This window comes from Streptomyces sp. NPDC006487 (genome assembly GCF_042870555.1).
In the GTDB taxonomy this organism is placed as follows: domain Bacteria; phylum Actinomycetota; class Actinomycetes; order Streptomycetales; family Streptomycetaceae; genus Streptomyces.
Genome location: NZ_JBIAHN010000001.1, coordinates 450,478 through 562,793 on the forward strand (window position 1 = coordinate 450,478; position 112,316 = coordinate 562,793).

Consider the following 112,316-nt stretch of genomic DNA (forward strand, 5'->3'; position numbering starts at 1 on the left):
CGGGGGAGATCGGCTTCACCTGCTCCGGTTCCAGCGACTACCTCGCCGGCCGGGCCTTCTCCTTCACCATGACCCTCGACGGGGTCGGCGCCTGGCCGCCCATCTCCGAATCGCACGTGGAGATGGACGGCGCCTGGGCCCTCTACGAGGCCTGGGTCAAGATCCAGACCGGCGAGGCCGACACCGCGCTCGTCTACTCGTACGGGAAGTCCTCGCCGGGGTCGGTGCGCGACGTGCTGACCCGCCAGCTCGACCCGTACTACGTCGCTCCGCTCTGGCCCGACTCGGTGGCCCTGGCCGCCCTCCAGGCCCAGGCGCTCATCGACGCGGGGGAGACCGACGAAGCCGGGCTCGCCGCGATCGGCGCCCGCAGCCGGGCCTCCGCGGGAGCCAACCCGCACGCCCAGCTCAGCGGAGCCGTCGCGCAGGGCGAGTACCAGGTCGCCCCGCTGCGCACGGGCGACTGCCCGCCCATCGGCGACGGCGTGGCCGCCGTCATCCTGGCCGCCGGGGACGTGGCCCGCAGGCTGTGCGAGCGGCCCGCCTGGATCACCGGCATCGACCACCGCATCGAGGCCCACAGCCTCGGACTGCGCGACCTCACCGACTCCCCGTCGACGCGGATCGCCGCCGAGCACGCGGGCGTGTTCGAGGCCCCGGTGGACACCGCCGAACTGCACGCGCCCTTCTCCTCCCAGGAAGTCGTGCTCCGCAAGGCCCTCGGACTCGGCGGGGACGTCGCCGTCAACCCCTCCGGCGGAGCGCTCGCCGCCAACCCGGTCATGGCCGCCGGCCTGATCCGGATCGGCGAGGCGGCCGCCCGCATCCACCGCGGCGAGTCCGACCGGGCCGTCGCGCACGCCACCTCCGGCCCCTGCCTCCAGCAGAACCTGGTCGCCGTCCTGGAAGGGGACCGAGCATGAGCACGACGGGCAAGGAGCCGGTGGCCATCGTCGGCATCGGCCAGACCAAGCACGTGGCCGCCCGCCACGACGTCTCCATCGCGGGACTCGTACGGGAAGCCGCCGCGCGGGCGCTCGCGGACGCGGAGCTGACCTGGGCGGACATCGACGCCGTCGTCATCGGCAAGGCCCCCGACTTCTTCGAGGGCGTCATGATGCCGGAGCTGTACCTGGCGGACGCCCTCGGCGCCGTCGGCAAGCCCATGCTCCGCGTGCACACGGCCGGTTCGGTGGGCGGCTCCACGGCGCTCGTCGCCTCCAACCTGGTCGCCGCCAGGGTCCACCGCACGGTGCTGACCCTCGCCTTCGAGAAGCAGTCCGAGTCCAACGCCATGTGGGGGCTCTCGCTGCCCGTCCCCTTCCAGCAGCCGCTGCTGGCGGGGGCCGGCGGGTTCTTCGCCCCGCACGTGCGCGCCTACATGCGGCGCACCGGCGCCCCCGACACGGTGGGCTCGCTCGTCGCGTACAAGGACCGCCGCAACGCGCTGAAGAACCCGTACGCGCACCTGCACGAGCACGACATCACCCTGGAGAAGGTCCAGGCGTCCCCGATGCTGTGGGACCCGATCCGGTACTCCGAGACCTGCCCCTCCTCCGACGGGGCGTGCGCGATGATCCTCACCGACCGGGCGGGCGCGGCCCGTTCGCCGAAGCCGCCGGCCTGGGTGCACGGCGGGGCGATGCGCAGCGAGCCGACCCTCTTCGCGGGGAAGGACTTCGTGTCCCCGCAGGCGGGCAAGGACTGCGCGGCCGACGTCTACCGGCAGGCGGGGATCACCGATCCGCGCCGGGAGATCGACGCCGTGGAGATGTACGTGCCGTTCTCCTGGTACGAGCCGATGTGGCTGGAGAACCTCGGCTTCGCCGACGAGGGCGAAGGCTGGAAGCTCACCGAGGCCGGAGTCACGGAGCTCGACGGGGACCTGCCCGTCAACCCGTCGGGCGGCGTGCTGTCCACCAACCCGATCGGCGCCTCGGGCATGATCCGCTTCGCGGAGGCGGCCCTCCAGGTGCGCGGTCAGGCCGGCGAGCACCAAGTCCCGGACGCCCGGCGGGCGATGGGGCACGCGTACGGCGGTGGGGCGCAGTTCTTCGCGATGTGGCTGGTGGGGGCGGAGCAGCCGGGCTCCTGAACGGAAGCCGGTTTCCGGGCCGCGTGCCGTACAGGCCAAGAGTGACGCACCGTGGCCTGTGCGGCACGGCGTGCGATGGCTAACCTGGGCCCCGGGACGAAGAACCGGGAGGAGCACGCAGGTGGCAGAGAGCATGACGTCGAAGGCGCCCGCCGGCTGGGGAAAGCCGGACCTCGACCTGACGGAGGCGGACTGGCAGTCGAGCAGCCGGGGGTCGGGCGACGTCCAGATCGCCTTCGTGGAGGGGTTCATCGCGATGCGCAACGGCGACCGCCCCGAAAGTCCCTCGCTGATCTTCGCGCCGGACGAGTGGCGCAAGTTCGTCCTGAACGCGCGGGGCGGGGAGTTCGACCTGACCTAGGCCGTCTCCCGTCGGTTCGGTACGCGGCGCACCACCGGGCGCGGAGCCGCCGCCCCCGGTGGGCCCCCGTAAACCCCTTGCCGGACTCCGAGGGTCCTCGGCATCATGGGCGCCATGACGATCACCCGCCGAAAGGGCGATGCCGCGTAGACGGCCCGGCGCCCTGCGCGCCGAACGAGGAACGTACGACAGGCGTCCGCCCGCCTGGGCGTGGGAACTCCCGCCCGTGGACCGGCTGTCACCCGCCGCGGCCGCTGCCGCGCACTGGGCGCGGCCCGGACGCGGCTACGAGATCATCGACCTGCTGAACCGCTACCGGACCTTCCTGAGCGGTCCCGGCAGCCCCCTGCTCCTGGTCCCCTCCGAGTGTCCGGCCTGCCCCGGCTGCGCACGCGACGACGTCGCCGTCGTCCGGGACGACCTGGGAGACCTGTACCGGGAGCTGCCGCCGGTCGCCCGCACCGCGCTGGGCCGCGTGCTGCGGGGCCTGGACGAGGAGTTCCGCCGCCGCACGCTCCCGCACCCGGCCCCGTCGGCCGGTGGGTGGGTGGACTGGAGCGGCCGCCCGCGCGCCTGGTGGCACCGGCGGCTCTACGAGGGCGACTGACCGGGCGACGGACCAGGCGGTTGACGAGACGGCTGACGAGACGGTTGATGAGACGGCCGGCCAGGGGTGTCGTACCGGCCATAACGTGACGGCCGGTACGGTGGGGACATGAGCGGAGAAAACGACCTGCGGAAGCTGCTGAGCGGAATGCGGCCCGAACTGAACGACGGGCTGTACGTGTTCTGCACCATCCCCGGCGACACCGACCCGGAGGCCCTGGCCGGGCTCACCCCCGTCGCCTCCGTCCTGGAACCCGAGGGGCTCACCCTCGTGCTCAGCCAGGAGGACGCGGACGAGGCCGGACTCCCGTACACGTACACCGCGGGCTGGATCACCCTGCGCGTCCACTCCTCCCTCGACGCCGTCGGCCTCACCGCCGCCTTCGCCACCGAACTGGGCGCACACGGCCTGAGCTGCAACGTCATCGCCGGCTACCACCACGACCACCTCTTCGTGGACGCCGCCCGGGCCGCCGAGGCCGTGGCCGTCCTGGAAGCGCTCGCGGAACGCTCCGCACAGGACTGAGCCGTCCGCTTATACCCCTTTCGGCGGCCCGCCAGAGAAGATCAGCTTTATTTGCCGCACCGGGCTTCCCGGGCGCGTGCGCGGGCGTACGCTGAACCCCCGAACAGGCCTGGGGGGTACCAGCCATGACGGAACGCCGGACCCGCAAACGGCGCACGATGTTCGAACGCGACGCGGAGCTCACCGCCGTCGACGAAGCCCTGGACCAGCTCACGGACCCGGGCCCCCACGCCGGCGGAGCCCTGCTGGCCTTCTCCGGACCCGCCGGCCTCGGCAAGACCGCGCTCCTCGGCGAAGTCCGCCGCCGCGCCCACACCAAGGCCTGCACCGTCCTCGCGGCCCGCGGCGGCGAACAGGAGCAGAGCCAGCCCTTCCACGTCGCCCGCCAGCTCATCCAGCCCCAACTGGCCGGCACCTCCGACGCGGAACTGCGCGAGGCCCTCGGCAGCTGGTACTCCATCGTCGGCCCCGCCCTCGGCCTCTGCGCGGCCGAGCAGGGCGCCCCGCCCGACCCCCAGGGCCTGCGCGACGGACTCGACTGGGTCCTCACCCACCTCGTCGTGCAGCGCGCCCCCGTCGCCCTCGTCCTGGACGACGCCCACTGGGCCGACCCCGAATCCCTCTCCTGGCTCGCCGCCTTCGCACCGCGCGCCGAACACCTCCCGCTCCTCCTCGTCGTCGCCTACCGCCCCGACGAACTCCCCGCGCACGCCGAGGCCTTCCGCACGCTGCCCGGCCGCGCGGGACACCGTCCGCTGAGCCTCGCGCCGCTCACCGCCGAGGCCGTCTCCGGCCTGGTCCGCGAAGCCGTCGGAGACCACGCCGACGAGGCGTTCTGCCGCGAGGCCTGGGCCGTCACCACCGGCAACCCCTTCGAAGCCGTCGAGCTCACCGCGAAGGTCCGGGACAAGGGCCTCGCCCCCGTCGAAGCCAGCGCCCCGCTGCTGCGCGACCTCGCCGCCGCCCAGCGCGGCAGCGGCCTCGTCGCCCGCCTGCACAGCCTCGGCCCCTCCACCGTCCGCTTCGCCTGGGCCTGCGCCGTCCTCGGCACCGACATCCCCCGGGAACTCGCCGCCCGCGTCGCCGGACTCGGCACCGAGGAAGCCGTCGACGCCACCGGGCGGCTGCGCGACGCCCGCATCCTGTCGGCCGCCGCCGAGGAAGCCGCCGCCGACGAAGCGGCCGGGCTGGAGTTCGTACACCCCCTCATCGCCACCTCCATATACCGTGCGATCCCCGACGCCCTGCGCGTCGCCCTGCACGGCAAGGCCGCCGCGGCCGTGGTCGACGCGGGACTCGGGCCCTCCGCCGCAGCCCGGCACCTGCTGGAGACCCATCCCGAGAACGACCCCTGGGTGGTGCGCACCCTGCGCGAGGCCGCCGGCGAGAACCTCCGGGCCGGCGCCCCAGAAGCCGCCCGCCGGCAGCTCGCACGGGCCCTGCGCGAACCCCCGGACTTCGACGAACGGGCGGCCGTCCTGTACGAACTGGGCTGCGCCTCCCTGCTCACCGAGCCCGCCAACACCGTCAACCACCTGCGCGCCGCCCTCGCGGAGCCCTTCGATGACCCGGCGCTGCGCCAGGGGATCGTCATCCGGCTGGCCCAGGTGCTCTCGCACAGCGACCGCCTGGCCGAGGCCTCTGAATGCCTCGCGCGCGAGATCCCTTACACCCAGGACGTACGCGGCCGGCTGCGCCTGCAGTCCGAGCAGTTCATGTGGGACGCCTTCAACGCCGCCGAGCCGGACTCCCCGGCGCGCTCCCGGCGGCTCGCGAAGCTCGCGGACCGGCTGAGCGGGCGGGACCTCACCGAGCGGTACGTCATCGGGCTGCGCGCCTGGGACGCCTGCCTGCGCGGGGAGCCGGTCGACGTGGTCCTCCACCATGCCGGCCGGGTCCTGGAAACCGAGTTCAGCTGGGCGTACGCGGACCGGGGCTTCGAGGTCCCGGTGCTCGTCGCGATGGTGCACATGTACGCCGACCGGCCGGAGCGGGCCGAGGAACTGTTCGAGGCCGGCACCGCCGAGTTCGAACGGCAGGGCTGGCGCGGGGCGCACCTGTCCTTCGCCTACAGCCTGCGGGCCTACATCCGCTACCGCCGGGGGCGGCTGGCCGAGGCGGAGGAGCTGGCGCGGGCCGGACTGCGCCTCGCCGAGCGCGTCGGACGGCGTACGCCCGTCCACTGGTACGCCATCGCGATCCTCGTCACCACGCTGCTGGCGCGCGGCCGGGCGGAGGAGGCCTGGGAGCTGGTCCGGGAACACGAGTACGGGGAGCCCTTCCCGGCGGCGGTCGTCTTCCCCGACTCCCAGACCGTCTACGCGGAACTGCTGCTGGCCCGCGGCCAGGCGAAGGCCGCAGCGGCGGAGCTGGAGGCGGTGGACCGGCGGCTGACCCCCAGGGGCATCCAGAACCCGTCCTGGTGCCCCTGGCGGCTCCACCTGGCCCGCGCGGTCGCCGCGGAGGACCCGGCGCGTGCGCGGGAGCTGGCCGGGGAGGCGGTACGCAGGGCCCGCGCCTTCGGGGCCGCGTCCGGCATCGGCCAGGCCCTGCGGGTGGCCGCGGAGGTGGCTTCGCCGCAGGACCGGGCGGGCCTCCTCGAGGAGGCCGTGGAGGTGCTGTCGGCTTCGCCGGCGGCCTATGAGCTGGCGCTCGCGCTGGCCGCGCTGGGGGAGGAGCGGGGAGACGCCGACGTCCTGCAGCGTGCGGTGGTGGCGGCCCGGGCCTGCGGGGCGGACGGCCTGGTGGCCACCACCACGGACGCGCTGCTCGCCCTCGGCGGGGCGCTGCCGGGCCTCGCCGTGCCGCCCGTGCCCGGCGCCGCCCCGGCCGCGGCCCACTGACCGGCCCGCCGGGGCCGTAGCGCAGGAGCAGCCCTGCGGGGCTGTCCCCTACCCGCCCTTCCACCGTTCCCCGGGCTCTGCCCGGACCCGGTCCTCACACGCCGGACGGGCCGGACATGCCGCAGCGCGGCACACTCCCGCCTCGTCGGCGCTTGAGGCGCGGTGTCCGGGGCGGAGCCCCGGGCCCCGCGGAGCGGCAAAGGGTGCCGCGGGGACTTTCGCCCCGCGCCGCGGGACGGTCGATGCCGGGGTCGGGGGCCGGGCCCCGGGTCAGGGGGTGGAGGGCCGGGAAACGCGACGGGGCACGTACCATGGCGGCATGTCCTTCCTCCGCCGCCACCGCGCCGCCACACCCGCCGGCCCGGACTTCGACGTCCTGGCCATGGACCCGGGGGACTGGCCGGGCAATCTCGGGGCCGGGCTGCTGCCCGCGCCCGACGGCAGCTGCCAGGGTGTCTTCCTCCGCTACGACCTGTTCGGCGGACGCGGCCCCGCAATGATCATCGGAAACCTCCCCGAGGGTTCCCCCGCGCGCGACCTCTCCGAGGGCCAGGTCCCCTTCGAGGTGGCCCAGCTCCTCGACGCCCTCGAGAACGACGAGGACGTCGAGGTCACCGGTGCCGAGGACTGCCCCGTCATGCAGGGCGACAACCTCCTCATCGTCCGGAAGGTCAAGCTCTCCGAGAGCCGGATCAGCTGCGTGCAGTTCGACCGCAGCGACAACGTGCTGGTCACCATCGCCAGCTGGGACCGGCCGATCACGGACGATCTCTACGCGCTGCTGAAGCCGCTCCCGGCCGAGCTCTTCCAGCAGGGCTAGCCCGCGCGGTCGGCCCGCAGCCGCGATTGCGGGCGTGTGGCCGTCACGCGTCCGCGATGTCGTTGGCGGCCACGTAGCCGAACGTCATCGCGGGACCGATCGTCGACCCGGCTCCCGCATAGCTGTGCCCCATCACGGCCGCACTCGCGTTGCCCGCCGCCCACAGGCCGCGGATCACGGATCCGTCCGCGCGCAGCGCGCGGGCCCGCGCGTCCGTGACGATGCCGCCCTTCGTGCCCAGGTCACCCGGCACGATCTTGAAGGCGTAGAACGGCGGCGCCCATATCGGGGCCAGACAGGAGTTCGGGGTCACGCCCGGATCCGTGTAGTAGTGGTCGTAGGCGGTGTCGCCCCGGTGGAAGTCGGGGTCGGTGCCGTTCCACGCCTGGAGGTTGAACCGGTTGAGGGTGGAGCGCAGGGCGGCCGCCGGCACCCCGATCTGGTTGGCCAGCGCGTCCCAGGTCCACGCCTTCTTCGCGGCGCCCGCCTGGTACCAGGAGTCCGGGAAGACGATCGTCGGCAGGATGTCCTTGAACAGGTACTTGTTGCGGTAGTTCTGATCCACGATCAGCCAGGCCGGAATGTGCGAACCGGTCGCGTCCCGGTCCTTCTCGTACATCACGTGCACCACATCGCTGTACGGGGCGGCTTCGTTGACGAAGCGTGCGCCCTTCGCGTTGACCATCAGGCCGCCGGGCAGGGTGCGTTCGGCCAGGCAGAAGTACGGTTCGTTGGGGAGCGGGATCGAGGGCCCCCACCAGGCGTCGTCCATCAACGCCAGTGCCGCACCGGCCCGTTGGCCGGCCCGGATCCCGTCGCCCGTGTTCTCCTTCGCGCCGACCGACCACTGGGTGCCGATAGGCTGCTGCTGGTACTGCGCCCGCATCTCCGCGTTGTGCTCGAAGCCGCCCGAGCCGATGACCACGCCCTTGCGGGCCCGCACCACGCCCCGTACGCCCGCCTTCTCCACCACGACGCCGGTGACCGCGCCGCCCTCCTGGACCAGGTCGACGAGCGGGCTGTTCAGCCACACCGGGACCCCGGCCTGCAGCAGCCCGGCCCGCAGGCCGGTCGCCAGGGCCTGGCCCATGGTCAGCGGCTTCTGCCCGCACAGCGCGGCCGCCGTACCGCGCGCCAGGCATTCGGTGGACACCGCCAGCCCCTTGGCGCTCACGGCGGCGAGGTTGAGCCACTTGTAGTCCTGGCTGAACACCACCATTCCGGCCGGCACGGGCATGTACGCCGGGTTCAGGTGGGCCAGTTCGGCGCCGAGGATGTTCCCGTCGATCTGGTCCGGCTCGATGGAGCGGCCGTTCGGGAGCCCGCCGGGGAGGTTGGGGTAGTAGTCGCTGTAGCCGTCCATGAAACGGAAGCGCAGCGGGCTGTTGGCCATCACGAAGTCCAGCATCCGGGGCCCGTTGGCGAGGAAGGCCGCCTGCCGGTCCGCGGAGGAGCCGTTGCCGACGACGGCCGCAAGGTACTGCGCGGCCTTCGCCGGGGTGTCCGGGACGCCCGCGCCCAGGATCACCGAGTTGTTGGGCAGCCAGATCCCGGCGCCCGACCGGGCGGCCGAACCGCCGAAGGTCGGGGCCTTCTCGACCACGAGCACGCTCAGGCCCCGCTTGGCCGCGGTGAGCGCGGCGGTCATTCCGGCAGCTCCGGAGCCGACCACGACGACGTCGTACTCGCCGAGTGCGGGCCCGTCCGCGGCGTGCGCCACGGCAGCCGGCAGCACGGTGGCGGCGAGTACCCCGGCGCCGGTCCCGGCGAGGACCGTCCGGCGGGAGGGGAGGGCGTCGCTTGGTTTCGGACTCGCTGCGGAGACGGTTCTCGCGGTCATGGGCAGGCTCCAGCGGAGAGGGGGGAGGGGATGGATCCAGCATTCTGATGCTGAGTCAGAAAAGGTGTTCGGGGGATCATGTGAAGTCAAGGCATACGCGCCAGTCGCCCATCCGGAGCGGACATGGGAAATCCCGTGGTGTACGCACCGGATGTGCGCACCACGGGATCTCGGGGGCCGGGCCGTCGGGCCCGGGTCATGTCACCGGTTGGGCGTGAAGTCCGCCGCGAGGGCGGCTCCGTCCCCGTCGTCGGCGGGGGCGTAGTTGGCGTACGGGGTGGGGCCCGCGATCGCCTGCGCGGATTCGTCCGCCGCTGCCGCTGCCATCCCGGTCCCCGCCGCCGCGAGCCCTGCCGTCAGGGCGACGGCGGCCGCGAGATTGCGTATGCGCATGGTTTTCCTCCCCTGTTCGTCCCGGCGCGCGCCGCCGGGACGAACACCAGTGTGCAACACGCCGTAGTCCCGCGGCCGGACGAGCCGCGGGACTACGGGACCAGTGGGCGGCGGGGGTCAGCGCGTGCCCACCGCCGCGCGGACCGCCCTGCGGGCCATGCCCGCGTCGTCGTGCAGGCGGCGCAGCAGCAGGCGCTGCTCCTCGCCCGAGGACAGGCAGCCCGTCGGCGGCGCCTGGGTCGGGGCGGTCGCCAGCATCGAGCGCTGCACGGCCGTCTCCGACATCCGGATCTCCCGGGTCAGCACGAGCATCAGGTTGACCAGGAACGCGTCCCGCGCGGCCGGTCCGGCTGCCTGTGCCAGGCGGCTGATCTGGGCGCGTGCGGCCGGGGCGTCGCCCAGTACCGTCCACAGGGTGGCCAGGTCGTAGCCCGGCCGGTACCAGCCCGCGTGCTCCCAGTCGAGGAGCACGGGACCCGTGGGGGACAGCAGCAGGTTCGACAGCAGCGCGTCGCCGTGGTTGAACTGCCACGGGTTGCCCGACATCTTCACGCCGTGCAGCAGCTTCTGCAGGTCGCCGAAGTCACGGTCGGTCAGCAGGCCCAGCTGGTAGTCCCGGGCGATCCGCCGGTCGTAGTCCAGCGGCCGCCCGAACAGCTCGTCCGCGGGCTGCCAGCCGTTCACCTGGCGCACCGCTCCCAGCGCCGCCCGCAGGTCGGCACGCGGCGGGGCCTCCACCGGATGCCGCTGGAGCGCGGCGACCCGGCCGGCCATCCGCTCGACGATCAGTACGCAGTTCTCCGGATCGGCGGCGATCAGCCGCGGTACCCGGACCTGCGGGCGGTGCCGGACGAACGTCCGGTACGTCGCTATTTCGTGCCGGTACCGCTCGCGCCACTCGGGCGAGTGATCCAGTAAAACCTTCGCGACGGCGGTCATCCGTCCGGTGGTTCCCACCAGCAGGACCGACCGGCCGCTGCGGCGCAGTACCTGCACCGGCGCGAACTCCGGACAGATGCGCTGCACGGAGGCGAGCGCGGTGCGCAACTGCGCCCCCTGGGGACCCGACAGGTCGATTCTCCCGCTGAGCGGCTGCGATCCGGTTCCCGGCATCCGCCGCGCTCGTACGGCGCCCTGCGCCGGGGCCGCGGGGCGGCCGGGTTCGAGGTAGGGGCCGCCGCCCGCGGGGAGCGTGCGGTGCGGCCGGACCGGGGCGGACACGGAGGACGTGGCTGCGTACATGGCGTTACGGATCCCTTCGTGCGCCGACGAGTTGCGTACGCCGCCCCGCCGGATCCCGTGCATCACCCTGGGGAGTTCCGCCGGTGACCGGGTCGGGGAGGCGCATTCCTACCTGACACCCGGGCGTGGGTGGCGGACCACATTGCGTGCCCTGGCGAACCCTGGCGAATAGTCGCTCGGCATCTGACGGGGGGCTACTGTCAACTCAGCCGAGAACCTGGGGGCTTGACGTGAGCAAAGGTCCAAACACCCGTCTGAACGACCTGTTCGGCCTGGCCGGCTGGTCGAAGGGCGAACTGGCGAGGATGGTCAACCGGCAGGCGGCCTCGATGGGTCACCACCAGCTGGCCACCGACACCTCGCGGGTGCGGCGCTGGATCGACATGGGGGAAACCCCGCGCGAACCGGTGCCCACGGTACTGGCAGCACTGTTCACCGAGCGGCTCGGTCGTGTCGTGACCATCGAGGACCTCGGGTTCGTACGACAACGGCGCACCGCCAAACGGCAACCGGACGGGGAGCAGGAGAACCCCGACGGAATGCCCTGGGCGCCCGAACGCACAGCCGCGGTCCTCACCGAATTCACGGGAATGGACCTCATGCTCAACCGTCGCGGTCTGATGAGCGCGGGTGCCGCGCTCACCGCCGGCTCAGCCATCGGCAACGCCATGCACGACTGGCTCCACACCGACCCCACCCGCACGAAGGACGTGCAGCGTCACGCCGACGCCTTCCAGGCGGACTCCGCGGGATACGACCGCTACGAGGCCGCGCCCATCGGCTCCCAGGAGATCGAGGCCCTGGAGCGTTCGGTGGACGTTTTCCGCGCCTGGGACGCCTCCAGAGGCGGCGGCCTCCAGCGCAAGGCCGTGGTCGGCCAGCTCAACGAGGTGGGCGGCATGCTCGCGTACCACCACCCCGACCACCTCCAGCGCAGACTCTGGGGGGTGGCGGCCAACCTGGCGGTCCTGGCGGGCTGGATGTCCCACGACGTGGGCCTGGAGCCCACCGCGCAGAAGTACTTCGTCATCGCCGCGCACGCGGCCCGCGAGGGCGGCGACCGTCCGCGCGCCGGGGAGGCGCTCTCCCGCGCGGCCCGTCAAATGGTCCACCTGGGCAAGCCGAACGAGGCCCTCGACCTGATGAAGCTGGCGCAGTCCGGCTCCGGCGAGCAGACCCTGCCGCGGACCCGCGCCATGCTCCACACCATCGAGGCCTGGGCGCAGGCCGCGCTCGGCAAGGGGCAGGCCATGCGCCGCACCCTGGGCGAGGCCGAGGACCTGTTCGTGTCCACCTCGGGAGACGTGCCGGCGCCGTCCTGGATGCAGCACTTCGACGAGGCCGATCTGCACGGCATGCAGGCGCTGGCCTTCCGCACCCTCGCCGACCACGACCCCTCGGCGGCGACCATCGCGCAGCAGCACGCGAAGGAGGCCCTGCGGCTGCGGGCCGACGGCCACCAGCGCTCGAAGATCTTCGACTACATCTCGATGGCCTCAGCCTGCTTCATCGCCGACGACCCGGAACAGGCCGACCGTTACGCACGCCTGGCGCTGGTCTCGATGAACGAGACCTCCTCGCACCGGACATGGGACCGGCTGCGCGAGATGTACCGGCTGACCGGTCAGTATTCCGGGTTCGCCGGCATCGAGGAGCTCCGCGAGGAGATCAAGCTGGCCCTGCCGAACAGCCCCGTGGCACGGTCGGTCTGAGGCCGGTGGCCGCCGGGGGCCGAGGACGGAAAAGGCCGCGCCTTCCGGCGCGGCCCTGAGTCCCGCGATTCGCCCGCAGACGGTGTGGTCCGCAGCCCGCAGGCCCAAGCCCGCGGTCCCGTCCGTCCCTCGCTATGAGCCGATCCGGGCCACCAGTACGCAGGCGTCGTCCTCGCGCTCGCCCTCGCCGAACTCCCCGATCACCAGGCGCACGCAGTCCTGCGCGGACCGGGCTGCGGAGAAGTGCGGTGCCAGCGCCAGCAGCCGCTCGGTCCCGTCGGCCTTGCTGAACTCGATGCTGCGCGGCGTCAGTCCGTCGGTGTGCAGGACGAGCACGTCGCCGACCTCCAGCCGCTCCTCCGCCTGGCCGTACGCGGCTCCGGAGGTCGCTCCCAGCAGGACGCCCTCGGGCGGCAGCAGGGAACGGCCCTGGCCGCGCCGGAACAGCAGCGGGGCGGGGTGGCCGGCCTGGGCCCAGGACAGCACCCGGCGCGCGGGATCGTACCGGCAGCACACGGCGGATCCCAGCGCGGGCTGGACGGAGGTCTCCAGGAGCTGGTTGAGCCAGCCCATCAGCGGGCCCGGCTCGATGCCGGCCATGGCCATCCCGCGCAGGGCGCCGAGCATCATCGCCATGCCGGAGGTCGCGGTCACTCCGTGCCCGGTGAGGTCACCCACCGTCAGCATGGAGTGTCCGCCGGGGAGTTCGAGCGCGTCGTACCAGTCCCCGCCGATGAGCGCGCTGGTCGCGGAGGGCAGATAGTGCGCCGCCACGTCCAGCGCCCTGGTGTTGTCGTGCGGGAACCGCAGGGAGCCGCGCCACGGGGGGAGCACGGCTTCCTGCAGCTCGACCGCCAGCCGGCGCTCGGTCTGCGCGATCTCCTGCCGGCGCTGCAGCGAGTCCCGGGACTCGCGCACCGCCCGCTGGCTCCGGCGCAGTTCACTCACGTCCCGCAGCACGGCCCACATGGAGGCCGTGCAACCGTCGGAGTCGAGTACCGGCTCGCCCCTCATGTGCAGCGTCCGGACGCGGCCGTCGGCCCGGACGATGCGGAACTCGCCGTCTATCGGCTTGCCGTCCACCAGACAGGCCGTCACCATCGCGGTCAGCAGCGGCTGGTCATCGGAGAACAGGGTGGAACCCAGCTCGTCGAGGGGCAGCGCGCCGGCCTCGGGGGAGCGGCCGAAGATCTGGAAGAGCTCGTCGGACCAACTGACCTCATCGGTCAGCAGGTTCCACTCGGCACTGCCGACCCTCGTCTGCTGGGCCTCGGCCCCCGTCTCGGGGGCGGCCTGCGGCAGCGCGGCCGACTCGGGCGAGGCGGGCGGCAGCCCCTCCTTGAGCTGGCCGAGGTGCGCGCGGAGGTCGTCGAGGTGGTGGACGGCGAGATCGCACAGTGCGCGCTGCCAGCGGCCCTGCGCGTCGTCGTCGTCGACGACCGTGTCGCGGCGGACGGCGTCGACTTCTCCCCGGAGCTGTCGGGTCTGCGAGATCAGCGCGTCCACCGACCCTGGCTCGGGGGGTTGCGCGGGGCGGTCCGCGTACAGGTGGGACGGCATCTGAACTCCGATACAGGCGCGGCACGGCCAAGTCTGAGGAGGGACCGGTTCTGAAGGAAGGGCCGGTTACGACTGTTGCACAGCCGGCAACGGCCCGTAAGGCGTTTGGCAACATCCGCGGAGGACTTACCTCAGGCATATGCCTGAGGCCTTCCGGCCGCTCTGGAGCGTGCGAACGAATCCAGTCAGCCCGTGCCGGCGGGGCCGGCCCGCACACCCTGTCGGCCCCTTTCGTTCCCCCGGAGTTCCCCTGCCGTTCCCGGACTGCCGGACGGCGACCGGTACCGGGTGAATCCCGTCGGCGGGCTTTCGTGGCTGCGCCGGACCGCCTCCGCTGGGGGCGCCTCGGAGCGGCGGCGGCCCGTGCCGCCCGCGGCCGGAAACCGGCCTTCCGGGCGAGGGTGATCGATCGTACGGCCGAGGTGTACGAGGCCCGCCCCCGGCCGTACCGGCGAAAGACAACGAGGGACCCGGATCAACGCGACCGGGCCGGTACCCCCCGAACGAAGGACCCCGCACCCCGGCTGGCGGTATGCCCGATATTTCGCCCGGGATGTGATCCGGACTTCCCACCACACCCCCGGATCGCTACTCTACGTGCCGGTAATGAGCCGGGGAGGCTCACTGGAGCGGGCCGCGCAGGGTGGGGACACAACGACATGACCGGGCAGAGCCACGCGCCGACCGACGGACGGACCCGGCGTTCCTTCCTCACCTATCTGGTCGCCGCGCCGACCCTCGCCCTCGTCACGCGCGCCGGCGCCGACCTCCTCGCCCCGCAGCCCGCGCACGCCGTGATCCCGACCCTGCCCGCCCCCGCCGACCTGGTCGACCTCGGCGACCTGTTCATCCTGGCCGGGGCCCCCACCTCCGCTCTGCTCGCCCTCGTCGTCGAGGCCGACGGAACGATCCGCTTCCGGCTGCCGCGCGAGGAGGTCGGGCAGGGCCTCACCACCGCCGTGGCGATGCTCGTCGCCGAGGAACTGGACGCCCCGCTGGCGGCCGTACGGGTCGAACTGGACGACGCCCGCCCCGAGCTGCTCTTCAACCAGCTCACCGGATCCTCCAACTCCATCCGCTCCCTCTACGGCCCGGTCCGCCAGTGCGCCGCCACCGCCCGGGCCCGGCTCGTCGCGGCCGCCGCCGTCCGCTGGAGCCTCCCGGCGTCGACCCTGACCACGGCGAACGGCGCCGTCCGCGCCCCCGACGGCCGCACCGCTTCCTACGGCTCCCTCGCCGCGGCCGCCGCGAACCCCGCCCTGATCGTCCTGGGCGCCACCCCCAAGCCGGCGGCGAAGCACACCCTGGTCGGCAAGCCCACCAGCCGGATCGACGCCCGCGCCATGGTCACCGGGGCCCAGCGCTACACCCTCGACCTGGACGTGCCGGGGGCCAAGCCCTGCGTGGTCCGCCGCCCGCCCACCCTCGGCGGCAGCGTCCGCTCCGTCGCCAACGCCGCCGCCGTACGGGCCATGCCCGGCGTGCTGCACGTGGTCACCGTCGCCACCGGGGTCGCCGTCGTCGCCGAGACCTTCGGGCAGGCCCTCGATGCCAAGGCCGCCCTCCAGGTCACCTGGGGTCCGGGCCCGGCCGACCAGCTCTCGGACGCGGCCGTGCGTACGAAGCTGCGCGCCGCCACCCCGCCGCTGCTCGTGCCGCCGCTGCTCACCGCGCACGTGGACGCCGAGTTCGACTTCGCCTTCGTCAGCCACGCGCCGATGGAGACCAACTCGGCCGTCGCCGACGTGCGCGAGGACCGCGCCGAGATCTGGTCCGGGCTCAAATCGCCGATCGTGGCCCGCGAGACGATCGCCGCCGACCTCGGCCTGCCCCTCGACAAGGTCACCGTCCACGTGGTGCAGGCCGGAGGCTCCTTCGGCCGGCGGCTGTTCTTCGACGCCGCCCTGGAAGCGGCCCGGATCTCCAAGGCCTGCCGCCGCCCGGTCCGGCTGATGTGGACCCGGGTCGACGACACCCGGCACGGCCGGATGCGCCCGGCCACCCACCACAAGATCCGGGCGACGCACCTGCTGGGCGAGGTGCTCAGCTTCGAACACCGGGTCGCCGCCGCGGAGACCGACTTCCGGCACGGCCTCGGCGAGATCATCACCGCGACCGCCGCCAGCCTCCCGCTCGGCATCGGCAACGCCACCCTCGCCCAGACCCTGTTCCTCACCACGATCAAGTCCCCGTACCACTTCGGGCTCACCACCCAGGCGCTCACCGAGGTCCCGACCGGAGTGCCCACCGGGTCCTGGCGCTCGGTGTACTCGGCGAACACCCGCGGGGCCGAGGAGATCGTGGTGGACGAGCTGGCCGCCGCGACCGGCCGGGACCCGTACCAGTTCCGCCGGACCTTCCTGAAGACGGCCGCCCAGCGCGCCGTCCTGGACAAGGCGGCCACCGAAGGGGGCTGGGGCCGGGCCATGCCGGCCGGCTGCGCCCAGGGCATCGCCTTCCACGAGGAGTACAAGTCCCGGACGGCCTGCCTGGTCGAGATCGACACCAGGGACCCGGAGCACATCCGCGTCACGAAGGCGGTCATCGCCGTCGACGTGGGCCTGCCCGTCAACCCGCGCGGACTGGAGGCCCAGATGATCGGCGGCCTGACCGACGCGATCTCCACCACGCTCAAGGCCGGCCTGCACCTGGACAAGGGGCTCCCGCTGGAAGGCAGTTACAGCCAGTTCCACTGGGCGCAGCAGCGCGACACCCCGAAGGACGTACGCGTCTTCGTGCTCCCGGCGACCGGAACCGAGCCGGGCGGAGCCGGTGAGCTGGGCCTGCCCGCCGCCGTGGGCGCGATCGCCAACGCCTACGCCCGGGCCACCGGCACCAAGCCGCGCAGCTTCCCCCTCGACTTCGACGTCGACTTCACCCCTTACCCGCGCTAGTCCGCCTCCAGGAGCCGAGCCGTGCCCTCGCACACCTTCACCGTCAACGGGCAGAGCGTCACCGTGGACGCGCCCGACGATCTGCCCCTGCTGTGGGTGCTCCGCGACATGCTGGGCGTGCGCGGCCCGAAGTACGGCTGCGGAGTGGACGTCTGCAAGGCCTGCACCAGTCACCTCGACGGAGTGGACGTCCGCCCGTGCGTGGTGCCGGTCTCCGCGTGCGCGGGGAAGACGGTGACCACGATCGAGGGGCTGGCCGACGGCGAGGACCTGCACCCGGTGCAGGAGGCCTGGCTCGAACAGGACGTCGCCCAGTGCGGCTTCTGCCAGCCCGGCCAGATCATGGCGGCCGTCGCCCTGCTGAAGCGGACGAGCACGCCCACGGACGAGGACATCGACGCGATCGCCAACATCTGCCGCTGCGGCACGTACTTCCGCATCCGGGAGGCGATCCGCAGCGCGGCGGCCAAGATGTAGGCGGTTGGCCCCATGAGACTTCGCCCCATGAGACTTCGCCCCATGACACAGGGTTTATATCGGACGATTCGACACGGTTTTGGCTGATCATGCCTGAATGAGGCGTATCAATGCGAAACGTGTGCTGGTCGGCGAACCGCTCGACACCGCGCGCCTGGGCGAGACCCTGCTGCCCAAGCGGCTCGCGCTCCCGATCTTCTGCAGCGACCCGCTCTCCTCCGTGGCCTACGCCACCGAGGAGATCCTGCTGATCCTCGCCCTCGGCGGGGTCGCGCTGCTCCACCTCGCCTGGTACGCGGCCGCCGCCATCGTGTTCCTGCTCGTGGTCGTCGTCGCCTCCTACCGGCAGACTTGCTACGCCTACCCGGGCGGCGGCGGCGCCTACATCGTCAGCTCCAAGAACCTCGGCCAGACCGCCGCCCTCACCGCCGCGAGCGCCCTGCTCGTGGACTACGTCATGACGGTCGCCGTCTCCGTGGTCTCCGGTGTCGCCGCGATCACCTCCGCCATCCCCTCCCTCTCCGACCACGAAGTCCCCCTGTCGGTCGGTTTCGTGGTGCTGCTGACCCTCATGAACCTGCGCGGCGTACGGGAATCGGGCCGGGTCTTTGCCGTCCCCACCTACGGCTTCGTCCTCGTCATCTACCTGATGTTCGCGGTGGCCGCCTACCGGCTCGCGACCGGCGACACGATCCGCGCCGAATCCGCCGAGCTGCCGATCACCGCCGAGGGCACCTACGCCGGCCTCGCGGTGGTGCTCCTCGCCCTGCGCGCCTTCGCCTCCGGCTGTACCGCGCTCACGGGCGTCGAAGCCATCAGCAACGGCGTCCCCGCCTTCCAGAAGCCGAAGAGCAAGAACGCGGCGACCACCCTCGCCGCGATGGGCGTGCTCGCCGTCACCATGTTCGCCGGGATCACCGTCCTCGCCATGAACTACAAGGTGCACGTGGCGGCGGACCCGACCGAGCTGGGCCTGGCCCCCGGAACCCCGATGTCCACCGCGCTCGCGCAGATCGGCCGGGCCACCTTCGGAGACTGGCACTTCCTCTTCTACCTGCTCCAGGCCGTCACGGCCGGCGTCCTGGTCCTCGCCGCCAACACCGCATTCAACGGCTTCCCGATGCTGGCCTCGATCCTGGCCAAGGACCGGTACGTACCCCGCCAGCTCTTCAACCGCGGCGACCGGCTCGTCTACTCCAACGGCGTCGTCCTGCTGGCGCTCGCCGCCATCGGCCTCATCGTCGCCTTCGACGCCCAGCTGACCCGCCTCATCCAGCTCTACATCATCGGCGTCTTCGTCTCCTTCACCCTCTCCCAGGCGGGCATGGTCCGGCACTGGCAGCAGGAGCTGGCCTCCCCCGAGACCCGCAAGGAGGAGCGGATCCACATCCACCGCCGGCTCGCCATCAACGCCGTCGGCGCCACCATGACCTTCGTGGTCCTGGTCATCGTCCTGATCACCAAGTTCACCCACGGAGCCTGGCTCGTCGTCATCGCCATGCCGCTGCTCTTCATCGGCATGAAGGGCGTACGCCGCCACTACGACACCGTGGCCCGGGAACTCGCCGTCGCCCCCGGGGTCAAACCCCGCAAGCCCGCCCGCCACCACGTCGTCGTCCTCGTCGCCTCCGTGCACGCGCCCACGCTCAAGGCCCTCGGGTTCGCCATGGGGCTGCGCCCCGACACCCTGACGGCCGTCTCGGTGGCCGCCGACGAGGAGAGCGCGAACCGGCTGCGCGCGGACTGGGCGGACCACGACCCGGGCATCCCGCTCAAGGTGCTGCACTCCCCGTACCGCGAAGTGGTCGGGCCCGTGCTGGCCTACCTACAGGAACAGGCGGCCGCCGAGGGGACGGACATGCTCTCGGTGGTCATCCCGGAGTACGTGGTCGGGCACTGGTGGGAACAGCCCCTGCACAACCAGAACGCGCTGCGGCTCAAGGCGCGCCTGCTGTTCACGCCCGGGGTCGCGGTGATCGACGTGCCGTACCTGCTGGAGTCCGCGCGGCCTGCGGAGAAGCGGGAGCGGGGAGAGCGGCAGGAGGGGGCGGGGACCCGGCCGGGCGCTGGGTGACTGCCGTATGGGCGAGCGCCAGCTCCACGACGTGTGCGGGATCGGCCAGCGAGCGGCCGGTGAGCTGCTCCAGGCGGCGCAGCCGGTTCGAGACGGTGTTGCGGTGGCAGTACAGCCGCTGGGCGGCGTACGTGGTCGAGCCCCGGCAGGTCAGCCAGGTTCCCAGGGTGGTCAGCAGCACCCTGCGGTCCTCCGCGGCCAGCGCCAGGACCGGCCCCAGCACCACCTGACGCAGCCGGGCCGCGAGCTCGGGCTCGGCCGCGACCAGCGCCGCCGGGAGCCGTTCGTCCAGCAGGGCGGTGTGCGGACCGTCGGCTCCCGGCGCCGCGCGCAGCGCCAGGACGGCCAGCCGCCGGGCCCCGGCCAGCTCGTCCGGCGTCTCCACCACCGGGCTCACCCCGGCCCGTAAGCCCAGGGGCGCGAGCAGATCGGTCACGGTGGCGAGCGGCAGCCGGCCCAGCTCCACCAGGCCGGTCTCCCCGTCCGCCCGGATCCGCCACAGCACGCGCGGGGCGCCGCCCTCCGGGGTCGCCCACGCGCCGTCCCCGGCGTCGAGGACCACCACGGCGAACCGCCCGCGCTCCGGGAGCCCGAGCCGCCGCGCCGCCTCGGCGGACCGGCCCGCCGCCCCGGCGCCGTCGAACAGGGCGTCGAGGAGGGCCCCCCGCAGCTCCCGCTCGCGGTCGCCGCGGACGGCCTCGGCCCGGCGGTAGGACCCGGCCGCCGCGTCCGCCATCCGGTCGACCACGTCCCACAGGGCGGGCGCCCCGGGCAGCAGCCGGGGCAGCGCCGCCCGGTCCCGGGCGGCGACGGCCTCCGTCAGGACCTGCCACAGCAGCCGGCCGCAGACCCGGTACACCCGCAGCAGGGAGTCGAGCGGCAGGCCCTGCCGGGCGCGCAGCTCGCCGTCGGCGCGGGCCTCGCCGAGCTCGGGCGGCAGGCCGCGGGCCTCGCGGACCAGGCCGTCGACGGCCTGCCGGAGCAGGTGGTGGACCCGCTCGCGCAGGGCGGCCCGGCCGAGCAGGGCGACGTAGACCGCGCAGGCCGGATCCTCGGCCGGTGACCGGTCCGCGAGCCGCTCCGCGGCCACCGCGATCCGGCGGTCCAGGTCCTCGCGTATCTCCCCGATGATCCGCTCCATGACGGGCAGGGTGGCACGCCGGAGGGGGCGCTGGGGAGGGCCTCGACGAGGTGGTCTCCGCTAGCGTGTCCGAAGCACTGCACGTGCAGTGCATATGCGGCGGTCATACCGGCAGCCGCGCCCACACGGTCAGGGACCCACCCATGCGCCAGAACCCCGAGCGCCGAGCCGCGCTGCTCGACGCCGCCATCGAAGTCCTCGCCCGCGAGGGCTCGCGGGGACTGACCCTGCGCGCCGTGGACACGGAGGCCGGGGTTCCGACCGGCACCTCCTCCAACTACTTCGCCAACCGCGCCCAGCTCCTCGTGCAGATCCTGCACCGCACCCGCGAGCGGCTGACCCCCGACCCGGCGGACCTGACGGGTCCGTTCGACACGAAGGTGCTGCTGCGCCGGCTCCTGGAGCGGATGCGCCGCGAACGCAGCGTCCACACCGCAATGCTGGAACTGCGCCTGGAGGCCACCCGGCGCCCCGAACTCCAGGAGGCACTGGCCGGTTTCCAGGGCGCCGAACTGGAAGGGAACATCGCCTGGCACCTGGAGGCGGGGCTGCCGGGGGACCGGCAGGGCGTGGTCCTGATCTATCTGGCCATGCTCGGGCTGATCGTGGACGACCTGACCGTGCCCGGACTGCTGGATCCCCAGTCCCCCCATGGAGTCGAGGGGCTCATCGGCACGATGGTCGAGCGCCTCCTCCCGGAGGGGCCCGCCGACTGACTATCGTGCCGGTAGGGCTGGTTCCGGCAGGACCGGCAGGACCGGCTCGGATCGCGGGATCGCGGGAGGAACCGTGGCAATGGCGGACATCACGGGGCAGGGCACGGGCGACGGCGCCCGCGCCTGCGACGGCGGCATCCAGTGGCTCGCGGACTGGAGCGCCTGGTACGTCAGCCTCACCTTCGCCCGGGGCATCGGCCCCGAGGAACTGGCCGCCCGGCTCGGCGCCCTGCCGGACCTGCACCCCGGGCCGCTCGGCGCCATCGACGCGTGGAGCATGGTCACCGAGACGGTGGACGGCGACGGGGTGGCCCGGGTCGGGAGCTGGGGCGGCTGGTCCTTCGCCGTGGAACACGGAGTGCCCGCCGGGGCGCAGCGCCTCGCGGAGGTCTCCCGCTCCGGTGTCGAGGCCGTGCACCTCGACCCGCAGCCCGATCACCCGCCCAAGCAGTTCGCGTACGCCCGGGACGGCGAGCTGGTCTGCTGCTTCGGCATCGGCGAGGAACACTGGCGCGGCGGCCACCGGCCCGATTTCCTCCTGCCGGAGCTGGTCGAGGCCAAGATCCTCACCCCCGACGGCTGCTACGCCCGCCCCGAGGACGAACCGGACGGGGAGCGCGACCGCCTCACCCTCGCCGTACTGGAACACCGCTTCGGGCTGTCCCTGCCCCGCCGCCTGGTCGAGGAGACCCCGCTCCCGGCCTTCGTGACCTGCACGCAGTAGGAACCCGGTAGGCCGGCACGCCCGAGCTGTCCCCCGCCCTCCCGGCTCCGCGGCCGCCCGGGGACGGACGGTTTTGGCCGGGGAGGGTGCGGCTTGTGACACTACGGGAGTGAACGCGACCGATTTGTTCCACCAGACGCTGCGCGAGCGGATCGCCCCGGCACTGCACGACGCGGGTTTCACCGGAACGGGGCTGGAGTACCGGCTCCGCGCCGCCGAACCCGACCACGCGCTGCTCGGCTTCCAGCGGAGCGCTTCGTCCGGGGCCGCCGAGTGCAGGTTCACCGTGAACCTGCGCGCGGTCCCGTACGGGGAACACGAGGCCCTGCGGCGGCTGCGGCCGGCCCTCGGGACCCGGCTCAGCGCCAACCGTGTCGGCCCCGTCGGCTGGCACGCCAGGATCGGGCGGCTCCTCGGCCATCCGCACGACCACTGGTGGAGCATCACCGACGAGCGCACCGCCGCCCGCGTCGCCGACGAGGTCACGGACGTGGTGCTGCGCCACGCCGTCCCCGCGCTGTGGGGCGAGGTGACCGACCGGCCCCCGCTGCCGGGTCCCGTGGTGGATCCGGTGCCCGACTGCCTGGACCCGGTGTGCCTGCGGGTGGACAGCGGTCCGTTCCCCGTCCTGAGCGGGGAGGCACCGCTGCCCGTGGACCTCGAGGGCGCCCTCGTCCTGGAGACGGGGGAACGCCGCCGGGCCTCGCCCTTCCTCACCGTCCACGACGAGCTGACCGACACGGAAGCCCGCATCGTCATCGATGCCCCCTGGCGGCTGGAGCAGCCCCTCTTCGGCTCGGTCCGGGTCGGCATCGCCGCCGACGGCGACGTCCGGGTCTCCGCCAGCCCGGGCAGCATGCTCCCCGGCCATCCGCTGGCGCTCCTCGGCGAACTGGCCCTGTGCCGGATCAACACGGCCGAGGTCGCCGGCAACGGCTCCCTGCGGCTCACCTTCGAGCAGGGCACGCCGCGCGAGGCCTGCCTCACCGTCTCCGGCGCCCCGCACGCGCTGACCGTCGGCGCACCCTGGCACATCGAGGGCTGGACACCGGCCCGCATCTGACGGCCCTCGGTGTCCGGCGGCCGTCATCCGACCGGTCCGGGGTCGGGAGGATCAGCCGCCGCCGAGCTGTCGTGAGGTGCCGGATCGTCGACTCGGTCGCCGGGTTGCGGTCCCCGGTCCGGACGATCGCGTAGATGTCCCGTACGAGACGGGCCGGTTCGGCGATGTCGGGTTCGAAGCCGGCGGTCCGGCAGACCCCCCGGTCACCGCCTGGAAGCCGGTGCCGGGCGTGGTCGAGGCCCAGGCGGTACGGGCGAACTCGCCGGGCCTGACTGCCCGCCGCCCGTGGCGACCCGCAACTCCGTGCGTGCGGCATCGACGAGGAACTTCAGTTTCCGGGGGTCCGGCATTAGTTGATCTTATGCTCAGGTTTACGCGAGTCCGCTGGTTTTGAGGCCGATGAGCGACTTTGATGGGTTTGCCAGGCCTCGTACCGGAGCAGGGGGACCATTCATGGGCACCGAACACAGCCAGAAGGACAGTGCGGACGGCGGCAGCGCCGCCACCACCGCACCCACTCTCATCGGTTCCGTGCAGCGGGCGTTGCGGCTCGTCGAGGCGATGTACGCGGAGGGCGGGGCGACCGCCAAGCGTCTGTCCCGGGTCACCGGGATCCCGCTGCCCACCGTGTACCACCTGCTGCGCACCCTCAGCCACGAGGGCTACGTCCAGCGCGAGGGCGGGTCCTTCCGGCTCTCGGACGATCTGCCGCTCGCATCTTAATGATCAAAATGTGTGGGGTTCCGGCCAAGCTGTCACGTGCCATCGTGCATGTTCCAGCGGAAAATGCCAGAACGCCCTTCCACAGTGTGGAAGTTGAGTAAGTTCCCTTCTGTCGCGCCGCAGCCCGTGCACCACGCACGGTCCGGCCGGGAGGGGAGCCCGCGTGCCCGGGATCGACGAATGCCTGCTCGAAGCCATGGCCCTGCCTGGTGCCAGGGGGGCCGCGCTGGTCGACTGGAGCAGCGGACTGGCCCTCGGCACCGCCGGGGAATCACCGGTGGGGGACCACGAGACCACCGCGGCCGAGACCGCCGAACTGGCCCGGGCGGCCGCCGAGTACGAGTCCTTCGCCCCGGGCGGCACCGGGGCGCAGGACGCCGCCGGGCCACCGGTGGAGGACCTGATCGTCACCACCCGGACCGGGTACCACGTGCTCCGCTTCGTCGAAACCAGCTTCGACAGCAGCGTGTTCCTGCACCTGTGGCTCGACCGGACCGACGGCAACCTCGCCCTCGCCCGGCACAGACTCAGGGCCCTGGCCGAGGAGCTGGTGCTGAAGTGAGCGCCGCCGCCGTAGTCGCCGTCTCCCCGCTGCTCACGCGGCTCGCCGCCGAGCGGGCGACCGGCGCCCTGTTCCGCGAGCGCGGCACGCTCTTCCTGGAGAACGGCCGCGTCGTGCACGCGGAGAGCCCGGCCACCCCCGGGCTGGACGTCCTGCTCACCACCGGCGGGGGGCTCACCCCCGAGCGCTGGACCGACGCCGTGAACCAGGCCGGCGCCCGCCGCCAGGTGGCCCGCTTCCTCGTCGACAGCGGCGGGCTCGCGGGCGGCGAGCTGGAGATATGCCACCTCGCCGCGATCTTCGACGCCGCCTTCTTCGCCCTCTCCCCGGGCAGCGGCCCCTCCCGCTTCCGGCGCGGGGCCACCCACTGGATCGGCTCCGTCCGCTCCGTTCCTGCCGCCGCCGTCGAGCGGGAGACCTGCCGCCGCCGGGAACTGCTCGACGCGGTCTGGCCCTACCCGCTGCTGGACACCTCCCCGGTGGTGCCCCGCCCCGCCGCCCCGGGCCAGACCGTCACCGCGCGCCAGCGGATCCTGCTCGACCAGGCCGACGGAGTACGGACACCGGCGGACCTCGCCTGGGTGCTGGGCCGGCCGGCCTTCCACACCCTGCTCGACGTACGACGCCTCGCGGCGGCCGGGCTGGTCGAGACCCCGCACGCGCCGGCACTCGCCGCCGCCGCGGAGACGCCACTGCCCGACTGGATGACGCAGGCGCAGTCCCCGGACGTGGCGTTGCTGCGCCGGTTACGCGACGCACTGGAGGCAAGCCTGTGAGGCTCCCGCTGCGAGCCGCCCAGCGCGGCGACCGTTCCGAGCGGCGGCAGTCCGAAAGGAGAAGGTCCGACATGAGTACGGTGCCCGCCGAAGCCGAGGCCGAGATACTCGCGGAACTCCGACGGCTTCGGGCCCGCGTCCCGCAGCTGGGCGGGGCGCTCGCCGCCAGCGTCGACGGCCTGGTCCTGGCCCACGACAGCTCCGCCACCGAGGCGGAATCCGTGGCCGCCCTGACCGCCGCGGCCCTCGGAGTGGCCCAGCGGCTGAGCGACTGCACCGGGCAGGGCGGGTTCCGCGAACTGCTCGTGCGCGGAGAGGACGGCTACGTCGCCACCTACGCGGCGGGCGACGCGGCCGTACTGACCCTGATCGCGGAGCCGCGCGTCAACGTCGGCCGCCTCCATCTGGAGGCCCGCCGGTCCAGCCTGCGCATAGCGGAGCTGATCGACCACAGCCTCGGCCGCCGCGGCCCGTCCCCGGGCACCGGCGTGGCTCCCGGCGCCGGCCAGGGCTCCTGACCCCTCGACCACGTACATCCGTACCGACCGAACCGCATTCACCGAAACCGCATTCACCTCACCGCGCTGACCGAAAGCGCCCGGGAAACAGAAGAGAAAGAGGAAAACGTCATGGCCAACGTGGAGACATCGCTCAAGGAAGCCACCACCAGTATCGAAGGCGTGCTCGGCGTCGCCCTGGTCGATTGCAGCAGCGGTATGGCCCTCGGCACCATCGGCGGCGGAAAGGACCTCGACCTCACGGTCGCCGCCGCCGGCAATACCGACGTGGTGCGGGCCAAACTCCGCACGATGGAGATGCTCGGTCTGAAGGACGAGATCGAGGACGTCCTCATCACCCTCGGAAGCCAGTACCACCTGATCCGTCTCCTGAAGGGCCGGGGCTCCGCCGGGCTCTTCCTCTACCTCGCCCTCGACAAGACGCGGGCCAACCTCGCGATGGCCCGGCACCAGTTGAAGAAGATCGAGGCAGAGCTCGAAGTCTGATCCGATGACGGCGAGGTGGCGGGCGGCTGAATTCATTGCCGCCCGCCCCGCGGCTTCTCACCTATGTCCCGAGACGACCGATTTTCGGCATCTCGCCACCCAGTAGGCTGCGGCAATCGCCCGATCATCGCCAATGCCATAAAGCTGGAGAACTCGCCGCCCATGCCTCCGCGCCTGAGTATCGTCGTCCCGGTCTACAACGTCGAGCTCTATCTCGACGAGTGCCTGGAATCCATCGCGGCACAGACATTCGGTGACTTCGAGGTCGTACTCGTCGATGACGGATCCACCGACGGCAGCGCGGCACTCGCCCAGGCATTCGCCGACCGTGACGACCGCTTCCGGCTGGTTCTGCAGAAGAACGCCGGACTCGGCGCGGCCCGCAATGCCGGCGCCCGCCACATCACCCCGGGTACCGAGTACCTGGCATTCGTCGACAGCGACGACACCATGCCGCCGGACGCCTACCGGCGCCTGGTAGACGCGCTCGACGAGACCGGCTCCGACTTCGCGGCGGGCAACGTCAAGCGTTTCCGCTCCGTCGGCATGCAGATGTCCTGGGGACACCGCGCGGCCTTCGGTGCGACCCGGCTGAAGACCCACATCTCCGAGTTCCCGGCGCTGGTCACCGACCGCACCGCGTGGAACAAGGTCTACCGGCGCAGCTTCTGGGACGAGCACGCCTTCCAGTACCCGGAAGGCATCCTCTACGAGGACGCCCCCGTGTCCATTCCGGCGCACTACTTCGCCAAGAGCGTCGACGTCATCGCCGAGTGCGTCTACCACTGGCGGGTCCGCGAAACCGGCGAGCGCTCCATCACCCAGCGCTCCACCGACCCGGTCTCGGTCATCGACCGGGTCGCCTCCATCCGCCTGGTCCGCAAGGCACTCCAAGACCAACAGGGCCCCGCCTACACCCGCTACCTGCGGGACTACGACCGCAACGTGCTGATCGAGGAACTCCCGCTCATCTACAAGCACGTTGCCGAGGCGGGTCCCGATTTCCGCGCCGCTTTCGCCAAGGAGGCCGGCGGCCTCGTCCGGGAGATCGGTACCGGGCCGTGGCCGGACATGCCGGTCGCGGACCGGCTCAAGGCCTACCTCACCGGGGAGGGCCGGATCGAGGAGTTCGTCGCCCTCCTGCGGCACCAGCGCGACTTCACCCACAGCGTGCCGGTCAGGGGACTGGCCCGCCCCCAGGCCGCCTACCCCTTCCTCAAGGCACCGGTCCCCGCGAAGGTCCTCACCCTCGGACCGAGCGAACGCCGCGTCGTCAGCCGTGTGGAGCAAGCCCGCTGGGCCGACGGCAAACTGCTGCTGCGCGGCTACGCCGTGCCCGGACACCTGGGCGCCGAGAGCCGCCTCGGCTCGCGCAAGTTGCTCGTCCTCCGCGAGAAGGGCACGGGCCGCCGGACCGTCGTCACCACCCGCACGGTCGCCTCCCCGACCGCCACGGTGAACACCCCGCACCTCGCCCTGCGCCACGCCGACTGGGCCGGATTCACCGCCGTCATCGACCCCGCCGCCTTCCGGACGGGCGGCAAGTGGAAGGCAGGCGTGTGGGGCACCTCCGTCGTCGTCACCGGCGCCGGACGTCTGCACCGCACCCGGCTCAAGGGCGGCGAGCACGACAGCGGACAGAACCCGCCCGCGCACTGGGTCGCCCCGGACGTACGGATCGTCCCGAGCACCACCGGTTCCTTCAACCTCCGGGTCGAGATCGTCCGCGCCCGCGCCCTGGACGTCCGCCCGGCCGGCGACGAAGCCGTCGAAGTATCGGGCGAGCTCGCCGCCGAGGTCGGCGCCGGAGCCGCCCTGCGTGCGCAGCACGCCTCCGCCGGAACCGTGCTCAGCTTCCCGCTGGAGACCGCCCCCGCCGTCACGGGCGGCCGGATCCCCTTCACCGTCCGGCTGCCGCTCGCCGATCTGGCCGCCGTCCCGGGGATCCGGGGCACACCCGGCGCGTGGACGCCGAAGCCGTGGAGCCTGTCCGTGACCGGAGCCGACGGCTCGCGGCACCGGCTGGTGCACGACGAGCGCGCCGGGTTCGCCGGGCTGGTCGTCGCGCTGCCCGGCGAGGAGCCCGGCCGGTCCCTCTTCATCAAGCGCGACCAGACCGGACACCTCGCCCTCTCGGTCCAGTTCTCCCCGCCGCTGATCGACACCGTCGAGGCCGGGGACGGCTCCCTGACGCTCCGGGGCCGCTTCGCCGCGCCCCTGGACGAGCCCCATGAACTGGTCCTGCACACCTCGTCAGGCCAGGAGTTCAGCTACCCCGTCACCCGTGACGGCGACGCCTTCGAAGCCTCCTTCGAGCCGGTGCTCCCCGAGAGCCGCGCCGGCCGCACCCCGCTGCCGCAGGGCCGCTGGTGGCCCACGCTGCGTCCGGTCTCCCGGGGCGGCGGCACCGCGGGCCTGACCGCCGTCGACCGGGGCGCCCCCCTGCAGTTCGCTCCGACCGCGCTGTACTCGGGGCCCCACGCCGTCACGGCCCGGGACCGCCGGGTAAGCGTCGAATGCCGCCTCCACGACCGCGTCGTGCTGGTCGCAGACCCGATGACCAGCCCGCACGACCGCTCGCGCTACGCACAGCGGGTCGCGCGCGACGTGACGTACCCGGCGCAGAGGGCCCTCCCGGTCAAGGACATCGTGGTCTACGACGCCTTCCAGGGGCGCGGCGCCGGCGATTCGCCCCGCGCTGTCCACGAGGAGCTCCTGCGCCGCGACGAGAAGCTGGAGCACGTCTGGCTGGTGCGCGACGGCCGCGCCGAGGTCCCCGAGACCGCCCGCGCGGTCCCGTACGACAGCCTCGAGTACTGGGAGGTGCTCGCGCGGGCCCGGTACTACGTGGTCAACGACAGCGTGCCGCGCGCCTTCCGCCGCCGCCCAGGCCAGACCGTCGTGCAGACGTGGCACGGTACGCCTCTGAAGCAGATCGGCCACGACTTCATGCACGACTACTACACCAGCCCCGAGGTGCTGGACGCGCTGGAGCACGACAGCGCCCAGTGGTCGCTGCTCGCCTCCCCGGGCTCGTACGCCACGCCGGTCCTGAAACGGGCACTGGGCTACGACGGCGAGGTCATCGCATCCGGCAGCCCGCGCACGGACGCGCTGGTACGGCCCGACGCGGGGCGGATCGCGCAGGTCCGCCGGCGGCTGGGCCTTCCGGAGGGCAAGAAGGTCGTCCTGTACATGCCCACGTGGCGGGAGAACCGCCTGGGCTGGTCGGTCTCCTCCGGCTACAAGCTCGACCTGAGGATCGACCTGGACGCGGCCCGCCGTGAGCTGGGCGAGGACCACGTCCTGCTGATCCGGGGCCACCACAAGGTCACCGAGCAGGTACGCGAAGGCGTCCGCGACGGATTCGTCGTCGACGTGTCGCGCTGGCCCGACCCCACCGACCTGCTGCTCGTCGCCGACGTGCTGATCTCGGACTACTCCTCCGCGATCTTCGACTTCGTGCACACCGACCGGCCGGTCCTGCTCTTCGCGTACGACTTGGAGCACTACCGGGACACGCTCCGCGGCTTCACCTTCGACCTGGAGGAGAAGGCCCCGGGCCCGCTGCTCAGGGACTCGGCGAGCCTGATCGAGGCCGTCCGGAACGCGGACGCGGTGGGCGCGCGGTACGCGCCGGCGCGGGCGGCGTTCCGGGCGGAGTTCTGCGACCTGGACGACGGTCAGGCGGCTCGCCGGATCGTCGATCGCATGCTCGACATGTAACCCACAGGAGTGCATTCCAGGCTGGACGCGGACCGGTGCCGGCCCGACCGATGAGTTTCGGGGCCGGGACCGGTCTGTAGGTGCGGGACGGATTTCCCCCACCCCGCACACTCTGGAGGCAGTCATGGCCAGCAACCCCTTCACCACGTGCCTGTGGTTCGACGGCGCGGCGGAGGCCGCCGCCGACTACTACCTTTCGGTCTTCAAGGACGGCGAGCGCGGCCGCGTCGGCCTCTACCCCGAGGGGAGCCCCGGCGTCGCGGGGGAGGTCATGGTCGTCGAGTTCGAGATCAACGGCCAGAAGTTCGTCGGTCTCAACGGCGGCCCGCAGTTCCCCTTCACCGAGGCGGTCTCCTTCCAGATCCACTGCGCGGACGACGCCGAGGCCGACTACTACTACGAGGCGTTGACCGCGGACGGCGGCCAGGAATCCGCCTGTGGCTGGGTCAAGGACAAGTTCGGGCTGTCCTGGCAGGTCATCCCTTCCGGGGCCGTCGAGCTGATCTCCGACCCCGACCCGGGACGGGCCGCACGGGCGACGGCCGCGATGATGAAGATGAAGAAGCTCGACGTGGCGGAGATGCGGCGGGCGGCCGACGAGGGCTGACCCCTACTCCGTGACGAAGGGTGTGTACCCGACCGGGACCTCGGTCACCTGAAGGTCGGAGAAGACCAAGGAGAGATACCGCAGGTGGGAAGGAGCGATGCCGGTACGGGGAGCAGCCGTCATGTGGACGATGACCTCGTAGTCGCGCATGTAGTCGGTGTATCCGTGGTGCACGACCGCCTGATCGAAGGTCTCGTCCAGCATCTGTTCCAGTACGGCGGTATCCATCCTCCCCTTCTACCTCACCCGAAGTCCTGGAGGAGCGCGCCGTCCGCGGTGATCCGCGCCAGCAGGGCGGGCAGCGCCGTCCCGATGGGCTCGCGGATCACTTCGTCGGCGAGGGAGTCGTACGGGGTCTCCTGCGCGTTCACGATGATCAGGCGGGCCCCGGCCTCCGCGGCCATTGAGGCCAGCGAGGCCGCGGGCTGCACCTGGAGCGTCGAGCCCACGGCCACGAAGACCTGGCACCCCTTGGCGACCGAGACGGCCTGCGCCAGCACCTCGGGATCCAGCCGCTCCCCGAACATCACGGTCGCGGCCTTCAGGATCCCGCCGCACCCGAGGCAGGCCGGATCCGGTTCCCCGCCGGCGACCCGGGCCAGCGCCTCGTCCATCCCGGAACGGGCATGACAGGCCGTGCACACCACGGCCCGGGCCGTGCCGTGCAGTTCGAACACCTTGCGCGCGGAGGTCCCCGCGAGCTGGTGCAGACCGTCCACGTTCTGGGTGATCACCCGCAGCGGGATCCCGGCGCGCTCCAGCTCGGCGACGGCGAGGTGAGCGGCGTTCGGCCGCGCCCCCAGGGCCCCGATCTCGGCGCGCATCAGCCAGGACCGGCGCCGGATCTCCGGATCGGCCATGTAGTACGCGTAGGTCACGAGCTTCTCGGCGTCGGCCTCCCGCCGCCACAACCCCTGCGGCCCCCGGTAGTCGGGAATCCCCGAATCGGTAGACATCCCGGCCCCACTGAACACTGCGACGAGCGGCTTTCCCATGGGGCGACTCTAGGCAGCCCGGACGGCGTTCTCCACGGGGTTTCGTCCGGCGCGGCCGGTTCCGGTGCTTGCACTCCGCTGTTGCGGCAATCCACCGTTCCGGAGATCCGTAGGGTGGCGGCATGTCGACCACCGTCCTGTACTGCTCCGATCCGCTGAACGAGCGCCGGGCCGACGCCCACTTCGCCGAAGAGGCACGTGCGGTGCGCGCCGGCGGGGGCGCCGTCGGGCTCATCGACCACGACGCGCTGCTCGCCCGCGACGCCGGCCGGGCCGTGGCACGGGTGCCGGCCGGAGCGGGGGCGCTCTGGTACCGGGGCTGGATGATTCCGGCGGCCCGGTACGCCGAGCTCGACGCGGCCCTGCGCGAGCGCGGATGCGCACTGCGCGTCACCCCGGAAGCGTACCGGCGCGCCCATGAACTCCCGGGCTGGTACCAGGCGTTCGTCGGGCTGACCCCGCCCAGCCGGTGGCTGGCGACACCCCCTGGCCGGACCCCGGAGCCGGACCGGCTCGCGGACGCCGCCGCGGCGCTCCCCTCCCGCGCCGGCATCGTCAAGGACTACGTCAAATCCCGTAAGCACCAGTGGGCCGAGGCCTGTCACCTCCCCGATCTCACGGACCGGGCCGCCGTCCACCGCGTGGTGAACCGCTTCGTGGAACTTCAGGGCGAGGACCTGGCCGGCGGGGTGGTGCTGCGCGCCTTCGAACGGTTCACGGCGGCCGAGGGTGTGGCCACCGAGGTGCGGGTCTGGTGGCGCGACGGTGAGCCCCGGCTGGTCACCGCCCACCCCGACAGCCCGTACGCCGAGTCCGCGGCGCCGGACCTCGGACCGGTGCGGGCCGCCGTCGCGGAACTCGGCTGCGCCTTCGTCACCACAGACCTCGCACTGCGCGCGGACGGAGCCTGGCGGGTCGTGGAGGTGGGCGACGGGCAGGTGAGCGATCTCCACAAGGAGGCCGACCTCGGGGCGTTCGTCCGCCTCCTGGCGGGCGGTTGAGCCCGGCCGGTCCCTGATCCGGCCTGATCGGCAAGACACCCCCCCCGGGGGGCGGATCTGGTACAACATCGGACATGACGGGATCGACTGGATTCGAGATCAACGGCGCGAGCGCCGCCGACATGGCGCTGCTCCGGGACTGGGCCGACGAGGAGGGCTGGAATCCCGGGGACTCCGACCGGTTCGCGTTCGCCGTCGCCGATCCGGGCGGTTTCCTCGTCGGGCGGCTCCGCGGGGAGCCCGTCGCCTGCATCTCGGCGGTCCGCTACGGCGCCGGCTTCGGTTTCATCGGCTTCTACATCGCCCGCCCCGACGTCCGCGGTCAGGGCTACGGGATCCGGCTGTGGAAGGCCGGAATGGAGCGGCTCGACGGGCGGCTCGTCGGCCTGGACGGGGTGGTCGAGCAGCAGCACAACTACCGCAAGTCCGGCTTCCGTTCGGCCTGGAACAACGTCCGCCACGAAGGGGTGCCGCGGAAGGCCGGGGAACCCGCGCCCCAGGCGCCCTCCGGGGTGCGGATCGTGGACGCGGGCACCCTGCCCTTCGGACAACTCGCCGCGTACGACCGCAGGTTCTTTCCCGCGCCGCGCGACGCCTTCCTCGCCGCCTGGGTCGGCCTGCCCGGCCGTACCGCCCTCGCCGCGGTGCGGGACGGCCGGGTCGAGGGGCTCGGCGTCGTCCGGCCGGGCAGCGGCGCCCCGCGGATCGGGCCGCTCTACGCCGCCGACCCGGCCGTCGCCGCCGCCCTGCTGTTCCGGCTCGCCGAGCGGACTCCCGACGGCAAGGTCGTCGTGGACGTACCGGACGCCCATCCGCGGGCCGCCGCCCTGCTGGGCGGACTGGGCCTGACCCCGACCTTCGAGACCGCACGGATGTACACCGGCCAGGAGCCGGACCTCGACCTGAGCGGCATGTACGGGGTCACGAGTCTGGAGCTGGGCTGATCCGCGGCTCAGATGGCGAAGACCGTGCCGGTGGTGTTCCACAGGGCGCACGGGTTGGCGTAGGTGTAGGAGTAGTTCATCCGGCGGCCCTGCCACACGCCTTCGGCGGTGACGGTCACCGGGCTCCACTCCCGGGTACACGCCGCGTCGGGGCGCGGCTCGGCGAGCGCGTCCAGCTCGGGGGCGTAGGCCTGTAACTCGGCGCAGGCCGCGTCCGGGTCCGGGTGGGTTCCGCCGGGCCGGGGCGCGCAGACCAGCGTGACCGCGCGCAGCACCGTACCGCTCGCCGCGTCCTCGCCGTCGGTGACGCTCAGGACGAGCGCCGACGGGGCGTACAGGCTTTCGGTGCCGGCGGGCGCGGCTCCGGCGATGCCCGAGCCGGTGAGGGCGGTGAGGGCGGTGAGCCCCATGGCGGCGGACGACAGTCCCAGGGTCCTGGTGACGGATCGCATGTCGAACACTCCTCGCGTCGTTGCGTCGGATAACGGACGCGAGTCTTGCCCATGCGGAACCGGAACGCCCGTTCGCACCTCTACTTCTCGTCACGCAGCGCGCACGCATGACCGCAGACCGCAGCGGGTCGGAGGCGGCTGACCTGTGGGGGAGCGGTCGGCGGAATCGGCCCGAACCCGTCCGGATCAGCTCGCGGCGAGACGCGGGGCGTACAGGTCCATGAGCCGGGTCCGGGTCTGGTGCAGCCGCAGCGCGAGCACCCGGCCGACCCAGTGGCCGAGGGCGGACCCGAAGGCCGGGTCGGCGTCCATGAGCATCCGTACGGTCGTGGCGTCGAACTCGTACGCGCGGACGGGCGTCATGGCCTCGGCGCCCAACTGCCACACGTACGGCGGGAACAGCCACGACCAGCCGACCAGTTCTCCGGGGCCCAGGCTCTCGATGGGCGTGGGCCGGCGGCCCGGTACCGGGATCTCCAGGGTCACCGTGCCGGAGCGCACGATCCAGAAGGAGTCTGCCCGGGTGCCCTCGTCGAAGATCCGCGCGCCCTCGTGGAAATTGACCTCACGGGCGTGCGACATGAGCCGTCCGCGGTGTTCGGTCGACAGGACGGCAGCGATCCGGATGGGGGAAGGTGTGCTCACGACGGCCTCCGATCGGGACCCCCCGCTCCCCCCAGTGTCGCCGACGCCGGACCGAATCCGGGGCGCCCGTCTCCGGAGAATTGTCCGATTTTCGGCGGCGCAAACCCCCGCGGGCCGCGAGCGCGGCCCGGCTACTCCTCCGCGCCGGCCTCCAGGCAGGCCAGCTCCATGGCGTCGAGGACGGCCTCGTGGCTGCGCCCGCTCAGCTCGGAGACGTTCTCGATCTGTGCCGTCGCCCAGGCCGCCAGGGTCATGACCAGCACGCGGAGCCCATCGGTGCCGTATTCCGCGAGGACCTCGTCGGCGGCGGTCATGGCTTCCTCGGGCACCTGCTCCGGTGGTTCGAGCCCGGCCAGACCGCGGAGCAGGGTCAGGGTGCGGCGGGAGATCTCGGGGGTCATCCTCGCCAGCCGCGTGTCTTCTTCGTCGCTCATCCCGCTCCGCCCCTCCGGTCCCGCGCCCGCGTACGTCCCCGGGCGTGCGCTCCTGCCCGTGCTGTTCCGTCCCCCAGGGCACCGTAGAGGGGCACGGGCCCGGGTGGGGCGGCAATCGCGAGAACGGGCCCGGCGTCCCACGTACCGGACGGGCCGGTGCGGGTGCGGGTGCGGGTGGTGGGCCGTGGGTCTTGGGCCACGGGTACGCGGGCCCCGTCGCGGTCCGTCAGGTCCGGCGGGCGGCCGTGCCGTCACCCGTGCCGGTCGTCCAGTCGCAGTCCGTGGCGGTGAGCCGGAAGCCGGCCAGCCGGCGCCGGGTGTGGAAGGGGAACCCCATCGATCAGGCCCCCTGCGCCGCGGTCGCCGCCGCCCCGGGCGGCATCGTACGGGTCCGGCCCAGCGGGACGGCGATGCCCTGCCCGTGGGGCCGGGATGTCGATCAGCGGCTCGAGGTGGGTCGCCCCGGGCGCCTTGCGGCGGGATCCGGCCATGGCCCGCAGTCGGGGTGCGGCCGCCGTGGCCGTCGCGCGGGAGGCGGGTCCCGGGTCGAGGGGGAGTGGTCCCGTCATCTCGGCGCCGAGGACACCCGACTGCTCCGCAGTGCCCTCACCCGCCTCCGGGAGGTGCCGACCCCTATCGGTGAGCCGGGCCCCGTTCCGGGGGTGCGGGCGGGAGGTGCGGGTTGGCATGAGATGGGTCAAGTGCGGTGAACGGAAGCGGGATTCCCCCTAGGGTGCCCGTGGTCATGGTCGTGGACATCCGTACGATGGTTTCCGGCCATTCGATGTGCCGCACTCCGTATTCCGTTTTCGCTTTCGTTTTCCGAACTGGGGGGTTCATGCGTAGATCCAGAGGGCTGGCCACCGCTCTCACCTTGGCGCTGGCCGGCACCTGCACGGCCATGGGCCTCGGCCTCGTCGAAGAGGCCGCGGCCATCACCCCGCCGGTGGCCTTCACCGCCGACGAACTGCCCACCTGGCAGGCCAACGGCGTCGTGTGGGCCCTGGCCGAGGCGGGCGGCCGGGTCTTCGTCGGCGGTACCTTTTCCGAGGTCCGCCCGCCGGACGGCGCCGCCGGAACCGAGCAGGAGGCGGTGAACTTCGCGACGCTCGACGCCGCGACGGGCGCCCCGACCTCCTGCAAGCTGTCCTTCACCGTGGGCTCCGGAACCGCCACCGTCCGCGCGCTCGTCCTCTCGCCGGACAAGGCGACCCTGTACGCGGGCGGCTACTTCGGCGCCGTCAACGGCACCGCGGTCTCCAGCCTCGCCGCCATCGACGTGGCGACCTGCACCGTGAAGACCGGCTTCCGGCCCGCCTTCGCGGCCACCGTCCGGGCCCTCGCCGTCACCGGCGACACCGTGTACGCGGGCGGCGACTTCCTCACCGTCGCGGGCCAGCCGCGCGAGCGGTTCGCCGCCGTCGACGCGGCCGACGGCACGCTGAAGCCCTTCACCGCGAACGCCGACGAGCCGGGCCGGGCCGTAGAGCTCACCCCGGACGGCGAACACGTGGTCCTGGGCGGTGACTTCTTCACCGTGGGCGGCGCGAACAGCCACGCCCTCGCCGTCGTCGACGCGACCACCGGCGCCGTCACCAAGGCCTACCCCGGGTTCGTCGACACCAACTCGGTGATCAAGGACATCGCCACCGACGCCACCGGCTTCTACACCGCCAACGAGGGCACGGGCGGAGGCGTCTTCGACGGCCGGATCGCCCTCAACCTGAGCGACTTCGGCCAGCGCTGGCGCGACACCTGCCTGGGCGCGACCCAGTCCGTGCTCCCCTACCAGGACGTGCTCTACAGCGCCTCGCACGCGCACGACTGCTCCAGCATCGGCGAGTTCCCGGACGGCCAGCGCCACCACCTGCTGGCCCAGCCGACCACCGCGACCGGCAAGCTGGGCTGGGCTCCCGACACCAACGACGGCATCGGCGAGGGCATCGGCCCGCGCGTGATGGCGGTCGGCTCCAAGGGCGGCGTCCAGTACCTCTGGGTGGGCGGAGAGTTCACCACCGTCAACGGTTCGGCGCAGCAGAGCCTGACGCGCTTCGCCTCCACCGGGGACACGGGCGCGCCCAGCGTCCCGGTGGCGAGCGCCGTGAGCTTCAAGCCCGGTGAGGTGCAGGTGCGCTGGCGCACCAGCCTCGACCTGGACGACGGCACGCTCACCTACAAGGTCTACCGCAACGGCTCGGCCACGCCGATCGCCACGATCGCGGCGGACTCGCTGTTCTTCCGCCGTCCGCAGACCTCCTGGACCGACACCACCGTCACCGCGGGACAGACCTACACCTACCGGGTGACCGCCACCGACGCGGCCGGCAACGCCAGTGCCCTGTCGGGCACGGCGAGCGTGACCGTGCCGAACTCGCCCGACGCGTACCCCAGTGCGGTCCGCGCGGACGGCGCCCAGCTGTTCTGGCGCTACGACGAGTCGGCCCTGCCCTTCGTCGCGGACTCCTCGGACGGCGGCAACCAGAGCGGTGTGCACCTGAACGCACCCGCCCTGCGCCAGACGCCCGGTGCCGTCACGGGCGCGAGCACGGCCATCGGCTTCGACGGCACGGACACCCAGGTGTACGGGGACCGGCGCCAGAACGTCGGCTCCACGTACAGCATCGAGACCTGGTTCAAGACGAACACCACCAGGGGCGGCAAGCTCGTCGGGTTCGGCAACAACCAGTCCCGCGGCAGCAGCCAGTACGACAAGCACGTCTACATGACCAACGACGGCCGGCTCGTCTACGGCGTCTACAGCGGCGGGACCCACACCGTCACGACCTCGGCCGCGTACAACGACAACCAGTGGCACCACGTCGTCGCGACCCAGGGCCCGGGCGGCATGACCCTGTACGTGGACGGAGTCCAGAAGGGCACGCTGGGCTTCACCGCGCACGAGAACTTCGCGGGCTACTGGCACGTGGGCGGCGACAGCCTCGGCGGCTGGCCGGACCGGCCGGTCAGCGAGTACTGGGCGGGCCGGCTGGACGAGACCGCCGTCTACCCGACGGTCCTGAGCGCGGCCCAGGTGCAGAACCACCACGCCCTGGCCTCCGCCCCGGCCGACTCGGTCGTCGAGGTCCAGGCCGCCGAGGACACGTACGCCAACGCGGGCGCCCCGACCACCAATTACGGGACGTCCGGCTCGCTCGCGGTGCGCGGAACCTCGTTCTACGCGGGCTACCTGCGGTTCAATCTGCCCGCGGCCCCCGCCGGCACCGTGCTCAAGGCGGCCACGCTGAGCGTGAAGACCAGCACCATGAGCGGCGCCGGTACGACGGACACGGTGTCCGTGCTCCCGGTCACCGGCTCCTGGACGGAAGCCGGGACCACGTACGCCAACCGCCCGGCACTCGGCGGCCCCGCGCTCGGCAGCTTCGCGGGCGTCCCCGAGGGGTCGGCCGTCCACACGACGGGCCTGGACAAGACCGCGGTCGCGGGGGCGCTCGGCAGCGCGTACAGCCTGGCGCTGAGCAGCGCCGGGACGGACGCGCTGTGGCTGTGGTCCTCCGAGGCCGCGGCCAACGAGGGCAGCCCGAAGCTGACGCTCACCTTCGGCGCGCCGTAGCGGGACCGGGAGGTTCCTACGGGCGTCCGCCGTGGTGGACGTGCGCCAGGATCTGCCGGAGCAGGGCCGCGACGTGCGCGTCGTGGAGTTCGTAGATCACGCTGCGTCCGTCGCGGCGGCCGGTCACCAGGTCGAGGTGGCGCAGGAGCCGCAGATGGTTCGAGACGGTGGGCTGGCCGAGGTCGAGTGCCCCGGCCAGCTCGCCGACCGAGCAGGGGGCGTGCAGCAGGCGGGCGAGGATGCGGATCCGGGCCGGGGAGGCCAGGCCCTGAAGGACCTCGGCCACGGCGGCGGCGTCCGGTTCGGTGAGCGGTTCCGGTTCCATGCCGGTCACCTTAGATCAAGACATCAGGACGTCTCCAGGTTCATATATTTCAACATGCTGATATGTTGATGCCATGACTGAAGCCGAGAACGTGACCACGGGCGGTGGCGTGACCACCCACCGCCACGGATTCCTGGGCGAGCGCGCCGAGCTGGTCAGCGCCCTGCTCGCCCTCACCGTCTACCTCACGGGCCTCACTCTCCGGCTCACCGGCTACGGAGGCCCCGCCCCGCAGGCCCTCTTCATCGCGGCGTACGCCTTCGGCGGGTTCTTCACCCTCCGCGAGGCCCTGCTCGCCGTACGCGGCGGCCGCTTCCAGGTCGACTTCCTCATGCTCGTCGCCGCGGCCGGCGCCGCAGCGATCGGGCGATGGGAGGAGGGCGCCGTCCTGCTCGTCCTCTTCAGCCTCGGCCACGCCCTGGAGGGCTACGCCATGGGCCGGGCCCGCCGCTCCATCGAAGCGCTCGGCGCGCTGGCTCCGCGCACCGCCCTGGTGCGCCGGGGTGCGGGGGCGCCGGTGGAGGTCCCGGTCGAGGAGCTGGCCGTGGGTGACACCGTCGTCGTCCGGCCCCACACCGGCGTCCCCGCCGACGGTTTCGTCGCCGCGGGCACCAGCAGCGTCGACCAGTCGCCCATCACCGGCGAGAGCGTCCCCGCAGACAAGGCCCCCGTCGCCGACCGGGCCGCCGCCCTCGCCGACCCGGGCGCGGCCGGACCCGAGAGCCGCGTCTACGCCGGCACGGTCAACGGCTCCGGCGCCCTCGACCTCGTCGTCACCCGCCTCGCCGGGGAAAACACCCTGGCCAGGGTCGTCAAGCTGGTCCAGGACGCCGAGGAGCGCACCTCGCCGACCCAGCGGTTCACCGAGCGGTTCACGAGGTTCTTCGTACCGGGCGTCCTCGTACTCGTCGCCGTCCTGCTCGCCGTCGGCGCGCTCACCGGCGAGCCCTTCGCCGACACCTTCTACCGCGCCATGGCCGTCCTCGTCGCCGCCAGCCCCTGCGCCCTGGCCATCGCCACCCCGGCCGCCGTGCTCAGCGCCGTGGGCCGGGCGGCACGCGGGGGAGTACTGGTCAAGGGCGGTGCGCCGCTGGAGGAGTTCGGCCGGCTGCGGACCATCGCCTTCGACAAGACCGGCACCCTGACCGAGGGCCGGCCGCGCCTCACCGAGGTCGAGCCCCTCGACGCCGCCGGCCGCGAGGAGCTGCTGCGCACCGCCGTCGCCGCGCAGCGCCTCAGCGACCACCCCCTCGCGCAGGCCGTGGTCCGCGACGGCGCGGGACTCCTGCAGGGGGCCGCCGCCTCCGGGGCGGCCCCCTCCGAGGCGGGGAGCCTGCGGGCCGTCATCGGACGCGGAGTCGTCGCCGAGCTCGACGGGGAGGCCGTCCACATCGGCAGCCTCGCCTACGCGGACACCCTCGCGGGCCCGCCCGTACCGGCCCGGCTCCGCGACCGTACGGAGGAGCTCGCCCGGGCCGGCCGCACCACCATGCTGGTCCGCCGGGGCGACCGCTGGCTCGGCACGCTCGGCCTGATGGACGCCCCGCGCCCCGAAGCCGCCGCGGCGGTGGCCGCCCTGCGAGGGCTCGGGGTGCAGCGGACCGTGATGCTGTCGGGCGACGACCAGCGGGTGGCCGACGCGGTGGGCCGCGCGATCGGCATGGACGAGGTCCGGGGCGGCCTGCTGCCCGAGGACAAGGTCGCCGAGGTGACCCGGCTGCGCCGCACGGCCCGTACGGCGATGATCGGGGACGGCGTCAACGACGCCCCGGCCATGGCCGGGGCCACCGTCGGCGTGGCGATGGGCGCGGCCGGTTCGGCCGTGGCCCTGGAGACCGCGGACATCGCCCTGATGTCCGACGACCTGCGCAGGCTCCCCTTCATCACCGGCCTGAGCCGCCGCGCGAGCCGCGTCATCCGGCAGAACCTCTGGCTGAGCCTCGGCATCGTGGCCGTGCTCGTCCCGGCCACCGCACTGGGCCTCGGCATCGGCCCGGCGGTCCTGGTCCACGAGGGCTCCACCCTCGTGGTCGTCGCGAACGCGCTGCGCCTGCTGCGCTACGCCGACTGATCGGCGGCCGCCGTGCCCCCGCCGTCGAAGGCGTGGTCGAAGGCGTATTCCACCGAGGTGTCGCCGTAGCGGTGGGCGAAGGAGCCGGAGCCGGCGAGGCCGGCCAGGCCTCCGGTGCCCGAGCCCGGAACCACCGTGAAGCGGCAGTGGGTGCCGGTGGCGTCGAAGGTGCCGTGTTCCTCCAGGACGAAGACGCCTTCGCGGCCGTCGACGCTGCCGGTGACCAGCTCCATACCGGTGAAGGTGCCGGTGCTCTCCCCGGCGTAGGCCACGGTGTAGGTGCAGGTCGTCGCGGGGGCGGTGAGGACGCCGGTGAAGGCGTTGGTGACGGTGGCGCGGGCCAGTCGGGGGAAGACGCCTTCCGGGCCGACCGGGTGCTCCTCCCAGTCCTTGAAGGTGAAGCGGTTCGCCGTGGATGCGGGAGTCGTCGTGCTGGGGTGCGTGTGCGTCGGCGTGGGCACGGGGGCCTCCTGGTGTGGGTTGCGCGGGCCGTCGGCCCGTCCGTGCACAGCCTGGGCGGCGTACCTGACACCTCCTGTCAGGTATGCCGGACAATGACCGCATGCGCGCCGACCGGCTCCTCTCCCTCCTCCTGCTGCTCCAGAACCGCGGCCGGATGACCGCCCCCGAGCTCGCCGCCGAGCTGGAGGTCTCCGTCCGGACGGTGTACCGGGACGTCGAGGCGCTCGGCGCCTCCGGGATCCCCGTCCACGCCGAGCGCGGGCCGGCCGGTGGATTCCGGCTCGTCGACGGCTACCGGACCCGCCTCACCGGCCTGACGGACGTCCAGGCCGGCTCCCTGTTCCTCGCCGGCGCCCCCGGACCCGCCCGGGACCTCGGCCTCGGCGCGGACCTCACCGCCGCCCAGCTGAAACTCCAGGCCGCTCTCCCCGCCGAACTCGCCGACCGGGCCCGCCGGATCCAGCAGCGCTTCCACCTCGACGCGCCGGCCTGGTTCCGCGACGCCGACCCCGTACCGCACCTCGCGCAGATCGCCGAGGCGGTGTGGGAGCAGCGGATCCTGAGCACCCACTACCGCCGCTGGAGCGGCGCCGTCCACCGCCTGCTGTGCCCACTCGGACTCGTACTCAAGGGCGGCATCTGGTACTTGGCCGCCGCCCGGGCCGCGGAGGGGGTGGAGCCCGTGGAGGTGGTGCGGCCCGCGGTGGCCGCTCCCGCTCCCATGTCCGAGAGGACCGAGGGCGGCGTGCGGACCTACCGGGTGGGCCGGTTCCTCTCCGTGGAGACCCCCGGGCAGCGCTTCGAGCGTCCCGACGGGTTCGAACTCGCCGCGTACTGGGAGGAGTCCGCCCGCCGCCTGGAGGCGGCCACGCGCCGCCGGACCGCCGTCGTACGGCTCTCCCCGCACGCCCGGCGCCTGCTGCCGATGTGGTTCGGGGCGGCGGGCGTCCGCGCCCTGGCCACCGCGGGGCCGCCCGACGCGGAGGGCTGGGCGGAAGTGGAACTCGCCGTGGAGTCCGGCTCCGTGGCCGTCGGCGACCTGCTCCGTCTCGGCACGGACGCCGAGGTGCTCGGCCCGCCGGAGCTGCGCCGGGCCCTCGCGGACGCGGTGGCCGAACTGGCCGGTCGGTACCGATGAGAATCCGCTTGCGGCCTGCCCGGCGGCCCGGCGAGGATCCACGGCATGACGATGCGAAAGGGCGTTCTGCGCCCGGGGCCGTGAGCCCCCGACCGCCGGGTCCCGAGGGCCCGGCCGACTGTGTGGACGCCTGGCTCGAAGAGGCCGCGCAGGACCGTACGGGCCACGCCTACGGGGCGGCGCGCTCCGCGGTCCTCGATGCCGTACGCCGCGACGCCGACGGCCCCCGGGCGAGGCGGCTCGCCTCCCTGGCATCCGGCGCGCGGGGCGACGTACGGCTGTGGGTGCTCCGGCTGCTCACCGATCTGGCATCCGGCGCCGAGGACCGTACGGCCGCGGCCCGGACCGCGCTGCCCCTGCTGGACGACCCCGACCCGCCCGTGCGGCGGGCGGCCGCCTGGCTGCTCGCCGAAGCGGACCGGGCACGGGCCGAGGAGCTCCTGACCGCCCCCGGGGAAGGCCCGGGCGCACCCGACCCCGTCGCCCGCCTCGCGCTCGCCGAGGCCCTGCTCGTGCGGGGCGGGGACGGTCTCGCGGAGCGGCTGCGCACCGACGCCGATCCGGCGGTCAGACTGCGCGCCACCCCGGCTCCCGAAGGCGAAGCCGTCCTCGCGGACCTCGACGCCGCCGGGACGCGGATCGGCGGCCCCGGCAGCCGGGTGGCATGGCGGATCGGCACCGTGTGGGGGCTGGAGGCGCGCCGTTCCACCGACGAGAGCACCTGCCGCGCGCAGGTCGCCCGGCTCGCGGTCCGTCCGGCGCGGGCGGCCCGGGTCGCGGCCGTGGACCTCGCGGAGCAGGCGATGCGCCACTGGCGGGGGGCCCCGGCGGCCCTCGTACCGCACCTGCGGCCGTTGCTGGCGGACCCCTGGGCGGGGCCGGCCGCCGCACGCGTGCTCGGGGCCTCGCTGGAATCGGCCCGGATGTGCCGGGAGGAGCTGGCGGAGCCGGGCCCCGCCGGGTCGGCGGCGGCCACGCTGGGGCTGGCCCGGATCGGGGACGTACGGGCCCTGCCGGAGCTCTGCCGGATGCTCCGCGAGGGGGCGTGCGGGTGGGAGGCCGTGGAGGCCGCCGGGGGACTGGCCGGCGTACCCGGCACGGACCTCGCTCCGCTCGTGGCGGCAGCCGTGGCGGCCCTGGACCGGCCCGGGCCCCAGGAAGCGGAACGGGCGCTCGCCGTCCTCGGAGTGTGCGGAGCGGCCGCGGCCCCCGCGGTGCCGGTGCTGGTCCGGATGCTGGCGGGGCTGACGGCCGCACCGGCGTCCGGGCAGCCGGAGGACGGCGTACCCGCCCGGCGGGAGGTCCGCCTGGTGAGAAGCCTGATCGCCACCCTCGGAGCCGTCGGCCCGGCGGCGGCCCCCGCCCTCCCCCTGCTCGACACGCTGCCCGACAACGCCCCGGGCACCCGGGCCGGGCACACCGCCATGGCCCTGGTCCGGATCTCCGGGGAGCGCCGCCGGGCGGAAGCGGCCCTCGCCCGGCTGGGGGACGGTCCGCGCGATATCGCGCTGTCGGCCCGGCTGCTGGAGTGGCTGGCCGACAACGGCGGACTGGAGCCCCACCACCTGGCCCGCCTCAGGGAGAACGCGGCCGACGCGGACCGCGCGCACCCACGGCTCCTCGCGACCCTCTGGCTGCACGCCGGGGACGAGCCGACGGGAACGTCGCTCGACGCCTTCCTGGACCATGTGGTGCGCGACGGATTCGGCCCGTACGTCTGCCGGATCCTCGCAGCCCTGGGCCCCGCGGCCGCCCCGGCCCTGCCCACCCTGCGGGCGGCGGCGGAAGGACGCGTCCGCATCCCGATGTACCTCGGCGACCAGGACCAGGAGATGCGCGAGGACGAACGGCTGGCCGAAGCGCTACGGGACACCCTGCGGCGGATCGACGGGCTCCGGCCGGGAGGACCGGGCCCGGGCGGGGAGAAGGCCTGACCGGGACCGTGCTTCGGGCATTCCCCTCGGGCGAGTGTGCCCCGGCGCCGTGCGCGGCCGTACCGGATTTCGGGCCGGCCTCAGGGAGCCTGCGGCGGCTCGACCTCCAGGAAACGGCGGCGGCGGGGGCCGCGGTACAGCAGGCAGACCCAGCCCAGCCGTTCGAGGGCGGCCGCGCAGGCCGTGAGGCGTTCCTGCTCCTCCTCGGCCGCGCCGCCGCCCGCCGGGCCGACCCAGGTCACCTCGACGCGGCCGTCCCCGGACGTGGCGGGGCCCACCCGGTACCCGGTCCGGGTGCGCGGCCGCCCGTCCGGGTCCTGCGGATCCCGGGCCGAGGGCGGGAGGCCCGCCGCCTCCAGCACGAGGGCCACCGCGCGCGGCATCAGGCGCAGTTCCCACGGGGCGGGAACCCCGGCGCCCGACGGGCCGTTGACGAGCCGACGGATCTGCAACAGGCCTTCGTAGGCGGTACGCAGCTCCGCCGCCCGTGCCGCGGCGGAGAGCGCGGGGCCGTCGCCGTCGGCCGGTTCGAAGCCCTGCCCGGGTGTGTTCACGTACGGCTGCCCCCTGGTTCCGTGGTCCCCTGGTTCCGTCGTCCGGTCCGGACTGTTCCGGTGCGGTCCGCTTCTGAGTACCTCACACCCAACGACCTGAGTATCCGGCCCGATTCCCGGGACGGCCCCCGCTGATCGAATGGGGGCATGACCTCCGAGACCGTGACCGCCACCGTGACCGCCAGCGCGCGCACCGCGAGCCGCCCGCGCATGCAGCAGCACGTGACCACCGCCGGATCGGCTCTGGCCGTGGCCCTGGTCCCGCTCGTGGTCGGGGTCCTGGTCGCCAAAGGTCTCGCCGCGGACCCGCACGCGCCGGTCAACGCCCTGATCACCGGCGGCGGCCAGCGAGCCGGTCTGCCGCGGGCGGAATGGCGCCGCCGCGGCCACGCCACGATGCGCCGGCTGCGCACGGCCCGGCGCGGAACGGTGCGGGGCGCCGTACGGGGTCGCGCCTACGTGATGGGCGGCCGCTCCGTGACGGGCGGCCGCCCCGCCGGTAGCTGAGCCCGCAGCCAGGCTTCGGCGGCCTCCGGGGAGCGCAGCCGCACCACCCGCAGCGGAGCGAACCGCCCGTCGCGGGCCAGCCCGCCGATTTCCGCGCGCCGGGCCCCGTACTGGGACCAGGCCCACCATGCGGGGTGGTCGGCGAGCAGCCACTCGCGCCACCGCTCGCGATTGCCGCCGAACAGCCGCTCCCGCAGCAGGCTCCGGCGCAGCGAGCGCACCAGCACCCGGCGCATGACGGTACGGCGCGGCTGGTCCAGCCACACCACGGTGTCGGCCCGCCGCCACAGCACCTCGCGCGCGGCCTGTGGCCCGTGGGAGTCGAGGATCCACCGGTCGCCCTCCGCGATCCGGGTCAGGTCGGCGACGTAGGACGGGCTGACGGCCCACCCCGGCCCGGAGAAGTGCAGCTCGTCCATCTCGTGGTAGGGCAGCGCGAGCAGCCGTCCCAACTCCCGGGCCAGGGTGGACTTGCCGGCTCCGCTGATGCCGACCACGAGGACGCGTTGCATCAGCGGAGCCTAACCGGTGGGGTGCCCCGCCTCAGGCGCCGAGCGGCTCCTGGAGTTCGGTGACCCACTGGTCCCGGTCCTCCGGACAGGCCAGGGAGACCTCGCGCGCGTAGCCGGCGGAGCGCTCCCCGTTCGCGTCGATCCACTGGGCCAGGGCCTGCGCGGTCGGCAGGACGGAGTCCATCGAGCCCCGGTGCACGACCGTCGCCGCCCGCTCGACGGCGGGCAGCACGACGATCCGTACCTCGCCCCCGAGGTCCTCCGCACGCACGGATGCGGCCACCGGCAGCCCGGCGTGGACCAGGACGGCGCCCGGCCGCTCCGTGTCGCCGGCGTCCTCGTAGTAGGCGATTCCCGGGGCGGTCGGCGTGACGCCGGCGGCCTCGACGCGGCGGCACAGCTCGTCGTAGAGCGGGCCGATGACCGGGCCGATGTCCTGCCCCTCGTAGCTGCCCGCGACCCCGCTCAACTCGGCGAGGCGGACGGGTGGAAGGCTCTTCACGACGATGTCGATGGAAGACATGGTTCCCTCGTTCTCGATGATCCGGAGCCTCGTCTCGACCTGGGTCAGCCGGGCCGCCGCTGCGGCCATGGCCGACTCCAGTTCCGCCTGCCGCAGCCGCAGCATGCCGCGCAGTTCCTCCGCACTCACCAGTTCGCCGAGTATCGACCCCACCTGTTCCAGGCTGAAGCCGAGCTCCTTGAGCGCGATGACACGGTTGAGGCGGGCGAGCTGCCCGGCCTCGTAGTAGCGGTAGCCGCTGGCGGGGTCGACACGGGCCGGGTGCAGCAGTCCGAGGGCGTCGTAGTGACGCAGCATGCGGACCGACACCCGGCCGTGCTTGGCGAAGTCTCCGATGGTGAACATGACGCCTTCCAGTGCAGGCCCTGACACGGTGTGAGAGTCAAGCGCGCCCAGAATATGCGGCCATCGGGCCAGGTCAGCGGCTCGGGTCAGCAGACCGGGTCAGCAGACCGGGAAGTGCCTCGGGCTGGCGGATCGGGCCGGCGGATCGGCTCAGCGGCTCGGTTCACCGGCCTGCCTGGCGGATGCAGAGATCCACGATGGATGGCGGCAGGGAACCTTCCGCGGCCGCGCACAGCTCGTCCGTGCGGGGCAGCGTCGGTCCGGGGGCGCGTGCGGGGCGCCCGGGCCGGGCGGCGGCCGTCTTGGGCGGGTGCGCGCGGCGCGGCGCGGCCGGCTTCGTGCGCGGTTCGGCCGCCTGGCGGGGGGCCTTGGCGGCGGGCCGGGCGTGTCCGGGTCGGCCGTCCCGGGCGGGGCCGTCCCGGCCGGCGCCGTCCTGATCGGCACCGTCCCGGTCTGCTTCGGCCCTCGCCGGGAGTCGACCGAGGGGCAGCGGCCCGGCGGGAAGTCCGACCGGATCGGCCGCGGGCGACGCGTCGCCCGGCCGGCCGAGCTCCGGAGCGTCGGCGGGCGGTACGGAGCCGCGCGCGGGCCCCTCGGCATCCCGCGGGCCGCCGACCGACACGCAGCCGGCGCTCGCGAGGAGGGCGACGAGGGAGAGGGGCAGGACCCGGCGCAACTGCATCGGACCACCATGCCGCACGGACCGGAGACCGGCTCCCGCGCTCGGGCACGGGAGCACGCGGACCACGGGGCGGGGAAGTGCCGTGGGCGCCGCCGGAACGGTTCTGTGGGGCCACTGTGATCGTTTCTGCCGCGACGGGAGGTTCACCGGTCCGGGAGACCGCGCACGTGGACGGGGGTGGACCTGGCGCGGAAATCCGGACAAGGTTCGGATGGGAACGACAGCGCGGATGCCGGGGGAGGCGCGACCCCCGGTGCTCCGCGGTGCCGTGCCGGCTCCCCGGAGGGCCCCGCCCGACCGGCGGGAACGCTCCGGCGGGCCGCCCGCTGCCCGCCCGCCTGCCTGCACCGTACGGAGTCCCGCCCCATGACCGAAGCCCCCGCGCCCGGCAACGAACCGAACGAACCACACGTACCGGAGCCCAAGCACCGGCCGGGCAACACCCACGCCCGCGCATCGGATTCCGGGCCGGCCGCGGTCCCGGACCGCGTGCCGGACGAGGCCGTCGCCGGATGGCGGGGGTGGGGAGCGGTGGGGGCGGTGGCGCTCGGGATCTTCTGCCTCATCACCTCCGAGCTGCTGCCCGTGGGCCTGCTCACCCCCGTGGGTGCCGATCTCGGTGTGTCCGACGGCACCGCCGGACTCATGGTCACCGTGCCGGGGCTGGTCGCGGGATTCTGCGCGCCCCTCGTCACCGTGGGCGCCGGCCGCCTCGACCGGCGGTGGGTGCTGGTCGTGCTGATCGCCCTGATGGCCGTCGCCAACCTGGTCGCCGCCGTGGCCCAGGGCTTCGGGGTGCTGCTGGCGGCCCGGCTGCTCGTAGGGGTCAGCGTCGGCGGGTTCTGGGCCATAGCCGGCGGCCTCGCCGTCCGTCTCGTCCCCGCGCACCAGGTCGGCCGGGCCACCGCGCTCGTCTTCGGCGGAGTCCCCACCGCCTCGGTCCTCGGCGTCCCCGCCGGAACCCTGCTCGGCGAACTCGGCGGCTGGCGCTTCGCCTTCGCGGCCGTGGGCGGGCTCGGAGTCCTCACCCTGGCGGCGCTGCTCCTGCTGCTCCCGCCGTTGCCGCCGACCCGGACCATCACCTTCGCCCAGCTCCCCGCCCTGCTGCGGCGCAACCGCGCGGTCCGGGCCGGGGTGGTCGTCACCTTCCTGGTGGTGACGGGGCAGTTCGCGGCCTACACCTTCGTACGGCCGATCCTGCAGGACGTGTCCGGGGTGAACGCCGCCTACGTGAGCACCCTCCTCCTCGGATACGGAGTCGCGGGCGTGGCGGGCAACTTCCTGGCGGGAGCGCGCGACCCGTACCGCACGCTGTTCACCGTGGGGGCCGCCCTCACGGTGATCCTGGCGTTGATCGCCCTGGTGCCGGGAGCGGTCGCCGGTACGGTGCTGCTGCTGGCCTGGGGGCTCGTGTACGGCGGGGTCTCGGTCAGCCTCCAGAGCTGGATGATCAAGGCCGCCCCGGACGACGCGGAGGCCGCCTCCTCGCTGATGGTGGCGATGTTCAACCTGGCGATCGCCGCGGGCGCGCTGTCCGGCGGCCTCGCCGTCGACGGCATCTCGGTGCCGGCGGCACCGCTGGCCGGAGCCGCCTTGATGGCCCTGGCCGCCGTCACCGTCCGGGTCACCTCGACGTCCCGCCCGGCCAGGCGGACAGTCACGGGATCGGGTGGGGGCGCGGGCTCGGGATCCGGATCGGGCCCGGGCGCGACCGCGTCGGCCGCCGTCACCGACCGCAACGCTTCACCGGCCGACCGGCGATAGACCAGCGGCGGTTCCCGGGCCGGGAGTTGGCCGTCCGCAATGCGGACGGCCGACCGCCCGGGCCCGACAGAGGAACGGCACCTCACAGGACGGTTCCGGTGAAGAGGGCATGCCCAGACCGGGCGGATGGGGTGGATCGGACATCCGGCTTGACCTGGGGCATCTCCTGGGGAAAGAGTGCGCCGGTCGAACACCGTCATCCGGACCGACCCTGCCCGCGACGTGCCGTGTTCCGGCCGCCCGTGCCGGGACGGTACCGGTCGCCCGACGGCGTAGGACCTGACCGGCCGGGTACGGGGGCCGACACCGCACCGCCGCGCCGGCCCCCGTACCCGCCGGGAGACAACCGTGTCCCCCTGACCCCGATGAGAGTGGGCTCGTGCCCGACGACGATCGCTTGCTCGTACGCCCCTACGTGGCACCCTCGGGCCCGCTGCCCGGTTCCTCCGCGCCCGCCTGGCCCGAGGAGTCGGGGCGGATGACCGTAACGACGCGCTTCGGGCCGCCCGCCGAGGCGCCCGGGCCTTCGCGCGTGCCCGTGGGGGAATCGGGTCCCGCGCAGCAGGCCGCTCCCGCGGTGGCCCCCGCGTCCGACCGGCGGGGCAGCCGCCTCCCGTTCCTCGGACTCGCCCTGCTGGCCCTCGGGGCGGCCGGGGCCCTCGCGTTCCTCCTGCGCAGCCCCGACCGGGAGCCGCCGCGCGCCGTGGCCCCGCCGGGCCTGTCCGTGCCGGTGCTCCCCGCACGCAGCCCGGGGGCGGACGAGGAGCCCACCCCGGCCGTGGAGTCCGTACGCCCGTCCGAGCCCGGATCCCCGTCCGCGACGGCTCCGACCGGTCCCGGTCAGCCCTCTGCCGGCCCGTCGGCGGGTCCGAGCCGGGACCCGAAGCCGACGGGTCCGACGGACCCGCCGGGCAGGCGCCCGACGCCGGGCGACGGCGGGACGCTGAGCCCGGGGGACCGCGGGGCCGAGGTGCGCGCCCTGCAGGAACGGCTCCACGCCCAGGGGTTCACGTACGTCTCCGTCACCGGGGTGTACGACGAGCAGACCCGGCGCGGTGTCCACCAGCTCCAGCAGAACAGGAGCATCGAGGGCGATCCGCCGGGCATCTACGGACCGGCCACTCGCGCGGCCTTCGCGACCGGAGGCTGACCCCTCATGGATCAAGCAGAGGTCCTGCTCGTGGGAGGGCGCGCGGGCGTCGGCAAGACGACCGTGGGATGGGAGGTATCGGCGCGTCTGCGCGCGGCGATGGTCGCGCACTGCGTCATCGAAGGCGACTTCATGGGGCAGGCGCATCCCGCTCCGGAGGGGGACCCCCGCCGCAGGAAGATCGCCGAGCGCAACCTCACGGCACTCTGGTCGAACTACGCCGAACTCGGCTACCGCCGCCTGATCTACACGCACACCGTGAGCGTTCTGGCCGAGAACGAGGGCATGTTCCGGCGGGCCGTGGGTCCGCACGGCCGGATCGTGCGGGTGGTGCTCACCGCCTCCGACGCCACCACCCGCGAGCGGCTGACCGGTCGGGAACTGGGCTCGGAGCTGGAGTCCGAGCTGGAGAGCAGCGCCCGCAAGGCACGGATCCTGGATGAGCGGACGCCCCCCCGGCACGGTGCACGTGGCGACCGACGGACGATCCGTGGCCGACATCGCGCGCGAGGTGCTGGGCGCCACCGACTGGCTGCCCAGCACCTCTGGTGAGGGGATGGCCGGGGAGTGGGACGGGTCCGTTCAGCGCCCGCCGGCGACGCGCAGGACCGTACCGGTCGTGTACGCGGCGTCCGGGGACAGCAGCCAGGCGATGGCCGAGGCCACCTCCGCCGGCTGCCCGGCCCGGCCGAGCGGGATCTCGGCGGCCGCGAGCGCGGGGCGGTCGGGGTCCCCCATGGCGGCGTGCATGTCGGTGTCGATGATGCCGGGGGCCACGGCGTTGACCCGGATCCCGTCCGGGCCCAGCTCCTTGGCGAGACCCAGGGTCAGGGTGTCGGTGGCGGCCTTGGTCGCGGCGTAGTGGACGTAGCGGCCGGGACTGCCGAGGGTGGCGGCCGCGGAGGAGACGTTCACGATCGCCCCGCCGCCCGACTCGGCCATGTCCCGGGCGGCCCGGCGGCAACAGAGCAGGTACCCGAGGAGGTTCACGTCCAGCACGCGGCGCAGGTCCTCGACCCGGATGTCGGCGAGCCGCCCCGGGGTGCCGGTCACTCCGGCGTTGTTGACCAGTCCGGTCACCGCACCGAGCTCGGCCCCGGCGATGTCGAAGAGCCGCTCCACACCGCACTCATCGGACGTGTCACCGCGCACGGTCACACACCGCGCGCCGGCCTCCCGTACCCGCTCGGCGGTGGCCTTGGCGGCCGCGTCGTCATGGAGGTAGCCGAGGACGAGATCGTGCCCGTCGGCGGCGAGCCGGACGCAGGTGGCGGCGCCGATGCCGCGACTGCCTCCCGTGACGATGGTGACCGGACGACGTGACATATGAGCCTCCTGCATGACGCATTACCCCGTGTCGTGCCCACACCTGGGATCGCCGCAGGCTAACACCGCGATACATATCGGTCGTCATGCCCAAGGGGCTCGCCGAAAAGGCCGCCCCGCACCCCGCACCCCGCACCCCCAACGAGCCGACGAGGACCTCGAGTCGTCATGAGCGGGAGGCGAGCGCCCGGTGCGCGGGCTCGCGGGCCGGGCGGCGGAGGTGGGGCTGTTCGCCGTCGGGGGCCGGTCGTAGCGCGGGTGCCTTGCCGCTCCGGGGGCGATCGGGGGGCTGGGTGGGGTGCGAGCGCGGGCGGCTACAGTGCCGCCATGGACGCAGCGAGCACGGCCACCGGTACCGGCACCGGCACGGCCCCGACCCTGGAGGACGTGGCCCGTGCCGCCGGGGTGTCCCGGGCCACGGTGTCCCGCGTGGTGAACGGGGTCCGCAACGTGGACCCCGCCATCCAGCAGGCGGTCCAGCGGGCCGTCGCCGCGACCGGGTACGTGCCCAACCGTGCGGCCCGCTCGCTGGTGACCCGGCGCTCGGGTGCGGTGGCGCTGGTGGTCTCGGGCGCGGGCGCGGACACCGGCCGGGTGTTCCAGGACCCCTTCTTCGGGCGCGTGGTGAGCGGGGTCGTACGGGCCCTGCGCCCGCGCGGTGTGCATCCGGTGCTGCTGTTCGCCGACGGGGAGGCGGACCGCGCGCAGGTGCTCGCGTACCTCGCTCAGGGCGGCGGAGACGGGGCGCTGCTCGTCACGACCGACGGCCACGACCCGCTGCCCGACCTGCTCGCGCGCTCCGGACTGCCCGCGGTGCTCTTCGCCCGTCCGGCGCCCGGGATCCCGCTGGACTGGGTCGACCTGCGCCACCGGGAGGGCGGGGCGCTGGCCGCGCGGCACCTCCTCGCCCGGGGCTGCCGGCGCCTCGTCGCGATCGGCGGGCCGGCGGACGTGCCGGCGAGCCGGGACCGGGTGGCGGGCTTCCGGGAGGCGCTGGCCGGAACGGCGGTACGGGTGGCCGAGGCGGACTTCACGCTGGACGGCGGCGAGCAGGCGATGCGCGCGCTGCTGGCCGAACGCCCGGACCTGGACGGGGTGTTCGCGGCGAACGACCTGATGGCCCAAGGGGCCTGTCTGGTGCTGCGCGAACACGGCCGCCGGATCCCGCAGGACGTCGCGGTGGTCGGCTTCGACGACTCCAACGCGGCGGTGGCGTCCAGGCCCCGCCTGACCACGGTCCGCCAGCCGGTGGAGGAGATGGCGGCGGAGATGGTCCGCCTCCTCCTCGACCGGGTGTCCGGCACGGCGGCGCCCGAACCGGTGGAGGTGCTCTTCGACCCCGAGCTGGTGGTCCGCGATTCGGCGTGAGCGCCGCAGTCGGCCCCGGTTCAGCAGTCGAAGGCCGACCAGCAGATGTCGCTGCGCAACCGCTGGTCGTCGAGCACGAGTTCGCGGATCGCCTCCGGGAGCTGGTCGCGCTGCCACCGGCACTCCCGGCGCCCCGCGGCCTCGCCCTCGCCTTCCGGTGCGGCGGCCCGTGCGGCCTTGATCGCGTAGGCGGCCGCGCCGAGCTCGTGCGCGGCGACGTGGGCCACGGCCCCGGCCTGGCCCGCGGCGTAGGCGGCGTGACGGGCCGCCCCGCGCAGGTCCCTGGCCGCGCCCATCGCATGGCCGCCCGCCGAGCGCGATCGGGTCATCGTGACCTCGCCGCGCACCCACGCGCGGGCGTGCTCGATCGCCTGACGCGGTCGCGGGTCCTCGGGCCGGGCCGACTCGAACAGGTCGAGGACGTGTTCCGCGCAGGATGCCGCCCACAGGGCGAGGAGGTGATGGTCCGCGTCGGTGAGGGTCCCGCCCCGGCGGATGGTCACGAAGCGGGGGTCCCGGATCTTCGGGAGGATCATGGTGGGTCTCCTTGGTCCGGTCGGCCGTCAGAGTACGCCGGGGAGGTCCGTGACCGCCCCGGCCTATCCCGGCGCTCCCCCCGTCCTACCCCCGCCCCGCCGCCGTCGCGGCGTCCCCGCGGGTCCGGAGGGACGTCTGCCAGCCCGGGGCTTCCGTCGCGGGCTCCGGTGGGGTGCGCCGGCCGCCCGTGGCGAAGAAGGCCGCCAGGGGAAGGGTGGCCGCGCCCACCGTGACCGCGTCCGGTCCCAGTGCGCCCAGGCCGATGGTGACCCGGGCCGCGGGGTGGCGCAGCGAGTAGCGCGTCGCGTGTTCCCGTACCGCCGGGAGGATGTGCGGGCCCAGCATCAGACCCGCCCAGCCGCCGATCAGGATCCGTTCCGGCTGGAAGAGGTTGATGACGTCCGACAGGCCCGCGCCCAGGTACTCCGCGGTCTCGTCGAGCACGTCGAGTGCGATCGCGTCCCCCGCGCCGGCCGCCGCCAGCAGCGCGGCCAGGGCGTCCTCCTCGTCCCCGGCGGCCGCGTCTGCGCCGCCGCCCCGCTCCGCCCACCGGGCCAGGAGCGACTCCGCTCCCGTGTAGGCCTCCAGGCAGCCCAGGGCCCCGCAGCGGCAGCGCCGCCCGCGGACCTGCACCGTCAGGTGGCCCCACTCCAGGGGTGCGCTCCCGGTCGCGGCGCCGTCCGGGGAACCGTCGGTGATCAGGCTCGCCCCGACGCCGGAGCCGAAGAGCACGACCACCGCGTCCCGGGCCCCGCGTCCCGCGCCGAACCACATCTCCGCCTGGCCGAGCGTGCGCGCCCCGTTGTCGATGATGTACGGGACTCCGGGCGGCACGGCTCCCGTCGCGCGCAGCAGCGCCTCCAGCGGGACCGCGTCCCAGCCGATGGTCTGCCCGTGGACCACGGTTCCGCCCGGCGCGTCGCGGTCGACGATGCCGGGTACGCCGATGCCGACTCCCAGGAGCCGGTCCGTCCCGACCCCCGCCTGCTCCAGGACGGAGGCGATCCCGCTCCGCACGTGGTCGACGATCGGGCCCACGTCGTAGCAGCCGCGCGGCTGCAACGGGAGTTCGGCGCGCGCCAGTTCGGTGAGGGTGAGGTCGAACAGCTCGACCCTGACACGGGTTTCGCCCACGTCGACGCCGATCATGTGCGCGCTGCCGGGAGCGACGCGCAGCAGCGTACGGGGGCGGCCGCCGTCGGAGTCGACGATGCCGGCCTCCTCCAGCAGTCCGTCCGTGACCAGTTCACCGACCACGTTGCTGACGGAACCCGAGCTCAGCCCGGTCGCGGGACCCAGTTCCTGCCGGCTCATGGGCCCGCCGAAGTACAACTGCTGCAGCACGATGCTGCGGTTGCCCCTTCGCAGGTCCCGCACCGTACGTCCACCGCGCCCCGTCGTCATGTGGCTCCTTCCGCCCTGACACCGATCGCAACATACCTTTGCGCGGCCCTCGGGCGCGACACTTTCCCGCCACTTAATTCACGTCCTGAATTAATAGCGCGGAGGAATGGGGCCGCCGCCCGCCCGGTGAGAGCCGGCTGCCGGCCCCCGGCCCCCGTGCGCCCCGCCCCGTCTCGGCCCTCCCCGAACCGCTCCGCCGCGCCGTGCCCGCCCCTCCTCCCGGGGCGGGCGCGGCTCCTCGTGGTGGGATGGGGGGCGGGGGGCACGCGACCGGCTCACGGAGAGGCGAGAGGTATGTCCGAGGACCAAGAGGGCACCATGCGGGCGATGACGTACGACACGTACGGCGGAGTGGAGGTGCTCTCCGAGGCCCGGATCCAGGTGCCCAAGGTCGGCCCCGGCGAGGTCCTCGTCCGGGTCCGTTGCGCCTCCGTCAACCCCGTCGACTGGAAGATCATGGCGGGCGGGCTCGACGGCCTGATGGACGTCGTTTACCCCGTCGTCCCCGGCTGGGACGTGGCCGGCACGGTCGAGTACGTGGGCATCGACACCCCCGAGTTCACCGCGGGCGACGAGGTCGTCGCCTACGCCCGCAAGGACTACGTCCACGGCGGCACCTTCGCCGAGTTCGTCACCGTGCCCGTACGGGCCCTCGCGCCCAAGCCCGCATCCCTGACCTGGCAGCAGGCCGCGGGGCTGCCACTGGCCGGCCTCACCGCGTACCAGCTGCTGACGCGCCTGGACACCGGCAAGGAGGACACCGTCCTCGTGCACGGAGCCGCGGGCGGCGTCGGCTCCCTGGGCGTGCAGATCGCCCGCGCGCTCGGGGCTCGCGTCATCGGCACGGCTTCCGCCCGCAACCACGACCGGCTGCGCGAGCTGGGATGCGAACCCGTCGAGTACGGCGACGGCCTCGCGGACCGGGTCCGTGCTCTGGCGCCCGACGGGGTCACCGTGGTCGCCGACTTCGTCGGGGGAGTCCTCGACGCCACCCTTGCGGTACTGGCCGAGGGCGGCCGGCACGCCTCCATCGCCGACCACACGGTGCTCGGAGCCGGAGGCCAGTGGATGTGGGTACGGCCCGTCGGCGCCGACCTCGCCGAGCTGGGCCGGCTGGCCGACGCCGGTCAGCTCACCGTCACCGTCGCCGAGACCTTCCCGCTCGCCGAACTGGCGGCCGCCTTCGAGCTGAGCCGCGAGGGGCACACGGCCGGGAAGATCGTCCTGGAGGTCTGAGTCCTCCGGAGCCCTCCGGAGTCCTCCGGCACACGACCGCGCGCCGCCCGGATCGGTTCCGGGCGGCGCGCGGGGTGTGCGGGGTGTGCGGGGTGCGTCGGGGCGTCGCCCGGGATCAGGCGTAGACGTCGAAGTGGAACGTCGACGCCGTCGTGGTCCGGTTCAGTGCCACGTTCGTGCCCGACACCGGTGGCGGGACCACCTTCACCGAGCGCTGCTCGACGCCGACGATGCCGCGGCCGTCCTTGGCCTTGACGTAGGGCTTCCACGTGCCGGTCTTCGTGGGAGCGGTGACCTTGGGCGTGCCGTTGCCCAGGTTCGTCGACGGCGCGGAGACGAGGCCGGCGCCCTACGGGAGGCGGCCGTCAGGGCCGAGAACGGTGCCGGCCTCCGGGTGGTACTGGTCGAAGCCGCGGTTGTTGCACTGCAGGCCGCCCTTGATGCACTGGTCGACCATGGCCTTCAGCGTGCGTTCGTCCCACGCGTTGAAGAAGTCGTAGTGGAAGGAGTGGCCGGATCCGCTGGCCAGCCTGACCTGCGACATGTCCCCGCTGACCGGGAAGGCCATCTTGAACTCGACCATCGGGACCGCGACCGGGTGGGAGGCGGGGCAGACGTTGTCGTTGTTGCCGGGCTTCGTGACCGGGTAGGCCATGTGAGCCTTGTGGTCCGGTACGTCGAGGTTCTTTCCGTCCCAGCAACTGGGCGACTGCATGCGGATGTTCAGCTGGCTGCCGGCCGGGCAGTTGGCCGGGAACTCGGTGTTCTTGAAGCTTTCACCGCACTCCCAGCCCTCGACCCAGCCCTTGTGCGCGCGGAACTCCGCCGCGGTCTGGGTCGGGCTGCCGACGAGGAACCGCAGACCCTTGGGGAAGGGGCGCACGCTCGTGTAGTCGGTGACCCCGGTCTTGTAGTAGATGACCTGGGGGCCGGTGGGCAGGACCTTCTGGCTGCCGTTGAAGAGCGTCGGCATCCAGTAGCCGGACAGGTCGCCGACCGCGGTGCAGGCCGTTCCTCCGGCACTCAGGGAAGCGGTGGTGCTGTTGGCGTTGGTGCCGGTGTTGCCCATGAAGGTGTGGTCGTGCGAGGCGCCGGGCCGGCCCGCGTACACGATCGGGTCGTCGGGCGCGGTCTTGGTGACCGCACAGTTGGCCTGGAACTCGTGGAAGTAGCGGTCCGGCGGGTTGTTCCAGGACGGGGTCACACCGGTGACCTGCGGAACGGCCGGGATGTACCCGTCGCCGTCGGGGTCGTCGCCCCCGGCGACCGCCTCCACGGCGGAGTGGTCCATGTTCATGTGCACGGTGCCCGAGTCGGGCGAGGCCTGCGCGGTGAGCGTGGCTGCGCCGAGACCGGCGGCCGCGGTCACGGCGATGGCCGCCGAGACCAGGAAGGCGGACAGGGTCCGCGGTCGGAGGTGCATGGTTCAGCTCCTTCTGGAGGGAGGGGGCAGAGGGCGCGAGGATGGGAGAGCGCTCTCTCGGTTGCCCCGGAAAACGCGGGGCGGCCGGTGGCCGCCCCGCGATCCGGGCGTCAGGGGGTGATCAGGGGAAAGAGACGACGGTGGAGGGGGTGGTCGAGGTGCCGGAGGTCGGCGCGCCCGTGTTGTTGATGACGTGCTCGTACTGGCCGTTGCCTCCGAGCGAGACCACGAGGATGTCGTGGAACTTCACGCCCGGCTTCACCGGGACCTGGAATCCGTGGTCCTGACGGATGGTCGGGTCGACGTTGTAGTAGCAGTAGCTGCCCAGGCCCCATCCCTCGTGGGTGTTGACCGAGTCGGCCACCTTGTAGGCGGCGAATCCCTTGACCGAACCGTTCTGGATCGCGGCCTGGTTGGGTGCGTCGTACGCCTTCTCGTTCTGGAAGAAGATCGTGCGGCCGCGCTCGCCGTTCCACTCCACGTCGTACTTGTTGAAGTGCTCGACGAACAGGCCGGTGGCCAGCACGTCGTCACCGTTGACGCGGAACCCGTAGTCGGAGCGGTTGGTCTCCCAGCCCACCCCGTCGCCGTGGTCGGCGCGCCAGATCCAGGTGTGGTCGACGATCGTGTCGTGGTTGTTGATCACCATGCCGGCCGTCGCCTTGCCGGCTCCGGCGCCGCCGACGCGGATGAACACGTCCTGGACGGTGGTCGGGTTCGCCGCGTGGTCCGTGGTGGTGCCGGCCGGGCCGACCTCCAGCAGGCTGGGGGAGTTGACCTGGCCCGCGTCGATCAGGAAACCGGCGAGCTTCACGCCGTCGACGTCGGCGACCTTCATCGCCGTCACCCCGTTGTCCGGGATGATGGTGGCGAGGCCGAGGCCCAGGACGACGGTGTCCGCACGGTTGACCTGGATGGTCTGGTTGACGTGGTAGACGCCCGGGGTGAAGAGCAGGTGCAGGCCCTGGGCCAGTGCCTGGTTCATCGTCGCGGCGCTCGTGCCGGGCTTGACCACGTAGAACTGGCTCAGCGGGACCGAGGTGCCCTGCGGGGCCCCGTTGCCCCAGGAAGTACCGCGCGCGTTGGTGCGCTTGGCCGGGACGAAGACCTTGTACTCGGAGCCGTCCAGGTAGAGGAAGGGCTTCTCGCGGGAGACAGGGGTGGTGTCGAGGGTGGTGTAGCGAGGCTCCGGGAAGCTCTGCGCGGGTGCGCCCTGGGTGCCGGAGAACACCTGGTTCCAGACGCTGTTGGACCAGCCGCCGATGGAGCTGTCACGGGTGTACCACTGCTGCTGCGAGTAGTTGCCGACCTGACCGTCGATCTTCGAGTCGGCGATGTAGCCGCCCGAGGCCCAGCCGTAGCCGTTCGGGGCCAGGTTGAGGCCGCCCTTGACGTGCATGCGGCGGAACGGGGCGGCCTGGGAGACGGCCCAGCGGTCGGTGCCGTTGACGGGGTTGAGGGCCAGGTTCTCGGCCGAACGCCAGAAGTTCTGGGTGGCGTTGCCACCGAACCAGCCCGCGTCCACGGTCACGTCGCCGTTGATGGTGGTGTCGTCCGGGCTCAGCCCGAGGCCGGAGATCGAGGTGTAGAACCCGAGCTGGGCGTTGAGGCCGTTGTAGGTACCCGGCTTGAAGAGGAACTGGTAGCGCCCGGAGCCGAACTGCGCCGACTCCTGCTGGGCGAAGACCTCGTCCAGCTTGGCCTGGATGTTCGGCGTGGACGGATCGAAGACGATCACGTTGGGGCCGAGGTCACCGCCGCCGGGGAGGGTCGGGCCGGTGCCGCCGGTGGTTCCGTAGACCTGGAACTCCCAGAGGGAGTAGCCGTATCCGGTCGTGCGCTGGGTGCCGTACACGCGGACGTAGCGGGCGTTGCCGGTGATGTCGTGGGTCTGGACCCCGCCGGCGGAGTTGGCCGTGGAGTAGGCCGTGGACCAGTTCGCGCCGTCCGTGGACAGCTCGACTCGGTACGCCTTCGCGGCGGCGGTCTCCCAGCGCAGGACGACCTGGCTCAGCTGGGCGGTGGCACCGAGGTCGACCTGTATCCATTGCGGATCGGTGAACTGGCTCGACCAGCGGGTGCCGTTGTTGCCGTCGACGGCGGCGGAGGCGGGGGTGCCGGCGCCCTCGATGGAGGAGGCGGTCGCGGGCTTGCCCTGGGAGAGGAGCGTGGGCGCGGCGGTCGCCGCGGTGCTCGGGAGGAGCACGAGGAAGGTCGCGATCAACGCGGCCGCCAGGGACGCGACGGTCAGCCGGGGCCGGCGCGGGGGACGACTCGCCCGGTGGGGAGGGTGGGAGGAGAGGAGGGGCATGCGGGGCTACTCCTGACGTCTTGGATCCGGGGGGATCGAAGCGTGAGTGAACTGCCCGGGGCCGGGGCCGTCAAGGGTTTGCACGTTCATGAACTGAAGATCCAACGACGTGTCAAACACGCATCAGGCCCGTGAACTTGGGGTTTCTTCAATCCTTGTGAAAAGTATTGACGAAAAAACTTCACAGGTCTCTACTGAGGCTCTGACCGCTCCGTCTCGCCGTGCCCGCTGTGGCGGGGCGGAGCTCCGGTCGGGAGCCCTCGCCGTGCGTTCGGAGAGTGGGGCCCGGTTGCCGGCTGGGCGCTGCCGTGCGTTCGTTACTTGTCGTCAGGAGAGGTCGGGAACGGTGCCGCAGTCCGCCCACGTCACCTCGGTTCCGGGGAGCTTCGCCGCCCAGGGAACGGCGAGCGCGGCCAGCGTGCTCGCGTCCGGTGGCGTGTGACCGAGACCGATCGCGTAGCGGGCCAGGGTCGCCGTCCGTTCGAAGGGCCGGGGCCAGGCATGGGCGTCCGCGAGGCCCGTCTCCGCCAGGGCGCCGAGCAGGGCGCGGAGCCGGCCGCGCGTGCGGCCGAGGTTGTCCTCGAAGTCGCCGGGCCGGGAACCCGTCACCGTGACCACGGCCCAGGCGGCGTGCCGGCGGTGCGGGGGCACGCCGCCGGTGACGGAGAGCCGCGCCGAGGGGCTCTCGTCCAGTGCCTCCCACGCGGCGAACAGCTCCCGCGTCAGCAGGTCCGCCGTCCCGGCGCCGACTTGGGTGGTGCAGCTACGCACCGGGGCGGAGGGGGTGAGCACCGTGACGCCGCCCTCGCCGGCACCCGGGTACGGGTCGGGTGTCAGGCTCACCGGGGTGCGCCAATCCCAGGCGGCCCAGGTGGCGAAGAAGGTGCGCAGCAGGGTGCCGGGGGAGAGGCCGGGGGCGGAGCGGACCGTGTGGGCGGCCAGCACGGACCAGGCGACTCCCGGCAGACCGCCGAAGGGCGCCGAGTCCAGACCACGGGACCGGGCCCAGGCCTTGACCTCGCGGGCCAGCCCCGCGAACGCCGCGTGCTCCGGGCCCACGAAGGCCCGTACCGCCTCGGCGTCGCTCACCGCACTCAGCGCCACCGCCGCGGCCTCGCCGAGCTCCGCCCGCCGGGCGACCGCCCGGTCCGGCGGCACCGGACCGGTGGCCACCACCACCAGGTCCACGTCCAGCCCGGCCGCGCGCAGCCGCAGGCCCGGCACCCGGGCGCCCGTCACCTCACGGAGCCGCTCCGCCTCGGGCAGGGCAGACGCCACCAACTCCCGCACCTCCGCCAGGGCGACGGCGCCGGGCAGGGCCGCGACCAGGTCCAGATCCGCATCGGGCAGCGCGCAGCCCATCCGACGCGAGCCGGCCAGGTGCACGACCCCCTCGGGGAGCGCCGCCGCGATCCGCGCCGCGAGGGCCGCGGCACCGGCCTCGGAGCGGGCCGCTGCACGGGCTCCCGCATCGGCGTCAGCGGATCCGGCCGTGGCATCGGCGCAGGCCCCGGCCTCTTCTTCGGGCCCGGGGCCGGTCGGCGAGGGGCTCGGGGGTTCCTGTGTCCAGGTGGTCCTTCCGGTGCCCAGTTCCACCGTTGCCCGGACCTTCATCGGGCCGTCGCCGCGCCGGGACAGTACGGCGAGGGAGTCCACGCGCGCCGACCGGCCGCCGCCGAGGCGCGCCGCGAACTCCCGCTCCGCGCGCCGGGGATCGGGACTGCGTCCCAGCGTCAGGTGGGGGGTGAACCCCTCGGCCCGGCCCCGGCAGCCCGGGAAGCGTGCCGCCAGCGCCCGCCGGAGCTCCTGCCACGGCGCGTCGCCGGCTGCCGCCGGGTCCAGCCACAGGGTCGGGCCGAAGCCTTGCACGCCCTGCAGCCGGGCTGTGAACGCGGCCGAATCGGCGGCGGCTTCGGCCAGCAGGGGCAGTGCCGCCTCGAAGGAGGACTCCGGTACGAAGCCGAAGAGCAGGTTCACGTGCGCCGGCCAGCGCTCCGCCTGCGGGTCGTGGGCGCGACGTACCGCCTCCACCGCCTCGTCTAGCGGCGCCAGCCACGCCACCGCCGTCCGTGCGGTGGCGTGGACGTCGAGTACCGCGTGGCCGTGGCCGCGTCCGTGGCCGTGTCCGTCACCCGTATCGTCTCCGTCGCCCGCAGGGCCGAAGTCCAGGGTGGCCTCGACCCCGTAGTGATCCGAGATGAACAGACCGTCCGCCGCCGCGGAGTCGCCGCGCAGGGCGGCCTCTGCCACGCGAACCCCCGCCGACCGCAACAGGATCCGGTCCAGGCGAGCCGCCCGGCCCGACAACGACCCGACCGCCGCTAGCGGATTGGCCACCGGATCGAAGGTGGGGGTCCCGTCCTGCACCCCGTGGACCTCGGTCCACGCGTCCCGCAGGCCCAGCGCCCCGGCCGGCCCCTCGGATCCCGACCGGCCGTCGTTGAAATCGCCGACCAGGGCCACGTCGGCGGCCTCGATCCCCGACAATCCTTGAGAGATCCGTGCCAGTTCGGCCGCGCGGCGGTCCTCGCCCCGCTCCGTGTGATCGCTCGTCAGATGGGTGGCCGCGACCACCAGCGGCCCGCCCGCCGTGTCCACGGTCACGGCGACGACCGCCTTGTGCGGACCCAGTGCGTGAACGCCCGCCTCCCGCACCGGAAGACGGCTCAGCACAAGCAGCCCGCTCTCCGCCACGTCCCGGCCGCGCGGGTCCGCGGCGACCGTGTACGCGGCCCTGACCCACGGTTCGGCGAGCAGCATGCCGAGCAGCTCGCGCTCCACTTCCTGGAGCGCGATGACATCGGCGTCGGCCGCCGCCAGGTCGGCCAGCAGCAACGGCCTGCGCCGGGCGGTGGCGATGCGCGGGGCGTCGTACCGGTCCCAGAGAGTGTTCCACGTCAACAGGCTTACGCGCGAAGGCTTCAGGGTGCGGGTGGCGACCTCGGGGGCCGCCCGCCAGGCGCCGTCACCGGAGGCGTCCCACGCGTACGGGGTCCGCGCGGTGAAGAACGGAGCCCGCAGCAGCCTCGGGTCGCCGACCCTCCCGGCCGCGGTGCTGTCGATGATGTCGACGCCCGTCGCCCGGTCCCACACCAGCTCGCCGTCCGCCTCCACGAACAGCACCCGGTGCCAGGGGATGTCGCCCCCGGGTACGAAGGAGGGCAGGGGGATCCGCTTCGGCGCCGCGCCGCGCTGCAGCAGGCCCAGCGTGAACCGGGCGGGATCGAAGCGGGGGTCCCAGCGGACCTGGTGGTAGAGCTCCTCGCTGGTGCGCATCAGCCCTCCCGCCGGGTCGCCGTACGGGCCGTCGCACGCATCGGCGCAGCGATCGCGCCCGCCGTGTCCTCGACGGCTCCGGTCGCCCCGATGTACCAGGTGCGGTGCGCCTCGCCCGGATACGGCGGAGCGAACCTGCGCAGCTGCGAGGTCAGCACCTGTTCCGGCACCGGGTGCGCGCGCGTGGAGTTGCGGCGCAGCAGCTCCGCCTCCTCGACCAGCAGCACCGCGTGGGTGACCAGCGCGTCCCGCCGCCGGGCGACCGTGCCCGCCAGCCCGCGCTGCTGTGCCGTGAGGGAGGTCGCGTCCCACACCACCGTGCCCCCTCGGCGCGCGGCCGAGGCGAGTGCGGCGTCCAGCCGGTCGAGGCCCTCGCGGAGCACGTCCGCGTTGTCCCGCTGGTCCGCCCGGGAACCCCTGGCGCCGCGCAGGTCGTCGAGGCTGATGCAGGCCTCGACCCCGGGCAGGTTCCGGGCGTAGGTGCTCTTCCCGCTGCCCGAAGGTCCGCAGAGCTGCACGAGCCGGGGGAAGGCGCCGCCGTCCCGCCAGCGCCAGGTCGCCGCGACCGCCTCCTCGGCGCCGGTCAGTCTGCCCTGCCCGTAGGCGTGGCGCGCTTCGGCCCAGCAGCGGTCGGCTGCGTCGGCATCGCGGCTGCCGCCGCCGTCGCTGCCGCTGCCGCTGCCGCCGTCATCGCCGCCGCCTATGCCGGCTGCGGCGAGGGCCTCCCGGAGTCCGGTCCGCAGCGGGTCCAGCGGCGCGGGCCCGAGCAGCCCCGCCTCCTCGGCGTGCAGCGCGGACCACTCCACGCATGCGTCGGCCCCGTCGCCCCGCTCGCCACCTTCGCCGGACCCGGGCGACCCGGGCGATCCACCAGGCCCGCCCGGCCCGGAGACCGCCCCCGCCAGTGCGTGCAGCACCCCCAGATCGGCGGCCTCCGCCATCCGTACGAGCCCCGCCCGCCGTTCCGTGTCCGGATACGGGAAGGGCCTGCGCAGCGCCGGGTAGAGCCCGACCAGGTCGGCGACCCGGCGTGCGGTGGCCATTCCGAGCGGCCCCGACGCCAGCCGGGATGCGAGCGCGGCGCGCGGTACGCCGTGCAGGGCCGCCGCGAGAACTCCGGCCAGCCGGTCCTCGCCGGACCTGCGCACGCTCAACCCGTCGATGCGGTCCGCCACTTCGCTGACCAGCTCCTCGACCCCCGCCGCCCCTACCGCAGGGTGCGCCCCCACCGCGCGGAGCAGCCCGGCCGTGTCCGGATCCGCTCCGGACCGGGCGTCCCAGAGGGCGGCCGCCGGACCGAGCCCGTTCACCACCACCTGGGCGTACATCCAGTGCGTGTCCGTCTGCACGTGCCCGCCCCGCACCCATTTGGCCACGCGACGGCCGAAGTCGGCGCGCTCGAAGCCGGCCGTCGTGCGCACGACGTACCCCTCCTGCCGCGTCGTGTCCAGCCGGAGGCGGCGCAGCGCCCGCTCGTCGAAGACGCCGCGCCACAGGACGCGCGGTCCCGGCACGCCGAGGCCGCGCAGGAAGAGCACCGTCCGGTCCCAGTCCAGGCAGTGGTCGCCGTCCCATACCGAGAACCCGTAGAACCACGAGTCGAGTTCCCCGTACGCAAGTGAATGCCGGGCGTAGACGTTCTCCCCGCACACCCGCCGGCCGGCGGGGATCCCCGGGCCGATACGACTCTGCAGGCCCTTCACCCAGGCCCGTGACGGATGATGGCCGGAATCGAGCGACCGTGCGTGCAGGCCGTCGGTGTAGAGGGTGGTGTTCTCGCCGTCGAGCTTCTCGGTGACCACGACCTCGCGCCCGGCGAACCCGGCCAGCATGCCGGGCCCGGTGGTCCGCACGTCGTCGGACGTCGCACCCGGGGACCAGGGCAGGTGCGGGGTCCGGGGGTAGTGCGTGCGCATGATCCGCTCCCTGCGGGCCGAGGCTGGTGCACGGTCACTCTAGGGAGGCGGAACGGGCCCGGAACAGCGAATATCTCAGTACCCGATGGTGAACCGCTTGCCCGGGTGCGCGTCGCGCTCGATCTCGTCCAGCAGGGCGACGGCGAAGTCCTCCGTGGAGATCAGACTGTTTCCGTGGTCGTCCACGACCAGGTCGTCGAGCCCCAGCCGGTACGCGCCCGTCCGGGTGCCCGGCTCGATCGTGGCGGCGGGGCTGAGGTTGGTCCAGTGGACCTCCTCCACCGGAACGGTCCGCAGGAAGTCGAGGGCGTCCCCGTGGGCGTGCATGACGGCGACGATCGGCGCCGGAATCCCGGCCTGGTCCCAGACCATCGGTCCGCCGGGGGTGCGCAGGGAGCCCGCCCCGCCGACGGTGACCACGCGCGGCCGGGGCCCGTCCGCAGCGAGGGCCTGCACACCGCCGATCAGTGCCTTCGCCGCACCGACGAGCGTGCCGGGATCCCCGGAGCCCGGACCGTACGCGCTGACCACCACGTCCTGCCCTGCCGCGGCCTGGGTCACGGAAGCGGGGTCGAGGACATTGCCGCGGACGACGGTGACGTCCGCGGAGCTGGCGTCGGACTCGGCGAAGTGCGCGGGATCGCGTACGACGGCCGTGACCTCGTGCCCGCGCCCGAGTGCTTCGTGCAGCACGCGGGATCCGATGGTGCCGGTCGCGCCGAAGAGAGCGATCTTCGCCATGGCCACTCCTGGAGGTGGGGGCTGGAGGGCCCCGGTCGGGGTCCGCCGGGCCCATCCAAGCGAATCCCGCCTCCCGGACCCGGCAGCGCCACGCGGTCAGCGGCACAGGACGGTCAGTGGCACAGCACGGTCAGTGGCACAGCGCCACGATGGCCGGGTCCACCGTCCCCCGGGCCGCCGCGCAGAGCGGCGCCATGTCGTACGTGCGGTTCGGCGCGGGACGGGCGCCGCGGGCCTTCGGGGCGGGAGCCGCGGGCTTCTTCGGCGTGGCCCGCCGGGGGCGCTCCGGCCGGCGGCGCGGTGCGGCGGGCTTCACCCGGCTGCGCGCCCGGGCGGCCGGCGCCGCGGGCGCGGCCGGCCGCGGAGCAACGGCGGCCCCGGGCAAGGCGTTCGGGGGCCCGTCCGGCACCGGATCCGCATGCTGCTCGGCCTCCGGCAGCGCCCCCAGCGGCCAGGCCTCGGTCGCCGGTCCGGGCAGGTCCGTCCGTACCTCGGCCGGCGCGGGCCGTGCGCCGGGCCCGGGGACGGCCCCCGGCCCGGCGGCCGGGCCCACGGTCACACATCCGGTCACACACCCGGCCGCCACGGCCAGCGCGACGATGATCAGGGGCACCCTCGGTCCCCGGCGCGACTCCATCCGCCCACCCTGCCCGACGAACACCCGCTCACTCTCACGCGCTCACCCGCACGGGTGGTCCGGGCTCCTCGACAGGAGGACTCAGTCGCAGGTCACGCTGTCCCTCGGGGTGTAACGGGTCTTCATCGTCTCCCGCTTGACCTCTTCCCCGCCCTTCACGAACACCCGGTCGACGGCGACGTCGAAGCCCTCCAGCGGGGACTGCGGTTCGCACTTCGGGCCGGTGTCCGTGCGCGTGGCGGGCGGCTTGACGTTCGTCCGCGGCCCCTTGACCGCGCGGATCTCGTCGTACCGCTTCGTTCCCAGGAAGGTGATGGTGATCGAGGTGTCGGTCGCCTCGGCCTGGATGTAGAGGGCCTTGCCGGAGTCGTTGGCGAAACGCAGGTCCAGGCTGCCCCAGGCCACGGTGGCCTCGCGGCCCTCCGGGTAGCGCTCGATGTAGAAGGAGTGCGCCCCGTACTCGACGGGCTTGACCCCCGAGAAGAACATCGCGTTGAAGACGGTGGTGGCCACCGCCGACACACCGCCGCCCGCGGCCTTCTCGTACTGGCCGTTGTTGATGATCAGGCCGTCGACGAAGCCGTTCTCCTTCGTGCGCTCGCCGACGCGGCGGTTGAAGCTCCAGGTCTCGTCGGGCAGCACGAGCGAGCCGTTGATCAGCTCCGCGGCCCGCCCGATGTTCGTCGTACGGTACGGGGCCTTCTCGAAGTCGACGGTGAAGGAGGACACCACTTCCTTGATGCCCAGCTGCCCGACCGTGTTCGCGGTCAGCTTCGGCCGGACCTCCTCCGTGGCGACCTCGCCCGTGCGCTCCGCCGCGCCCGCCCGCGTCAGCAGCGGAAGCACGGCGGCGGACAGCCCCTCCTCGGCGACCCGGCGTCAGGCCCGGCCCTCCTCGGTGACGGAGACCGCGCCGGCGGAGTCGCTACGCAGCCTCGCCTCCACCGGCCCCGGCGTGGCCCGGCGCAGCGGACCGGCCAGCTCCGGGTCCGCGAGCAGCGCCTTGGCGTCGAGGCGGGGCGCGAGGCGGCCCCGGCCGTCGTCCTTGAGGGTGAGGTGCTTGGCGAGGACGGCGGGGCCGACGGGTATGCGCCTGCCCTCCACGGTCAGGGTGACGGGCGCGGACACCGCCGGTTCGGCGAACTCCTTGAGCGCCCGCTCCGTCTCCTGACGCCCGATACGGGGCTCCGTGCTCCGGACGGGGAGTGCGACGGGTCCGCCGCGCTCCCCCTCCGCGGGCCGGGTGTAGGACGAGCGGAGCACGGCGAGGGAGCCGCCGACGTCGAGGTCGGTGCCGGTGACCGGGGCAACCGCCCTGGCCTTGCCCTTCTCGAAGGAGACCGAGCCGTCCCGGGCTTCCTGCCGGGTCTTCGCGCGGAGTCCGTCCAGGGCGGCGCGGGCCGCCTTCTCGTCGAGCCGGACCACGGGCTCCACGTCGGGATCACCGGAGGAGAACAGCCGGCCGATCACGCTGACGGGGTGGGAGCCGGAGCGGGCCGCCCGGTCGACGGTGGCGCCGGTGTCCAGGGACAGGCCGAGCGTCGCCGGCTGCGCCTGCTCGGTCCGCTCTCCTATCCGCAGCGCCAGCGGGGCCGAGGCGGACGGGCCGAGCGCACGGTTCAGGGTCTGCCGGGCCTCGGCCCGGCTCATCCCGCCTATGTCGATGCCGCGCACCTTCGTGCCGGAGGCCATGTCGTCGCCCGCCAGCAGGCCCGCGGCGTACAGCCCACCGAAGCCGAGGACCGCGACGCCGCCCGCCACGCCGGCCACGCCCGGGACGGTCCACCGTTTGCCGGTGGCCGCCGGGGTGCCCGTACGGGGTGCGCGTCGCATGTGTGGGTCTCTCCTCGGTCCGGTGACGTGGTCGGACCGGCGGTTTTCATGCCGCCAGTCCGCCCGGGGAACGTAGCAAGATCCGTGTAACCAGGTAATAAGGAGGTATAGGGGTGGCAAAGGGGATTGTGTGGATCTCCGTAACCCGGGGGCCGCCCGCGCTGTTGCACAGCCCGCGGGTCCGCCCGTGCGCAACGCCCCGGCGAGGCCCGCGCGATGACCGCGCGAGGCCCGCGCGATGACCGCGCGAGGCCCGCGCGACGGGGCCGCACGGCATCCCCGCGGTGCCCCTACGGTGAATGGAGTCCGATGCCGCAGCTGACCGACGAGGACGTGACGCAGGACACGGGCGCATCCCCGGCGCCACCCGATGCCCAAGCCCAGGCCGATGCCCAAGCCCAGGCCCGAGCCCAAGCCCAAGCCGAGGTGGAGACCCCGGCCGCGCGTGCGGGCACGTGGATGACACCGGAGGAGTACGGCGCCTCCCGCGCCACGCTCTGGACCGGTGCGGTCGTCCTCGTCACCGATGCCGACGGGCGCGTCCTCGTCCAGAGCGTCGATTACCGCCCCGACCGGCTGCTGCCCGGTGGCGCCGTGGACGCCGGCGAGGCACCGGCCGCGGCGGCCGCCCGCGAGATGTACGAGGAGCTCGGCGTCGAAGGCCGCTACCCGCGCGGCCTCGCCGTGGACTGGGTCCCGGCCGACGCGCCCGGCATGCCGCCGGGGATGTGCTTCCCCGGCGAGATCCTGCACGTCTTCGACGGCGGCACCTGGACCCGGGAGCGCATCGACTCCGTCCGCCTCCCCGCGCAGGAGATCACCGGCATCGACTTCGCCGAACCGGCCGAGCTGCCCGGCCTGATGGACGCGGGCGACGCCCGCCGCGCCCTGTCCGCCCTGCGGGCCCGGATCAACGGGGGCGGCACCGCCCTGCTGGAGGACGGCCGCCCCACCACCCCCACCGCCCTGGACCGGCTGGGCGTTCTGCGCAGCCGCCGCGTTCCGCTGCACGGCACCTGGCACTCCGGGCCCGTCCCCGCGCACCTGACGCCACGGGACCCCGCGGGCTGGCTCTTCGCCCCCGACGGACGCGTCCTCCTGCTCGTCGCCCGCGCCACCGGCGCCGCCGGCCTCCCGTCCCCGACGGCGGGCCGCACCGCGGCCGCGGTCCCGCTCGGGTACCGGTACGCCGACCAGGGCGCTCATCCGCGCACCGCGGCCCGGCTCACGGCGCTGCCACCGGGCCCGGATCCGGCGTACGCCCGGCTGCTGGCCACCCCCGACCAGGTCCGCGAACTCAGTGACTGGGGCCGGGCGGGCCACGAGGAACTCGCCGCCGTGCACGGCGCACGCGTCCACTTGTCCCTCCCGTCGCCGCCCCGCACCCCACCGACGGAACTCCCCGCCGAGGGCTGCCACTGGTGAGCGCAGAGCGGCTCAATCCCCGGTCCGCGGGCCCCGGTCCCGCAGCATGAGGGGATGAGCGAGACTGCGATCACCTACACCGTGTACGTCCAGGCCGACCCCGCGCGGGTGTGGCAGGCCCTGACCGAGCCCGCGTTCACCCGCCGGTACTGGGGGCTCGACTTCGAGACCGACTGGCGGGTGGGCTCGACGATGGACTGGGTGGAACGCGGGGCGCGGACGAGCGATCCGGAGCAGGTGGTGCTGGAGTGCGTGCCGGAGCGGCTGCTCTCCTACACCTGGCACACCTTCACCCCGCAGTGGGCCGCTTCCGCGGGCATCGGCGAGGAGCTGCGCGCCGAACTGGCCCGCGAGCGGCGCACGAAGGTGACGTACGAGATCGAGCCGGTCGGCGACACGCTCGCGCGGCTGACCATCCTCCACGAGGACTTCGAACCGGGCAGCACCCTCCTCGGCATGTGCGGGCGCGCCTGGCCGATGCTCGCGTCCAGTCTCAAGACCCTCCTGGAGACCGGCGCCCCGCTCCCGGAGCAGGGGCACGCGAACGAACAGGGTTCCGGCGGCTACGAGGCCCACGACCCGCGGGCCTGAAGCGGCGGACGGGCCCGCCGGGTCACGTCGAGTACGGGAGCCGGGTCAGGTGCGGGAGCCGGGGCGGGTCAGGTGCGGGAGGGGACGGTGCAGCGCAGCGGGCCTGCGGGGATGTCGGCGCTCTCGTCGTACGGGTCGACCACCGGCCACGGCCGGTCGGCGGCCTTCGCCTCCTTCGAGAAGTAGGGGTGGACGAAGCCGTCGACCGTGCCGCAGTCGTGGTTGCCGAGCTGCCGGCGGTAGTCGGCCGGGACCAGCTTCCCGGCCGTCACCCCGGGGGACCCGGCCGGGGCGTAGAGCAGGACCAGTTGTCTGCGGACGACGACCCGTGCCACTTCCTCCGTGCCGGGCGCCGGCCCCGGCTCCGAGAGCGGTTCGGTGCGCCGCACGGCGTAGACGAAGGTGTAGTCGGCGCGGATCCGCAGCTGTCCGGGGACGCTGCCGGCCTCGAAGGCCATCCTGCCGCGCACGCGGATGCCCTCGTCGGCCAGGGTGAGCTCGGCGGGGTCGAAGCGTGTGAACATCTCGGTGGGATCGGCGTCCGGGAGGCCGGGCGCGCGCAGGTGCTCCGTCAGCCGGGCACGTGCGGGCTCCTGCGGATCGAGCAGTTCCAGTGCCCGGGCGGGATGGCCGGCCCGGAGCACCATCCGATCCAGATTGGCCGCGACCACGAACTCCCGTGCCCGTAGCAGTCCTTCCGAGACCTGCCGGCGGGACAGCGAACCGACCGCCGCGGGAGCGGGCAGCGGGAGGTCCTCCGCGCCGTTGGCCCAGGTGCGGGCCGGCGAGCCGCGCAGCGGCAGGTTGGTCGTCGCCGGCCAGGCGTCGGGCCACAACCGCTCGTCGAGCGCGGCGGCGGCGTACGGCTCGTCGGCGGGCCGCTCACCGGTGCTGGTCACCAGCCACGTGGCGAGGCCTGCCAGCGCGAGGGCGGCGCCGGCTCCGACGGACGCGCGCCGCAGGCGCCGCCGGTGCCGGTCCGCGCGGAAGGCCTCTTCACGGTCCGGGCTCTGCGCCTCCGCCCGTAGCCGCGTGATGTAGTCCACCGGATCCGACATGCTCGGCCCCCGCCCCCGCCCTCGTCCTTGGTTCGGGCCATCCCACAGGTCGCCGTTCGAGTGGCACAAGACGTGCCGTGATCACGTGATGCTCCTGTGACCTGCGCGGATGTGGGCGTCGGGGTGTACCTGGCCACAGGGTCGGCGCCTCGATGCCGGCGCCGGCACGATGCCGCCGCGGGCTTGATGGCACCCTGACAACCTGGCGTTCACCGGTGTCGTGTGGAATGTCCGCATGGGGAGAAGCGAGTACCAGATACGCCAAGGCGCCCCGGAGCGCCGGAGCGAGGGAACGACGGGCACGGTGGCGGTGAACGCGCCGTCCGAGCACTGGCGCTACGCCCGGCACCTGGAGTCCCTGGCGGCCGTCTCAGGTCAGCCCGCGGAAGCCGAGGCCGTCGCCGCCGTCCTGCGCGACCCGGACCTGGTGATGGCCGAGAGCGCGGTGGTCACGCACCTGGACCGGCGGGCGGCCGGGCTGCTGGCCGACGAGGCCTTTCCGGCCTGGGCGCAGGCGATCGGAGCGGCCCTCGGCGGCCGCACCTTCGCTGCCCGCCGACTGCGCGAGTGGACCCTGCTGAAGGCCGTCACCCGGGGCGAGCCCTGGTCCCCGGCAGAACTCCTCGCCGCCTCCGACTGGTGTCAGCGGACGGCGGCCCAGTCCCTGCACTCCGACGAGGCCCTTCGGCTGCTCGCCGCGGGCGCCCGGACCCGCCGGGTCCGCAACGCGGCGGCGCAGCGACTGCTGCGGCGGGCCGCTTGAGCCCGTGACCTCACGGGACGCACGGGAGGGCCGGAACCGCACCCGCGGTCCCGGCCCTCCGCCGTGCTGCCACGTGTCCCGTCGTACTACTTCGTACCGCGCCGCACCCGCGCCGCCGCGCGGGCCTCGGCGGCCTGCCGGGCCTCGATGGTCTTGCGGGACTCCTTGCCCTTGCCGGGCCGCCCGGGCCGGGTGCCGATCCCGCGGAAGCCGAGGTCCGAGCCCGAGGGCCGGCCCTTGGCGTCGGTGGCCGCGGCGCCGGCCAGGGGCACGCCGGAGGGGGCCTTGGCGCCGGTGATCCGGCTCAGCGCGGCCTCGCCGGAGCGGACCTGGGTGATGGTCGGCCGGATCTTGGCGTCGGCCATCAGCCGGACGATGTCGCGCCGCTGGTTGGGGGTCACCAGGGTGACGACCTTGCCGGACTCGCCGGCCCGTGCGGTGCGGCCGCCCCGGTGCAGGTAGTCCTTGCTGTCGGCCGGCGGGTCCACGTTGACCACGAGGTCGAGGTCCTCGATGTGGATGCCGCGCGCGGCGACGTTGGTGGCGACCAGAACGTTGAGCAGGCCGTCCTTGAACTGCCCGAGCGTCCGGGTGCGCTGGGGCTGGGACTTCCCGCTGTGCAGCCCCTCCGCGCGTACGCCCATCGCCCGCAGGTGCTTCACGAACTGGTCGACCCCGTGCTTGGTGTCCAGGAACATCAGCACCCGGCCCTCGCGGGCCGCGATCTCGGTCGCGGCCGAGACCTTGTCGGCGGCGTGGATGTGCAGCACGTGGTGGTCCATCGTGGACACCGAAGCAGACTGCGGGTCCACGGAGTGGCCGACCGGGTCCTTCAGATACCGCTGCACCAGCTGGTCCACATTGCGGTCCAGGGTGGCCGAGAACAGCATCCGCTGGCCGGCGTGGTGGCACTGGTCGAGGATCTCGGTGACCTGCGGCATGAAGCCCATGTCGCACATCTGGTCGGCCTCGTCGAGGACGACGATCTTCACGCGCTCCAGGTGCACGTCGCGCCGGCCGATGAGGTCGCTGAGCCGCCCCGGGGTGGCCACCACGATCTCGGCGCCGGTGCGCAGCGCGCCCGTCTGCTTGCCGATCGACAGTCCGCCGACGACCGTGGCCATGCGCAGCTTCAGCGCCTGGGCGTACGGGGCCAGGGCCTCGGTCACCTGCTGCGCCAGCTCGCGGGTCGGTACGAGGACCAGCGCGAGCGGCCGCTTCGGATCGGCCTGCTGCCCCGCCGTACGGGCGAGCAGGGCCAGGCCGAAGGCGAGCGTCTTGCCGGAGCCGGTCCGCCCGCGGCCGAGGATGTCGCGGCCCGCCAGGGAGTTGGGGAGGGTCGCCGCCTGGATGGGGAACGGCTGCGCCACCCCCTGGTCGGCCATCGTCGTCACCAGCTCAGGGGGCAGGCCGAGCTCCGAGAAGGACTCCACCGGCGGCAGCGCCGGCGTGGTCGTCCGGGGCATTGAGTACTCGCCCTGGGGGCCGAGGGTCCGCGGGGTCTTGCCGCCGCCCTTCGCACCGCCCTTCGGGCCTGCCTTCGCTCCGGGCTTGATGCCGAAGCGCCCATGAGGTGACGGGTTCTTCATGCAGAACCTTCCGTGAGACGCACAAGATGATCGGGAGCGCGACGCGAACGTCGCCAAAAGGCAAATTTTACCATCGGGGCTACGGGGCCACCGGCCCGAGTTCCCCGGCCCGTACGCGGTCCAGATGGGCGGTGACCTCGGCCGTAGCCCGCCCGAACCAGTCGGCGATGACGGCGATCTCGTCGGGGGTGTACTCGGCGAACACCGCGCCGAGCCGGGCGTAGAAGGGCTCGTAGACGGCGAAGATCCGCGCGGCGGCGGCGGGCTCCGCGACCACCCGTACCCGGCGCCGGTCGGCGGGGTCGGGCTGCCGGCTCGCGTACCCGGCGCGCTCCAGGCGGTTGAGCACGCCGGTCACCGCGCCGGTGGTGAGGTTGGTCAGCTCGGCGAGGTCGCCCGCGCCGAGCGGCTCCTCTCCGGCGCCCAGGATGTGGCCGAGGCAGGTCAGGTCGGTGACGTTCAGCCCCAGGAGCTGTGCGACCTCCTGCTGGCCGACGATGCCGAGGGCGACGTACCGGTCCATGCGCGACAGCGCTTCCTGGACCGTGGCCGCGGGGCGGGGCTTGCCCTGCACGCGGTTACTCCTTAGCATCTAAGTTACTTAGCTCGTGAGATAAATGGCTTTCTCCGTAAGAGAACGCCTTTCGAGCCTACTGAACCGACGAAGCAGGGGAGAACGATGAGTGCTCACGGCCACGTGGACCTCGGCCACACGGTGGCGGGCTGGACCGGCACCGCGATCGCCCTGGTGGGAAGTGCCGCCGCGGGCGCCGCCCTCTGTGCCTCCTGGGCCCCGGGCATCTGGATCGGCCTGGGGATCGTCGTGGCGGCCGGCGTCACCACCTGGCTGCTGCACCTCGCCGGCTGGGGCAAGCCGAGCGGGCCCCGCCCGGAGAGCCAATGGGACTGGCGGGTCCGCGACACGGCGGCGCACACCGGCCACGCCGACTGCCTCGGCTGCCGGGTCAGCGGGCCGCGGCGAGGTGCCGCAGCAGCCCCTGCGTCTCGATCCGCCGCGTCGTTGCCCGCCGCGGATAGCAGCGCATGAACATCCGGGTGAAGTGCTCTCCGTAGTGGATCACCGAGGGCTCCGCGCCGCCGTCCCCGCCCGGCCGGGACAGTGCCGGGTCCAGGGGGCGGATCCGGGCGCCGAAGCGCGGCTCGTGGAAGTAGGCGAGGGCGTACCGCTCCCGTTCCGCGAGCCGCACCCGGTGCGGGGTGGACAGCAGCGCGCCACCGGTCATGAACTGGAGGATGTCCCCGGGGAACACCGTCAGCACCCGCGCCACGGGCCGTACGGGGGTCCAGCCGGGCAGGTCCTCGGCGAAGCCCGCCGTGCTCTCGCCCGGCAGCCAATTGCGCGGGCGCACCTCGCCCGGCACCGGAGGCCGCACGAAGAGCCCGCCCACCTCGTCCTGGGCGGCTATCACCAGGAGTCCGTAGTCGGTGTGGGCGCCGATCCCGCGCTCCGCGGTCCGCTCCGCCGCGGGGAAGCGCAGCACCCGCATGTGGTGCCAGCCGCCGCGGGTCAGCCCCGCGAGCCGGTCGATGCCGGCCGGACCGAGGCCGAGCCCGAGGGCCACGAGCCGCAGCAGCCGGTCGCCGAGCCCGCCGACACCCGCCAAGTAGGCCTCCATGGCCGCGCGGTAGCCGGGGGAGGGCCAGGGGACGGGGCCGTGGCAGGGCAGGCCGGCGGCCGCGGCCGGAGCGATGTCGGGGGTGATGGTGAAGATCTCCGACGCGTCAGGCCGGCCGTCCGTCACCTCCTCGCCCGAGGCGATGTACCCGCTGTACGAGGTGTCGTTGACGCACGCGGCCTTCTCCGCCGAGGGCCGGGCGAAGAACCGCCGGCTCGCCGCCAGCGCGGCCCGCGTGCGGACCTCCTGCCGTCCGTCGGCGGCCACTTGGAAGATCCCGTCGCGCTGCCAGGCGCGGACCATCGCCCCGCCGAGCATGGTGTCCGCCGTCGTTCCCGTGATCCGAGCCGGCACCCGGAACGTCGCGAGCTCACCCATGTCCGTCCCCTCTCGAAGACTCCTCCGGAGCGCCCCGCCGAGAGCCCTTCCCAGGGCCCCTGCGAAGGCCTGCTCCCCCGTTTCACGGACGGGACGGAGAAAAGTTCGAATATCCGGAAGCACCCCGGTTGGCCGCGCTTGGCGTGTGCTCGAGCCGATCAATGGGCAGGATCGGGTCCGGCCGTGTGTGCGGCCGGTGGAACGTTGTGAAGGATCAGTACAGATGGCAACTGGCATCGTGAAGTGGTTCAACTCGGAGAAGGGGTTCGGGTTCATCCAGCAGGACGACGGTGGCCCCGACGTGTTCGTGCACTTCTCCGCCATCCAGACCACCGGCTTCAAGGAGCTGGCGGAGGGCGCGAAGGTCGAGTACGACGTGACGCAGGGGCCGAAGGGACCCCAGGCGGAGCAGGTGGTCACGATCGGGTAGCACCGCTTCACGAGCCCAGCCCGTGACGGGGCCCCGCCGGATCTTCCGGCGGGGCTCACGCACGTCCGGGGCGGACGGGTAGCGTGAGCCGGATGATGACCGGCACGCCGGACACCCGGCTGATCGTGCTGCGCGGCAACTCCGCCGCGGGCAAGTCCTCGGTGGCGGAGGGCATCCGCGACCGCCACGGGCGGGGCCTCGCGCTCGTGGGCCAGGACAACCTGCGCCGCGTCGTCCTGCGCGAGCGGGACACCCCCGGCGCCGCGAACATCGGGCTCATCGGCAGCGTGGCGCGCTACGCGCTGGACCACGGCTTCCACGTCATCGTCGAGGGGATCCTCTACGCGGACCGCTACGGCCCCATGCTCGACGCGCTGCGCCGGGCCCACCGCGGGCCGACGCACTTCTACTACTTCGACGTGCCGTTCGAGGAGACCCTGCGACGCCACGCGGGCAAGCCGCAGGCGCAGGAGTACGGGGAGGCGGAGATGCGCGAGTGGTACCGGCCCCTCGACCTGCTGCCCGGCGACTGGGAGAGCGTCATCGAGGCGGAGCAGTCCCTGGAGGACACGGTCACCCGGGTCATGGCCGAGACCGGGCTGGGCGCGGAAGGCCGAACTCTTTGACCGCGGCGCGTCCTCCGCGGCGCGGGCGGCTCCGGGGCCCGGCCGCCGGGAGGTTTGCGCGGATCACCCCGCCCGGTGGAGTGCTACGAGGAGCAGCCAGATCCGGTCCGCCAGTGCGGCCGGGTCCGCCAGGACGGCGGGGAGATCGCCGTGCAGCCAGTCCGCCAGGACGGCGGTGAAGGTGGCTGCCACGGCCGAAGCGACCAGCTCGGGGCGCGGAGCGCCCACCGCGGCGCGCTCGGCCCGGCTGCGCTCGCGCAGCTCCCGGTACAGGCGTTCGCCGAGCGGGCCGCCACCGCCGGGCAGGAGCAGGGTGCGGTAGAGGGGGGCCCGGTCGGCCGCGCCGCCGAGGAACGCGGCGAGTGCGGCCGGGGGCCGGGCCGGGGGAGGCGGCGGCGCGGCCGCCGACGGGGCCGTCTGCCAGGCGTGCAGGGCGTCGACCGCCGCGTGCACGACGTCGGCGCACGCGTCCACCGCGAGCGCGGTGAGGTCCTCGTAGTGAAGGTAGAACGTGGCCCGGCCGACGCCCGCCCGGCGGACCACCGCCGAGACGCTGACCTCGGCGAGCGGCCGGTCCGCGCACTCGGCGAGGAGGCTCTCGCGCAGCCGGGCCCTGGTGCGGGCGGTGCGGGGGTCGGTGCGGGGGGTGGCACCCGCACCCGCGGCGGCATCCGTACCGGCAGGCCCGCCGGACCTCGCGCCGGTGTCCGCGCCGGATCCGGCGGGCGGTCGCACGCCCTGCTCGCCGGAGGTCATCCGGCGAGCAGGGCCGCGCCCAGGGCGAGGGCGCCGGGCAGGGCCTGGGCGAAGAGGATGCGGCGGTTGGCGGTCGCGGCCCCGTACACCCCGGCGACGATCACGCAGACGAGGAAGAAGATCTGCGTGGCGAGCGAGTCGATGACGAGGGACCAGACCAGGCCCGCGGCGAGGAACCCGTTGTAGAGGCCCTGGTTGGCGGCGAGCGGGGCGGTCAGGCGGGCCGTGTCGGCATCGAAGCCGGACAGGGCCCGGCCGGGCGGCCGCTGCCACAGGAACATCTCCAGGACCAGGAAGTACAAGTGCAGCGCGGCGACGAGGCCGATGAGGATCGTTGCGACCGTGTGCACGGCCACCTCCCTGGGGGCGGGGTGAGCGGGAGAGCGGTCCCTCCGACTTCCTGGACAACTGTACAGGAAGTCGGGTCGCGGCCGGCGGTCCGCGGCGCGGCTACGCTGACCGCATGACTGCGCACGTATATGAAGACTTCGCCCCCGGATCCCACCGCGAGGCCACGCTGATCCGGCACGCGCTCGGCAGCGTGCACGAAGAGGCCCTGGTCGCGGGCCTGGCGGGCGGTATCGGCTTCATGTACTTCGTGTTCGAGTACGCCGGGCGGCCGCCGATGCCGACGATCGTCGCCCAGGCCCACCCCGACCCCTGGGTCCAGGTCGCCCTGACCCGCCTGCGCATCCCGTACGAGGCCACGCGCAGCGCCAAGCCCCGCTGGAACCGGGTCGAGGCCGCGCTCGACGCCGGGGCCCCGGTGTTCTGCACCGTCGACCGGTCCGCCCTGCCCTGGCACGGCCCCGCGCCGCTGGCCGAGCTGGCCGCCGCCGATCCGTACGTGGTGGCCGTGGTCGGCCACGACGGGGACACCCTCCACATCGACGACCCGGCGCCCGGTCTGGACGGGGCCGGGGGCCCGTACGCGATCGGCCGCGAGGAGTTCGGCGCCGCTTGGTCCGGCCACAAGAAGGGCCGCCATCAGATGGTGGTGACCACCGGGAAGCCCGCGGGTGAACCCGACCTGGACGCGGCGATCGCCGCCACGGTCTCCCGCCTCACCGGGCCGGTGCTCGGCAATCACTTCGACGTCAACTTCGGCTTCTCCGGCATGGAGAAGTTCGCCGCGCAGCTGCGCGACACCGGCACCAAGGCCGGCTGGGAGCGCCGCTTCGCCACGCCCGAAGCCTTCGCACTGGGTACGCGGCGGCTGTACGCCTGCCTCGAGGAGGAGTGGACCGCCCCGGGCGCCACCCGGCCGCTCTACGCGGACTTCCTCGACCTCGCCGGGCACGGGGAGGCCGCCGGGCTCTTCCGGGACTCCGGGCGGCAGTGGTCGCGGCTCGCCGAGCTGGCCCGTACGGCGGACCCCGGGGCGGACGCCGCGGGGCGGCGGGAAGTCTTCGACGCCTGCGCCGGGCTCGTGGACGGCGCCCTCGTGCTGGAGCGGCAGGCGGTCGCATTGCTGCCTCAGGCGGCGCCCGCCGAGTGAGGGTCGCGCGGTGCCGCGTCAAAGGTTGAGTCGCTCAATTTTTGACGCGGCAAAACCTCTGGGCGTACGGTGGACAAATCGTCCCCGAGCACCCCTAAGGCCCTGTACCGCGCATGGAAATGACCCTCGTCTCGATCGTCGGCGTCAGCAGCATCGTCGCCGTCGCCGCCTTCTCGAAGCGGCTCGGCCTCGCCGCCCCCCTGAGCCTGGTGGTCGTCGGCATCGCCCTCAGCTTCGTGCCGGGAGTGCCGGCGCTCGCCATCGAGCCGGAGTGGGTCCTGGCGGGCGTGCTGCCGCCCCTGCTCTATTCGACGGCCGTGAACATGCCCGCGTCGGACTTCCGCCGCAACATCAAGGCGATCAGCGGTCTCGCCGTCCTGCTCGTGGCCGTCACCACCCTCGGGGCGGGCTGGCTCTTCCACTGGCTCATGCCCGGCCTCGGCTGGCCCGCGGCCTTCGCCCTCGGCGCCGTGGTCAGCCCCACCGACGCGGTCGCCGCGACCTCCATGGGCAAACAGCTCGGCCTGCCGTCACGGCTGCTGACCATGCTGGAGGGCGAGGGCCTCGTCAACGACGCCTCCGCCCTCGTGCTGCTGCGCTCCGCGATCGCGGCCATGGCCGGAACCGTCTCCCTGGCCGGGGTCGCCGGGAACTTCCTCTTCTCCGTGGCCCTGGCCACCGCCGTCGGCCTCGTCGTGGGCCTGGCCAACGTCCGGGTCCGGGCCCTGCTCAAGGACAGCCTGCTGAACACGGCGATCTCCTTCGTCGTGCCCTTCGTCGCCTTCCTGCCGGCCGAGGAGTTCCACGCCTCCGGAGTCCTCGCGGTGGTCGTCGCGGGCCTGGTCACCGGCCATCAGGCCCCGCGCTTCCTCAGCGCCCAGGACCGGCTGGCCGAAGCCATGAACTGGCGCACCCTCGCCTTCCTGCTCGAAAGCGCGATCTTCCTCCTGATGGGGCTCGGCCTCAAGGGCCTCCTCGACGAGGTCGCCGCCGACGGGCTCAGCGCCTGGCGCGCCCTGTTCATCGGCCTCGCGGCCGCCGCCCTGGTGATCGTGGCGCGCATGGTGTTCGTCGCCCCGCTCATCGCCTCGCTGCGCAAGGACGCGCAGCGCGCCGCCGAGAAGAAGCCCCGGCTCGACTGGCTCATGGACCGGCTCGGCGCCCCGGAGTCCGAGCAGCAGGCCAATCCGCTGCGCCCCCGCAGGGAGCTGACGCCCCGCCGCAGGGAGCAGATGAAGGAACGCGTCACCCGCGCCTCGGCCGACGCCGACTTCAAGGTCAACGAGAGCCTGGGCTGGCGCAGCGGCGTGGCCCTGGCCTGGGCCGGGATGCGCGGGGCGATCACCGTCGCCGCGGCCCAGACCCTGCCCGAGGACACTCCGTACCGCCCCCAGTTGCTGCTCATCGCCTTCGTGGTCGCCACCACCACCCTGTTGCTCCAGGGCCTGACCCTGCCCGCCGTGATCCGGAAGGTGAAGATCTCCGGCGACGACCCGGTCCGCTTCCAGGAGGAGTACGGGCGGCTGCTCGACGAGGTCGCCGCCGCAGGCCGGGCCGCCCTGGACGAGCCGGGCCTCGTCCAGGGCGACGGCAGCCCGTACGCGCCGGAGGTCCTCGCCAAGGTCCGCGAGGACGCCCGGCTGGACCGCAAGAACGGGGACGGCAAGGCCCCCGCTTTGGAGGGCGCGCGCGAACAGTACGTGGACCTGCGGCTCGGTGTGATCGCGGCCTCGCGGGACGCCGTACTGGCCGCCCGCTCGACCGGGATCTACAGCTCGCAGGCCATCAACCAGGCCCAGCAGGGGCTGGACCTGGACGAGGCCCTGTTCCAGCGCCTGGGCGCGGCCACCCGGCACTGAGCCGGCGGGGCCCGGGGCCGCCCCGCTCAATCCGCCCCGCTCCATCCGCCCCGCTCAAGCCGCCCTGCTCACACGGCCCCGTTCACACCGGCCCGCTCAGGCTTCCTCGACCCTGACCGCCGACACCGGGCAGGCGCGCACGGCCTCCCGCAGCAGCGGGCTGCCGCCGCCGTCCTCGCGGCCCGGCAGCACCGCGCCGAAGCCGTCCTCGTCCTGGGTGAACACGCCCGGCGCGGTCAGGGCGCACTGCCCGGCCCCGATGCAGACGGCCGTGTCGACGGAGACGCGGCTCGCCGGACCCGCTGGACCCGCGGGGTTCACCGGACCCGTCGGGGTCACCGGGCTCACCACGCCACGGGGAGTTCGAGCATGCCCTGGACGGTGTCCCCGGGCTTGAACGGGATCCGGTCCGGCTCGGCCGCCAGCCTCAGGCCGGGGAGCCGTTCGAAGAGGGTGCCGAGAGCGATCTCCATCTCGGCGCGCGCCAGGTTCTGGCCCAGGCACTGGTGGATGCCGAAGCCGAAGGCCAGGTGGTGCCGGGTGGGCCGGTGCCAGTCCAGGACGTCGGGCTCCGCGAAGACGCTCTCGTCACGGTTGATCACGGAGGTGGAGAAGATCACCCCGTCGTCGGCGCGGACGGTCACCCCGGCGATCTCGATGTCCTCGGCCGCCACCCGGAGCATGCCGTCCGCGATCGACAGGAAGCGCATCAGCTCCTCCACCGCCGCCGGCAGCAGCGTCGGATCCGTGCGCAGCTCGGCCAGCTGCTCGGGGTGGCTGAGCAGGGTGTACGTACCGAGCGAGATCATGTTGGCCGTGGTCTCGTGTCCCGCGATGAGCAGGATCGCGGCCAGGGAGACCAGCTCCTCCACATCGGTCTCGCCGGTCTCCAGCCGCCGGACGATCAGCTCGTCCAGCAGCCCCTCGCCCGGATGCCCGCGCTTGTGGCCGATGAGCTCGCGCAGATAGCCGTTGAGCTGCTCCCGGGCGTCCTCGACGTCGGCGAGTTCCGGGCCCCGCAGCAGCCGCCGGGACTGGCTCTCGAAGAACTCGTGGTCCGCGTACGGGACTCCGAGCAGCGCGCAGATCACCATCGAGGGCACCGGCAGGGCGAAGGCGCCCACCAGTTCCGCACGGGGTCCGGCGGCGACCATCGCGTCGATCAGCCGGTCCACGGTCTCCTGGATCCGGGGGCGCAGGGCCGCGGTGCGCCCCAGCGAGAAGCTGGGGATCAGCATCCGGCGCTGGGTGTTGTGGACGGGGTCGTCGACACCGAGCAGGGCGGCACGCCGGTTGCTCAGACCCTTGAACCGCCTGGTGGGAGCGGGGAAGGAAAGGTTCTGCCGGTCGGCGGAGAGCCGGCCGTCGGAGAGCAGGGCCCGCGCCTCGGCGTGCCCGGAGACCACCCACACGGAGCGGCCGTCGAAGAGGGTGACCCGGGAGAGCGGCCGGCCCGTCCGCAGCGGCTCGTAGGCCGCCGGCGGGTGGTAGGGACAGGTCCGGTCCTGGGGGAAGGCAATGGTTTTCTCGGACATGCAGCACCTCGCACGCGATGGTTCCGTTTCGCCGGGATCCATTACATGCCTCAGGCACCTATCCGATCCATGTGACTTTCGGCCAGATCGCGCGCCTTCGCCCGGACGGCTCAGAGATGGGCGTCGAGGAACGCCCGGAACTCGCCGGCGGCCATCGGCCCCGCCTGGGTGGCCACGGGCTCACCACCCGCGATGAGCACGGCCGTCGGGGCCCCCGTCACCCCGTACCGCTTGGTCTGGGCGGGGCAGCGGGTGATGTCCACGCGCACCGCGGTCAGCCGGGTCCCGTACTCCTGAGCCAGTGCGGCGACGACCGTGTCCATCGCGCGGCAGGGCTCCAGGGCCTTCGGCCAGCTTCCGCAGAAGTAGGCGAGCACCGGCCCGTCCGTCATGCCGAGGATGAAGTCGAACTCCCGGTCCTCCAGTGGCTGGTGTACCCGACGTGCCATGGATGGTGCTCCGCTCCGTGTGCCGTGCGATCCGAACGGCTCCCATCATCGCCGCTCGGGCCTGTTGTCAGTGCCGTCTGTGAAGCTGGCCGGTATGGACGACAGGATGCTCCGGCGCCGGGTCTACGGCGCCGACCACGACGACCCCGACCCGGGTCCGCTCCCGGGGCACGCCTACGGAGAGCTCGTGGGCGGTCCCCTCGACGGACTGCTGCTCGACGTCACGGGCTGGAGCGGTGCGCAGCTCGCCGAAGAGGCCCGGCTCCCCACGGAGATAGGGCGTTACGGACCAGGCGGCCGGGCCCACTACCGCCGCCGCACCGCCGATCCCGGCCACTGGGACTGGACGGGCGACAGCCGCTGAGGCCTCAGCCCGCCGCGTTCCGGCCGACCTTGCGGGCCCACAGCACCAGCGGGACCTGGAGCGGCAGCCGGCCCAGGGCCACGGCCCGCAGGGCGGGGGAGCGGTGACGGGCGTCGGCGGCCATCTTGACGTTCGCGGGGAACACGCCGACGAAGAACGCCGCCGTCGCGAGCGCCGCCACCCGGCGGGTGCGCGGGTGCGCGACCCCGGCCGCGAGCGCGAGCTCCGCCACGCCGCTCGCGTACGTCCACTGGCGCGGGGTGCCGGGCAGCGAGCGCGGCACGGTCGCGTCGAACTGCTTGGGAGCGACGGCGTGCGCCACCGCGGCGCCGGCCAGCAGACCGGCGAGCAGGAGCGGTGAGGAGGGCATGCGCGGCATCGAGGATCCTCTCGGAGGGGCCTGGGCCCGGCGATCCTACTCGCCGGTAGCTCCGGGTGGGGCGGTGCCCGGAATCTCCGTCACCGCGCGCGCCCCGAAAATCTCCGAAGATTTTTCCGGGAAGCTGTCGATCCCGGCGTCTCCCGTTCGACGCAGGGGTGAGAGGCGGGGAGGGTCCCCGTCCTCCACCACCGAGGAGTCACCATGCCGCGCTTCCTTTCGATGATCCGCATCGACGAGCAGAACCTCACCCCCGACACCCCCTTCCCGGCCGACTTCAACGACCGCATGGGCGCGCTGATGGAGGAGATCACCAAGGCCGGGGTCATGCTCGACACCGCCGGCCTGCTCCCCACCTCCGAGGGGACCAGGGTCACCTGGTCCGGCGGGAAGCTCAGCTACACCGACGGGCCCTTCACCGAGACCAAGGAGGTCGTCGGGGGGTACGCCCTCATGCAGTGCAAGGACAAGGACGAGGCGCTGGAGTGGACCAAGCGCTTCCTGGAGATCCACCCCGAGAGCTGGACGGTCGGCGCCGAGCTCCGTCAGCTCGACGGAAGCTGACGGCAGCCGGCGGCGGCCACCGCCGCGCGCCGTTTGCCCTGCCTCGTCACGGCTGCTCTGATGGGTAGCCGTGACGGCAGTGAGTGCGACCCGAGCGGTCGAATCGGTGTTCAGGATCGAGTCCGCGCGGATCATCGCGGGCGTCGCCCGGATCGTGCGCGACGTCGGCATCGCCGAGGAGATCACCCAGGACGCGCTGGTCGCGGCGCTGGAGCAGTGGCCCGCCTCCGGGGTGCCCGACAAGCCGGGGGCCTGGCTGATGGCCACCGCCAAACACCGGGCCATCGACCTCGTCCGCCGCAAGGAGACCTACGCGCGCAAGCTCGCCGAGGTGGGCCGCACCCTGGAGGACGTGCCGCCGCCGGAGGAGGAGGGCGCGCTGGCCGACCCCGAGTCGATCGACGACGACCTGCTGCGGCTGATCTTCACCGCATGCCACCCCGTCCTCGCCACCGACGCCCGGATCGCGCTGACCCTGCGTCTCATGGGCGGCCTCACGACCCAGGAGATCGCCCGCGCCTTCCTCTGCCCCGAACCGACCGTCGCCCAGCGGATCGTCCGGGCGAAGCGGGCGCTCGCGAAGGCGGGGGTGCCCTTCGAGGTCCCGTACGGAGCCGACCGCGAAGAGCGCCTCGCCTCCGTCCTGGAGGTCATCTACCTCGTCTTCAACGAGGGCTACTCGGCCACGGCCGGCGACGACCTCGTCCGCCCCGCCCTGTGCGAGGACGCCCTGCGCCTCGCCCGGGTCCTGGCCGGCCTGATGCCCAAGGAACCCGAGGTGCACGGCCTGGCGGCGCTGCTGGAGTTCCAGGCCTCGCGGATCGCCACCCGCACCGGCCCGGACGGGGAGCCGGTGCTGCTCGCCGACCAGAACCGGTCCAAGTGGAACCGCCTGCTGATCCGCCGCGGCGTCGAAGCCCTGCACCGGGCGGGAACCGGCCCCTACTCCCTCCAGGCCGCCATCGCCGGCTGTCACGCCGACGCCGTCCGCTACGAGGACACCGACTGGCGGACGATCGCCGCCCTTTACGGACGGCTCGTCCTGCTGATCCCGTCACCGGTGATCGAGCTCAACCGGGCCGTCGCCGTCTCGATGGCCGACGGCCCCGCGGCGGCGCTCCCTCTGGTCGACGCCCTGACGGCGGAGCCGGCCCTGCGCTCCTACCATCTGCTGCCGAGCGTACGGGGAGACCTGCTGGAGCGGCTCGGCCGCCCGGCGGAGGCACGCGCGGAGTTCGAACGTGCCGCCTCCCTCACGCGCAACGCCCGGGAACAGACCCTGCTGCGCGCCCGCGCGGCCCGCCTCTGAAGCCCGCCGCCGTCGCAGGACGCGACCCGGATCAGCCGCGGCGGGCGAACGCCGCCACGTCGAGCGGGGTCCGCGCGGGCCGGCGCGGCGGGGTCAGCGCGATGGGACGGCGGAGCGAGCCGTGGCGGGCGATCTCCCGGACCGTCTCGCGCAGGGCCTCCAGGAAACCGTCCATGGTGCGGCGGGCGGCGGGGGTGTCCGAGTAGATGGAGTTCATGTGCAGCCCGTCCGCGTCCCGCTGGAACCACGAACAGGCGCCGTTGGCCTGTGCCGACCACACGTGGGAGGTGGGCCGCCAGTCCTCGTGCCGCTCGGCGCCCGGGCACTTGCGCATGTCGATGTACGAGAAGAAGTTCACCGGATACGGCCAGGAGCGTGCGGCGAACTCCCGGGGAGCGAGCAGCTCCCAGGCCCGCACGAACGGTACGTCGATGTGGTCGATCATCTCGTTGAAACCGGCCCGCACCGAGGACATGACCTGCTCGAAGTCCCGGCCCGGCGAGGCGTCGAACTCGATGGGCATGGTGTTGACGAACCAGCCCACCGAGTTGCCCCAGCCGGCCCGGCCTCGCTCGCTCACCGGCATGAACCCCCGGTAGACGCCCGGTCCGCCCGCCTCGCGCAGACACACCGCCACGGCGGCGAGCACGCCCATGAACGCCTTGCCGTCCACCGCCAGGCACGCCTTCTCGAAGACCTCCGCCTCGGCGGCGTCCAGCAGCGGGGAGGCCTCGTTCACGATCGAGTACATCCGGCCAGGTTCCACGCCCAGTTCGAGCGGGAACCGCGGGAAGAACTCGCCGCCGCCACTCGCCATGAACTCCTTCCAGTAGCCGAGCCGTTCGTCGTCCGCGTCGATGGAGAGATAGCGGGCGCGCTGCTCCTCGGCGAAGTCGAGATAGCTCGGCGCGGGCGCCGCGTCGGGCAACTCTCCGCGGCGCAGGGCCTCGTAGCCGGACTCGACCTCCTGGACCACGATCGGCATCGACATGCCGTCGCAGACGATGTGGTCGAAGGCCAGGTAGACGGTCGCCGAATCCTCGCGCAGTACGGCGCCCATCGTGAAGAGCGGCCAGGACAGCGTGTCGATGCTCCGCTTGAACCGCTCCACCAGGAAGCCGGTCAGTTCCTCGGTGCGGTCGAAGTCGGCGACCTGGACGGTGTCCAGGGCCAGTTCGGCGGAGGGGATCGGAGCGCACGCCAACTCGCCTGCCAGGCGCCGGAATTCACAGCGCAGCACCTCGTGGCGGCGGACGAACGCCAGCAGCGAGCCGGTCAGCGCGTCCTCGTCCAGCGGGCCCGCGACCTCGAAGGTGACGGCGATCCACGAAGCGGTCGGGTCGTCGGCCGCGCGGCTCTCCTCGGCGACGGTGAAGTGCTTGTCCTGATTGAAGGAGGCCCTCCTGCCGGCCGCGCCGTCCGGACCGGGGGACTGCACCCCGGCCGTGGACCGCAACCGCCACTCGACGACCCGGCCGGGTGCCATGTGGTGCATCTCCAGAGGAAACTGCCGCATTCCGTCATCCCTTCGCCCCCCGAGTCAACCCCGAGCGCCTAACGACACCCGGGCCACGGAAGTGACGCGCGCCAGGGGGTTCACCGGGAGGCGCGCAGCGCGGACCGGGTGCACGCGCCCGGCGCCGGGCTCCGGCGGCCGGCCCCGGTGACCGGCCCGGCCCGGTTCACCGCAGGCGGCGCAGGAGCGCGCGCAGCCCCCGCGAGCGCGGGGCTTGCTGCTCGTCCGGGAGACCGGGCGCACCGGACCGATCGGGCGCGTCCCGGCCGATGCCCTCCTCGACGGCGTCCGCGAGGCGGGTCAGGAACGCCCGGAACTCGGCCTCGCCGTAGGGGCGCCGTCCCGGATACGGCTCGAACGCGGAGGCGAGCACCGCGTCGGAGGCGACGGCCGCGCGAAGGCCCGCTGTCTGCCGGTGCAGCGGCTCGTCACTCAGGGGGCGCGCCCGCAGGGCGATCGCGTGGCGCCGGACCAGATCGTCGTCGAGCGCGGACCCGTCGCTGTGGAACATCGCGTCGTACAGAATGCAGTTGACCAGCCCGGTCACCCACGGTTCGACCGCCATCACAAACCCTTCTCTCTCCCGGCCCGCACTCTGGCAGACTCGGCCCATGACCACCGATCCCGTCGTCGTCTGCGAGGTCCCCGACGGCCTCGGTCTGATAGAGGTCACCGGGGACGACGGCGCCAGCCTGCTCCTCCTGGGGGGCCGGCCCGTCCTCCTGGAGGGCAGCGACTTCCGCGGCAGCATCGGCTGGCTGGCCTCGCGCGCCACCGGCCCGGACGCTCCCACCACCGCCGAGACCAAGGCGCTCACCGCATGGCTGGCCGCCCCGGAGCTCGCCGTCGACCCGCTCACCGGGAGCTTCCTGCCGCCGGACCCCGAACGGCTGCGGCCCCTGCTCTGCCTCCTCGCCCCCGGCCGGTACACGATGACCGCCGCCGCGGCCCCGCAGCCGCTGCGCGTGGTCCACCCGCGCGCCGAGCACGTCGAGAGCTGGTACGCGGACGAGGAGCTCGCCCTGCTCACCACCGACCACTGGCCCCCGCCCGACAGGGACGCCGTACGCGCGTACGTGCGGCGGATCCGGGCAGGTGACCGGCCCGCGCTGGTGGCCCTGAGCCCCGCGGAGGACTCCATCGCCGCCTACCTCCTGGACGGCCATCACAAACTGGAGGCCTACCACCAGGCCCGGATCCAGCCCCTGATCATCAGGCTGACTCCGGTCGACCCCGCGCCCTTCCGGCTCGAGGACTGCGAACCCGTCCGCGAGGTCTTCCCCGGAGAGCCCCTGATCCGGATGTTCCGCTACGTCCGCGAGGACGCGGACGAGGCGGCGCGGAAACGACGCACGGGCTGAACAGGGCTCCGGGGGAGGCAGTACCCGGATCCCGAGGTGCCTCAGCCCGCGGCAGACTCCTGTAGGCCGTTGCCGTCCGCCGTCGTGCCGTCCGCCGTCGTGCCGTCCGCCGTCGTGCCGGTCGCGTCGTCCGGGCGCAGTTCGATGTGGTCCGCGGCCAGGTCCACCGCCACCCGGTGTTCCATGCCCAGGGCTTCCAGGAACTTCTGCGGGAGCTGTACGCGCCCCGTGCGGTCGAGCATCACGTACTCGCGCTCGCTCACCGACTCGGCGCCGTGTTCGTCGGTGACCGTACGGCGCAGCACCTCGCTGCTGGTGCGGCCGTCGCGCATCGCCACCGTGCGCCGGACCTCGCCCGCGACGAGCGGGTCGTGGGTCACGATGACCACGGTCGCGCCCAGTTCGCGGTTGACGGTGCGGAAGGCCTCGAAGATCGCCCCGCCCGTCTCGGAGTCCAGCTCGCCGGTCGGCTCGTCGGCGAGCAGCACCGCCGGATCGTTGGCCATCGCCACCGCGATGGCCACGCGCTGCTGCTGGCCGCCGGAGAGCTCGGCGGGGCGGCGGTTGGCCAGATCGCCGATCTCCAGCGCTTCGAGGAGCTCGCCGGTCCGGACCGAGTGGCGCTTGGCGGCGGCGCGCCGACTGCCCTTCAACTGCATCGGCAGGGCGATGTTCTGCGCCGTCGTCAGGAAGGGCAGCAGGTTGCGGGCCGTCTGCTGCCAGACGAATCCGACCGCCTCGCGCCGGTAGCGCAGCCGGTCCCGCGCCGACATCTCCAGCAGGTCGTAGCCGCCGACGCTGGCGGTGCCGGCCGTGGGCACGTCCAGTCCCGCGAGGATGTTCAGGAGCGTGGACTTCCCGCTGCCGGACGCGCCGACCAGGGCCATCAGATCGCCCTGCGCCACGGTCAGTTCCAGTCCCTGCAGGGCCTGTACTTCGACCCCGTCCGTACTGAAGATCCGCACCAGGCGGTCGCAGGCGATGGCCGTGTCCGCGCCGTGCCGGCGGGGCTCGGATGCGGCCAGGGCCTGCCGCCGCAGCTCCTCGTAGGTGGGCTGATCGCTGTTCACCGCTGGTCTCCCGCTCTCAACTCGGTCGTGATCTGTCGTCTGCCGGAGATCGCCGCCTCCGCGAGCACGGCCCCCGCGACGAGGACGGCCAGGCCCAGCGCCTGGATCAGTACGGGCATGACCAGGACCTGCAGACCGGTCGGCACCCGGGTACCGACCAGCGTGGTCAGGTCCACGGCCGGGCCCAGCAGCGCGACGGCGCCGGCTGCCAGCAGTGCGCCGCCGAGCGCGGCGGCCAGGGCCAGCGGCACCGACTCCACCAGGATCAGCCAGATCCCCTGCCGGGGCCGCAGCCCCATGGTGCGCAGCCGCGCGAGCAGCGCCGCGCGGTCGGGGGCGGCCCGGACCAGGGTCAGCAGGACCGCAAGCAGCGCGAAGCCCGCGGCTCCGGCCAGCGAGGCCCAGAACAGCCGCTCGGCGGAACGCTGGAGCGGGTCGGAGCCCAGTTCGGCGACCGTGGCGGAGCTGGTACGGACGCGATAGCGGTCCGCGGGGGCCCCAGGCTCCGCGGTGCGGACCGCCTGCTCCAGCCGGTGCTGGTCGACCTGGCCGAGCGCGAGCCAGGTGTTGGGCAGCCCCATCTGCGGGACGGCGGCCAGCACCTGAGCGGCCGGCAGCACCACGGTGGTGTACTTGGCGCCGGGCCGGGCGGGGGTGCCCGTGACCACCCCGACGACCGCGAGCTTCAGCTCCCCGCCGTTTTCGAGCCGCAGCTGGAAGCCGGAGGTGTCGTCGTCGGCGAGATCCCGGCTGATCAGCGCGGGCACCTTCGCGCCCGAGGTGCCCGCGGCTCCGGCCGCCAGGAGTGCCGGATCGAACCGGTCGCCCCCGGCCGCCTCCGACAGTTTCGCGTACTCCACCGGGTCCGCGACGACCACGGAGATCTGGGTGCTGCCCGTTTTGGTGCCGTAGAGGAACACGTTGTCATCGGTCCACACCTTGACGGAGGACCGTACGCCGGGCAGCGCGGCCGCCGCCTTCGTCAGGGAGTCCGGAAGCGTGCCGCCGGGCGCCGAGAGCTGCGCGTCACCGCCGACGGCCGCGCGCGCCGCCTCGAACCGGGCGTCGGCCACCCCCGTCAGCACCGTGGCGCCGAAGCCCCCGGTGGTGACGGCCAGCAGCATCGCGATCAGGGGCAGTACGGACGGACGGGCCCGGCCCCCGGTGCCCCGCGCGGCGCGCGCCAGCCCGAGGAAGCCGATCAGCCCCGGGCCCCGCCCGGCGGCCCGGGCCAGCGCCCCGACCAGGGCGGGCTGGAGCCGGGCCAGCAGCAGGCCGCCGCAGAGTGCGAGCAGCAGCGGGGCGGCGACCAGCAGCGGGTCCACCCCGGCGCCGGCCGGGGCGACCCCGCGGGACCGGACCTCGAACACGGCGGCCGCGGTGGCCGCCAGGGCGAGCAGCTCGGCCACCAGCCGCCGCCGGGGACCCGGCGGGCGCTTCGGAGACAGCAGCACGAAGGCCCGTACGGGGACGGCCAGCAGCGCCAGGAGCGTGACGGCCGAAGCGGCCATCAGGGTGCCCGCCGAGCGGGGGGTCGGCAGCAGGACCAGGGCGAGCACCGTCGCGAGAGCGGCGGCCGGCAGCACGGTGACGGCGTTCTCCGCGAGCAGCCGGCGCACGATGCCGGCGCGGGAACCGCCGCGGGCCAGCAGGAGCCGCAGTTCGGACTCCCGCCGGTCCGCGGTGAGCCCGGCCGCCAGACAGAACACCACGAACGCCACTCCGGCGACCCCGGCCGGTCCCATCGCGGCGAGCGGCGCGGCCGCCTGCCGCCTGGCCTCGGCGAGGGTGAACTGCTCGGGGAGGTCGGAAGTGACCCGCAGATCGCTCCGGTGGGTCTCCTGGGTGAGGCGCGAGGCGGTCGGGCCGCTGACGTACGAGGCGACGGCCTTGGCGGTGGCCGGGAGCTGGTCGGCCCGCAGCGTCCCGGTCTCCACCGGGATCCGCCAGAAGTCCTCGGTCTGCGCCTCGCCCCATTCGGGGAGCCGGCCGAGTGCCTCCGGGCCGACGAGGGCGTCGGTGCGCCAGTACGCCTCCGGCGGATGGGTCGGGGCCAGGGTGAGGCACGCACGGGTGAGGCAGGTGAAGTCGGTCCAGTAGTCCTCGGCGTCGTCGTTCGCGACGTAGAGACCGACGACCTCCGCCTTCACGGTGGGCAGGTCCCGGCCGGTGGCGGCCTCCAGCACCATGCCGACCCGGACGCCGATGGTCTTCGCCGCGCTCTGCGACAGCGCGACGGGCAGGGGGCTGCCGGGCGCGGGGGCGGGCGCGCCGGGCCAGCGTCCTTCCACCAGGCGGACGTGCTCGGAGGCCGTGCGCAGGTGGTGCAGGCCCAGCCGCGGCGGGACCCCGTCGGGGGCGGTCAGACCGGGGTTGGCCAGCGGCCGGGCAACTGCCGAGGACCCGTGGACGGGGCCGGCGGCGGCGACGGTGAAACCCGGGGCGGTACGGGAGACCAGGGTCGCCAGTACCTCGTCCAGGTTCTGCGTGCTCTGCTCCCCGTAGCGGGGGCGCGCCGTGACGTACAGGCTGGTCTGGGCCGGTCCGCGCGACTCCAGGAACGAGCGCAGCGCCTGGTCGGTACCCCGGTCCATGGCGCGCGGCAGGGCCGCGGAGAGCAGGACGGCTACGAAGGCCAGGGCCGCACCGAGCAAGGCGCTCAGCGGGGTCGCGCGCAGCCGGGTCCGTACCCAGGGTGCCGGCGGGGGCACGGCGCGCGGGTCGCGGCCGCCCGCCGTTCCCGGTCCGGTCGGCGCCGCCTCGGTCCCGCCCTGAGCGCGCCGGTCGGCGTTGGTCGCGGCCGGCCCGGTCATATGTCCTCCACGTGCCGCAGCCGGTCGGCCGGCTTCGAGCGGTTCTGATTGCGCCGGCCGCCGAAGACCGCGGACAGCAGCGGCACGGCGGCGATGGCGGCGGCGAGCAGCAGGGTCCGCACCGCGGGCAGGTCCACGAGCACCTCGGGCACCGGGCGGCCGGCGGCCGGGGTGAGCACGGTCAGCGGTACGACGAGGTGGACGATGACCACGCCCAGCCCCAGCCCGACCGCGGTACCGAGCCCCACCAGCACGCAGCTCTCGGCGGTGGCCGACCGGGCCAGGTCCCGGCGCCGGGCGCCCAGCGCCGTCAGCACCGAGAACTCCCGGGCCCGCTCCCGGGCGGCGGCCGCGGCGGAGGCGGCGAAACCGATGGCCGCCAGCACCGCGCAGGCCACCGCGAGTGCGGCCAGCGCCCCCTGCGGGCCCGCGCTGAGCGGATCGTCGAGCAGGGTCGCGGCCACCTCCTCGCGCAGCCGCACCTTCTGCGAGCCGGCGCCGGAGCGCAGTTCCGCGGCGGCGCGGGCCGGGGCCGGGTCGTCGGCGGAGGCGGCCGGCAGCCACCATTCGCCGGGCGTCGGCAGCTCCCGGCCGCCCGCCGCGAGCAGCCGGGCGGCGGTGTTCAGGTCGACGGCGATCGCGGTGTCGCCGGCCACGGGCAGCGAGCCGACCGCAGCGGTGACCCGGACCGGGAGGGTGACGCCGTCCAGCTTGACCGGCACCAGATCGCCCACGGTCCCGCCGATCGCGGACAGGTACGCACGGGTGGCGATCCCGGGAACCTCGGCGGCCGGAGCGGGCCCCGTCGTCAGACCGGCCTGGACGCCTCCGCGTTCACCGGAACCGTCCCGGTAGCGCAGCTTGACCAGGGCCGGTCGGCCCGGCGCGGACTCGGAGTCCGGGAGCAGTTCGGCGGCCGGGGAGCCGTCGTTGAGCGGCGGGGCCGACAGCTTCCAGCCGGGTGCGGGCACGGCGACGGGTGCTGCCGCGCCGTCCCTCGTCTGCGCGACCGAGAGGCCGCGTACGGTCAGCTCGTCGAAGATCTTGACCGTGGTGCCCGGTTCGTCGGAGCCGGGCTCGGCACTCGGATCGGTGTTCAGATCGACACCGGGGAGCGGGCCTTCGCGGTCGTACGAGAACACGAGCCCGGCCAGGCTGAGCGGCGTGGCGGCCGACCCGATGGGTGCGCCGAGCATCGTGCCGACGTGCACGGACACGGTGGCGTCACCGCTGTCCGGGAGCTGCACCATCGCGGCCCGGTAGGTGATGCCGAACCGGTCGCGCAGCAGCAGCCCGAGGCCGGGGCGGCCGCCCGCGCCGGTGGGGCGTACGGAGACCGAGAGGTCGATACGCTCCGGATGGCCGGGGAGGGGGATCCCGGAGTCGGAGGCGGTGGCGCCGGGGGAGGGGGCCAGCGGGGCGAACAGCTCGCGCAGGGGGCGCCCGTCGCGCAGGTCGGACCGCAGGGCGAGCCGGTCGGCGGCGGCCGCCGTGTCCAGTGCCAGCAGCTGGCCGGTGCGCCCGCCGGGCAGGTCCTGCCGGGCACGGAGCACCGGCATGATGCGCTCCCCGCCGGGCAGCGCCGCGTACCGGCCGCCCCGGCCCAGCGAGGGCAGGTCGCTCTCGGATATCAGCAGGCCCCCGGCGGTGGTGAAATCGGCCTGGTCGCGCTGGGACGCGGACCACGCGGTGTGCTGGCCCAGCGCCAGGACCCCGCTGGAGACGGCCAGTACGAGCAGCAGCACCGGCCCCGTGGCCCGTCCCGGCCGGCGGGCCAGCTGCCAGCCGACGAGCGCCGGTCCCAGACCCCGGCCCCGGGCGGCGATCCGCGCGCCGAGCCGCGCGGCGAACGGCAGCAGCCGCAGCACCAGCAAGGTGCCCGCGCACAGCGCCAGCGTCGGGGCGGCCACCAGTACCGGGTCCACGCCGAACAGCCCGTCGGAGCGCGCGTCCGGGCCGGAGCCGCCGGCGCCGTACCGGGAGAGCTGCTGGTAGGCGAGTACGGCCAGGGCCACCAGCGCCAGGTCCGCGCCGGAGCGGGCGGCGCCGGCGACGAGTGCCTGGCGGCGGCCGGTCCGGTGCAGGGCGGCCGCGGCGGAGCCCCGCAGGACGACCGGGAGGGTGGTCAGCACGACGCACCCGAGGGCGCAGCCCGCGGCGACGGGCCAGAGCAGCCAGCTCCGGGTGACCGTGAACGGCACGTGCGCCAACGAGCCGTAGCCGCCGAGCAGGCGCAGCAGCGGCGGGGTCAGCAGGGGCGCGAGGAGGGCGGCCGGCAGCGCCAGCAGCAGCGACTGGGCCGCGGTCAGGACACCGAGCCGGCCGCGGGAGGCGCCGCGCGCGGCGAGCAGGGCGCGCTCGCCCTGCTGGCGCTCCGTCAGCAGGTGCGAGACGAGCAGCAGCGCCGCCCCGGCGAGCACGGCCAGCTGCAGCGCGCCGACCAGCAGGGTGGAGCGGGCGACGGTCAGACCCGACCGCAACTCCCCGAGCAGTGCGGGAAGCTCGGTCGACGGGGCGAGCCCGGCAGCGCCCTGGAGGTCCTTCAAGGCCTTGGCGGACCGACCGCGGACGGCCTCGGCGGTCGCCGCGTCCACGGTGGAGAAGTCCGCGGTGAGGAGCACGGCGCGGCCGTCCTGGACCAGCCCGCCCGCGGTGAAGGCGGAATCATCCACCAGCAGCGGCCCGTAGGTGGCGAATCCGGCGACCTGGAGACCGCGCGCACCAAGCGGATCGAGCCGCCAGTACGGGGAGTCCGGGTCGGCCGCCCGGTAGACGCCGGTCACCACCACGGTCAGCGGCGAGCCGCCGTACCGGTCATCGAGCCGCACCCGCGCGGGCAGCGCTCCCTCGGCCAGCCCGAGCCGGTCCAGCGCCGCCTTCGGCACGGCCACGGGAACCGGGCCCCCCCGATCGGAGACCGGTCCGGCGACGGGCTGCGGCCAGGTCCCCGCGAGGAGCCGTACCCGGTCCTTGGCGAAGGCCGCCAGCAGCGTCAGATCGGCGTCCTTGCCGGGGGTGTGCGGGCCGGGCAGCCCGTACGCACGGCTGCGCGCCACGCTCTCGGTCCCGGCCGGGAGGGGGCCGAACAGCTCGCGCGCGAAGCCCCGTACCGCCTCGTCGTCCTTGGCGCGGTCGGCCGCCGGGTGGGAACCGGTGACCAGAACGGTGCCGCGCACGAGACCGGGCCCCTGGAGGGCCTGGCGCAGTCCGGCGTCGCCGACTCCGCGGGTGAAGGCGAAGAGCGCGGTGAGCACGGTCGTGGTGATCAAAACGGTCAGCAGTACGGCGGCTGCGAGCGGCAATCGCCCGCGCAGCCGGCGCACGACGAAGCCGAGCATGTGCCTGTTCCTCCCCCGCACCGGACTGGTGACCCCGGATACCGGACGATGCTGCCAGATTCGAACAGATAGCGGAAGGGACTTGCGTGAGTGGTGCAACGGATGAACAAATCGTCCGGGCGGGACCGCAAGAAGGCCGTTCTCGGCCTTCATCCGCTCATCCGCTTGGAGGGGGAGCCGCAGCATGACGCAGGACCAGGGCCAGGAACGGCGACAGGAACCGGGACACGCACCGGGGCAGGACGCCGGGGCGGCGCCGATGGTGGTGGTGCACGAGGTGCGGCGCAGCTTCGGGACGGGTGACCAGGCGGTGCACGCCCTGCGCGGAGTGTCCTTCGAGGTCCGCCGCGGCGAACTCACCGCGCTCAAGGGGAGGTCCGGTTCCGGCAAGACCACCCTGCTCAACCTGGTCGGCGGCCTCGACACCCCGACCGGCGGCAGCGTCGCCCTGGACGGCACCGATCTGGCCGGCCTCGACGAGGACGGCCGCCTCGCGCTGCGCCGCGACCGGATCGGCTTCGTGTTCCAGTCCTTCGGCCTGATCCCCGCCCTGACCGCCGCCGAGAACGTCGGGGTCCCGATGCGGCTGCGCAAGATACCGGCGAAGCAGCGCGAGGAACGGGCCCGCACCCTGCTCGCCCTCGTCGGCCTCTCCGAACACACCGAGCAGCGCCCCGGCGAACTCTCCGGCGGCCAGCAGCAACGGGTCGCCGTCGCGCGGGCCCTCGCGAACGAACCCGATCTGATCATCGCGGACGAGCCGACGGGCCAGCTCGACTCCGACACCGGCCGGCAGATCATGCGGCTGCTGCGCGCGGTGGTGCGCAGCGAGGGGGTCACGGCGCTGGTCGCCACGCACGACCCGGCGCTCATGGAACTGGCGGACCGGGTGGTGGAACTGCGCGACGGGCGCATCGTCGAGGCTTCCTCCGAGGACGTACCGGCCGCCGGGGAGCCGGCTGAGGCCCCGTAGGAGTCCATGGGCCCCGCAGGGTGGGTGGGTGGTCCCTACTCGGTGTGGAGGGCCGCGGCGATGGTCGTCCGGGCCGCCGAGCGAGCCGGGATCAGTGCGCCCAGGACGGCGATCGCGATCCCCGCGCACAGCATTCCGGCGAGCTGCGGCGCGTGCCAGACGTCCTTCATCGACTCGGGGAAGGCGACGATGCCCACGTTGTCCACGACGAGCCGGTGCGCGACGATCCCGAGGGGGATCCCGAGCAGCCCGCCGACCAGGCCGAGTCCGGTCACCGAGGTCACCGTCATCGCCACCACTTGACGCGGGGTCATGCCGATCGACTTGAGCATGCCCAGGTCGCGGCGGCGGTCGCGGGTGTTCAGCAGGACGGTGTTGAAGACCCCGAGCGAGGCGACGAGGGTCAGCATGACCGAGAACACCGAGGAGAAGCCGATGACCGTGGTGGTGGCGGCGTTGACCTTCGCGGAGTTCACCACCTCGGCGTGCAGTCCGGGGTCGGACGAGTCGACGGCGTCCGCGTACGCGCGGGCGTCCGCCCCCGGGGCGAGCCGGACGGTGTACTCGACCGGACTGCTGTCCGGGGCGAGTCGGCCGAGCGTCTCCCACGTGGATTCGAGGGCGCGGGCATCGCTGTCGATCAGCCGGCCGACGACGGTCGCAGCCGCCCGCCTCCCGTTGGCCTCCAGGGTGACCCGGTCGCCGACCGCCAGTCCGCGTTCGGTGAGGAAGGCGGGGCCGGCCGCGATCTCCCCGGGTCCGCTGGGCGGCCGGCCTTCGACGAAGGCCTCGGCCGGGGACGAGCTCCCCCGGTAGAAGTTCCCGAACGCGGGCTGCGTGTACCCGACCAGCCCGACCTGGGTCAGGGCGCGGGCCCGTACCTCCTGCGCACCCAGCGACCGCAGCCGCTCCTCGATCTGCGCGTCGCTCAGCAGCGGCTCGTGATGGTTGTCGCCGTGGCCGCCTACCAGGACGTGGACCACCGTTCCGCCGGGGCCGCGGCCGGTTTGCGCGTACGAGACCATCGTGCTGGTCAGACCCGTCGCCAGGGTCACCGTGGTGACGCCGAGGACGATGGCGGCCGTGGTCATGAAGGCGCGTCCGGGGCGGGCGAACGGGTGACCGAGGCCGAGGCTGACGGAGCGCGGGAGTCGCGAGGAGGCGAGCAGGCGCTGGACGCGCAGCCCGCGCCCGGTGCGCTGCGCACCGCCCGCGCTGATCGCCTGCGCGGCCGGCAGCCGGTGCGCGCGCAGGGCCGGTACGAGCGCGGTCAGCAGGACCAGGGCCGGCATTCCGGCCAGGCACACGACGCTGAGCCAGGGCGAGACGGTGCTCACGCCCGCGGTCCCCGTCTCGATGCCGGAGAAGGCGATCTGCAGGATGGGCGCGGTCAGTGCGTTGCCGAGCAGGGTGCCCAGGACGCATCCGGCCACCGCGGGGACCGAGACCATCGTCAGATAGACGGCGACGACCTGGTTCGGAGTGAAGCCGATGGCCTTGAGCACGCCGATGTGCCGGTTGCCGGAGACGACGGCGCCGCTGACCACGTTCGCGACGATCAGGGCGGAGACGAGCAGGCCGAGGACGCCGAAGAGCGCGATGAAGGGCAGATAGGCGTCCGCCCGGGCGGAGAAGGCCTTCTTGAGGGTGAGGTAGGTCTGCGCGGCCGTCAGCGCGTCCGCGGGAAGTCCGTCCGTGGCCCGGGCAAGCGAGTCGCGCAGGTGCGCGCCGGTGGACGGGTCGGTGAAGCGGTACAGCATCTGCGTGGACGCGGGGTGGAGGGCCGCGGCCTGCTCGGGCGTCACCCAGGCGCCGGCCGATTTGCTCATGCTCGTCGCGAAACCGACGACGGTGAGCGTCGGGCGCCCGGGAACCTCCAGTTTCGCACCGAGGAGATCGGCGTACGGAGTCCCGTCGATGGCCCAGTTGACGACGATCTCACCGGGTGCCTGGGCCCAGTGCCCCATCAGGACTTCGACGCGGTCCACCGGCCCCGCCGGATCGGCGCGGCCCACCACGGCGAGGGGGCCGGCCGGCATCCAGAGCCAGTCCCCGGGGACATCGACGACGGCCTGGTGAAACGGCCCCGCGGCGGCCTCCACACCGGGACGGTGCGCCGTCTGCGCGAGTTGGGCTTCGGAGACCTTCGCAGGGTCGTACGTGGCCACGGTGTGCGCGCCCCGCTGCGCGGTGTACGCCTTGTCGAAGGGGTCCGAGGCGGCGGAGAGCAGGCCGAGCGCGAGCAGGACGGTCGTGGTGGAGCAGAGGACGACGAGGCCGATGACGAACGTCTGCACCCTGCGGCGCTTCACGGCGGCGCGGGAGGCCCGCCATACGGCGCTCACGCGGAACGCTCCGCGGAACGCTCCAGGGATTCGCCGTCCAGCGTCTGGCCGTTCAGCGTCCGGCCTTCCAGCGTCTGGCCGTCGAGCGTCTCGCCGTCCGGTTTCCCTCCGCCCGGTTTCTCGGCGTCCAGGGCGCGTTCGCGGGCCACGCGGCCGTCGGCCATCTCGACGAGGCGGCCGGCGCAGCGGGTCGCCAGGTGCGGGTCGTGGGTGACGATGAGGAGGGTCTGTCCTATCTGGTTGAGGTCGATCAGCAGGTCCATCACCTGCTCGCCGGAACGGCTGTCGAGGGCGCCGGTCGGTTCGTCGGCCAGGAGCAGGGCCGGACGGTTCATCAGGGCGCGGGCCACACCCACGCGTTGGCGCTCGCCGCCGCTGAGCGTCGTCGGGTAGTTGTTGCGGCGGTCGGCGACCCCGAGCTCGTCGAGGAGTTCCAGGGCGCGGCGGCGGGCCTGGCGCGCGGAGGTACCGGTGAGCTGGGCGGCCAGCGCGACGTTGTCGAGCGCGGGCAGGTCGTCGATGAGGTTGAAGAACTGGAAGATCATGCCGACGTCGCGGCGGCGGTAGAGCGCGAGGCCGGTCTCCGTGAGGCTGCCGAGGTCCTGGCCGTGCACGCTGATCGTGCCCGCGGTCGGCCGGTCCAGGCCGGCCACCATGTTGAGCAGCGTGGACTTCCCGCAGCCGGAAGGGCCCATCACTGCGACGGCTTCGCCCCGGCGGATCTCCAGGGACAGGGCGTCGAGCGCCAGGGTGTCGCCGTACTCCTTCGATACGCGGTCCAGTCGGACGACGACCTGGCCGGCGTTGTCGTGATGAGGTGTCATGCCACGAACCTAGAAGGCGGGGCGGGAGGGCTGCGTCACCCCCCGGATGTAAACGGCGGGCGGGGTCATCCTGGGGATGTACGCGGGACGGAACCGGGAGGGGGATGTGGACTACACGGGGTGCCTGCGAGGGTCGGATGGAAGAATCCTGGGGCGATGATCATCGGTGAGGGAGGGGGAGTTGCTGTGACGACGGGATGGGTGGTCGCTGCCGTGGTGGCCGCGGCAGGTGTGGTGTCGGCCGGGTTCGGGCTGACCGTGGCGCTCCTGCGGGCCCGTGCGGCGCACCGGGCGGCGATCGAGGAGCGCGGCTGGCTGCTGGAGCGGGAGAGGGAGGCCGCGGCCCGCACGGCGGTCGACGCCGAGCGGGCCCGGATAGCGGCGGAGCTCCACGACATAGTCAGCCACAACGTCAGCCTGATGATCGTCCAAGCCGGAGCCGCCCGGGAGGTGTTGGCGACGATGCCGGTGGAGGCGGCGGCCGCGATGGCCGCCGTGGAGAAGGCCGGGCGTACGACCATGACCGAACTGCGGCACCTGCTGGGCCTGCTGGCGCCCGCCCAGGACGGAAATGACGGACCGTACGGGGCGAGGGCCGCCGAAGGCCGCGATCCTGCAGCGGAGTTGGCGCCGCAGCCGAGTCTGAGCCGGCTCAGTCCGCTCATCGACCGGATAGCCTTCGCCGGGCTGCCGGTGGAGGTCCGCATATCCGGCGAACCGCGGCCTTTGCCGGCCGGGATCGATGTCACCGCCTACCGGATCATCCAGGAGGCGCTGACCAACGCACTCAAACACGGGGACGGGGTGAAAGCCGAGGTGACGGTGAGATACGCGGACCAGGCACTGAGGGTCGAGGTGCTCAACAGCGGACCGAGCGTGCTGTCCGGAGAGCGGATACCCGCGCCGACGGGGATGCCCGCCCCGGCCGCGTCCACCGCCCCCGCCGCGCCCACCTCGTCGACCGCGTCGCGCCCGAAAGCGGACGGCGCCGGGCACGGGCTGGTCGGCCTGCGGGAGCGGGTCGCCGTGTACGGAGGGGACTTCGACGCACGCCGCCGCCTCGGTGGCGGGTACCGGGTCCGCGCCCGTCTCCCGCTGGAGCGGCCGTGACCACGCACGCCCCGGCCGCCGAGCCGGACCCGAGGACGGCGTCGCCCCGGGTGGTCATCGCCGACGACCAGGAACTCGTCCGCACCGGATTCCGCATGATCCTCACCGCCCGGGGGATCGACGTGGTGGGGGTGGCCGCCGACGGGGTGGAGGCCGTGTCGGAGGTGCGCCGTCTGCACCCCGATGTGGTCCTGCTCGACATACGGATGCCCCGGCTGGACGGACTGGAGGCCGCCCGGCAGATCCTCGCCGAAGCCCCGGAATGCCGGGTGATCATGCTGACCACCTTCGACCTCGACCAGTACGTCTATGCCGCACTCGCCGCCGGAGCCAGCGGGTTCCTGCTCAAGGACGTCACCCCCGAGTACCTCGCCAACGCCGTACGGCTCGTCGACACCGGCGACGCGCTGCTCGCCCCGTCGATCACCCGCCGACTGGTGGAGCGCTGCGCCTCGGCATCGGCCGCGCGCGGCGGCGGGGCCCCGGCATCCCACTCCGACCTGGACGCCCTCACGCCGCGCGAGCGGGAGGTGCTGACCCTCATGGGCCACGGCCTCTCCAATGCCGAACTGGCCCGGGAGTTCACCCTCAGCGAGGCCACCGTGAAGACCCATGTGGCCCGGATCTTCGCCAAGCTGAGCCTGCGCGACCGCGCCCAGGCGGTCGTACTCGCCTACGAGACGGGCCTGGTCACCCCCGGAGCGGGCTAGAGACGTTCCGCGCGGACTGTTCCGGCCGGCCTCGTGTCACGGCAACTCGCGGGTGAGCCAGACATGTTCACCACGGTCGTCCGTGGCAACGCGATGCCGCGCGAAGCCGATCTTCTCGAGGACACGGAGCGAGGGCGTGTTCCACGGGCCGACGGTCGACCAGAGCCGCTTCCGCCCGGTCGCGGTGGCGGCATCGACCACCGCCCGGGCCGCCTCCGTGGCGTAGCCGCGTCCGTGTGCGCTCTGGAACAGCTCGTAGGCGATCTCCGGCTCCTCCAGGGTGGAGCGGCCGATGATCAGCCCGCAGTAGCCGATGAAATCGCCTTCGTCACGGCGCTGGACGGGCAGCAGGGCGATCCCCGTCCGCGCCGTCGCCGCGAGCAGTTCCGCGATGGACGCCCGGATGTCCTCGACCTCGTGGGTTCCCTTGCCGCGTTCGGCGAGCAGGTCGCAGAACGCGGCGGCGTCCGATTCGGCCCAGGGCCGCAGTATCAGCCGCTCGGTCTCCAGGTGGAACGACATCGTCTCGTATGGAGTCATGCCCCCACTCTGCCCCAAGGCTCACCGTGGACCGCGGCCGGAGTGCGGGGCGTGCCCTGCGGCTCAGGCCCGGGGCGGGCCGGAGCCGGCCAGGAGATGCAGGCGCAGGGCGAGTTGGAGCTCCAGGGCCCGGGCGGGGGTGTTCCAGTCCTCGCCCAGGAGCCGGCGGATCCGGTCGAGGCGCTGCACGACGGTGTTCACGTGGATGTGCAGCGCGTCCTTGGCCTTGGAGAGGCTCGCCCCGTGGACGTAGTAGGCCTGGAGGGTGCGGACCAGCTCGGTGCCCCGCTGGGCGTCGTAGTCGATGACGGGGCCGAGCACCCGGTCGACGTACCCGCCGACGTCACCGTGGTCCCCGAGCAGCAGGCCGACGAAGCCCAGGTCCGGCAGGGCGGCCCCGTGGCCGGTGTGGCCCAGCGCGTGCAGGGCCCGCAGGCAGCGCACGGCCTCGGCGTACACGCCCGGCAGCCCGCCGGGGTTGCCGGCCGGCCCGGCGGAGCCCACGGTGACGGGCGTGCCCACCGCCTGACCCAGCTCCGTCGCCAGCGACCGCGCGAGGTCCCCGGGCCGCTCGGCCGGGGCGAGCAGTACGACGTGGCCCTCGTGCAGCCCGGCCAGGCCGTCGAGGGCGCGGGCCCGGCGTGCCGCCTCCGCGGACAGCCGGGGCCGCGTCGCCGCGTCGCAGTGCAGCACCAGGAGGGAGTGCGGGCGCGCGAGGTCGACGCCGAGCTTGCGGGCCCGGATCGTCCGGCTGCCGGTGTCGGGGGTGTGCCCCGGGCCCCGTGGGGTCAGGAGGTCGCTGAGGAGTTCACCGCGTACCCGGTCCTCTGCGTGGGCCACCGAGCGGCGCAGCAGCAGGAGGAGCGCGGTGACCAGGCCGGTGCGTTCGAACAGCCGCCGGTCGCTGTCCGACAGCTCGGCCCGGCCCGTCAGGGCGATGCTGCCGAGGAGTTCGGGCCCGGCCAGGACCGCGCAGACCCAGACGCCGTCGACCGGCACGGCCCGGCCGCCGGAACGGGAGGCCGCCACCCCCTGGGCGGGCGCGCCGATCGGCTCGGTGGCGACCCGGGCCAGCTCGGCGCCGTCGGCATCGTGCACCACCAGCCCGCCCCGCAGCAGGGCGGCCACCTCCCGGGCCACATCGGTGACGTCGCCGCCGCGCAGGACCAGATCGGTGAGCCGGTCGTGGGTCTCGGTGGCCAGCCGTGCCGCCTCGCTGTGGGCCCGGGCGGTCTCGGTGGCGGCGTTCAGCTCGACCAGCGCCGTACGGGTCTCCTCCAGCAGCCGCGCCCCGTCGATGGCGACGGCCGCGTGGTCGGCCAGCGAGGAGAGCAGCGCGACGGCGTCGGGAGTGAACGCGCGCACCGACCGGTCGGCGGCGTAGAGCACCCCGATGACCCGCGAGGCGACGCGCAGCGGCACGCCGAGGATGCCCCGCAGCCCCTCCTCGCGCACCCCGGCGTCGATGGTGCTGGTGTGCCGGAAGCGGTCGTCGGTGCGGTAGTCGGCGCTGGCGTACGGCCGGGCCGTCTGCGCGACCAGCCCGCCGAGTCCCTCGCCCATGCCGAGGCGCAGCTGCTGGAAGGCGGCGGAGACGGAGCCGTCGGTGACCCGCATGAAGGTATCGCCCACGACGGGATCGTTGAGCGTGAGGTAGGCGCAGTCCGTACCGAGCAGGGTCCGGGCCCGCCGCACGATGGCCCGCAGCACCGCGTCGAGATCGCGCAGCGCCGCGAGGTCGCCGGCCGTGTCGAAGAGGGCCGTGAGCTCCGCCTCGCGCCTGCGGTGCTGGTCGAGCGTGCGCCGGATGTCGAGGGCCACCCGGGTCGCCTCCTCCACGAGGGCCTGCTCGGCCGAGCCGGCACCGGCGCTACGGGCCTGCGCGCCGGGCCGCGCGAAGTGCTCGACGGGCGCGCCCTGGGCGAGCAGGTCCAGGAGCTGCCGCAATGCGGTCGCGGGCGCGGTGGGATCGGTCACGGGGGCCATGCTGGCAGCTCTTCGGCCGGGGGTGACGAGCGGGTCGGCCCGCCCGACCGGACGTACCGGTCACGGCGGGCGGCCCGACGTGCGGGCGGGCTCAGGCGGGACCGGAAAGCTTTGCGGCGTCCCCGCTTCCCGCGGACGACCCTGCCTGCGCCGAGGCCACGAGATGTTCTCGCCGAACCGGGTGCCGATGGCGACCAGCACCTGCCGCCAGTCCTTGCGGAACCTGGATGACGTGGCCTGCTCCTCCTCGCCCCGGCCCGAGGCCGCTGCCTCGGCCTGCGCCGCGAGGAAGAGCGGCGGAGATCAGGATGTGCGGGAGCCCTGGACCAGGCCGATGGAGACCTACTTCTTGTCGGCCTTGACGCCACTCAGCGGCGCGGACCGCGCCCCCGCCCGGTATGAATCCTGTGGAATGAGAGGTGGCGCGCCGCGCTCTGCGCTACCGTCTCGCCTGTCGAACACGGTGACGAACGGGGTCCGTTGGATGTTGGCGGAGGGGCTGGCGGCGCTGGCCGCGGCCGGAGGTGCTGCGGTCGTCCAGGCAGCCGGAACCAGCGCCTGGCAGGGCTTGCAGCAGTCGGTTGCGCAATGGTTTGCCCGGGGCGACGGGGCGCGTCAGCGCGTCGAGCTGGAACGGCTCGACCGTAGTGCGGCCGCCCTGCAAACAGCACAGGACGACGAGCAGGCTGGCGTGCGCAGCGGCCAGCAAGGAGCCTGGCAGGCACGCTTCGAGCAGGCGCTGGAGAACCTGAGCGGCTCCGAGCGTGATGAGGCCGCCGAGATCCTGCAGGCTCTGTTGCGGACGCACGCCCCGGCGGACGGATCCGAGGCGCCCGCCGACGGCCCGATGATCCGCGGCAACGTGGACATCCGGGCCGATCACGGTTCCGCGGCAGCGGTGCAGATGCGTGACGTCACTGTCGGAACCCCTCCACAGCCGGGTCCGCAGCAGGGCTGAGCGGGCTCGGAGATGGCAAGGCCCAGCAGGTCACGGCAGATACGATCATCTCGGCCACCACGGGTGGATTCGCGGTCGGGCACGCCGACAACATCACGTACTACGCCTCCGTGCCGGAACCGGGGGACGGCCACCGTGCCCCGCGAACGGGCGGCCCCGATCACCGGCTCGGTGCGTACCTGCGAGCCGTCATGTCGGCAGCCGATCAACTTCCTCACCCGGGGCTGGCGCCGGAGCTCGACGCGCCGGCACTGGCCGATGTCTACGTGGCGCGGCGCACCTCGACCCGGTCCGCGCCGGCTCCCGCGGCCGCCGATCAGGTCTTCGCCGGCGACGGGCCGATCCGGGTCCTGCTGGCCGGACCGGGCCACGGCAAGTCGACGCTACTGCGGCAGCACCTGCTGTCCGCCTCTCGGCACCTGCTGACGACGGAGACCGGCCCCGCTCCCTCGGCACTCGCCTTCCCGGTGCTGATCAGGGCGGGCGACCTGGTCGGTGCGCCCCTGCTGGCGCCCGCCCTGGCGCACGCGGTGACCGAGGAGTGCGGTCCCTTCGGGCTTCGCGAGGTGTTGAACGAGGACTTCTTCCGCTGCCCTCCGCGTCTCGGCGCGCGGTGGCTGGTGATGGTCGACGGCCTTGACGAGGTGCCCGACCGGACGGCCCGGCTGTCCCTCCTCGACCGCCTCGTTCGCGAAGCCGGGCAGCCGGACACGCCCTACCTGTTCCTCGTCGCAACCCGCCCCCTGCCCCGCGGCGAACTCGACCGGCTGCCCCGCGCCGCCGACCACTTCACGCTGGAGCCCTTCACGGACGCCGACGTGCGCACTTACGTGCACAAACGTCTGCACGCTCTGCCCGATGCCGACCGTCACGTCCGGGCGTTCCTGCACGGTGTCCGCCGGACCCGATTGGAAGAACTGGCCCGCATCCCGCTGATGACCGCCATGCTGTGCCATCTGTACGAGGCCGATACCGATAGCCCCCTTCCCGACGGCCGGGCCGGAGTCTTCCGGTCCTTCGTCGAACTGCTCTACGAGGAGAACGTCCACAAGGGCGTCAGCGACCTGCACGACCGTGCCATCCACACCCTGGTCAGCCGCTATCAGATCCCAGAGGACCGCCGCACCGCGGAGAAGGCCGCCGAGCTCGCCCGGGAACATCTGCCGCTCCTCATCGATCACCTGGCCCACGAAAGGATCAGCGGGAACCGGGCTCCGGCCACCGCGATCCTCGCCGAGCACCCGCACGCCCGACGACCGGACAAGGTCAAACCGCCGCTGTGGGACGCTCTACTGGCTTCGCTTCTGCGCTCCTGCGGCTTGTTGGCCGGCCAGGGCGGCGACGTCGAGTTCCTGCACCGCACACTCCTGGAGTACCACGCCGCGCGTCACGCCACCCGCGACGCTCAGACCTGCACGCTGCTCTTCGACCGGCTGTTTCCCGCACAGCGGCTGCGCGACAGACTACGCCGGGCGAGCCGACGCACGTCCGGCATTGAGCCCCTGGATCCGCTGGGCCTGGAACCGTCCTACCTGGGCTTCCTCCTCGACGCGTTGCTGGGCTCGGCGGGGCCGCTGGCAAGGGCCACGCTGCGGGCCATGGAGGACCTGTTCGGATCCGCCGAGATCACGGGGTACCACCTGCTCAAGGCGCAGCTCCAGCTCGGCAGCAGCCTCCCGCGTCCGAAGGTCGCACAGTGGCTGACCGCGTTCGCGAACAACCCCGCCGGGGACGATCGCAGTCGTGTGGAGGCCGCCTGGGACCTCGCTGAGCTGGAGGGCCACCTCGATGACGGCGCGCGGCTGCTGACCCGTCTCGCCGGTGACCGCGCGCTGCAACGGGACCACCGCAGTTGGGCCGCCGAGATCCTGGCCGGGCTGGAGGGCCACGAGACGGCCGGGGCCACACTGCTCCTCCAGCTCATTGAGGAGCAGGCACCTCACAACGACCCTGACAACCTTCTTGCCGGCGCCCGGGTACTGGCCCGGTTGCCCGGTCATGGCTTCCTCGGGGTGCAGTTGCTCACCGAGTGCGCCATGGACCCCGAAAGCATGGACTACCTTCGCTGCACGGCAGCCCATTACCTCACTGAGCTGGAGGGGCATCGCGAGTCCGGTGCCGCGCTGCTGCTCAACCTCGCCCAGTACGGGTCCGTCACCGCTGCTCAGTACCTGTCCGAGATGGATCAGCCCCACCGGGAAGACGGAGTTGGCCTGCTCACCGCGTTGGCGGGAACCAGCGCCAGGACTCCGGATGACCGGGCGAGGGCAGCCCTGGCACTGGCCGGGGTGGCCGGTTACCAGGACCGCGCAGTCCGTCTGCTCACCGAGCTGGCCCGGGAGTCGATACCTGGAAGCCACTCCCAACTGACGGCCGCCGAACGGCTTGCCGAGGTAGACGCGGAAGCAGCTGCGGAACTGATTCTGCCCGTCGTGACCGGTCGCAGCGGTCACCCGGACAACCGCCGGCGCGCACTCCAACTCCTGACCCGGTCCACCACCCACCAGGGCGAGGCCGCTCGACCACTTGCCGGTATCGCATCCGACCGGGCGATGGAAGCGCACCACCGCATGGCTGCCGCAGAGGCGCTGGCGGAGGCGGATGGGCACCGCGAAGAAGCGGTCGTCCTGCTCCTCTGCATCGCACGGGACGGGGGCGTCGAACTGTGGGACAGGGTCGCCGCGGTCTCCAGACTGGCCCGGTGGGGAGAAGAACGCTCCGCCGACCTCCTGTGGGCCTTCGCTGAGGATCCCACGACCCCCGTGGACCTCAAGATCACTGCCGCGAGCTCCCTCGCCATGCTCGACGCCCACCGCGCCGCGGGCATGCGGTTCCTGGCCGCGTTGGCCAATGACCCCCGGGCCGGCAAGGCAATTCGGACCAAGGCAGCGACCGCGCTGACCACTCTCGACCTGTACCGGGTCCGTCGATGACACAGGCCCTGATGGAGATCGGCCCGCCGTTCGCAGCAGGTCTCGGCGAGGCCGTCCAACCACGTCACCAAGTCGTCCGCGGCGGCGGTGGGCGGCTCTTTGCAGAGACGTGCTGGCGCTGTGGCCGGCGAGGGGCTGCGCCCGCACGTCCGCTTCGACATGGCCAGTGACATCGGTGGGCCCTTCCTTGATCGGCTCCCGAAGGGCGCGTACCCCTCGAATCGCTGCCCACGCAGGGTCCGGCCGTCAGCAGGGCTCTGGGGCGCAGACCTGTCGCCTTCGCTGACCGCCGGCCATGCGTCTGAGGGCGACAGCACGGGGTAGGCGCCGAAAGACCGCACCACCGGAGGAGGACGAGATGACGGCCCACGAGAAATCCCGGCGTCAACCGCGCACCACCCCGTCCGAGGCCGAGGGGGAGAGTGGCGACCGCGAGGCCCGCCGACAGGCTGACGAAGCCGTCGTCCGGCATCCCGATGGGGGCGACGGCGAAGCCGATGCCGGCGGACACGAGGCCAAGCGGCAGCGCCCGGGCATCGGCCGCGAAGAGCAGGACCGCCCGCACGGTCCGAAGCCGTAGGCGGGCCGGGCCCCAATGCGCCAGAACCAATGAAATGGAGTGGTGGCGGATGCGTACCGTAGCGGCACGGGTGATGGGCGTGGCCACCCTGGGGTACGGCGTGGCGGTCGCCTGCCGACCCGAGGTGCTGGCCCGCCCCTGCGGCCTCGCGGAACAGGGCTCCTCCGCACTGCTGATCCGCGCCCTCGGCGTCCGCGACGCCGTCATCGGCGCGGCCATGGTCGCGGTCCCCGCAGGCGGCGCGCTGCGCACGGCCGTACTGTGCCGGGTCGCCGTCGACGCGGGGGACGCACTGCTCTTCGGTACCTTCCTGCCCCACCGGACCGAGCGCGCCAAGGGTGCCTCGGCTGCGCTGGCCTGGGCGGCCCTCTGCGGCTGGACCCTGACCGGCGGCGGAGGTCCGGCGGCGCCGCTCGTACAGGACGCGGCCAACGTCGCCGTACGCGCCGCCCAGTCCGCCACGCGCGCCGAACTCTGACACACGCGAATGAAGCACCGGGTGCGGGGCAGGCGAGTCCGGACGGGGCAGGAACACCGCCGCGTAGGGCACCAAGGCAGAAGGAGTTGTTTCGCGTGACTGAGCATGTGTGGAGCTACAAGTCGACGGCCGGCCACCTGGCCGGCACCGATCTGACCGGCTACAAGGTCGAGGCCACCGACGGCCACATCGGCAAGGTCGACAAGCACTCCGACGAGGCCGGCGACGCCTACCTGGTCGTGGACACCGGGGTCTGGATCTTCGGCAAGGAGGTCCTGCTCCCGGCGAGCACCGTGACCCGGATCGACCCGGCCGAGCAGCGGGTCTATGTCGACGGAACCAAGGAACAGATCAAGAACTCACCGGAGTTCCACCGCGAGAAGCACCTCGGCGACCCCGAATACCACGCGGAGCTCGGTACTTACTACTCCACCGGCACCGGCGGCCCCTTCGGCGGCCGCATCGTCTGAACGGACGTCACCGACTGACCCGGCGTCTGAATGGGCCCCGACTCAAGGAGTCGGGGCCCATTTCCCGTTCCGGCCAAGGACTGTGCATCTTTCGATGCGCGTAGCAACCGACGGCCCGCTGCCGCTGCCACCCTCCGACTACATGTGGGGCATGCCGTAGTAGCGGGCGAACTCTTCCAGGTAGCTGGGCTCGCCCGAGTGCTTCGTCTCGTCGAACTCGGGTGCGTTCTTGATCTGCTCCTTGGTCCGGTCGACGTAGACCGTCTCGTCGGCGGTGTCGATCCGGCGTATGGTGCCGGCCGGAAGCAGCACGTGCTTGCCGAAGATCCAGACGCCGGTGTCGACGACGAGGTAGGACGCTCCCGCGTCCTCGGAGTGCTTGTCGATCTTGCCGATGTGCCCGTCCGTGGCCTCGACCTTGTAGCCGATCAGATCGTTCCCCGTCCGGTGGCCGGTGTCCTGTCCGTAGCCCCAGATCCCTGCCTCATTCATCGCTCTCGCCTCGCTTCTCCTCACTGTTCCGGCTCTTCGGGCGTGCGCCGCGGCCGCCGTGGGGAGGTACGCCTCCGGCACCGCCTTGCTCGTTCATGACGGCCTCCTCGTCTTGCTCGGAGTCCCTCTGTGGCGGCTGCCCGTCCCCCGCGGCGGGAAACCGGTTCTTCACCGCGCTCCCGGCGTGGTACCGCCGTCGTCACTCCCTGCCCTGGCGCACCGGGTGCCGGTACGGTGACTGCGGCGCGCGGTTGGTCTCCTCCGCCGACGCGTGCGGGTGCTCCGGGATTGGCGCCCGGTCTTCAGGGCAGGAGCGCGACGTGCTGAAGACACTTCTTGTGGCCCCGCTCGGCGCGATGGCGACAGGGAGACCGTGCACGAAGAACGCGCGCGGCCAGAAGCGTGCGGCGCAGGACGGCGGCGCTGTCGAAGTCGATCTCACCGCTCACGCAGACGTGCACCGTGCCGGGCTGGAGTCCGGGGGTCACACCGATCTCGAGCCCGTCGGCCGTGGTATCGAGGCGGTCTTCGTACATGATCCCGACCATGTCTGCCCCCATATGCGCCTGGGGTCGCGCCTTCAACAGCATCATCGGCACCCATCCGACATGCGTCAATAATTGCGCGAAAATGTGTGCGTAAATACAAATTCCGGGCAGGCTTGAGGCATGGGTGATGATGCACGTGACAGAACGCCGTGGACGTTCCTGACCAGCCATGCACGGGTTCTCCTGGCTCTGGCCCGGGACCCGGAAGTACGCCTGCGGGACGTCGCCACGACCTGCATGCTGACCGAGCGATCAGTCCAGTCGATCGTGGCCGACCTCGAAGCCGAGGGCTACCTCACCCGGGTACGCGAAGGCCGCCGCAACCACTACCGGATCACGCCCGGAGCGAAGTTCCGCCACCCCGCTGAAGCCGAACGCGACATCGGAGGCCTCCTCGCCCTCTTCGCCGAGGAGGACACCGCTCACCGCATGCCGGACCGCGGCTGATCCGCCCGCCCGCCGGGCGGCTCCGCCCTCATGACCCAGGAAACGGCCCGGGGTGCCGCGATCTACATGGGGTCCATGGTTCCGCTGCCCGGGCCGTTCTCCTGCTCGCTCTTCTCGCGGATGCGCATGGCCTTGTCCGTCAGCCGCTGCCGCTCCGCGGGATCTGTTGCGCGCTGGGCTGCCTGTTCCAGTTCTTGTGCCTTGTCACGCATCTGCTGGGCACGCTCACTCGGCTGGCTTTCGGTGCTCATGATCAATCCTCGTGTCGGAGGGTACGTTCTCTCCAGCCAAACAGGGCAGAGGCATACGTGCCACCGAAGGCGGGGCGCCGGCACGGGAGCGCGCCCGGCCCTGCCGGCCCTGCACTGGGCAGATCCTCCTCATCCGGCCCGGCGCGCGGAACGCGGGATTCGATTTCTCCGTGGTCTGCGACCCCCCTTCCCCTGGCTCCTGGGCCGACAACGCGTCGGCGTGGGCCCGCGTGGGACCGGCGCCGCCCGCAGCAACGCGCGCTCCCGACGAGCACGCATGAGCGCCCGACCCGCGGGTACACGTGCGGCATGCACGGACAACATGCGCGTCCTACGAGCACTTTGTTCCGTACGGCCCGGCCAGTCGCGGTGCCCGCGGCCGGCGCGGGTCGGCACTCACGCGGGGGAGGGATCCTCCGGCGGCTGCGCCGCAGGATCCTCGCCTATCAGCACATCGAGCTGCTGTCCTCGCATGTCCCGGATGACGTCGGCTCCGGTGAGGAGGTCCTGCTCCTCGTCCATGTCCGGAAGGTTGTCGGCGAAGTCCATTACCGGATGTGCCTTACGTGTGCAGAGGCCGTGATCACCGGTGTCGACATCGACGCGCGCTTCCACGCCACGGGCTTGGACACCAGAGCACTGGCCCATTTGCGAGCGCGGCATCCAGGACTCGCCTGGCACAGCACCCTGAATCTGCGTGGGACACGTGACCTGCTGCGCCGATCGCGCGTCCTCATTGGCTCTGGCCTGTGCACTCACGTGGGTCACTGGGTGGGCGAGCCGTGTACCTGACCCCGTGATCGTCTTCGGGTCGGTGGACGGCTGTGACGGCGCTCAGCCCGTGCCCGCAGGGGTCACCGA

The 112,316-nt window shown here is 73.4% G+C and carries 101 protein-coding genes and 2 pseudogenes (1 of these 103 running past the window's edge); 54 read left to right on the plus strand and 49 right to left on the minus strand.

Annotated elements, in window-relative coordinates:
- The 7 genes from ACFYM0_RS01990 to ACFYM0_RS02020 form a co-directional block, all read left to right on the plus strand.
- Positions 1–923, plus strand: partial view of a thiolase domain-containing protein gene (locus ACFYM0_RS01990; RefSeq protein WP_388495608.1) — the 3' portion only. It extends 136 nt beyond the left edge of the window; only the last 923 of its 1,059 coding nucleotides appear in the window; its start codon lies beyond the left edge, outside the window; it ends in the stop codon at positions 921–923.
- Positions 920–2,095, plus strand: a complete 1,176-nt coding sequence (locus ACFYM0_RS01995; RefSeq protein ID WP_266911458.1) for a thiolase domain-containing protein — start codon at positions 920–922, stop codon at positions 2,093–2,095. Before ACFYM0_RS01990 ends, ACFYM0_RS01995 begins: the two co-directional genes overlap by 4 nt.
- Before the next feature lie 133 nt (positions 2,096–2,228).
- A complete protein-coding gene (locus ACFYM0_RS02000) occupies positions 2,229–2,456 on the plus strand; it encodes a DUF397 domain-containing protein (RefSeq protein ID WP_388495840.1) in 228 nt (75 codons plus the stop codon).
- Between the two features lie 139 nt (positions 2,457–2,595).
- Positions 2,596–3,063 (plus strand): hypothetical protein, encoded by a 468-nt coding sequence (locus tag ACFYM0_RS02005; protein WP_388495609.1) that lies wholly within the window; start codon positions 2,596–2,598, stop codon positions 3,061–3,063.
- Between the two features lie 108 nt (positions 3,064–3,171).
- A complete protein-coding gene (locus tag ACFYM0_RS02010) occupies positions 3,172–3,588 on the plus strand; it encodes an ACT domain-containing protein (protein WP_388495611.1) in 417 nt (138 codons plus the stop codon).
- Positions 3,589–3,713: 125 nt separating this feature from the next.
- A complete protein-coding gene (locus ACFYM0_RS02015) occupies positions 3,714–6,431 on the plus strand; it encodes an ATP-binding protein (RefSeq protein ID WP_388495613.1) in 2,718 nt (905 codons plus the stop codon).
- Positions 6,432–6,750: 319 nt separating this feature from the next.
- The gene (locus ACFYM0_RS02020; protein WP_266911468.1) at positions 6,751–7,251 is read left to right on the plus strand and encodes a hypothetical protein; all 501 of its coding nucleotides are present in this window, start codon (positions 6,751–6,753) and stop codon (positions 7,249–7,251) included.
- A 43-nt stretch (positions 7,252–7,294) separates the two neighbouring features.
- Here the strand turns inward: ACFYM0_RS02020 and kstD are convergent, their stop codons facing one another.
- From kstD to ACFYM0_RS02035, 3 genes are all read right to left on the minus strand, one after another.
- Positions 7,295–9,091, minus strand: coding sequence for a 3-oxosteroid 1-dehydrogenase (gene kstD / locus ACFYM0_RS02025; protein WP_388495615.1), 1,797 nt, complete (start codon positions 9,089–9,091; stop codon positions 7,295–7,297).
- Between the two features lie 201 nt (positions 9,092–9,292).
- Entirely contained in the window at positions 9,293–9,484 is a 192-nt protein-coding gene (locus tag ACFYM0_RS02030; protein ID WP_388495616.1) for a hypothetical protein, read from the minus strand.
- A 117-nt stretch (positions 9,485–9,601) separates the two neighbouring features.
- The gene (locus ACFYM0_RS02035) at positions 9,602–10,726 is read right to left on the minus strand and encodes an aminoglycoside phosphotransferase family protein (protein WP_388495618.1); all 1,125 of its coding nucleotides are present in this window, start codon (positions 10,724–10,726) and stop codon (positions 9,602–9,604) included.
- Between the two features lie 230 nt (positions 10,727–10,956).
- On the opposite strand from ACFYM0_RS02035, the gene ACFYM0_RS02040 reads away from it, so the two are divergent.
- Entirely contained in the window at positions 10,957–12,438 is a 1,482-nt protein-coding gene (locus tag ACFYM0_RS02040; RefSeq protein WP_388495619.1) for a hypothetical protein, read from the plus strand.
- 132 nt (positions 12,439–12,570) lie between these two features.
- Here the strand turns inward: ACFYM0_RS02040 and ACFYM0_RS02045 are convergent, their stop codons facing one another.
- Positions 12,571–13,998, minus strand: a complete 1,428-nt coding sequence (locus ACFYM0_RS02045) for a PP2C family protein-serine/threonine phosphatase (protein WP_388495621.1) — start codon at positions 13,996–13,998, stop codon at positions 12,571–12,573.
- A 659-nt stretch (positions 13,999–14,657) separates the two neighbouring features.
- Between ACFYM0_RS02045 and ACFYM0_RS02050 the strand changes: the two genes are divergently transcribed.
- The 3 genes from ACFYM0_RS02050 (at position 14,658) to ACFYM0_RS02060 (ending at position 19,443) form a co-directional block, all read left to right on the plus strand.
- Positions 14,658–16,892, plus strand: coding sequence for a molybdopterin cofactor-binding domain-containing protein (locus ACFYM0_RS02050; RefSeq protein WP_388495623.1), 2,235 nt, complete (start codon positions 14,658–14,660; stop codon positions 16,890–16,892).
- 21 nt (positions 16,893–16,913) lie between these two features.
- Entirely contained in the window at positions 16,914–17,369 is a 456-nt protein-coding gene (locus tag ACFYM0_RS02055) for a (2Fe-2S)-binding protein (RefSeq protein WP_327251219.1), read from the plus strand.
- Between the two features lie 97 nt (positions 17,370–17,466).
- On the plus strand, positions 17,467–19,443 hold the full coding sequence (locus ACFYM0_RS02060; RefSeq protein ID WP_388495625.1) for an APC family permease: 1,977 nt from the start codon (positions 17,467–17,469) through the stop codon (positions 19,441–19,443).
- Here ACFYM0_RS02060 and ACFYM0_RS02065 read toward each other — a convergent pair.
- A complete protein-coding gene (locus tag ACFYM0_RS02065; protein ID WP_388495626.1) occupies positions 19,325–20,584 on the minus strand; it encodes a helix-turn-helix domain-containing protein in 1,260 nt (419 codons plus the stop codon). The two genes, ACFYM0_RS02060 and ACFYM0_RS02065, sit on opposite strands and share 119 nt — an antisense overlap.
- A 143-nt stretch (positions 20,585–20,727) precedes the next feature.
- Between ACFYM0_RS02065 and ACFYM0_RS02070 the strand changes: the two genes are divergently transcribed.
- The 10 genes from ACFYM0_RS02070 (at position 20,728) to ACFYM0_RS02115 (ending at position 30,485) form a co-directional block, all read left to right on the plus strand.
- On the plus strand, positions 20,728–21,300 hold the full coding sequence (locus ACFYM0_RS02070; RefSeq protein WP_388495628.1) for a TetR/AcrR family transcriptional regulator: 573 nt from the start codon (positions 20,728–20,730) through the stop codon (positions 21,298–21,300).
- Between the two features lie 79 nt (positions 21,301–21,379).
- Entirely contained in the window at positions 21,380–22,024 is a 645-nt protein-coding gene (locus ACFYM0_RS02075; protein WP_388495629.1) for a DUF6461 domain-containing protein, read from the plus strand.
- A 109-nt stretch (positions 22,025–22,133) separates the two neighbouring features.
- Positions 22,134–23,087: a DUF4304 domain-containing protein gene (locus ACFYM0_RS02080; RefSeq protein ID WP_388495631.1), complete on the plus strand. Its 954-nt coding sequence runs from the start codon at positions 22,134–22,136 to the stop codon at positions 23,085–23,087.
- 453 nt (positions 23,088–23,540) lie between these two features.
- On the plus strand, positions 23,541–23,810 hold the full coding sequence (locus tag ACFYM0_RS02085; RefSeq protein ID WP_388495633.1) for a helix-turn-helix domain-containing protein: 270 nt from the start codon (positions 23,541–23,543) through the stop codon (positions 23,808–23,810).
- Positions 23,811–23,973: 163 nt separating this feature from the next.
- Positions 23,974–24,372: a hypothetical protein gene (locus tag ACFYM0_RS02090; RefSeq protein WP_327251212.1), complete on the plus strand. Its 399-nt coding sequence runs from the start codon at positions 23,974–23,976 to the stop codon at positions 24,370–24,372.
- A complete protein-coding gene (locus ACFYM0_RS02095) occupies positions 24,369–25,148 on the plus strand; it encodes a transcriptional regulator (RefSeq protein WP_388495635.1) in 780 nt (259 codons plus the stop codon). The genes ACFYM0_RS02090 and ACFYM0_RS02095 overlap by 4 nt, the downstream gene beginning before the upstream one ends.
- Before the next feature lie 71 nt (positions 25,149–25,219).
- Complete coding sequence (locus ACFYM0_RS02100; RefSeq protein WP_388495637.1) at positions 25,220–25,666, plus strand: roadblock/LC7 domain-containing protein; 447 nt, start codon at positions 25,220–25,222, stop codon at positions 25,664–25,666.
- 111 nt (positions 25,667–25,777) lie between these two features.
- The gene (locus tag ACFYM0_RS02105) at positions 25,778–26,152 is read left to right on the plus strand and encodes a hypothetical protein (protein WP_388495639.1); all 375 of its coding nucleotides are present in this window, start codon (positions 25,778–25,780) and stop codon (positions 26,150–26,152) included.
- 162 nt (positions 26,153–26,314) lie between these two features.
- The gene (locus tag ACFYM0_RS02110) at positions 26,315–29,878 is read left to right on the plus strand and encodes a CDP-glycerol glycerophosphotransferase family protein (RefSeq protein WP_388495641.1); all 3,564 of its coding nucleotides are present in this window, start codon (positions 26,315–26,317) and stop codon (positions 29,876–29,878) included.
- Positions 29,879–30,002: 124 nt separating this feature from the next.
- The gene (locus ACFYM0_RS02115) at positions 30,003–30,485 is read left to right on the plus strand and encodes a VOC family protein (protein WP_388495642.1); all 483 of its coding nucleotides are present in this window, start codon (positions 30,003–30,005) and stop codon (positions 30,483–30,485) included.
- Between the two features lie 3 nt (positions 30,486–30,488).
- On the opposite strand, the gene ACFYM0_RS02120 is transcribed toward ACFYM0_RS02115, so the two are convergent.
- Entirely contained in the window at positions 30,489–30,713 is a 225-nt protein-coding gene (locus ACFYM0_RS02120; RefSeq protein WP_388495644.1) for a hypothetical protein, read from the minus strand.
- A gap of 14 nt (positions 30,714–30,727) precedes the next feature.
- On the minus strand, positions 30,728–31,480 hold the full coding sequence (locus ACFYM0_RS02125) for an NAD-dependent deacetylase (RefSeq protein ID WP_388495646.1): 753 nt from the start codon (positions 31,478–31,480) through the stop codon (positions 30,728–30,730).
- 122 nt (positions 31,481–31,602) lie between these two features.
- Here ACFYM0_RS02125 and ACFYM0_RS02130 point away from each other — a divergent pair, with 122 nt between their 5' ends.
- Positions 31,603–32,481, plus strand: a complete 879-nt coding sequence (locus tag ACFYM0_RS02130) for an ATP-grasp domain-containing protein (protein ID WP_388495648.1) — start codon at positions 31,603–31,605, stop codon at positions 32,479–32,481.
- 74 nt (positions 32,482–32,555) lie between these two features.
- Complete coding sequence (locus tag ACFYM0_RS02135) at positions 32,556–33,425, plus strand: GNAT family N-acetyltransferase (RefSeq protein WP_388495650.1); 870 nt, start codon at positions 32,556–32,558, stop codon at positions 33,423–33,425.
- Between the two features lie 8 nt (positions 33,426–33,433).
- Here the strand turns inward: ACFYM0_RS02135 and ACFYM0_RS02140 are convergent, their stop codons facing one another.
- From ACFYM0_RS02140 to ACFYM0_RS02150, 3 genes are all read right to left on the minus strand, one after another.
- The gene (locus tag ACFYM0_RS02140; protein WP_388495651.1) at positions 33,434–33,877 is read right to left on the minus strand and encodes a subtilase-type protease inhibitor; all 444 of its coding nucleotides are present in this window, start codon (positions 33,875–33,877) and stop codon (positions 33,434–33,436) included.
- A 186-nt stretch (positions 33,878–34,063) separates the two neighbouring features.
- Positions 34,064–34,522 carry a Crp/Fnr family transcriptional regulator gene (locus ACFYM0_RS02145; protein WP_388495653.1) on the minus strand — a complete coding sequence of 153 codons (459 nt, stop codon included), beginning with the start codon at positions 34,520–34,522 and terminating at the stop codon, positions 34,064–34,066.
- A 131-nt stretch (positions 34,523–34,653) separates the two neighbouring features.
- Positions 34,654–34,956: a hypothetical protein gene (locus ACFYM0_RS02150; RefSeq protein ID WP_388495655.1), complete on the minus strand. Its 303-nt coding sequence runs from the start codon at positions 34,954–34,956 to the stop codon at positions 34,654–34,656.
- A gap of 838 nt (positions 34,957–35,794) precedes the next feature.
- On the opposite strand from ACFYM0_RS02150, the gene ACFYM0_RS02155 reads away from it, so the two are divergent.
- Positions 35,795–38,527: a DNRLRE domain-containing protein gene (locus tag ACFYM0_RS02155; protein ID WP_388495656.1), complete on the plus strand. Its 2,733-nt coding sequence runs from the start codon at positions 35,795–35,797 to the stop codon at positions 38,525–38,527.
- A 16-nt stretch (positions 38,528–38,543) separates the two neighbouring features.
- Here the strand turns inward: ACFYM0_RS02155 and ACFYM0_RS02160 are convergent, their stop codons facing one another.
- Positions 38,544–38,852: an ArsR/SmtB family transcription factor gene (locus tag ACFYM0_RS02160; protein ID WP_388495658.1), complete on the minus strand. Its 309-nt coding sequence runs from the start codon at positions 38,850–38,852 to the stop codon at positions 38,544–38,546.
- Between the two features lie 73 nt (positions 38,853–38,925).
- Between ACFYM0_RS02160 and ACFYM0_RS02165 the strand changes: the two genes are divergently transcribed.
- The gene (locus ACFYM0_RS02165) at positions 38,926–40,923 is read left to right on the plus strand and encodes a heavy metal translocating P-type ATPase (RefSeq protein WP_388495660.1); all 1,998 of its coding nucleotides are present in this window, start codon (positions 38,926–38,928) and stop codon (positions 40,921–40,923) included.
- On the opposite strand, the gene ACFYM0_RS02170 is transcribed toward ACFYM0_RS02165, so the two are convergent.
- On the minus strand, positions 40,911–41,384 hold the full coding sequence (locus tag ACFYM0_RS02170) for a DUF3224 domain-containing protein (RefSeq protein WP_388495662.1): 474 nt from the start codon (positions 41,382–41,384) through the stop codon (positions 40,911–40,913). The genes ACFYM0_RS02165 and ACFYM0_RS02170 overlap by 13 nt on opposite strands.
- Before the next feature lie 101 nt (positions 41,385–41,485).
- Between ACFYM0_RS02170 and ACFYM0_RS02175 the strand changes: the two genes are divergently transcribed.
- Entirely contained in the window at positions 41,486–42,523 is a 1,038-nt protein-coding gene (locus ACFYM0_RS02175; protein WP_388495663.1) for a helix-turn-helix transcriptional regulator, read from the plus strand.
- Positions 42,524–42,603: 80 nt separating this feature from the next.
- Positions 42,604–44,457, plus strand: a complete 1,854-nt coding sequence (locus ACFYM0_RS02180; protein ID WP_388495665.1) for a hypothetical protein — start codon at positions 42,604–42,606, stop codon at positions 44,455–44,457.
- An 80-nt stretch (positions 44,458–44,537) separates the two neighbouring features.
- Here the strand turns inward: ACFYM0_RS02180 and ACFYM0_RS02185 are convergent, their stop codons facing one another.
- Positions 44,538–45,011 carry a hypothetical protein gene (locus tag ACFYM0_RS02185; protein WP_388495666.1) on the minus strand — a complete coding sequence of 158 codons (474 nt, stop codon included), beginning with the start codon at positions 45,009–45,011 and terminating at the stop codon, positions 44,538–44,540.
- 147 nt (positions 45,012–45,158) lie between these two features.
- Between ACFYM0_RS02185 and ACFYM0_RS02190 the strand changes: the two genes are divergently transcribed.
- The gene (locus ACFYM0_RS02190; RefSeq protein WP_388495668.1) at positions 45,159–45,518 is read left to right on the plus strand and encodes a hypothetical protein; all 360 of its coding nucleotides are present in this window, start codon (positions 45,159–45,161) and stop codon (positions 45,516–45,518) included.
- Here ACFYM0_RS02190 and ACFYM0_RS02195 read toward each other — a convergent pair.
- From ACFYM0_RS02195 to ACFYM0_RS02205, 3 genes are all read right to left on the minus strand, one after another.
- Positions 45,467–46,030 (minus strand): adenylate kinase, encoded by a 564-nt coding sequence (locus tag ACFYM0_RS02195; protein ID WP_388495670.1) that lies wholly within the window; start codon positions 46,028–46,030, stop codon positions 45,467–45,469. The genes ACFYM0_RS02190 and ACFYM0_RS02195 overlap by 52 nt on opposite strands.
- Positions 46,031–46,061: 31 nt before the next feature.
- Positions 46,062–46,898, minus strand: a complete 837-nt coding sequence (locus ACFYM0_RS02200) for a MerR family transcriptional regulator (protein ID WP_388495672.1) — start codon at positions 46,896–46,898, stop codon at positions 46,062–46,064.
- Between the two features lie 163 nt (positions 46,899–47,061).
- The gene (locus tag ACFYM0_RS02205; RefSeq protein WP_388495674.1) at positions 47,062–47,580 is read right to left on the minus strand and encodes a hypothetical protein; all 519 of its coding nucleotides are present in this window, start codon (positions 47,578–47,580) and stop codon (positions 47,062–47,064) included.
- Positions 47,581–47,946: 366 nt separating this feature from the next.
- Here ACFYM0_RS02205 and ACFYM0_RS02210 point away from each other — a divergent pair, with 366 nt between their 5' ends.
- The 3 genes and pseudogenes from ACFYM0_RS02210 to ACFYM0_RS02220 form a co-directional block, all read left to right on the plus strand.
- Positions 47,947–49,344: an MFS transporter gene (locus ACFYM0_RS02210; protein ID WP_388495675.1), complete on the plus strand. Its 1,398-nt coding sequence runs from the start codon at positions 47,947–47,949 to the stop codon at positions 49,342–49,344.
- A 379-nt stretch (positions 49,345–49,723) separates the two neighbouring features.
- Positions 49,724–50,494, plus strand: coding sequence for a peptidoglycan-binding protein (locus ACFYM0_RS02215; protein ID WP_388495676.1), 771 nt, complete (start codon positions 49,724–49,726; stop codon positions 50,492–50,494).
- Between the two features lie 6 nt (positions 50,495–50,500).
- Positions 50,501–51,035, plus strand: a pseudogene (locus ACFYM0_RS02220) (hypothetical protein); the annotation flags it as partial.
- Between the two features lie 41 nt (positions 51,036–51,076).
- On the opposite strand, the gene ACFYM0_RS02225 reads toward ACFYM0_RS02220, so the two are convergent.
- Positions 51,077–51,820, minus strand: a complete 744-nt coding sequence (locus tag ACFYM0_RS02225) for an SDR family NAD(P)-dependent oxidoreductase (RefSeq protein ID WP_388495678.1) — start codon at positions 51,818–51,820, stop codon at positions 51,077–51,079.
- 327 nt (positions 51,821–52,147) lie between these two features.
- On the opposite strand from ACFYM0_RS02225, the gene ACFYM0_RS02230 reads away from it, so the two are divergent.
- Entirely contained in the window at positions 52,148–53,188 is a 1,041-nt protein-coding gene (locus ACFYM0_RS02230; protein WP_388495679.1) for a LacI family DNA-binding transcriptional regulator, read from the plus strand.
- A gap of 20 nt (positions 53,189–53,208) precedes the next feature.
- On the opposite strand, the gene ACFYM0_RS02235 is transcribed toward ACFYM0_RS02230, so the two are convergent.
- Positions 53,209–53,724, minus strand: a complete 516-nt coding sequence (locus ACFYM0_RS02235; protein WP_388495681.1) for a putative immunity protein — start codon at positions 53,722–53,724, stop codon at positions 53,209–53,211.
- 85 nt (positions 53,725–53,809) lie between these two features.
- Positions 53,810–55,129 (minus strand): ROK family protein, encoded by a 1,320-nt coding sequence (locus tag ACFYM0_RS02240; RefSeq protein ID WP_388495683.1) that lies wholly within the window; start codon positions 55,127–55,129, stop codon positions 53,810–53,812.
- A 318-nt stretch (positions 55,130–55,447) separates the two neighbouring features.
- On the opposite strand from ACFYM0_RS02240, the gene ACFYM0_RS02245 reads away from it, so the two are divergent.
- Complete coding sequence (locus tag ACFYM0_RS02245) at positions 55,448–56,365, plus strand: NADP-dependent oxidoreductase (protein ID WP_388495841.1); 918 nt, start codon at positions 55,448–55,450, stop codon at positions 56,363–56,365.
- 349 nt (positions 56,366–56,714) lie between these two features.
- On the opposite strand, the gene ACFYM0_RS02250 is transcribed toward ACFYM0_RS02245, so the two are convergent.
- The 7 genes and pseudogenes from ACFYM0_RS02250 to ACFYM0_RS02280 all read right to left on the minus strand — a co-directional run bounded on the left by ACFYM0_RS02250 (position 56,715) and on the right by ACFYM0_RS02280 (position 68,502).
- Positions 56,715–57,788, minus strand: coding sequence for a DUF1996 domain-containing protein (locus tag ACFYM0_RS02250; protein ID WP_388495684.1), 1,074 nt, complete (start codon positions 57,786–57,788; stop codon positions 56,715–56,717).
- 121 nt (positions 57,789–57,909) lie between these two features.
- Entirely contained in the window at positions 57,910–60,099 is a 2,190-nt protein-coding gene (locus ACFYM0_RS02255; protein WP_388495685.1) for a discoidin domain-containing protein, read from the minus strand.
- A 327-nt stretch (positions 60,100–60,426) separates the two neighbouring features.
- Complete coding sequence (locus tag ACFYM0_RS02260) at positions 60,427–63,375, minus strand: poly(A) polymerase (RefSeq protein ID WP_388495687.1); 2,949 nt, start codon at positions 63,373–63,375, stop codon at positions 60,427–60,429.
- Positions 63,375–65,291 (minus strand): RNA ligase family protein, encoded by a 1,917-nt coding sequence (locus tag ACFYM0_RS02265; protein ID WP_388495688.1) that lies wholly within the window; start codon positions 65,289–65,291, stop codon positions 63,375–63,377. The genes ACFYM0_RS02260 and ACFYM0_RS02265 overlap by 1 nt, the downstream gene beginning before the upstream one ends.
- Positions 65,292–65,366: 75 nt before the next feature.
- Positions 65,367–66,032, minus strand: coding sequence for an NAD(P)-dependent oxidoreductase (locus tag ACFYM0_RS02270; protein ID WP_388495689.1), 666 nt, complete (start codon positions 66,030–66,032; stop codon positions 65,367–65,369).
- 130 nt (positions 66,033–66,162) lie between these two features.
- Positions 66,163–66,645 (minus strand): hypothetical protein, encoded by a 483-nt coding sequence (locus ACFYM0_RS02275; protein WP_388495690.1) that lies wholly within the window; start codon positions 66,643–66,645, stop codon positions 66,163–66,165.
- Positions 66,646–66,750: 105 nt separating this feature from the next.
- Positions 66,751–68,502: pseudogene (locus ACFYM0_RS02280) on the minus strand (VanW family protein).
- A 309-nt stretch (positions 68,503–68,811) separates the two neighbouring features.
- On the opposite strand from ACFYM0_RS02280, the gene ACFYM0_RS02285 reads away from it, so the two are divergent.
- Both ACFYM0_RS02285 and ACFYM0_RS02290 read left to right on the plus strand, forming a co-directional pair.
- Complete coding sequence (locus ACFYM0_RS02285) at positions 68,812–69,927, plus strand: NUDIX domain-containing protein (RefSeq protein ID WP_388495692.1); 1,116 nt, start codon at positions 68,812–68,814, stop codon at positions 69,925–69,927.
- A 54-nt stretch (positions 69,928–69,981) separates the two neighbouring features.
- Positions 69,982–70,518 (plus strand): SRPBCC family protein, encoded by a 537-nt coding sequence (locus tag ACFYM0_RS02290; RefSeq protein ID WP_327251172.1) that lies wholly within the window; start codon positions 69,982–69,984, stop codon positions 70,516–70,518.
- A gap of 68 nt (positions 70,519–70,586) precedes the next feature.
- On the opposite strand, the gene ACFYM0_RS02295 is transcribed toward ACFYM0_RS02290, so the two are convergent.
- On the minus strand, positions 70,587–71,576 hold the full coding sequence (locus ACFYM0_RS02295; RefSeq protein ID WP_388495694.1) for a hypothetical protein: 990 nt from the start codon (positions 71,574–71,576) through the stop codon (positions 70,587–70,589).
- Between the two features lie 235 nt (positions 71,577–71,811).
- On the opposite strand from ACFYM0_RS02295, the gene ACFYM0_RS02300 reads away from it, so the two are divergent.
- Entirely contained in the window at positions 71,812–72,339 is a 528-nt protein-coding gene (locus tag ACFYM0_RS02300; protein ID WP_388495695.1) for a hypothetical protein, read from the plus strand.
- Between the two features lie 86 nt (positions 72,340–72,425).
- Here ACFYM0_RS02300 and ACFYM0_RS02305 read toward each other — a convergent pair whose 3' ends face one another.
- Both ACFYM0_RS02305 and ACFYM0_RS02310 read right to left on the minus strand, forming a co-directional pair.
- Positions 72,426–73,928, minus strand: a complete 1,503-nt coding sequence (locus ACFYM0_RS02305) for a DEAD/DEAH box helicase (RefSeq protein ID WP_388495697.1) — start codon at positions 73,926–73,928, stop codon at positions 72,426–72,428.
- A gap of 79 nt (positions 73,929–74,007) precedes the next feature.
- On the minus strand, positions 74,008–74,502 hold the full coding sequence (locus tag ACFYM0_RS02310) for a MarR family transcriptional regulator (RefSeq protein ID WP_388495698.1): 495 nt from the start codon (positions 74,500–74,502) through the stop codon (positions 74,008–74,010).
- Between the two features lie 105 nt (positions 74,503–74,607).
- On the opposite strand from ACFYM0_RS02310, the gene ACFYM0_RS02315 reads away from it, so the two are divergent.
- Positions 74,608–74,976, plus strand: coding sequence for an HGxxPAAW family protein (locus tag ACFYM0_RS02315; RefSeq protein ID WP_388495699.1), 369 nt, complete (start codon positions 74,608–74,610; stop codon positions 74,974–74,976).
- Here ACFYM0_RS02315 and ACFYM0_RS02320 read toward each other — a convergent pair.
- Entirely contained in the window at positions 74,894–75,943 is a 1,050-nt protein-coding gene (locus tag ACFYM0_RS02320; protein ID WP_388495701.1) for a 2-oxoglutarate and iron-dependent oxygenase domain-containing protein, read from the minus strand. The genes ACFYM0_RS02315 and ACFYM0_RS02320 overlap by 83 nt on opposite strands.
- Before the next feature lie 223 nt (positions 75,944–76,166).
- Here ACFYM0_RS02320 and ACFYM0_RS02325 point away from each other — a divergent pair, with 223 nt between their 5' ends.
- Together ACFYM0_RS02325 and ACFYM0_RS02330 are read left to right on the plus strand one after the other, a co-directional pair.
- Positions 76,167–76,373, plus strand: coding sequence for a cold-shock protein (locus tag ACFYM0_RS02325; protein ID WP_388495703.1), 207 nt, complete (start codon positions 76,167–76,169; stop codon positions 76,371–76,373).
- Between the two features lie 95 nt (positions 76,374–76,468).
- On the plus strand, positions 76,469–76,999 hold the full coding sequence (locus tag ACFYM0_RS02330; protein ID WP_388495842.1) for an AAA family ATPase: 531 nt from the start codon (positions 76,469–76,471) through the stop codon (positions 76,997–76,999).
- 63 nt (positions 77,000–77,062) lie between these two features.
- Here ACFYM0_RS02330 and ACFYM0_RS02335 read toward each other — a convergent pair whose 3' ends face one another.
- Complete coding sequence (locus tag ACFYM0_RS02335) at positions 77,063–77,755, minus strand: TetR family transcriptional regulator (protein WP_388495705.1); 693 nt, start codon at positions 77,753–77,755, stop codon at positions 77,063–77,065.
- Positions 77,752–78,105, minus strand: coding sequence for a DUF1304 domain-containing protein (locus ACFYM0_RS02340; protein WP_388495706.1), 354 nt, complete (start codon positions 78,103–78,105; stop codon positions 77,752–77,754). Before ACFYM0_RS02340 ends, ACFYM0_RS02335 begins: the two co-directional genes overlap by 4 nt.
- Before the next feature lie 113 nt (positions 78,106–78,218).
- Here ACFYM0_RS02340 and ACFYM0_RS02345 point away from each other — a divergent pair, with 113 nt between their 5' ends.
- Complete coding sequence (locus ACFYM0_RS02345; RefSeq protein ID WP_388495708.1) at positions 78,219–79,253, plus strand: BtrH N-terminal domain-containing protein; 1,035 nt, start codon at positions 78,219–78,221, stop codon at positions 79,251–79,253.
- A 113-nt stretch (positions 79,254–79,366) separates the two neighbouring features.
- On the plus strand, positions 79,367–81,112 hold the full coding sequence (locus tag ACFYM0_RS02350) for a cation:proton antiporter (RefSeq protein ID WP_388495710.1): 1,746 nt from the start codon (positions 79,367–79,369) through the stop codon (positions 81,110–81,112).
- Between the two features lie 96 nt (positions 81,113–81,208).
- Here ACFYM0_RS02350 and ACFYM0_RS02355 read toward each other — a convergent pair whose 3' ends face one another.
- From ACFYM0_RS02355 to ACFYM0_RS02365, 3 genes are all read right to left on the minus strand, one after another.
- Positions 81,209–81,433, minus strand: a complete 225-nt coding sequence (locus ACFYM0_RS02355; RefSeq protein WP_388495844.1) for a ferredoxin — start codon at positions 81,431–81,433, stop codon at positions 81,209–81,211.
- Between the two features lie 23 nt (positions 81,434–81,456).
- Positions 81,457–82,647, minus strand: a complete 1,191-nt coding sequence (locus ACFYM0_RS02360) for a cytochrome P450 (RefSeq protein ID WP_388495712.1) — start codon at positions 82,645–82,647, stop codon at positions 81,457–81,459.
- 110 nt (positions 82,648–82,757) lie between these two features.
- Positions 82,758–83,096: a thioredoxin family protein gene (locus tag ACFYM0_RS02365; protein WP_388495713.1), complete on the minus strand. Its 339-nt coding sequence runs from the start codon at positions 83,094–83,096 to the stop codon at positions 82,758–82,760.
- Positions 83,097–83,190: 94 nt separating this feature from the next.
- Here ACFYM0_RS02365 and ACFYM0_RS02370 point away from each other — a divergent pair, with 94 nt between their 5' ends.
- Positions 83,191–83,460 carry a hypothetical protein gene (locus ACFYM0_RS02370; protein ID WP_388495715.1) on the plus strand — a complete coding sequence of 90 codons (270 nt, stop codon included), beginning with the start codon at positions 83,191–83,193 and terminating at the stop codon, positions 83,458–83,460.
- A 4-nt stretch (positions 83,461–83,464) separates the two neighbouring features.
- Here ACFYM0_RS02370 and ACFYM0_RS02375 read toward each other — a convergent pair whose 3' ends face one another.
- Positions 83,465–83,839, minus strand: coding sequence for a hypothetical protein (locus ACFYM0_RS02375; RefSeq protein WP_388495717.1), 375 nt, complete (start codon positions 83,837–83,839; stop codon positions 83,465–83,467).
- Positions 83,840–84,043: 204 nt separating this feature from the next.
- On the opposite strand from ACFYM0_RS02375, the gene ACFYM0_RS02380 reads away from it, so the two are divergent.
- Positions 84,044–84,403 carry a YciI family protein gene (locus ACFYM0_RS02380; RefSeq protein WP_388495719.1) on the plus strand — a complete coding sequence of 120 codons (360 nt, stop codon included), beginning with the start codon at positions 84,044–84,046 and terminating at the stop codon, positions 84,401–84,403.
- A gap of 79 nt (positions 84,404–84,482) precedes the next feature.
- Positions 84,483–85,712, plus strand: coding sequence for an RNA polymerase sigma factor (locus ACFYM0_RS02385; protein ID WP_388495846.1), 1,230 nt, complete (start codon positions 84,483–84,485; stop codon positions 85,710–85,712).
- A gap of 31 nt (positions 85,713–85,743) precedes the next feature.
- Here the strand turns inward: ACFYM0_RS02385 and ACFYM0_RS02390 are convergent, their stop codons facing one another.
- Together ACFYM0_RS02390 and ACFYM0_RS02395 are read right to left on the minus strand one after the other, a co-directional pair.
- Positions 85,744–87,228 (minus strand): condensation domain-containing protein, encoded by a 1,485-nt coding sequence (locus tag ACFYM0_RS02390; protein WP_388495721.1) that lies wholly within the window; start codon positions 87,226–87,228, stop codon positions 85,744–85,746.
- A gap of 166 nt (positions 87,229–87,394) precedes the next feature.
- Positions 87,395–87,793 carry a hypothetical protein gene (locus ACFYM0_RS02395; protein WP_388495723.1) on the minus strand — a complete coding sequence of 133 codons (399 nt, stop codon included), beginning with the start codon at positions 87,791–87,793 and terminating at the stop codon, positions 87,395–87,397.
- A 46-nt stretch (positions 87,794–87,839) separates the two neighbouring features.
- On the opposite strand from ACFYM0_RS02395, the gene ACFYM0_RS02400 reads away from it, so the two are divergent.
- Positions 87,840–88,589 (plus strand): hypothetical protein, encoded by a 750-nt coding sequence (locus ACFYM0_RS02400; RefSeq protein WP_388495725.1) that lies wholly within the window; start codon positions 87,840–87,842, stop codon positions 88,587–88,589.
- 41 nt (positions 88,590–88,630) lie between these two features.
- On the opposite strand, the gene ACFYM0_RS02405 is transcribed toward ACFYM0_RS02400, so the two are convergent.
- From ACFYM0_RS02405 to ACFYM0_RS02415, 3 genes are read right to left on the minus strand one after another with little or no spacing between them, the layout of a single operon-like run.
- The gene (locus ACFYM0_RS02405; RefSeq protein ID WP_388495726.1) at positions 88,631–89,659 is read right to left on the minus strand and encodes an ABC transporter ATP-binding protein; all 1,029 of its coding nucleotides are present in this window, start codon (positions 89,657–89,659) and stop codon (positions 88,631–88,633) included.
- Positions 89,656–92,472, minus strand: coding sequence for a hypothetical protein (locus ACFYM0_RS02410; RefSeq protein WP_388495728.1), 2,817 nt, complete (start codon positions 92,470–92,472; stop codon positions 89,656–89,658). Before ACFYM0_RS02410 ends, ACFYM0_RS02405 begins: the two co-directional genes overlap by 4 nt.
- Positions 92,469–95,810, minus strand: coding sequence for an FtsX-like permease family protein (locus tag ACFYM0_RS02415; protein ID WP_388495730.1), 3,342 nt, complete (start codon positions 95,808–95,810; stop codon positions 92,469–92,471). Before ACFYM0_RS02415 ends, ACFYM0_RS02410 begins: the two co-directional genes overlap by 4 nt.
- Before the next feature lie 184 nt (positions 95,811–95,994).
- Between ACFYM0_RS02415 and ACFYM0_RS02420 the strand changes: the two genes are divergently transcribed.
- Complete coding sequence (locus ACFYM0_RS02420) at positions 95,995–96,783, plus strand: ABC transporter ATP-binding protein (RefSeq protein ID WP_388495732.1); 789 nt, start codon at positions 95,995–95,997, stop codon at positions 96,781–96,783.
- A gap of 35 nt (positions 96,784–96,818) precedes the next feature.
- On the opposite strand, the gene ACFYM0_RS02425 is transcribed toward ACFYM0_RS02420, so the two are convergent.
- Together ACFYM0_RS02425 and ACFYM0_RS02430 are read right to left on the minus strand one after the other, a co-directional pair.
- On the minus strand, positions 96,819–99,128 hold the full coding sequence (locus tag ACFYM0_RS02425; protein WP_388495734.1) for an FtsX-like permease family protein: 2,310 nt from the start codon (positions 99,126–99,128) through the stop codon (positions 96,819–96,821).
- Positions 99,125–99,952 (minus strand): ABC transporter ATP-binding protein, encoded by an 828-nt coding sequence (locus ACFYM0_RS02430; protein WP_388495736.1) that lies wholly within the window; start codon positions 99,950–99,952, stop codon positions 99,125–99,127. Before ACFYM0_RS02430 ends, ACFYM0_RS02425 begins: the two co-directional genes overlap by 4 nt.
- Before the next feature lie 186 nt (positions 99,953–100,138).
- Here ACFYM0_RS02430 and ACFYM0_RS02435 point away from each other — a divergent pair, with 186 nt between their 5' ends.
- Both ACFYM0_RS02435 and ACFYM0_RS02440 read left to right on the plus strand, forming a co-directional pair.
- Positions 100,139–101,062, plus strand: coding sequence for a sensor histidine kinase (locus ACFYM0_RS02435; RefSeq protein WP_388495738.1), 924 nt, complete (start codon positions 100,139–100,141; stop codon positions 101,060–101,062).
- Positions 101,059–101,772: a response regulator gene (locus ACFYM0_RS02440; protein ID WP_388495740.1), complete on the plus strand. Its 714-nt coding sequence runs from the start codon at positions 101,059–101,061 to the stop codon at positions 101,770–101,772. Before ACFYM0_RS02435 ends, ACFYM0_RS02440 begins: the two co-directional genes overlap by 4 nt.
- Before the next feature lie 36 nt (positions 101,773–101,808).
- Here ACFYM0_RS02440 and ACFYM0_RS02445 read toward each other — a convergent pair whose 3' ends face one another.
- Together ACFYM0_RS02445 and ACFYM0_RS02450 are read right to left on the minus strand one after the other, a co-directional pair.
- Positions 101,809–102,312: a GNAT family N-acetyltransferase gene (locus ACFYM0_RS02445; RefSeq protein ID WP_388495741.1), complete on the minus strand. Its 504-nt coding sequence runs from the start codon at positions 102,310–102,312 to the stop codon at positions 101,809–101,811.
- Between the two features lie 63 nt (positions 102,313–102,375).
- Positions 102,376–104,298: a helix-turn-helix domain-containing protein gene (locus ACFYM0_RS02450; RefSeq protein ID WP_388495743.1), complete on the minus strand. Its 1,923-nt coding sequence runs from the start codon at positions 104,296–104,298 to the stop codon at positions 102,376–102,378.
- Positions 104,299–104,632: 334 nt separating this feature from the next.
- Between ACFYM0_RS02450 and ACFYM0_RS02455 the strand changes: the two genes are divergently transcribed.
- The 5 genes from ACFYM0_RS02455 to ACFYM0_RS02475 all read left to right on the plus strand — a co-directional run bounded on the left by ACFYM0_RS02455 (position 104,633) and on the right by ACFYM0_RS02475 (position 109,717).
- On the plus strand, positions 104,633–105,256 hold the full coding sequence (locus ACFYM0_RS02455; protein WP_388495744.1) for a hypothetical protein: 624 nt from the start codon (positions 104,633–104,635) through the stop codon (positions 105,254–105,256).
- Between the two features lie 191 nt (positions 105,257–105,447).
- Positions 105,448–108,189, plus strand: a complete 2,742-nt coding sequence (locus ACFYM0_RS02460; protein ID WP_388495746.1) for an NACHT domain-containing protein — start codon at positions 105,448–105,450, stop codon at positions 108,187–108,189.
- Between the two features lie 358 nt (positions 108,190–108,547).
- Positions 108,548–108,769, plus strand: a complete 222-nt coding sequence (locus tag ACFYM0_RS02465) for a hypothetical protein (protein ID WP_388495748.1) — start codon at positions 108,548–108,550, stop codon at positions 108,767–108,769.
- A gap of 49 nt (positions 108,770–108,818) precedes the next feature.
- On the plus strand, positions 108,819–109,247 hold the full coding sequence (locus ACFYM0_RS02470) for a hypothetical protein (RefSeq protein ID WP_388495750.1): 429 nt from the start codon (positions 108,819–108,821) through the stop codon (positions 109,245–109,247).
- A gap of 95 nt (positions 109,248–109,342) precedes the next feature.
- A complete protein-coding gene (locus ACFYM0_RS02475) occupies positions 109,343–109,717 on the plus strand; it encodes a PRC-barrel domain-containing protein (protein WP_388495752.1) in 375 nt (124 codons plus the stop codon).
- Positions 109,718–109,855: 138 nt separating this feature from the next.
- Here the strand turns inward: ACFYM0_RS02475 and ACFYM0_RS02480 are convergent, their stop codons facing one another.
- Together ACFYM0_RS02480 and ACFYM0_RS02485 are read right to left on the minus strand one after the other, a co-directional pair.
- Entirely contained in the window at positions 109,856–110,209 is a 354-nt protein-coding gene (locus ACFYM0_RS02480) for a PRC-barrel domain-containing protein (RefSeq protein ID WP_388495754.1), read from the minus strand.
- A 302-nt stretch (positions 110,210–110,511) separates the two neighbouring features.
- On the minus strand, positions 110,512–110,928 hold the full coding sequence (locus ACFYM0_RS02485) for a hypothetical protein (RefSeq protein ID WP_388495853.1): 417 nt from the start codon (positions 110,926–110,928) through the stop codon (positions 110,512–110,514).
- On the opposite strand from ACFYM0_RS02485, the gene ACFYM0_RS02490 reads away from it, so the two are divergent.
- A complete protein-coding gene (locus tag ACFYM0_RS02490) occupies positions 110,878–111,204 on the plus strand; it encodes a helix-turn-helix transcriptional regulator (protein ID WP_388495755.1) in 327 nt (108 codons plus the stop codon). The two genes, ACFYM0_RS02485 and ACFYM0_RS02490, sit on opposite strands and share 51 nt — an antisense overlap.
- A gap of 62 nt (positions 111,205–111,266) precedes the next feature.
- Here the strand turns inward: ACFYM0_RS02490 and ACFYM0_RS02495 are convergent, their stop codons facing one another.
- Positions 111,267–111,455, minus strand: coding sequence for a DUF6381 family protein (locus tag ACFYM0_RS02495; protein WP_254386461.1), 189 nt, complete (start codon positions 111,453–111,455; stop codon positions 111,267–111,269).
- A gap of 396 nt (positions 111,456–111,851) precedes the next feature.
- Positions 111,852–112,004 (minus strand): hypothetical protein, encoded by a 153-nt coding sequence (locus ACFYM0_RS02500; protein ID WP_388495758.1) that lies wholly within the window; start codon positions 112,002–112,004, stop codon positions 111,852–111,854.
- Between the last annotated feature and the right edge of the window lie 312 nt (positions 112,005–112,316).

Coding starts and splice junctions, on each gene's coding strand:
- ACFYM0_RS01995 (WP_266911458.1), top strand. CDS start 920: ATGAGCACGACGGGCAAGGAGCCGGTGGCCATCGTCGGCATCGGCCAG.
- ACFYM0_RS02000 (WP_388495840.1), top strand. CDS start 2,229: ATGACGTCGAAGGCGCCCGCCGGCTGGGGAAAGCCGGACCTCGACCTG.
- ACFYM0_RS02005 (WP_388495609.1), top strand. CDS start 2,596: ATGCCGCGTAGACGGCCCGGCGCCCTGCGCGCCGAACGAGGAACGTAC.
- ACFYM0_RS02010 (WP_388495611.1), top strand. CDS start 3,172: ATGAGCGGAGAAAACGACCTGCGGAAGCTGCTGAGCGGAATGCGGCCC.
- ACFYM0_RS02015 (WP_388495613.1), top strand. CDS start 3,714: ATGACGGAACGCCGGACCCGCAAACGGCGCACGATGTTCGAACGCGAC.
- ACFYM0_RS02020 (WP_266911468.1), top strand. CDS start 6,751: ATGTCCTTCCTCCGCCGCCACCGCGCCGCCACACCCGCCGGCCCGGAC.
- kstD (WP_388495615.1), bottom strand. CDS start 9,091: ATGACCGCGAGAACCGTCTCCGCAGCGAGTCCGAAACCAAGCGACGCC.
- ACFYM0_RS02030 (WP_388495616.1), bottom strand. CDS start 9,484: ATGCGCATACGCAATCTCGCGGCCGCCGTCGCCCTGACGGCAGGGCTC.
- ACFYM0_RS02035 (WP_388495618.1), bottom strand. CDS start 10,726: ATGTACGCAGCCACGTCCTCCGTGTCCGCCCCGGTCCGGCCGCACCGC.
- ACFYM0_RS02045 (WP_388495621.1), bottom strand. CDS start 13,998: ATGCCGTCCCACCTGTACGCGGACCGCCCCGCGCAACCCCCCGAGCCA.
- ACFYM0_RS02050 (WP_388495623.1), top strand. CDS start 14,658: ATGACCGGGCAGAGCCACGCGCCGACCGACGGACGGACCCGGCGTTCC.
- ACFYM0_RS02060 (WP_388495625.1), top strand. CDS start 17,467: ATGAGGCGTATCAATGCGAAACGTGTGCTGGTCGGCGAACCGCTCGAC.
- ACFYM0_RS02065 (WP_388495626.1), bottom strand. CDS start 20,584: ATGGAGCGGATCATCGGGGAGATACGCGAGGACCTGGACCGCCGGATC.
- ACFYM0_RS02070 (WP_388495628.1), top strand. CDS start 20,728: ATGCGCCAGAACCCCGAGCGCCGAGCCGCGCTGCTCGACGCCGCCATC.
- ACFYM0_RS02075 (WP_388495629.1), top strand. CDS start 21,380: ATGGCGGACATCACGGGGCAGGGCACGGGCGACGGCGCCCGCGCCTGC.
- ACFYM0_RS02085 (WP_388495633.1), top strand. CDS start 23,541: ATGGGCACCGAACACAGCCAGAAGGACAGTGCGGACGGCGGCAGCGCC.
- ACFYM0_RS02100 (WP_388495637.1), top strand. CDS start 25,220: ATGAGTACGGTGCCCGCCGAAGCCGAGGCCGAGATACTCGCGGAACTC.
- ACFYM0_RS02105 (WP_388495639.1), top strand. CDS start 25,778: ATGGCCAACGTGGAGACATCGCTCAAGGAAGCCACCACCAGTATCGAA.
- ACFYM0_RS02110 (WP_388495641.1), top strand. CDS start 26,315: ATGCCTCCGCGCCTGAGTATCGTCGTCCCGGTCTACAACGTCGAGCTC.
- ACFYM0_RS02115 (WP_388495642.1), top strand. CDS start 30,003: ATGGCCAGCAACCCCTTCACCACGTGCCTGTGGTTCGACGGCGCGGCG.
- ACFYM0_RS02120 (WP_388495644.1), bottom strand. CDS start 30,713: ATGGATACCGCCGTACTGGAACAGATGCTGGACGAGACCTTCGATCAG.
- ACFYM0_RS02125 (WP_388495646.1), bottom strand. CDS start 31,480: ATGGGAAAGCCGCTCGTCGCAGTGTTCAGTGGGGCCGGGATGTCTACC.
- ACFYM0_RS02130 (WP_388495648.1), top strand. CDS start 31,603: ATGTCGACCACCGTCCTGTACTGCTCCGATCCGCTGAACGAGCGCCGG.
- ACFYM0_RS02135 (WP_388495650.1), top strand. CDS start 32,556: ATGACGGGATCGACTGGATTCGAGATCAACGGCGCGAGCGCCGCCGAC.
- ACFYM0_RS02140 (WP_388495651.1), bottom strand. CDS start 33,877: ATGCGATCCGTCACCAGGACCCTGGGACTGTCGTCCGCCGCCATGGGG.
- ACFYM0_RS02150 (WP_388495655.1), bottom strand. CDS start 34,956: ATGAGCGACGAAGAAGACACGCGGCTGGCGAGGATGACCCCCGAGATC.
- ACFYM0_RS02155 (WP_388495656.1), top strand. CDS start 35,795: ATGCGTAGATCCAGAGGGCTGGCCACCGCTCTCACCTTGGCGCTGGCC.
- ACFYM0_RS02160 (WP_388495658.1), bottom strand. CDS start 38,852: ATGGAACCGGAACCGCTCACCGAACCGGACGCCGCCGCCGTGGCCGAG.
- ACFYM0_RS02165 (WP_388495660.1), top strand. CDS start 38,926: ATGACTGAAGCCGAGAACGTGACCACGGGCGGTGGCGTGACCACCCAC.
- ACFYM0_RS02175 (WP_388495663.1), top strand. CDS start 41,486: ATGCGCGCCGACCGGCTCCTCTCCCTCCTCCTGCTGCTCCAGAACCGC.
- ACFYM0_RS02190 (WP_388495668.1), top strand. CDS start 45,159: ATGACCTCCGAGACCGTGACCGCCACCGTGACCGCCAGCGCGCGCACC.
- ACFYM0_RS02195 (WP_388495670.1), bottom strand. CDS start 46,030: ATGCAACGCGTCCTCGTGGTCGGCATCAGCGGAGCCGGCAAGTCCACC.
- ACFYM0_RS02200 (WP_388495672.1), bottom strand. CDS start 46,898: ATGTTCACCATCGGAGACTTCGCCAAGCACGGCCGGGTGTCGGTCCGC.
- ACFYM0_RS02205 (WP_388495674.1), bottom strand. CDS start 47,580: ATGCAGTTGCGCCGGGTCCTGCCCCTCTCCCTCGTCGCCCTCCTCGCG.
- ACFYM0_RS02210 (WP_388495675.1), top strand. CDS start 47,947: ATGACCGAAGCCCCCGCGCCCGGCAACGAACCGAACGAACCACACGTA.
- ACFYM0_RS02225 (WP_388495678.1), bottom strand. CDS start 51,820: ATGTCACGTCGTCCGGTCACCATCGTCACGGGAGGCAGTCGCGGCATC.
- ACFYM0_RS02230 (WP_388495679.1), top strand. CDS start 52,148: ATGGACGCAGCGAGCACGGCCACCGGTACCGGCACCGGCACGGCCCCG.
- ACFYM0_RS02235 (WP_388495681.1), bottom strand. CDS start 53,724: ATGATCCTCCCGAAGATCCGGGACCCCCGCTTCGTGACCATCCGCCGG.
- ACFYM0_RS02240 (WP_388495683.1), bottom strand. CDS start 55,129: ATGACGACGGGGCGCGGTGGACGTACGGTGCGGGACCTGCGAAGGGGC.
- ACFYM0_RS02245 (WP_388495841.1), top strand. CDS start 55,448: ATGCGGGCGATGACGTACGACACGTACGGCGGAGTGGAGGTGCTCTCC.
- ACFYM0_RS02250 (WP_388495684.1), bottom strand. CDS start 57,788: ATGCACCTCCGACCGCGGACCCTGTCCGCCTTCCTGGTCTCGGCGGCC.
- ACFYM0_RS02255 (WP_388495685.1), bottom strand. CDS start 60,099: ATGCCCCTCCTCTCCTCCCACCCTCCCCACCGGGCGAGTCGTCCCCCG.
- ACFYM0_RS02260 (WP_388495687.1), bottom strand. CDS start 63,375: ATGCGCACCAGCGAGGAGCTCTACCACCAGGTCCGCTGGGACCCCCGC.
- ACFYM0_RS02265 (WP_388495688.1), bottom strand. CDS start 65,291: ATGCGCACGCACTACCCCCGGACCCCGCACCTGCCCTGGTCCCCGGGT.
- ACFYM0_RS02270 (WP_388495689.1), bottom strand. CDS start 66,032: ATGGCGAAGATCGCTCTCTTCGGCGCGACCGGCACCATCGGATCCCGC.
- ACFYM0_RS02285 (WP_388495692.1), top strand. CDS start 68,812: ATGCCGCAGCTGACCGACGAGGACGTGACGCAGGACACGGGCGCATCC.
- ACFYM0_RS02290 (WP_327251172.1), top strand. CDS start 69,982: ATGAGCGAGACTGCGATCACCTACACCGTGTACGTCCAGGCCGACCCC.
- ACFYM0_RS02295 (WP_388495694.1), bottom strand. CDS start 71,576: ATGTCGGATCCGGTGGACTACATCACGCGGCTACGGGCGGAGGCGCAG.
- ACFYM0_RS02300 (WP_388495695.1), top strand. CDS start 71,812: ATGGGGAGAAGCGAGTACCAGATACGCCAAGGCGCCCCGGAGCGCCGG.
- ACFYM0_RS02305 (WP_388495697.1), bottom strand. CDS start 73,928: ATGAAGAACCCGTCACCTCATGGGCGCTTCGGCATCAAGCCCGGAGCG.
- ACFYM0_RS02315 (WP_388495699.1), top strand. CDS start 74,608: ATGAGTGCTCACGGCCACGTGGACCTCGGCCACACGGTGGCGGGCTGG.
- ACFYM0_RS02320 (WP_388495701.1), bottom strand. CDS start 75,943: ATGGGTGAGCTCGCGACGTTCCGGGTGCCGGCTCGGATCACGGGAACG.
- ACFYM0_RS02325 (WP_388495703.1), top strand. CDS start 76,167: ATGGCAACTGGCATCGTGAAGTGGTTCAACTCGGAGAAGGGGTTCGGG.
- ACFYM0_RS02330 (WP_388495842.1), top strand. CDS start 76,469: ATGACCGGCACGCCGGACACCCGGCTGATCGTGCTGCGCGGCAACTCC.
- ACFYM0_RS02335 (WP_388495705.1), bottom strand. CDS start 77,755: ATGACCTCCGGCGAGCAGGGCGTGCGACCGCCCGCCGGATCCGGCGCG.
- ACFYM0_RS02345 (WP_388495708.1), top strand. CDS start 78,219: ATGACTGCGCACGTATATGAAGACTTCGCCCCCGGATCCCACCGCGAG.
- ACFYM0_RS02350 (WP_388495710.1), top strand. CDS start 79,367: ATGGAAATGACCCTCGTCTCGATCGTCGGCGTCAGCAGCATCGTCGCC.
- ACFYM0_RS02360 (WP_388495712.1), bottom strand. CDS start 82,647: ATGTCCGAGAAAACCATTGCCTTCCCCCAGGACCGGACCTGTCCCTAC.
- ACFYM0_RS02365 (WP_388495713.1), bottom strand. CDS start 83,096: ATGGCACGTCGGGTACACCAGCCACTGGAGGACCGGGAGTTCGACTTC.
- ACFYM0_RS02370 (WP_388495715.1), top strand. CDS start 83,191: ATGGACGACAGGATGCTCCGGCGCCGGGTCTACGGCGCCGACCACGAC.
- ACFYM0_RS02375 (WP_388495717.1), bottom strand. CDS start 83,839: ATGCCGCGCATGCCCTCCTCACCGCTCCTGCTCGCCGGTCTGCTGGCC.
- ACFYM0_RS02380 (WP_388495719.1), top strand. CDS start 84,044: ATGCCGCGCTTCCTTTCGATGATCCGCATCGACGAGCAGAACCTCACC.
- ACFYM0_RS02390 (WP_388495721.1), bottom strand. CDS start 87,228: ATGCGGCAGTTTCCTCTGGAGATGCACCACATGGCACCCGGCCGGGTC.
- ACFYM0_RS02395 (WP_388495723.1), bottom strand. CDS start 87,793: ATGGCGGTCGAACCGTGGGTGACCGGGCTGGTCAACTGCATTCTGTAC.
- ACFYM0_RS02400 (WP_388495725.1), top strand. CDS start 87,840: ATGACCACCGATCCCGTCGTCGTCTGCGAGGTCCCCGACGGCCTCGGT.
- ACFYM0_RS02410 (WP_388495728.1), bottom strand. CDS start 92,472: ATGACCGGGCCGGCCGCGACCAACGCCGACCGGCGCGCTCAGGGCGGG.
- ACFYM0_RS02415 (WP_388495730.1), bottom strand. CDS start 95,810: ATGCTCGGCTTCGTCGTGCGCCGGCTGCGCGGGCGATTGCCGCTCGCA.
- ACFYM0_RS02420 (WP_388495732.1), top strand. CDS start 95,995: ATGACGCAGGACCAGGGCCAGGAACGGCGACAGGAACCGGGACACGCA.
- ACFYM0_RS02430 (WP_388495736.1), bottom strand. CDS start 99,952: ATGACACCTCATCACGACAACGCCGGCCAGGTCGTCGTCCGACTGGAC.
- ACFYM0_RS02445 (WP_388495741.1), bottom strand. CDS start 102,312: ATGACTCCATACGAGACGATGTCGTTCCACCTGGAGACCGAGCGGCTG.
- ACFYM0_RS02450 (WP_388495743.1), bottom strand. CDS start 104,298: ATGGCCCCCGTGACCGATCCCACCGCGCCCGCGACCGCATTGCGGCAG.
- ACFYM0_RS02455 (WP_388495744.1), top strand. CDS start 104,633: ATGGAGACCTACTTCTTGTCGGCCTTGACGCCACTCAGCGGCGCGGAC.
- ACFYM0_RS02460 (WP_388495746.1), top strand. CDS start 105,448: ATGTCGGCAGCCGATCAACTTCCTCACCCGGGGCTGGCGCCGGAGCTC.
- ACFYM0_RS02465 (WP_388495748.1), top strand. CDS start 108,548: ATGACGGCCCACGAGAAATCCCGGCGTCAACCGCGCACCACCCCGTCC.
- ACFYM0_RS02470 (WP_388495750.1), top strand. CDS start 108,819: ATGCGTACCGTAGCGGCACGGGTGATGGGCGTGGCCACCCTGGGGTAC.
- ACFYM0_RS02480 (WP_388495754.1), bottom strand. CDS start 110,209: ATGAATGAGGCAGGGATCTGGGGCTACGGACAGGACACCGGCCACCGG.
- ACFYM0_RS02490 (WP_388495755.1), top strand. CDS start 110,878: ATGGGTGATGATGCACGTGACAGAACGCCGTGGACGTTCCTGACCAGC.
- ACFYM0_RS02485 (WP_388495853.1), bottom strand. CDS start 110,928: ATGGCTGGTCAGGAACGTCCACGGCGTTCTGTCACGTGCATCATCACC.
- ACFYM0_RS02495 (WP_254386461.1), bottom strand. CDS start 111,455: ATGAGCACCGAAAGCCAGCCGAGTGAGCGTGCCCAGCAGATGCGTGAC.
- ACFYM0_RS02500 (WP_388495758.1), bottom strand. CDS start 112,004: ATGGACTTCGCCGACAACCTTCCGGACATGGACGAGGAGCAGGACCTC.